This window comes from Lysinibacter sp. HNR (assembly GCF_029760935.1).
GTDB lineage: Bacteria > Actinomycetota > Actinomycetes > Actinomycetales > Microbacteriaceae > HNR.
Window position 1 is genome coordinate 2,419,159 of the sequence record NZ_CP121684.1, and the last position, 115,343, is coordinate 2,534,501.

The 115,343-nt window shown below is 57.2% G+C and carries 98 protein-coding genes, 2 tRNA genes and 3 pseudogenes (2 of these 103 only partly in view); 50 read left to right on the forward strand and 53 right to left on the reverse strand.

Annotated features, from left to right (window positions below; all coding sequences use genetic code 11):
* Both galK and galT read right to left on the reverse strand, forming a co-directional pair.
* A protein-coding gene (galK, locus tag FrondiHNR_RS11040) for a galactokinase (RefSeq protein WP_279354543.1) crosses the window boundary here: on the reverse strand, positions 1-717 show its 5' portion. 411 nt of this gene lie to the left of the window's left edge; 717 of the gene's 1,128 nt are visible here — the first part of the coding sequence; it begins with the start codon at positions 715-717; its stop codon lies off the left edge, out of view.
* Positions 718-764: 47 nt separating this feature from the next.
* Positions 765-1,898, reverse strand: a complete 1,134-nt coding sequence (galT, locus tag FrondiHNR_RS11045) for a galactose-1-phosphate uridylyltransferase (protein WP_279354544.1) — start codon at positions 1,896-1,898, stop codon at positions 765-767.
* 133 nt (positions 1,899-2,031) lie between these two features.
* Here galT and FrondiHNR_RS11050 point away from each other — a divergent pair, with 133 nt between their 5' ends.
* Together FrondiHNR_RS11050 and galE are read left to right on the forward strand one after the other, a co-directional pair.
* Positions 2,032-2,859: a DeoR/GlpR family DNA-binding transcription regulator gene (locus tag FrondiHNR_RS11050; protein ID WP_279352824.1), complete on the forward strand. Its 828-nt coding sequence runs from the start codon at positions 2,032-2,034 to the stop codon at positions 2,857-2,859.
* Positions 2,856-3,818, forward strand: coding sequence for a UDP-glucose 4-epimerase GalE (galE, locus tag FrondiHNR_RS11055; RefSeq protein ID WP_279352825.1), 963 nt, complete (start codon positions 2,856-2,858; stop codon positions 3,816-3,818). The genes FrondiHNR_RS11050 and galE overlap by 4 nt, the downstream gene beginning before the upstream one ends.
* A gap of 29 nt (positions 3,819-3,847) precedes the next feature.
* Here galE and FrondiHNR_RS11060 read toward each other — a convergent pair whose 3' ends face one another.
* On the reverse strand, positions 3,848-4,894 hold the full coding sequence (locus FrondiHNR_RS11060; protein ID WP_279352826.1) for a LacI family DNA-binding transcriptional regulator: 1,047 nt from the start codon (positions 4,892-4,894) through the stop codon (positions 3,848-3,850).
* A 234-nt stretch (positions 4,895-5,128) separates the two neighbouring features.
* Here FrondiHNR_RS11060 and FrondiHNR_RS11065 point away from each other — a divergent pair, with 234 nt between their 5' ends.
* From FrondiHNR_RS11065 to FrondiHNR_RS11085, 5 genes are all read left to right on the forward strand, one after another.
* Positions 5,129-7,159, forward strand: a complete 2,031-nt coding sequence (locus tag FrondiHNR_RS11065) for a beta-galactosidase (protein WP_279352827.1) — start codon at positions 5,129-5,131, stop codon at positions 7,157-7,159.
* On the forward strand, positions 7,152-8,063 hold the full coding sequence (locus FrondiHNR_RS11070) for a sugar ABC transporter permease (protein WP_279352828.1): 912 nt from the start codon (positions 7,152-7,154) through the stop codon (positions 8,061-8,063). Before FrondiHNR_RS11065 ends, FrondiHNR_RS11070 begins: the two co-directional genes overlap by 8 nt.
* A gap of 98 nt (positions 8,064-8,161) precedes the next feature.
* On the forward strand, positions 8,162-8,968 hold the full coding sequence (locus FrondiHNR_RS11075) for a carbohydrate ABC transporter permease (protein WP_279354545.1): 807 nt from the start codon (positions 8,162-8,164) through the stop codon (positions 8,966-8,968).
* A gap of 49 nt (positions 8,969-9,017) precedes the next feature.
* The gene (locus FrondiHNR_RS11080; RefSeq protein WP_279352831.1) at positions 9,018-10,343 is read left to right on the forward strand and encodes an extracellular solute-binding protein; all 1,326 of its coding nucleotides are present in this window, start codon (positions 9,018-9,020) and stop codon (positions 10,341-10,343) included.
* A 40-nt stretch (positions 10,344-10,383) separates the two neighbouring features.
* A complete protein-coding gene (locus tag FrondiHNR_RS11085; protein ID WP_279352832.1) occupies positions 10,384-12,489 on the forward strand; it encodes an alpha-galactosidase in 2,106 nt (701 codons plus the stop codon).
* 16 nt (positions 12,490-12,505) lie between these two features.
* Here the strand turns inward: FrondiHNR_RS11085 and FrondiHNR_RS11090 are convergent.
* The 3 genes and pseudogenes from FrondiHNR_RS11090 to FrondiHNR_RS11100 form a co-directional block, all read right to left on the reverse strand.
* A pseudogene (locus tag FrondiHNR_RS11090) lies at positions 12,506-12,619 on the reverse strand (IS5/IS1182 family transposase); the annotation flags it as partial.
* Between the two features lie 509 nt (positions 12,620-13,128).
* Complete coding sequence (locus FrondiHNR_RS11095; RefSeq protein WP_279352808.1) at positions 13,129-14,403, reverse strand: alpha/beta fold hydrolase; 1,275 nt, start codon at positions 14,401-14,403, stop codon at positions 13,129-13,131.
* Between the two features lie 249 nt (positions 14,404-14,652).
* Positions 14,653-14,778: pseudogene (locus FrondiHNR_RS11100) on the reverse strand (ISL3 family transposase); the annotation flags it as partial.
* A gap of 183 nt (positions 14,779-14,961) precedes the next feature.
* Here FrondiHNR_RS11100 and FrondiHNR_RS11105 point away from each other — a divergent pair.
* Positions 14,962-15,315: a tyrosine-type recombinase/integrase gene (locus tag FrondiHNR_RS11105; RefSeq protein ID WP_279352834.1), complete on the forward strand. Its 354-nt coding sequence runs from the start codon at positions 14,962-14,964 to the stop codon at positions 15,313-15,315.
* Positions 15,316-15,404: 89 nt separating this feature from the next.
* Here the strand turns inward: FrondiHNR_RS11105 and FrondiHNR_RS11110 are convergent.
* The 3 genes from FrondiHNR_RS11110 to FrondiHNR_RS11120 form a co-directional block, all read right to left on the reverse strand.
* A tRNA-Arg gene (locus FrondiHNR_RS11110) sits at positions 15,405-15,479 on the reverse strand.
* Between the two features lie 83 nt (positions 15,480-15,562).
* A complete protein-coding gene (locus FrondiHNR_RS11115) occupies positions 15,563-16,342 on the reverse strand; it encodes an NlpC/P60 family protein (protein ID WP_279352836.1) in 780 nt (259 codons plus the stop codon).
* A gap of 198 nt (positions 16,343-16,540) precedes the next feature.
* Positions 16,541-17,239, reverse strand: a complete 699-nt coding sequence (locus FrondiHNR_RS11120) for a metal-dependent transcriptional regulator (protein ID WP_279352837.1) — start codon at positions 17,237-17,239, stop codon at positions 16,541-16,543.
* Between the two features lie 104 nt (positions 17,240-17,343).
* On the opposite strand from FrondiHNR_RS11120, the gene serC reads away from it, so the two are divergent.
* Positions 17,344-18,456 (forward strand): phosphoserine transaminase, encoded by a 1,113-nt coding sequence (serC, locus tag FrondiHNR_RS11125; RefSeq protein ID WP_279352838.1) that lies wholly within the window; start codon positions 17,344-17,346, stop codon positions 18,454-18,456.
* 40 nt (positions 18,457-18,496) lie between these two features.
* Here serC and FrondiHNR_RS11130 read toward each other — a convergent pair whose 3' ends face one another.
* Positions 18,497-19,183 (reverse strand): DUF3027 domain-containing protein, encoded by a 687-nt coding sequence (locus FrondiHNR_RS11130; protein ID WP_279352840.1) that lies wholly within the window; start codon positions 19,181-19,183, stop codon positions 18,497-18,499.
* On the reverse strand, positions 19,176-19,562 hold the full coding sequence (locus FrondiHNR_RS11135; protein WP_279352841.1) for a cold shock domain-containing protein: 387 nt from the start codon (positions 19,560-19,562) through the stop codon (positions 19,176-19,178). The genes FrondiHNR_RS11130 and FrondiHNR_RS11135 overlap by 8 nt, the downstream gene beginning before the upstream one ends.
* Before the next feature lie 180 nt (positions 19,563-19,742).
* Here FrondiHNR_RS11135 and FrondiHNR_RS11140 point away from each other — a divergent pair, with 180 nt between their 5' ends.
* The 6 genes from FrondiHNR_RS11140 to FrondiHNR_RS11165 all read left to right on the forward strand — a co-directional run bounded on the left by FrondiHNR_RS11140 (position 19,743) and on the right by FrondiHNR_RS11165 (position 26,769).
* Positions 19,743-20,027, forward strand: a complete 285-nt coding sequence (locus FrondiHNR_RS11140) for a hypothetical protein (protein ID WP_279352842.1) — start codon at positions 19,743-19,745, stop codon at positions 20,025-20,027.
* Positions 20,028-20,045: 18 nt separating this feature from the next.
* Positions 20,046-21,938, forward strand: coding sequence for a helicase-associated domain-containing protein (locus FrondiHNR_RS11145; protein WP_279352843.1), 1,893 nt, complete (start codon positions 20,046-20,048; stop codon positions 21,936-21,938).
* 31 nt (positions 21,939-21,969) lie between these two features.
* A complete protein-coding gene (locus FrondiHNR_RS11150) occupies positions 21,970-23,625 on the forward strand; it encodes a DNA repair helicase XPB (protein WP_279352844.1) in 1,656 nt (551 codons plus the stop codon).
* A gap of 106 nt (positions 23,626-23,731) precedes the next feature.
* On the forward strand, positions 23,732-24,427 hold the full coding sequence (locus FrondiHNR_RS11155) for a response regulator transcription factor (RefSeq protein ID WP_279352845.1): 696 nt from the start codon (positions 23,732-23,734) through the stop codon (positions 24,425-24,427).
* A 26-nt stretch (positions 24,428-24,453) separates the two neighbouring features.
* The gene (locus FrondiHNR_RS11160; RefSeq protein ID WP_279352846.1) at positions 24,454-26,211 is read left to right on the forward strand and encodes a HAMP domain-containing sensor histidine kinase; all 1,758 of its coding nucleotides are present in this window, start codon (positions 24,454-24,456) and stop codon (positions 26,209-26,211) included.
* Positions 26,212-26,301: 90 nt separating this feature from the next.
* Positions 26,302-26,769, forward strand: a complete 468-nt coding sequence (locus FrondiHNR_RS11165) for a GNAT family N-acetyltransferase (RefSeq protein WP_279352848.1) — start codon at positions 26,302-26,304, stop codon at positions 26,767-26,769.
* 337 nt (positions 26,770-27,106) lie between these two features.
* Here FrondiHNR_RS11165 and FrondiHNR_RS11170 read toward each other — a convergent pair.
* The 5 genes and pseudogenes from FrondiHNR_RS11170 to FrondiHNR_RS11190 form a co-directional block, all read right to left on the reverse strand.
* Positions 27,107-27,556: pseudogene (locus tag FrondiHNR_RS11170) on the reverse strand (amidase domain-containing protein); the annotation flags it as partial.
* Positions 27,557-27,585: 29 nt separating this feature from the next.
* Positions 27,586-28,212 (reverse strand): amidase domain-containing protein, encoded by a 627-nt coding sequence (locus FrondiHNR_RS11175; RefSeq protein ID WP_279352850.1) that lies wholly within the window; start codon positions 28,210-28,212, stop codon positions 27,586-27,588.
* 243 nt (positions 28,213-28,455) lie between these two features.
* On the reverse strand, positions 28,456-30,075 hold the full coding sequence (gene groL, locus FrondiHNR_RS11180) for a chaperonin GroEL (RefSeq protein WP_279352851.1): 1,620 nt from the start codon (positions 30,073-30,075) through the stop codon (positions 28,456-28,458).
* Between the two features lie 123 nt (positions 30,076-30,198).
* Positions 30,199-31,215 carry a DUF3048 domain-containing protein gene (locus FrondiHNR_RS11185; protein WP_279352853.1) on the reverse strand — a complete coding sequence of 339 codons (1,017 nt, stop codon included), beginning with the start codon at positions 31,213-31,215 and terminating at the stop codon, positions 30,199-30,201.
* 135 nt (positions 31,216-31,350) lie between these two features.
* Positions 31,351-32,004 carry a LytR C-terminal domain-containing protein gene (locus FrondiHNR_RS11190; RefSeq protein ID WP_279352855.1) on the reverse strand — a complete coding sequence of 218 codons (654 nt, stop codon included), beginning with the start codon at positions 32,002-32,004 and terminating at the stop codon, positions 31,351-31,353.
* 243 nt (positions 32,005-32,247) lie between these two features.
* Between FrondiHNR_RS11190 and FrondiHNR_RS11195 the strand changes: the two genes are divergently transcribed.
* Positions 32,248-33,426, forward strand: coding sequence for an ABC transporter substrate-binding protein (locus FrondiHNR_RS11195; RefSeq protein ID WP_279352856.1), 1,179 nt, complete (start codon positions 32,248-32,250; stop codon positions 33,424-33,426).
* Here the strand turns inward: FrondiHNR_RS11195 and FrondiHNR_RS11200 are convergent.
* Together FrondiHNR_RS11200 and FrondiHNR_RS11205 are read right to left on the reverse strand one after the other, a co-directional pair.
* The gene (locus FrondiHNR_RS11200; RefSeq protein WP_279352857.1) at positions 33,395-34,297 is read right to left on the reverse strand and encodes an HtaA domain-containing protein; all 903 of its coding nucleotides are present in this window, start codon (positions 34,295-34,297) and stop codon (positions 33,395-33,397) included. The two genes, FrondiHNR_RS11195 and FrondiHNR_RS11200, sit on opposite strands and share 32 nt — an antisense overlap.
* A 125-nt stretch (positions 34,298-34,422) precedes the next feature.
* Positions 34,423-37,704, reverse strand: a complete 3,282-nt coding sequence (locus FrondiHNR_RS11205) for an HtaA domain-containing protein (RefSeq protein ID WP_279352858.1) — start codon at positions 37,702-37,704, stop codon at positions 34,423-34,425.
* Positions 37,705-38,002: 298 nt separating this feature from the next.
* Here FrondiHNR_RS11205 and msrB point away from each other — a divergent pair, with 298 nt between their 5' ends.
* Both msrB and FrondiHNR_RS11215 read left to right on the forward strand, forming a co-directional pair.
* Positions 38,003-38,404: a peptide-methionine (R)-S-oxide reductase MsrB gene (msrB, locus tag FrondiHNR_RS11210; RefSeq protein ID WP_279352859.1), complete on the forward strand. Its 402-nt coding sequence runs from the start codon at positions 38,003-38,005 to the stop codon at positions 38,402-38,404.
* The gene (locus tag FrondiHNR_RS11215; protein WP_279352860.1) at positions 38,397-38,939 is read left to right on the forward strand and encodes a nitroreductase family protein; all 543 of its coding nucleotides are present in this window, start codon (positions 38,397-38,399) and stop codon (positions 38,937-38,939) included. Before msrB ends, FrondiHNR_RS11215 begins: the two co-directional genes overlap by 8 nt.
* On the opposite strand, the gene FrondiHNR_RS11220 is transcribed toward FrondiHNR_RS11215, so the two are convergent.
* Entirely contained in the window at positions 38,926-39,876 is a 951-nt protein-coding gene (locus FrondiHNR_RS11220; protein ID WP_279352861.1) for a DMT family transporter, read from the reverse strand. The two genes, FrondiHNR_RS11215 and FrondiHNR_RS11220, sit on opposite strands and share 14 nt — an antisense overlap.
* A 125-nt stretch (positions 39,877-40,001) precedes the next feature.
* Here FrondiHNR_RS11220 and FrondiHNR_RS11225 point away from each other — a divergent pair, with 125 nt between their 5' ends.
* Positions 40,002-41,183 carry an acyl-CoA dehydrogenase family protein gene (locus FrondiHNR_RS11225; RefSeq protein ID WP_279352862.1) on the forward strand — a complete coding sequence of 394 codons (1,182 nt, stop codon included), beginning with the start codon at positions 40,002-40,004 and terminating at the stop codon, positions 41,181-41,183.
* A gap of 95 nt (positions 41,184-41,278) precedes the next feature.
* On the opposite strand, the gene FrondiHNR_RS11230 is transcribed toward FrondiHNR_RS11225, so the two are convergent.
* From FrondiHNR_RS11230 to FrondiHNR_RS11240, 3 genes are read right to left on the reverse strand one after another with little or no spacing between them, the layout of a single operon-like run.
* Positions 41,279-42,022, reverse strand: coding sequence for a DUF4097 family beta strand repeat-containing protein (locus FrondiHNR_RS11230; RefSeq protein WP_279352863.1), 744 nt, complete (start codon positions 42,020-42,022; stop codon positions 41,279-41,281).
* Positions 42,023-42,054: 32 nt separating this feature from the next.
* Positions 42,055-42,705: a response regulator transcription factor gene (locus FrondiHNR_RS11235; protein WP_279352864.1), complete on the reverse strand. Its 651-nt coding sequence runs from the start codon at positions 42,703-42,705 to the stop codon at positions 42,055-42,057.
* 2 nt (positions 42,706-42,707) lie between these two features.
* The gene (locus FrondiHNR_RS11240; protein ID WP_279352866.1) at positions 42,708-44,000 is read right to left on the reverse strand and encodes a histidine kinase; all 1,293 of its coding nucleotides are present in this window, start codon (positions 43,998-44,000) and stop codon (positions 42,708-42,710) included.
* Positions 44,001-44,338: 338 nt separating this feature from the next.
* On the opposite strand from FrondiHNR_RS11240, the gene mgtE reads away from it, so the two are divergent.
* The 5 genes from mgtE to FrondiHNR_RS11265 all read left to right on the forward strand — a co-directional run bounded on the left by mgtE (position 44,339) and on the right by FrondiHNR_RS11265 (position 50,559).
* Positions 44,339-45,679, forward strand: coding sequence for a magnesium transporter (mgtE, locus tag FrondiHNR_RS11245; protein WP_279352867.1), 1,341 nt, complete (start codon positions 44,339-44,341; stop codon positions 45,677-45,679).
* Between the two features lie 162 nt (positions 45,680-45,841).
* Positions 45,842-47,629 carry a DEAD/DEAH box helicase gene (locus FrondiHNR_RS11250; protein WP_279352868.1) on the forward strand — a complete coding sequence of 596 codons (1,788 nt, stop codon included), beginning with the start codon at positions 45,842-45,844 and terminating at the stop codon, positions 47,627-47,629.
* A 126-nt stretch (positions 47,630-47,755) separates the two neighbouring features.
* Positions 47,756-49,213 (forward strand): alanine/glycine:cation symporter family protein, encoded by a 1,458-nt coding sequence (locus FrondiHNR_RS11255; protein ID WP_279352869.1) that lies wholly within the window; start codon positions 47,756-47,758, stop codon positions 49,211-49,213.
* A gap of 124 nt (positions 49,214-49,337) precedes the next feature.
* Positions 49,338-50,213, forward strand: a complete 876-nt coding sequence (locus FrondiHNR_RS11260; protein WP_279352870.1) for an amino acid carrier protein — start codon at positions 49,338-49,340, stop codon at positions 50,211-50,213.
* Between the two features lie 4 nt (positions 50,214-50,217).
* Positions 50,218-50,559 carry an alanine:cation symporter family protein gene (locus tag FrondiHNR_RS11265; RefSeq protein ID WP_279354546.1) on the forward strand — a complete coding sequence of 114 codons (342 nt, stop codon included), beginning with the start codon at positions 50,218-50,220 and terminating at the stop codon, positions 50,557-50,559.
* Between the two features lie 156 nt (positions 50,560-50,715).
* On the opposite strand, the gene FrondiHNR_RS11270 is transcribed toward FrondiHNR_RS11265, so the two are convergent.
* Both FrondiHNR_RS11270 and FrondiHNR_RS11275 read right to left on the reverse strand, forming a co-directional pair.
* A tRNA-Thr gene (locus tag FrondiHNR_RS11270) sits at positions 50,716-50,788 on the reverse strand.
* A gap of 95 nt (positions 50,789-50,883) precedes the next feature.
* Positions 50,884-51,792, reverse strand: a complete 909-nt coding sequence (locus tag FrondiHNR_RS11275) for a thioredoxin domain-containing protein (protein WP_279352871.1) — start codon at positions 51,790-51,792, stop codon at positions 50,884-50,886.
* A 244-nt stretch (positions 51,793-52,036) separates the two neighbouring features.
* Here FrondiHNR_RS11275 and ugpC point away from each other — a divergent pair, with 244 nt between their 5' ends.
* A complete protein-coding gene (gene ugpC, locus FrondiHNR_RS11280; protein WP_279352872.1) occupies positions 52,037-53,134 on the forward strand; it encodes a sn-glycerol-3-phosphate ABC transporter ATP-binding protein UgpC in 1,098 nt (365 codons plus the stop codon).
* Positions 53,135-53,232: 98 nt separating this feature from the next.
* Positions 53,233-54,636, forward strand: a complete 1,404-nt coding sequence (locus tag FrondiHNR_RS11285) for a DUF4032 domain-containing protein (protein ID WP_279352874.1) — start codon at positions 53,233-53,235, stop codon at positions 54,634-54,636.
* 90 nt (positions 54,637-54,726) lie between these two features.
* Here the strand turns inward: FrondiHNR_RS11285 and FrondiHNR_RS11290 are convergent, their stop codons facing one another.
* A complete protein-coding gene (locus FrondiHNR_RS11290) occupies positions 54,727-56,166 on the reverse strand; it encodes an NAD(P)H-quinone dehydrogenase (RefSeq protein WP_279352875.1) in 1,440 nt (479 codons plus the stop codon).
* A gap of 238 nt (positions 56,167-56,404) precedes the next feature.
* Between FrondiHNR_RS11290 and FrondiHNR_RS11295 the strand changes: the two genes are divergently transcribed.
* The 4 genes from FrondiHNR_RS11295 (at position 56,405) to FrondiHNR_RS11310 (ending at position 60,490) form a co-directional block, all read left to right on the forward strand.
* On the forward strand, positions 56,405-57,265 hold the full coding sequence (locus FrondiHNR_RS11295) for a purine-nucleoside phosphorylase (protein ID WP_279352876.1): 861 nt from the start codon (positions 56,405-56,407) through the stop codon (positions 57,263-57,265).
* Between the two features lie 2 nt (positions 57,266-57,267).
* A complete protein-coding gene (locus FrondiHNR_RS11300; RefSeq protein ID WP_279352877.1) occupies positions 57,268-59,019 on the forward strand; it encodes a phospho-sugar mutase in 1,752 nt (583 codons plus the stop codon).
* Between the two features lie 280 nt (positions 59,020-59,299).
* Positions 59,300-59,683: a hypothetical protein gene (locus FrondiHNR_RS11305; RefSeq protein ID WP_279352878.1), complete on the forward strand. Its 384-nt coding sequence runs from the start codon at positions 59,300-59,302 to the stop codon at positions 59,681-59,683.
* 102 nt (positions 59,684-59,785) lie between these two features.
* Positions 59,786-60,490 carry a thioredoxin domain-containing protein gene (locus FrondiHNR_RS11310; RefSeq protein WP_279352879.1) on the forward strand — a complete coding sequence of 235 codons (705 nt, stop codon included), beginning with the start codon at positions 59,786-59,788 and terminating at the stop codon, positions 60,488-60,490.
* Between the two features lie 153 nt (positions 60,491-60,643).
* Here the strand turns inward: FrondiHNR_RS11310 and FrondiHNR_RS11315 are convergent, their stop codons facing one another.
* The 3 genes from FrondiHNR_RS11315 to FrondiHNR_RS11325 form a co-directional block, all read right to left on the reverse strand.
* Positions 60,644-61,156 (reverse strand): hypothetical protein, encoded by a 513-nt coding sequence (locus FrondiHNR_RS11315; RefSeq protein WP_279352880.1) that lies wholly within the window; start codon positions 61,154-61,156, stop codon positions 60,644-60,646.
* A 286-nt stretch (positions 61,157-61,442) separates the two neighbouring features.
* Positions 61,443-61,685, reverse strand: a complete 243-nt coding sequence (locus tag FrondiHNR_RS11320) for a YbdD/YjiX family protein (protein WP_279352881.1) — start codon at positions 61,683-61,685, stop codon at positions 61,443-61,445.
* A gap of 6 nt (positions 61,686-61,691) precedes the next feature.
* Positions 61,692-63,929: a carbon starvation CstA family protein gene (locus tag FrondiHNR_RS11325; RefSeq protein ID WP_279352882.1), complete on the reverse strand. Its 2,238-nt coding sequence runs from the start codon at positions 63,927-63,929 to the stop codon at positions 61,692-61,694.
* A gap of 852 nt (positions 63,930-64,781) precedes the next feature.
* On the opposite strand from FrondiHNR_RS11325, the gene FrondiHNR_RS11330 reads away from it, so the two are divergent.
* Positions 64,782-65,807 (forward strand): serine protease, encoded by a 1,026-nt coding sequence (locus tag FrondiHNR_RS11330; protein WP_279352883.1) that lies wholly within the window; start codon positions 64,782-64,784, stop codon positions 65,805-65,807.
* 300 nt (positions 65,808-66,107) lie between these two features.
* Here the strand turns inward: FrondiHNR_RS11330 and FrondiHNR_RS11335 are convergent, their stop codons facing one another.
* From FrondiHNR_RS11335 to FrondiHNR_RS11360, 6 genes are all read right to left on the reverse strand, one after another.
* Positions 66,108-67,478, reverse strand: coding sequence for an FAD-binding oxidoreductase (locus FrondiHNR_RS11335; protein WP_279354547.1), 1,371 nt, complete (start codon positions 67,476-67,478; stop codon positions 66,108-66,110).
* A gap of 56 nt (positions 67,479-67,534) precedes the next feature.
* Positions 67,535-68,677: an ABC transporter ATP-binding protein gene (locus tag FrondiHNR_RS11340; RefSeq protein WP_279352884.1), complete on the reverse strand. Its 1,143-nt coding sequence runs from the start codon at positions 68,675-68,677 to the stop codon at positions 67,535-67,537.
* Positions 68,658-69,467, reverse strand: a complete 810-nt coding sequence (locus FrondiHNR_RS11345) for an ABC transporter permease (protein WP_279352885.1) — start codon at positions 69,465-69,467, stop codon at positions 68,658-68,660. Before FrondiHNR_RS11345 ends, FrondiHNR_RS11340 begins: the two co-directional genes overlap by 20 nt.
* The gene (locus FrondiHNR_RS11350; RefSeq protein ID WP_279352886.1) at positions 69,464-70,327 is read right to left on the reverse strand and encodes an ABC transporter permease; all 864 of its coding nucleotides are present in this window, start codon (positions 70,325-70,327) and stop codon (positions 69,464-69,466) included. Before FrondiHNR_RS11350 ends, FrondiHNR_RS11345 begins: the two co-directional genes overlap by 4 nt.
* Before the next feature lie 2 nt (positions 70,328-70,329).
* Positions 70,330-71,445 (reverse strand): ABC transporter substrate-binding protein, encoded by a 1,116-nt coding sequence (locus FrondiHNR_RS11355; protein ID WP_279352887.1) that lies wholly within the window; start codon positions 71,443-71,445, stop codon positions 70,330-70,332.
* A 65-nt stretch (positions 71,446-71,510) separates the two neighbouring features.
* A complete protein-coding gene (locus FrondiHNR_RS11360; RefSeq protein ID WP_279352888.1) occupies positions 71,511-72,095 on the reverse strand; it encodes a helix-turn-helix domain-containing protein in 585 nt (194 codons plus the stop codon).
* A 345-nt stretch (positions 72,096-72,440) separates the two neighbouring features.
* Between FrondiHNR_RS11360 and FrondiHNR_RS11365 the strand changes: the two genes are divergently transcribed.
* Positions 72,441-72,935, forward strand: a complete 495-nt coding sequence (locus tag FrondiHNR_RS11365; protein WP_279352889.1) for a hypothetical protein — start codon at positions 72,441-72,443, stop codon at positions 72,933-72,935.
* A gap of 49 nt (positions 72,936-72,984) precedes the next feature.
* Here FrondiHNR_RS11365 and FrondiHNR_RS11370 read toward each other — a convergent pair whose 3' ends face one another.
* The 11 genes from FrondiHNR_RS11370 to FrondiHNR_RS11420 all read right to left on the reverse strand — a co-directional run bounded on the left by FrondiHNR_RS11370 (position 72,985) and on the right by FrondiHNR_RS11420 (position 85,671).
* Positions 72,985-74,100, reverse strand: coding sequence for an adenosine deaminase (locus FrondiHNR_RS11370; protein ID WP_279352890.1), 1,116 nt, complete (start codon positions 74,098-74,100; stop codon positions 72,985-72,987).
* A 125-nt stretch (positions 74,101-74,225) separates the two neighbouring features.
* Positions 74,226-75,212, reverse strand: a complete 987-nt coding sequence (locus FrondiHNR_RS11375; RefSeq protein ID WP_279352892.1) for an AraC family transcriptional regulator — start codon at positions 75,210-75,212, stop codon at positions 74,226-74,228.
* Positions 75,212-76,015, reverse strand: coding sequence for a hypothetical protein (locus FrondiHNR_RS11380; RefSeq protein ID WP_279352893.1), 804 nt, complete (start codon positions 76,013-76,015; stop codon positions 75,212-75,214). The genes FrondiHNR_RS11375 and FrondiHNR_RS11380 overlap by 1 nt, the downstream gene beginning before the upstream one ends.
* A gap of 120 nt (positions 76,016-76,135) precedes the next feature.
* Positions 76,136-77,428, reverse strand: a complete 1,293-nt coding sequence (locus FrondiHNR_RS11385; RefSeq protein ID WP_279352894.1) for a thymidine phosphorylase — start codon at positions 77,426-77,428, stop codon at positions 76,136-76,138.
* Complete coding sequence (locus FrondiHNR_RS11390; protein ID WP_279352895.1) at positions 77,428-77,859, reverse strand: cytidine deaminase; 432 nt, start codon at positions 77,857-77,859, stop codon at positions 77,428-77,430. Before FrondiHNR_RS11390 ends, FrondiHNR_RS11385 begins: the two co-directional genes overlap by 1 nt.
* Positions 77,860-77,868: 9 nt before the next feature.
* Positions 77,869-79,098, reverse strand: coding sequence for an ABC transporter permease (locus FrondiHNR_RS11395; protein WP_279354548.1), 1,230 nt, complete (start codon positions 79,096-79,098; stop codon positions 77,869-77,871).
* 133 nt (positions 79,099-79,231) lie between these two features.
* Entirely contained in the window at positions 79,232-80,503 is a 1,272-nt protein-coding gene (locus FrondiHNR_RS11400) for an ABC transporter permease (RefSeq protein ID WP_279354549.1), read from the reverse strand.
* 44 nt (positions 80,504-80,547) lie between these two features.
* Entirely contained in the window at positions 80,548-82,065 is a 1,518-nt protein-coding gene (locus tag FrondiHNR_RS11405; RefSeq protein WP_279352896.1) for an ABC transporter ATP-binding protein, read from the reverse strand.
* A 106-nt stretch (positions 82,066-82,171) separates the two neighbouring features.
* The gene (locus FrondiHNR_RS11410) at positions 82,172-83,260 is read right to left on the reverse strand and encodes a BMP family ABC transporter substrate-binding protein (protein WP_347567102.1); all 1,089 of its coding nucleotides are present in this window, start codon (positions 83,258-83,260) and stop codon (positions 82,172-82,174) included.
* Positions 83,261-83,388: 128 nt separating this feature from the next.
* Positions 83,389-84,474: a BMP family ABC transporter substrate-binding protein gene (locus tag FrondiHNR_RS11415; protein ID WP_279352898.1), complete on the reverse strand. Its 1,086-nt coding sequence runs from the start codon at positions 84,472-84,474 to the stop codon at positions 83,389-83,391.
* A gap of 75 nt (positions 84,475-84,549) precedes the next feature.
* Positions 84,550-85,671 (reverse strand): mannose-1-phosphate guanylyltransferase, encoded by a 1,122-nt coding sequence (locus FrondiHNR_RS11420; protein WP_279352899.1) that lies wholly within the window; start codon positions 85,669-85,671, stop codon positions 84,550-84,552.
* Positions 85,672-85,984: 313 nt separating this feature from the next.
* Between FrondiHNR_RS11420 and sdhC the strand changes: the two genes are divergently transcribed.
* The 7 genes from sdhC to trpS all read left to right on the forward strand — a co-directional run bounded on the left by sdhC (position 85,985) and on the right by trpS (position 92,593).
* Entirely contained in the window at positions 85,985-86,416 is a 432-nt protein-coding gene (gene sdhC / locus FrondiHNR_RS11425) for a succinate dehydrogenase, cytochrome b556 subunit (protein WP_279352900.1), read from the forward strand.
* Between the two features lie 18 nt (positions 86,417-86,434).
* Positions 86,435-86,878: a succinate dehydrogenase hydrophobic membrane anchor subunit gene (locus FrondiHNR_RS11430; protein ID WP_279352901.1), complete on the forward strand. Its 444-nt coding sequence runs from the start codon at positions 86,435-86,437 to the stop codon at positions 86,876-86,878.
* A 68-nt stretch (positions 86,879-86,946) separates the two neighbouring features.
* Positions 86,947-88,761, forward strand: a complete 1,815-nt coding sequence (gene sdhA / locus FrondiHNR_RS11435; protein WP_279352902.1) for a succinate dehydrogenase flavoprotein subunit — start codon at positions 86,947-86,949, stop codon at positions 88,759-88,761.
* A 1-nt stretch (position 88,762) separates the two neighbouring features.
* Positions 88,763-89,530, forward strand: a complete 768-nt coding sequence (locus FrondiHNR_RS11440) for a succinate dehydrogenase iron-sulfur subunit (RefSeq protein ID WP_279352903.1) — start codon at positions 88,763-88,765, stop codon at positions 89,528-89,530.
* Between the two features lie 101 nt (positions 89,531-89,631).
* Entirely contained in the window at positions 89,632-90,582 is a 951-nt protein-coding gene (locus FrondiHNR_RS11445; protein WP_279352904.1) for a YihY/virulence factor BrkB family protein, read from the forward strand.
* Between the two features lie 115 nt (positions 90,583-90,697).
* A complete protein-coding gene (locus FrondiHNR_RS11450) occupies positions 90,698-91,564 on the forward strand; it encodes an exodeoxyribonuclease III (RefSeq protein ID WP_279352905.1) in 867 nt (288 codons plus the stop codon).
* Positions 91,565-91,588: 24 nt separating this feature from the next.
* The gene (trpS, locus tag FrondiHNR_RS11455) at positions 91,589-92,593 is read left to right on the forward strand and encodes a tryptophan--tRNA ligase (RefSeq protein ID WP_279352906.1); all 1,005 of its coding nucleotides are present in this window, start codon (positions 91,589-91,591) and stop codon (positions 92,591-92,593) included.
* Between the two features lie 161 nt (positions 92,594-92,754).
* On the opposite strand, the gene glpK is transcribed toward trpS, so the two are convergent.
* The 3 genes from glpK to FrondiHNR_RS11470 form a co-directional block, all read right to left on the reverse strand.
* Positions 92,755-94,272: a glycerol kinase GlpK gene (gene glpK, locus FrondiHNR_RS11460; protein ID WP_279352907.1), complete on the reverse strand. Its 1,518-nt coding sequence runs from the start codon at positions 94,270-94,272 to the stop codon at positions 92,755-92,757.
* A 97-nt stretch (positions 94,273-94,369) separates the two neighbouring features.
* The gene (locus tag FrondiHNR_RS11465; RefSeq protein WP_279352908.1) at positions 94,370-95,098 is read right to left on the reverse strand and encodes an MIP/aquaporin family protein; all 729 of its coding nucleotides are present in this window, start codon (positions 95,096-95,098) and stop codon (positions 94,370-94,372) included.
* Between the two features lie 135 nt (positions 95,099-95,233).
* Positions 95,234-96,961 carry a glycerol-3-phosphate dehydrogenase/oxidase gene (locus FrondiHNR_RS11470; RefSeq protein WP_279352909.1) on the reverse strand — a complete coding sequence of 576 codons (1,728 nt, stop codon included), beginning with the start codon at positions 96,959-96,961 and terminating at the stop codon, positions 95,234-95,236.
* Positions 96,962-97,089: 128 nt separating this feature from the next.
* Here FrondiHNR_RS11470 and FrondiHNR_RS11475 point away from each other — a divergent pair, with 128 nt between their 5' ends.
* Complete coding sequence (locus FrondiHNR_RS11475) at positions 97,090-98,058, forward strand: sugar-binding domain-containing protein (protein WP_279352910.1); 969 nt, start codon at positions 97,090-97,092, stop codon at positions 98,056-98,058.
* Between the two features lie 100 nt (positions 98,059-98,158).
* On the opposite strand, the gene FrondiHNR_RS11480 is transcribed toward FrondiHNR_RS11475, so the two are convergent.
* A complete protein-coding gene (locus tag FrondiHNR_RS11480; RefSeq protein ID WP_279352911.1) occupies positions 98,159-99,520 on the reverse strand; it encodes an MFS transporter in 1,362 nt (453 codons plus the stop codon).
* Between the two features lie 467 nt (positions 99,521-99,987).
* Here FrondiHNR_RS11480 and ribD point away from each other — a divergent pair, with 467 nt between their 5' ends.
* The 8 genes from ribD (at position 99,988) to FrondiHNR_RS11520 (ending at position 109,479) form a co-directional block, all read left to right on the forward strand.
* A complete protein-coding gene (ribD, locus tag FrondiHNR_RS11485) occupies positions 99,988-101,070 on the forward strand; it encodes a bifunctional diaminohydroxyphosphoribosylaminopyrimidine deaminase/5-amino-6-(5-phosphoribosylamino)uracil reductase RibD (RefSeq protein ID WP_279352912.1) in 1,083 nt (360 codons plus the stop codon).
* Between the two features lie 17 nt (positions 101,071-101,087).
* The gene (locus tag FrondiHNR_RS11490) at positions 101,088-101,735 is read left to right on the forward strand and encodes a riboflavin synthase (RefSeq protein WP_279352914.1); all 648 of its coding nucleotides are present in this window, start codon (positions 101,088-101,090) and stop codon (positions 101,733-101,735) included.
* A gap of 2 nt (positions 101,736-101,737) precedes the next feature.
* Positions 101,738-103,027, forward strand: coding sequence for a 3,4-dihydroxy-2-butanone-4-phosphate synthase (gene ribB, locus FrondiHNR_RS11495; protein WP_279352915.1), 1,290 nt, complete (start codon positions 101,738-101,740; stop codon positions 103,025-103,027).
* Complete coding sequence (gene ribH / locus FrondiHNR_RS11500) at positions 103,024-103,494, forward strand: 6,7-dimethyl-8-ribityllumazine synthase (protein WP_279352916.1); 471 nt, start codon at positions 103,024-103,026, stop codon at positions 103,492-103,494. The genes ribB and ribH overlap by 4 nt, the downstream gene beginning before the upstream one ends.
* A 128-nt stretch (positions 103,495-103,622) precedes the next feature.
* Entirely contained in the window at positions 103,623-105,059 is a 1,437-nt protein-coding gene (locus FrondiHNR_RS11505; RefSeq protein WP_279352917.1) for an MFS transporter, read from the forward strand.
* 50 nt (positions 105,060-105,109) lie between these two features.
* Positions 105,110-106,966 (forward strand): ABC transporter ATP-binding protein, encoded by a 1,857-nt coding sequence (locus FrondiHNR_RS11510; protein ID WP_279354550.1) that lies wholly within the window; start codon positions 105,110-105,112, stop codon positions 106,964-106,966.
* A gap of 153 nt (positions 106,967-107,119) precedes the next feature.
* Entirely contained in the window at positions 107,120-108,694 is a 1,575-nt protein-coding gene (locus FrondiHNR_RS11515) for a glycosyltransferase family 39 protein (protein ID WP_279352918.1), read from the forward strand.
* A gap of 2 nt (positions 108,695-108,696) precedes the next feature.
* Positions 108,697-109,479, forward strand: a complete 783-nt coding sequence (locus FrondiHNR_RS11520) for a polyprenol monophosphomannose synthase (RefSeq protein ID WP_279354551.1) — start codon at positions 108,697-108,699, stop codon at positions 109,477-109,479.
* Positions 109,480-110,478: 999 nt separating this feature from the next.
* On the opposite strand, the gene FrondiHNR_RS11525 is transcribed toward FrondiHNR_RS11520, so the two are convergent.
* The 4 genes from FrondiHNR_RS11525 to FrondiHNR_RS11540 form a co-directional block, all read right to left on the reverse strand.
* Complete coding sequence (locus FrondiHNR_RS11525) at positions 110,479-110,907, reverse strand: OsmC family peroxiredoxin (protein WP_279352919.1); 429 nt, start codon at positions 110,905-110,907, stop codon at positions 110,479-110,481.
* Between the two features lie 86 nt (positions 110,908-110,993).
* Positions 110,994-111,599: an isochorismatase family protein gene (locus tag FrondiHNR_RS11530; RefSeq protein ID WP_279352920.1), complete on the reverse strand. Its 606-nt coding sequence runs from the start codon at positions 111,597-111,599 to the stop codon at positions 110,994-110,996.
* Between the two features lie 37 nt (positions 111,600-111,636).
* Positions 111,637-112,632, reverse strand: coding sequence for a Gfo/Idh/MocA family oxidoreductase (locus FrondiHNR_RS11535; protein ID WP_279352921.1), 996 nt, complete (start codon positions 112,630-112,632; stop codon positions 111,637-111,639).
* A gap of 31 nt (positions 112,633-112,663) precedes the next feature.
* Positions 112,664-114,109 (reverse strand): NAD(P)/FAD-dependent oxidoreductase, encoded by a 1,446-nt coding sequence (locus tag FrondiHNR_RS11540; RefSeq protein ID WP_279352922.1) that lies wholly within the window; start codon positions 114,107-114,109, stop codon positions 112,664-112,666.
* 200 nt (positions 114,110-114,309) lie between these two features.
* Here FrondiHNR_RS11540 and FrondiHNR_RS11545 point away from each other — a divergent pair, with 200 nt between their 5' ends.
* Both FrondiHNR_RS11545 and FrondiHNR_RS11550 read left to right on the forward strand, forming a co-directional pair.
* Positions 114,310-114,738 carry a hypothetical protein gene (locus FrondiHNR_RS11545; protein ID WP_279352923.1) on the forward strand — a complete coding sequence of 143 codons (429 nt, stop codon included), beginning with the start codon at positions 114,310-114,312 and terminating at the stop codon, positions 114,736-114,738.
* A gap of 193 nt (positions 114,739-114,931) precedes the next feature.
* Positions 114,932-115,343: the 5' end (the start) of an LCP family protein gene (locus FrondiHNR_RS11550; RefSeq protein ID WP_279352924.1), read on the forward strand. It continues 971 nt past the right edge of the window; 412 of the gene's 1,383 nt are visible here — the first part of the coding sequence; its start codon is at positions 114,932-114,934; its stop codon lies beyond the right edge, outside the window.

The following is a 115,343-nucleotide window of genomic DNA, read 5'->3' on the forward strand; positions in this document are numbered from 1 at the left end:
CACCTCGCGAAGGCTGGTGACGCCAAGCAGCGAGGCTCCCTGTTCGCAGGACTGCCGGCGGGAAGCATAACCGCCCGTTGAGTGGGAGTGGGCAACGGTGGTGTCGATAACCAGCAGCTCCAGGCCAGCCTCGGCAAGTCCGAGGGGGATCGCGGTGGCCTCGAGTGTTTGGCAGTCAAGGAACACGGCGTGGTCAACCTCGCCGTACAGCGAGGCAACCTGGTCCATGATGCCGGTTGGGGCACCAACAACAACGTTTTCGGCTCGCTGGCCGACCCGGGCAAGTGTTTGTCGGTCGAGTCCGAGCTGCCAGAGCTCGTTCAGCGCGACCGCGGTTGCGCATTCGATTGCGGCAGAGGAGGAGAGCCCGGCCCCGACGGGGACGTTGCTTTCGAGGTGCAGGTCAAAGCCTGGTAATTGTGAAAGGTCTGCGCCAAATTCGCTGAGCGCCCAAGCGACACCGAGCGGATAGGCTGCCCACCCTTCAAGCTGCGCGGGGGTGAGTGTGCGCAGATCGACGGTGACGGGGGTTGGGTTGGTTCCACCGAGGCCGCTGGTTACGGTTGCGAGCGAGTCGGTGCGAAGCCGAACCGCGGCCCAGGTTTGTTGGTTGATGGCGAGGGGAAGCACAAAGCCGTTGTTGTAGTCGGTATGCTCGCCGATGAGGTTCACTCGGCCCGGGGCGGACCAGATGCCGGTTGCCTCGTTTTCGGTCAGTTCGAGGAAGCGGGCAGCGGTGAACGCGGCGCTTGGGGATTGATGGTTCACGCGTGTTCCTCCTGCGAGTTTGTGAGCTTGGCTTCCGTGTCAATCGCTCCGCGAAGGGCTGTAGCGGTGGCCTCCGGGGTCACATCGCCAATCCAGGCGCCCATGGCCGCCTCGGAGCCGGCCAGGAACTTGAGTTTATCTGCGGCTCTGCGCGGCGAGGTGATTTGCAGCATGAGTCGGATATCGTCGCGGTGCCGGTCGGTTGGGGCCTGATGCCAGGCCGCAATGTACGGGGTTGGCGAATCGTAGAGGTGATCAAGCGCGCGGAGGATGCGGCGGTACATCACCGCAAGTTCGTCGCGTTCCTCGATGGTTGTTGCGGCGAGGTCGGGCATGTGGCGGTGGGGGAGCAGGTGTACCTCGATAGGCCAGCGGGCGGCAAAGGGCACAAAAGCGCTCCAGTGTTCACCGCGAAGCAGCAGTCGTTCGCCGTCCTGTTCACGGGCGAGGATGTCGTGGAACAGGGTGGGGCCGTACGATTCAACGGATTCGATCAACCGCCGGGTTCGGGGGGTCACGTAGGGGTACGAGTAGATCTGCCCGTGCGGGTGGTGCAGCGTGACGCCGATGGCCTCGCCCCGGTTTTCAAAGGGGAACACCTGCTTGACTCCGGGGAGCGCGGAAAGTGCCGCGGTGCGAGAGGCGAGCGCCTCGATCACGGTTCGTGCCCGCTGCAGGCTCAGCGAACCAAAAGCACCGCTTGTTGCGGGGCTGAACGATACAACCTCGCAGCGACCCAGTGAAGGGCGGGTTTGGCCGAGGGCAATGACCTCAAGGTCTGCAAGGCGCTGTTCGGCATCCACCTCATTGTGTGCTCGGTCGGGGCCAAAGGATGGCGACCGGTTTTCGAACACGGCAACGTCGTAGTTATCGGGGATTTCCGACGGGTTATGTGGGGTTGCCGGAGCGAGCGGGTCCTGGTCGGCCGGGGGAAGGAACACGCGGTTCTGCCGGGCCTCGGCAATCGAGATCCAGTCTCCGGTGAGCGGGTCGAGGCGCATCTTCGCCGTTGCCGGGCGCGGGTCGAGGGTGCGGTCATCCGCCCGACGGTGGGAGCTCAGCGTGCTCTCGCGGTCGTCAAAGTAGATAATCTCGCGCCCGTCGCTGAGCGTGGCGTTGTGCTGGCGGATGTCCGGGTCTGCGTAAAATGCAGTGGCCGCTGAAGAGGGTGGGTGAGTCAATAGATGCCTTTGTTTGGAGCCTCAGGCCAAAATACTATTTTCGTATTGAAAAGTAAAGTAAACAAAAAGTAAAATTGAAATTATGACCAAGCCCGCTCCAGAAGTGCAAGAGCAGTTGCCGGCCGAACTTCGCCGCGACAAAATCAAAGAATTACTGGCCACCACCGACTTCGTTCGGGTACTCGACATCAGCGAGGCCTTCGGTGTCACCACCGTCACCGCCCGGGCAGACCTCGATCAGCTTGCCGGCGAAGGCTACGCCCGCCGTGTACACGGCGGTGCCGTTGGGCTCATCCCCGGCGACGTTGAGCAACCGATCGAAGCCACCCGCGACACCGAACGAAACGCAAAAGCCGCAATCGCCGCCGCAGCGGCACAACTGGTCGAATCGGGCCAAACCATTGTGCTCGACGTCGGATCAACCACCATGGCGCTCGCGGCGGCGCTGGTTGCCAGAACCGACCTGAGCGACGTGACCGTGATCACCAACGGGCTCACCATTGCGCTGGAGCTTGAGCAAGCCATCCCCCGCCTCAGCGTGATAGTCACGGGAGGGATGCTCCGGCCGCTCCAGCACTCGCTGGTGCAGCCGCTCGCAACGGAACTCTTTACCAGGGTCAATGCCGACCTGGCGTTTATCGGCTGCAACGGTGTGCACCCCGAACGGGGTGTCACCAACGTCAACCTGCAAGAGGTTGACGTGAAGCGCGCCATGATGGCCGCAAGCGGCACAACCGTTGTGCTTGCTGACGCCACCAAGATTGGCAGCATCTGCCTCGGTACGATTGCGGATACCGACAGTTTCGATCTTCTCATCACGGATGCCCGGGCGCCCGCACCACTGATTGACCGCTTCGCGGATGCAGGACTCCCCTGCATCGTCGCCTCATCATCAACGGAGGAAACATGACCTGGCTTATTACCGGCGGGGCTGGCTATATCGGAACGCACGTTGCGCGTGCCTGCGATGCCAACAACATCCCAAACATCATCCTCGACGACCTTTCGTCGGGACATCGCGAGTTTGTGCGCGACGGGGCAACGTTTATTGAGGGCAGCATCCTCGATCGACAGCTGCTTGTTGAGACCATGCGTGAGCACCCGGTTGTTGGAGTCATTCATATCGCCGGCTATAAGTATGCGGGGGAATCGGTGCGACGCCCGCTGCACACCTATGAACAAAACGTGACGGGAACACAGACCCTGCTGTCGGCCATGGCCGAAACAGGCGTGGAGAAAATTGTGTTCTCGTCAAGCGCGGCGGTGTATGGCACGCCGCGGGTTGAGACCGTGACAGAAGAAACCGCCAAAGCACCCGAATCTCCCTACGGTGAAAGCAAGCTCATCGGGGAGTGGCTGCTGCACGACCAGGGCATCGCCACCGGGCTCGCCCACACCTCGCTTCGTTACTTTAACGTTGTTGGCACCAGCTATGACGATGTTGTTGATACCAGCCCGCATAACCTGTTTCCGCTGATCGGTGAGGCGCTTCGTGCGGGGCGAACCCCAAAGATTTTTGGCAACGACTACAACACTCCCGATGGCACCTGCGTTCGCGACTACATCCACGTCTCCGACCTTGCGGATTCCCATATCGCGGCGGCGCGGGCACTGCAGGGAGGCACGGCCCTTCGCCCCGCCTATAACCTTGGCAGCGGTGACGGTGCCTCTGTTGGCGAGATCATGCGGGCGACCCGCAGGATGACGGGTGTTGCCTTCGAGCCGGAAGTCTCGCCAAGAAGGCCGGGAGACCCCGATCGTATTGTTGCCTCGGGCGAGGCGGCTGCGCGCGACCTCGGCTGGCGCATGCGCTTCACACTTGACGAGATGATCAGCAGTGACTGGAACGCGCGGCTTGCCCGCGGTTGATTAGAGGCACCGCCTATTGGCGGGACCTCTTAGGCGGAAGCCCGCCATACGATAGGCGTTTCGAGGAGCACGCCGTCAACCCGAGGGGCTCCCCCGAGCAGTTCGCTCAGTACCAGCTCGGCGGCCTGTTCGCCGAGCGAGGCGGCGGGTTGCCGCACGGTTGAGAGCGGTGGCTCCGTTCGCAGCGCCCACGCGCTGTCGTCAAACCCAACAATGCCAACATCGCCGGGCACCTCGCGGCCAAAGCGCCTCAGCGCATCGATTGCTCCGGCGGCAACCGCATCTGAGGCGGCAAAAACGCCGTCAAGGGTGGGGTCGCGGGTGAGGAGTTCTGTCATCCCGTCGAAGCCGTGCTTATAGGAATACAGCGGTATCTCAACGATGAGTTCCGGTCGAAGCGATGTACCGAGCGCATCTTTGAAGCCATTGAGGCGGTCGAGGCCGGAGTCACGGTCGAGGGCAGCGGCAATCATCCCGACCCTTTTCCGTCCGGTTTCCACGAGTTTTGTGGTGATCATTGCTGCGGATTCTCGATTGTTGATCCCGACAAAGCTGAATGCTCCACGGCTCGGTGGGTGCCCGACAAAGGCTGTCGGAATTCTTAGCTTCTCGATGGTCTGGGTGATCGGGTCTTCGACCCGGGCAGAGACAATGATTACACCGTCAACAAAGCCGCCGCTGAGATACCGACCCACCCGTTCGACATCGCGCACCGAATCGATCACCAAGCAGACCATTTGGTAGTCGTTGCGCGAGAGGGTAGCATTCGCCCCGAGCAGGATGCCACCGATGTTGGGGTCTTCCAGGAACAGTGAATGCGGCTCGTGCACGATGAAGCCAACGGCCTGGGAACGCTGGCGAACGAGGTTGCGGGCTGCGGTGTTTGGCACGTAGCCAACCCTGATGACCGCCGCTTCGATGGCCTCTTTTGCCCGATCGGAGACGTAGCGTTCGCCGTTCAGGACGCGGCTGACGGTGCCCCGAGAGACCCCGGCTTCTGCCGCAACGTCGAGGATTGTCGCTCGTTTGCGTGGGCTCGACGGGCGGTTCATTGGTGAGCGCAGAGAGTCTGGCATGTCACAACTGTATCGTGGTGTGGGCATTTGTGGGCTCGCCCAAACGGTGACCATTTGGCGTTGCATTTGCATTTATTTGACATTTTTTTGCATTGCCGTGCTACTCTGTGAACGTTCACAGAAATTCAACTCCTGTGTTGTTGGGGATGAATCTGTGCGCGTTCACAGAGCAATGCTGTTTGGCAACCAGCCCACGGCGGTGCCAACAAAGGTAACACCAGAACAGGAAGACCGATGCGCTCGCGACGAAGCAACTCCGACGTCAGGCCAACCTTTGACCACCCCGGAATCGGCTTTGGCTGCGACTACAACCCCGAACAGTGGTCGCCAGAGGTCTGGACAGAAGATGTTCAGCTCATGCGCGAGGCCGGGGTCGACCTGGTTGCCATCAACATCTTCGGCTGGTCGCACATCGAACCTCGCAGGGGCGAATTCGACTTTGCCAACCTCGACACCATCATCACCATGCTGCACAACAACGGCATCAGGGTGAACCTTGGCACGGGCACCGCATCGGCCCCGGCCTGGCTCACCACCGAACACCCCGAAATCTTGCCGATGGTTGAAGACGGAACCACCCGGTACCACGGCGGGCGCCAGGCCTGGTGCCCCAGCTCGCCCGTGTTCAGAGAACACGCAAGGGCCCTGGTAGAGCAGGTTGCCAAACGCTACGGGCAGCATCCCGCCGTCGCCCTCTGGCACGTCTCAAACGAGCTTGGCTGCCACAACGCCCTCTGCTACGACGAAACCTCAGCCGCCGCATTCCGTACCTGGTTGCAGCAGCGCTACGGCACGCTTGACGCGTTGAACGCGGCCTGGGGTACCAGCTTCTGGAGTCAGCGCTACAGCGCCTGGGACGAAATCAGCACCCCAAAACTGACTCTCTCCACACCAAACCCGAGCCAGGTCATTGATTTTCACCGCTTTAGCTCGGACGAGATCCTTGACTACTACCGCTTGGAAACCTCGATCATCCGCCAGCACAGCAGCGTGCCGGTGACCACGAATTTTATGGTGACCGCTCACATTAAAAACCAGGACTACTGGAGCTGGGTTGACGACATGGATGTGATCGCCAACGATCACTACCTCGACCACCGGCTCGACAACCCACGCCTTGAGCTTTCCTTTGCGGCAGACGTCACGCGAGGGCTCGCCCAAAATAACCCGTGGCTGCTCATGGAAAGCGCCACAAGCGCGGTGAACTGGCAGCCGCATAACATTGCAAAAACCCCGGGCGAGATGATGCGCAACTCGATTGCCCACGTTGCACGAGGAGCCGACGCCGTCTGCTTTTTCCAGTGGCGGGCCTCGGTACAGGGCTCCGAAAAGTACCACTCCGCGCTCCTCCCCCACGCCGGCAGTGACAGCGATCTCTGGCGCGAGGTACTTGAACTCAGCCACACCCTCGACTCACTCGACGAAGTTGCTGGCACCACGGTGATCAGCGAGGTTGCCTTCATTTTTAGCTGGGAATCCTGGTGGGCCGCAGACGGCAAAAACCGCCCCTCAACCTCGGTTCGGTACCTGGAGCAGGTGCACGCAGCCTACTGGGCGGCCCAGAGCCTTGGGCTCACCGTCACGATGGTGCCTCCGGGGTCGGACCTCAGCGGCTTCCGCCTGGTCATCGTGCCAACGCTCTACATGGTGACGGATGCCGAGGCGGCTGCGATCAACGACTTTGTCCACAACGGTGGCCACGCCCTCATTACCTTCTACAGCGGCATCGTTGACCAGGATGATCGGGTGCGAACCGGCGGCTATCCGGGTGCCTTCCGCAACCTGCTTGGCATCCGTTCCGAGGAATTTGCCCCGCTGCTGCCTGAACACGTGGTAACACTGAGCAACGGCTGGCGCGGAAGCCTCTGGACCGAACACCTGCGGGTAACCACCGCAACCGCGGTTGAGACCTACGTGGATGGCCCGGTCGCCGGGGCACCGGCCGTCACCCGCAACTCGTTTGGGGCGGGCGAGGCCTGGTACCTGTCTACTGCCCTCAACGAACAGTCGTACGATCAACTGCTGGGCACCATTGTGCAACGGGCCAACGTACGGCCAAGCCACCCCGCGGCAGACGGAATGCTCGAAATTGTTCGGCGGGCTGATGCGTCACGAAGCTTCCTTTTTGTGATCAACCACAATACGCATCAGACCCAGGTTTCAGCAAGCGGATTTGAATTGACAACTGGCAACCGGGTAGATGGGACACTGACCGTTCCCGCCGGCGCCGTTCGGGTTGTACGAGAGGACAGTACGCATGAGTAGCACCCTGGCTCAGCAGAGCCCACCAAAACGACGCAAACGACCGACCCGGTTTGCCGGTTCAATTGCGCTGTTTATTCTGCCCTTTGGCGTTTTATTTGGCCTGTTTTACCTGGTTCCAATCCTGTACGCGGTCTACCAGTCGTTTCTCGTTGTTGAGCGCGACGGCACCTTTGGTAAGGCAAAAGAGGTGTTTGGCGGCTTTGCCCAGTACGCTGAGGTGTTCCAGAACGGACCGTTTTGGGAATCCATTACGCGGGTACTGCTCTTTGGCGTTGTCCAGGTGCCCGTCATGCTGGGGCTTTCGCTGCTGTTTGCGTTGCTGCTTGACTCACCGCTGGTCAAGGGCAAAAAGTTCTTCAGACTGGCGTTTTTTGTGCCCTACGCCGTTCCCGGTGTGATCGCCGCTATCATGTGGGGATTCCTCTACTCCCCAAATCTGTCGCCGTTCAGCGCGCTCACCAGCTCCGTTGACTTCCTCTCCGCCGACCTGGTGCTCTGGGCAATGGCCAACGTGGTGACCTGGGTGTTTGTTGGCTACAACATGCTCATCATCTACTCGTCGCTGCTTTCCATCCCCACCGAGATCTATGAGGCGGCACGACTTGATGGCGCGGGGCAGCTTCGCATCGCGTTTTCAATCAAGATTCCGCTGGTCACCCCAGCGATCATCATGACGGCGATCTTCTCGATCATCGGAACGCTGCAGCTGCTTGCAGAGCCCCAGGTCTTCAGATCCTTTAGCTCTGCTGTTACCAGTACCTTCACCCCGAACCTTACGATTCTCACCACGGCGGCGGCACCAAATATCAACCTCGCGGCAGCCTTCTCGGTTGTGCTTGCGGTCACCACCTTCATCCTGTCATTTGCCTTCCTGAAATTCACCCAGCGAAAGGCCTTCGCATGAGCAACCGTATCTTGACCGATTCGGCACCGGCAGTAACGGTCGGCAAACCAATCCGGGTACGCGGCCCGCGTGAACCGCTGGGCTCACGTATCTCTGCCATGGTCATCATGGCCGTCTTCACACTGTACTTTCTGATTCCTATCTGGTGGCTGTTTGTTGCTGCCACCAAGGATCGTTCGCAGCTCACCGGCACTAACCCGCTCTGGTTTGCCGATATTAACCTTGTGCAGAACATCACAGAGGTGGTCTCGTACCGCGACGGGGTCTTTCTCCGCTGGGTGGTCAACAGCCTCGCCTACGCTGGTGGCGGTGCGCTCATCGCCACGATGCTCGCCGGAATGTGTGGCTACGCGCTTGCCAAATACGACTTCCGCGGCCGCGATCTGCTCTTTAACGTGTTTCTCGGTGGGGTGCTGGTGCCGGCAACGGCACTCGCGCTGCCGCTGTTCCTCATGTTCAGCCAAATCAACGCCACCAATACCTTCTGGTCGGTCTTTTTGCCGAGCATCGTGAGTCCCTTTGGTGTCTACCTCGCGCGGATCTACGCGGGGGCAAGTGTTCCTGACGAACTCATTGAGGCATCGCGACTCGACGGCGCGAGCGAACTTCGCACGTTCTTTACGGTCTCGGTGAAGCTCATGTTCCCCGCGCTGGTGACCGTGTTCCTCTTTCAGTTTGTGGCGATCTGGAACAACTTCTTCCTGCCGCTCATCATGCTGCGTGACGAACGCAACTTCCCGGTCACGCTTGGCCTCTACACCTGGAACTCGCAGGTGAACCAGATTCCGGAGCTTCGGAGCTACGTGCTCGTTGGCGCCCTGTTATCGATCATCCCCCTCATCGTTGCCTTCCTCCTCCTGCAGCGTTTCTGGCGCAGCGGGCTCGGGGCAGGCTCCGTCAAATAGATCCCCATCCATCTTGAGCAATCACAGCAACAGAAAGAAAAGGAATGTTATGAGAATCACCAAGAGTGTGACCGCAGTTGCGCTAGTCAGCCTGCTTGCCCTCACTGGCTGTTCAACCGGCTCGGGCGGCAGCGATGACGCTGCGGCGGCAGAGTGCAAGCCCTCAGACGGCGATGTCACGCTGTCGTTCACTTCGTGGGTGCCAGGCATCGAAGATGTCGTGAGCATCTGGAACAAAGAGAACCCGAAGATCCAGGTTAAGGTGCAGACCGGGCCCAACGGAAACAGCGGAACCTATCAAAACTTCTTTAACCAGCTCAAAGCAGGAAACGCCCCCGACCTCGGTCAGATCGAATACGATGCCCTGCCCAACTTCCGGGTGCAAGACGGCCTGATGAACATCGGAGCATGCGAGGAAGTCCTCGCGGCAAAAGACGAATTTGTTGACTGGACCTGGTCGCAGGTGAGCTTCGACGAGCAGGATGCCGCCTACGGCATCCCCCAAGACTCCGGCCCCATGGCGCTGTTCTATCGGAGCGACCTGTTTGAGCAAAACGGCATCGCGGTGCCAACTACGTGGGCAGAGTTTGCCGACGCCGCTGAGAAGGTGCGGGCAACGGGCAGCTACATCACCAACTTCTCGCAGAACGACATCAACCAGTTTGCCGGGTTTGTCTGGCAGGCAGGCGGCACCTGGTTTGGCGACGACGGCGACGCATGGACGGTCGACCTAACCGGCGAGAAATCAACGATGGTGGCCGACTACTGGCAAGACCTCATCGATCGCGACCTCGTCTCGACCTACCCGGGCTGGACTACCGAGTGGGATAACGCGTACAACACCGGAAACGTGTGGAGTTGGAACTCGGCCGTGTGGGGCGCAAACTCGATCTCGACCGGGGCTCCAGACACAGCCGGTAAGTGGTCGGTTGCATCATCCCCACAGTGGAAGAATGGCGACGCCGTCAGCGGAAACTGGGGCGGATCGGCAACTGCCGTTTTCACCGGATCAAAGCATCCCTACGAGGCAGCAAAGTTTGCCCTCTGGCTCAACAGCTCCGATGAGGCGCTAACGAAGCTCAACGAGGTGGCCAACCTGTACCCGGCCACAACGGCGGGGCTCAAGCTGCCTATCCTGAGCGAGGGTGTTGAGTTCTACGGGAACCAGAAGATTTACGATATCTTTGCGACGGCATCCTCGGAGGTGCCGAGCGGCTTCACCTGGGGACCAACCATGACGCAGACCTACAACAGTGTCTCAGACGGGTTCAAGGCCGCGGTAAGCGGAAAGGGTACCCTGGGTGAGTCGCTCAAGACCGCACAGGACGACACCATCAAGTCGATGGAGTCGCAGTCTATTCCGGTTGCCAAATAGTAAACGGTAGTTATCCGGTATCCACCATCGAGGCAATATCATGATCGCTTATCTTCGAGCCGCTGGCACCTCTCTTGTGCTAGACGCGAGGGGAACAACCGTTCCCAGCGTGACACACTGGGGCGCTGACCTCGGGGAGCTATCAACCGAGATGCTTGCTTCGATGGTGGATGCCGGGACTCCTTCCGTTGGCCCAAGCTCAATCGACGTTCCCTTTCGGGTTTCCTTACTCCCCAGAATTGAGGACGGCTGGGTTGGGCGACAGGGGGTGACCGGCTTCCGTGCCGATGGTTCCGGGCTCGATCTCACTCTGAGGCTTGACCCGGTTGCACCGGTTGAGACTGTCGGCGGCGAGCAGGTGCTTCGCCTTGTGATGAGTGACACAACGGCAGAACTGGCATTCAGCACCGAGATCAGGCTTTCGCCCGAGGGCATCCTCCGCCTTCGCCACGACGTGACCAACCTCGGTGCGCAGCCCTGGTTTTTGGGTGAGCTCTCCGCCACCCTTCCCCTGCCCGAGCGGGCACAGGAGATCCTCGACTTTACCGGGCTATGGACGCACGAGCGCCGTCCGCAACGAACCCCGCTGAATAGTGGGGCGTGGAGCCGGGCAACGGCCCACGGTCGCCCCGGCCACGACGACCCGTTTTTGCTTGCCGTTGGAACCAAGGGTTTTGGCTTTCGCTCCGGCGAGGTCTGGTCCTGCCACCTGGCGTGGAGTGGTGATAAACACCTGTGGGCAGAAAACCAATCGGCCGGGCACAGCCTGCTGGGCAGCGGTGAGAACCTCGCCGCCGGCGAAATTGTGCTGAATACCGGCGAACGCTACCGCACCCCGTGGACCGTCGCGGCCTGGTCAGGCACGGGGATCGACGGCCTATCAGCGCGTTTCCACCCCTTCGTTCGCCGTCTCTCTCCGCTTGATTCAGCACCACCGGTCACACTCAACACGTGGGAGGCGGTCTATTTTGACCACGACCTGCCGGTGCTGAAAAACCTTGTAGATTTGGCGGCACGGGTTGGCGTTGAAAGGTTTGTGCTTGATGACGGCTGGTTCACGGGCCGGACCGATGACCGGAGGGCCCTCGGTGACTGGACGATCGACGCAACCAAGTGGCCAGACGGGCTCACCCCGCTGTGCGAGTACGTCATCACGCAGGGGATGCAGTTTGGCCTCTGGGTCGAACCAGAAATGATCAGCGCTGACTCCGAGCTTGCCCGGGAACATCCCGACTGGGTGCTTGGGCAGCCATCCGCGATTGAGTGGCGCTTCCAACGGGTCCTGAACCTTGCGGTCCCGGAGGCGTTTGAGTACGTGCTTGGCAGGTTACGTGCCCTGCTCGACGAGTATCCGATCTCGTACCTCAAATGGGATCACAACCGTGACTTGCTCAGCCCCCGGTCGCATCGGCAGACGATTGCGTTTTATCAGTTGCTTGACGCGATTCGGGAATCGCATCCGTCGGTGCAGCTTGAATCTTGCGCCTCCGGTGGGGGTCGGATTGATCTTGGGGTGTTGCAGTGGGTACACCGCGTGTGGACAAGTGACACCAACGATCCGCTTGAGCGGCAGGCCATCCAACGTTATACGGGCATCCTGATACCCCCGGAGTTTCTTGGCGGCCACCTTGGGGCGGAGCGGGCCCACACGACGCAGCGCCGGGCGCAACTGAGTTTTCGCCTTGCAACGGCATTATTTGGTAGCGCCGGCATCGAGTGGGATCTGGCCGAAGCAAGCGAGGAAGAACTCGCAACCGTTGCCAACTGGATTGCGCTGTATAAGAAGCTTGACCAACTCATCACCGGGGGAACCGCGGTTCGTGTGGACCCCAGCGACCCTGCCGTAACCGTTTCTGGAATAGTTTCGGCCGATCAGCGCACCGCGTTATTTGCCGAGGTGGCGCTTGACGCTCCGCGCCGGGCACTTCCCGCCCCCGTGCGTTTTGAGGGCCTTAACCCCGAACTACTCTACCGTGTTACTCCGCTGCTGACCGGCGAAGCTCCGTTGACGATCCAGGATGCCCCACCCGCCTGGCTGGCCGCAGGCTCGGTTACCCTCACAGGCCGTCAACTCGCTGAGGTTGGGCTGCGGACCCCGCTGCTCGCTCCCGAAAATGCGGCGCTATGGATGATGACCGCGCTCTAGGGCGTGTCTCCTCAACTCGTAGTCGGGTCAAAATCGCTGCGATCACAACCCCGGCCCGGTAGGTGACCGCGGGCTTGTCATAGCGTGTCGCGAGGCTTCGCCACTGCTTCATCAAGTTGAACGCCCGCTGAAGGCTCGCCGCTTTGATATTCATCGGAGCACAGTGTGAAACCAGACTCGAACCACACGCCGAGATTGTGAACGCTAGGAGCCTCTCTACCCTGAGGGATCGTGTCCGAGGGGTTCGGTACAGAGAACAATCCGATTCAATCCTGGTTCAACCCTGGAACACACACGGGTGCGGTATCGGCCTGGACAGTGCACACGATCCAAGATATATCAGCCAAGAGCCTGACCTGGTGCCTATAGAAATGGGGTAAGACCCCACGCAAGCAACCAGGCTTTCCCCGGTCAAGCAATCCACTTGCTTGCCCAATACGAACACACGTATCGCACCACCGGAGACACAGGCAAACGCCTCGCACACCGAGTATTCTTCGAACGTATCTACAAGGCTGAAACCGAAACCACCGTGCTCCAGCTCGCCGAGCCATTTGCCGAACTCACAGGCAGAACACCCACGTTCGCATATTTGGTGGCGTCAACCATAGTGCCCCTTGAGAGACTCGAGCTCAAAGTTTAATCGACAGACACCTTCGGTGCGGGGCACTCTCCAGGCGCGGGAAGAATTCCGCTCAGGAGATAGTCAGCAGCACGCTGGGTAGGACAGGTAAAGCTACCGGTGAGCCCGTGGAACGGGCCGGGCATGGTGAGCAAAGTTCCACCCGTCGCGCGAGCGACGGCTTGCGCCCCGGCCAGGGGCGTTCGAGCGTCTTTTGTGCTGTTAATGATCAGCGGTTTCGGGGAGTCCTTGAAGCTGAGGGTTCCGACGGGAGCACGCGTTGGCCACAGCACACAGGGTGCCCGGCTGGTGAGCACGTCGGCCTGCTCTTCCAGACTGAGACCCCAGGCTGCAAGACCCGCGGGAGAGGTGGGCCAAGTGAAGTCCGTGCAGAGGTAGGCGAGGTCTTGCGAGTACGAGGGAAAAGCAGGGTAAGACTTCTGCAACTCCGTCAAAGCAGCAGCGAATCCTTCTGCGATTTTCGGGTCGCGATCGGTTCCGTAGCTCGCTTTGGCCGTTTCAAGATCGAGAGAATCGTTCAGAGACCGCACAGGTCCGGAAACGGTTGGGTCCACGACACCGTCGAGGATCATAGTGCGAACCCGGTCGGGGTGTTCAGCGAGGTAGGCTTGCCCGAGAAGCGTGCCATAGGAGATGGCGAGCATGTTCACCTGGTCCACTTTGAGCGCTTCGCGCACAGCCTCCAGATCCCGAACTCCGGCTCGGATTCCGGCGGTGAAGACAGGATCTTCTCGATTTGTTTGACACTCAGCCAGCTGACGCTTGAGCTGTGGTTCGTAAGCTGACCAGTCCTCGTCAATGCTCGATGCTTCGAATGCCGGGGGGTCATCAATCTCGCAGGTGGTCGGTGAGCTTGCTCCGAAGCCGCGCCGATCGTAGCCAACGATATCGAAGTTGTCGCGGATGGATTGCGGGGCTCGGGCCGCGAAACTGGCCTGAAAGAGCGCCCCGGAGATCGTGGGGCCTCCGGGGTCAACGATGAGTATTCCGCGAGAGGTCTTTTCCGCCGGAGTAAGCGCTACCGCTAGGCGAACCTGCGTTGCGTTTTCGTTCGACTCCTGACCAACTTCGACTCCCATGCATTGGCGTTTCACTTGCCCGGGCAGCGGACAGTCTTTCCATTTTCCTGCAGGGTATGTGGCTTCCGGGAAGACCGTCGCAGCGGCGGAACCAGCGTTGAGGGGCGCGCAGGATACAAGAGGGATTGCCAGGAGCGCTACTAGCGCAGAGGCACCCACCCATCGAGAAATAGTGGGAGAGAAACGAATCATGCCATTCAGCTTTCCACGTCCTGAAAATCGATGCGTCGACCGTTGGTACTATTTACGTCGTTCTGAGGTGCCAAACTCGCGAGCTCGTATCCGGTCTTCATCGAAGCGGTAGTGCCAAGTGGTCGTAGCAACACTCTCTCCACGAAGGAGTCGCTCGAACCCTTCTCGCAGGGTCAGGAACCCAAACGTTTCACGGCTCTCCTCATGTTTCCGTGGCCCAGCCCCCTCCCGGGAGGCGAGCCGAGGGCTCCCGAGCGAGAGCATCGCGAGCGAGCTCAACGCTTCCGGGGACTTGAATCCAAACGCGACCCTCGTGATGAGGCGGATCTTTGTGCTCACCGGTTCAACACGCTCTTCTGTAACAGGATGAAGAATGATTCCACAGCAGCGTTATCCCCGGCCCACACACACCTCCGGACTACAAGTCGGTGATGTGGAATTCCTTAGTGGGCGAATCGGTGTCAATCCGGCCGCTACAGAGGTGGGGAAAAAATAGTCATAGGTCCACCGAAAACCCACGAAATCCGCTCAGTGGCTTTTCCCCGCAGACTGGAACGCATGCTAGCCGATCTATGTGCAGGAAAACCTGATAGCGACCTGCTCTTCACCTCACCGCTCAGTGGCGGGCATCTCCGCAGGCCCGACAGTGGAAGGATCACAGAGAGCAAGAAGACGCGGAAATCGTGGTTCATGCTTGCGCGGAAGCGAGTGGGTCTGTCGGAATTTTTTATCCCGCACGATCTGAGGCACACTGCCGCGAGTCTGGCAATTAGTGCCGGGGTAGATATTAAAGCGGTTCAGCGAATGCTTGGTCACGCCAGCGCTGCCATGACACTAGACACCTACGCTGACCTATTTGAGGATGATCTAGACGGCGTAGCGGAACGTCTCTCAGAGCGAGTTTTGATTTAAGTGTGGGCAAAATGTGGGCAAGCTCAGTTTTAAATGAAAAGAACCCCTGCTACTTCCCAGTTTTTTATAGGGAAGTAGCAGGGTTAGTCTGGTGCCCCTGGAGAGACTCGAACTCCCAACCAACTCCTTAGGACGGAGGTGCTCTTCCATTGAGCTACAGAGGCGAACCCTACAAGTCTAGCGATACACCAGATCAAAACGAAGCCCGCTCCACCGTGTGGTGAGCGGGCTTCGAAATGTTTAGAGCTTATGAGAAATCGGGACGAAATGCATTCGTGTATTTCAACGGGTTCGAGATTTCACCGCCGGCTACAACCGTAGAACCGTTGGTCCATCCTCCATGAACTCCCTGCCCGTTACCGAGGTAGATGAATACGTGCCCATTCCTGCCCACAACGTCACCTCGTTGAACCTCACTGACGGGAACCGCACGGCCTTTCACGCCCTTTCCCGTTGCAAGCTGCATGGGGGACTGATCACCAACGCTACGTCCCAGCACGGTAGCGTACGCATTCTCAACCAGAGCAGTGCAGTCTTGCTGCCTGCCCACCTGCGCTAAAGCCGCCGCAACAAAAGCCTCGGTACTGGACGAAACAGGAGCTGCGCAACTAGCGTCGGTACATCCCGCCGTAGCTCCACCGGGCGACGAGGTGCTCCCTCGCTGCTGAGCCGTAGCGCGGTTCGCAGCCGCTTCTGCCGCAGCCGTCTCTGCCGCAACACGCTCTTTCTCAGCCTGCTCCGCCGCAGCGATTTGATGCCCTGTGGTCACTTCAAAGGACTGCGCCTCAAAGGATTCGCTCACAACAACGCTGTCCGCCATGAGGCTCTGCAGACTGGCTTCAGGGATGTAGATACTCGTTTGCCCCTCAGGGAGTTCTGCATACGCGGGCAAAGCTAGTGTCCCGAGAAGCCCCGCGCTCAGGCCGAGGGCAACTCCATTACGAACAAGAGCACTCTTGCTCCAGGAACGCTTTTTAGCGGGTGCTTCGATTTGAGTTGTGGTTTCACGTCTGCTCAAAAAAGCCAACGGATGACCTCCAAAATTAGTTTCGATTCTTTGTTCGCCGGTTCTTGATAACTAAGCGGTTTTACGGGACCAAAAAGTTACACTGCGCAAGAGCCTACATGAAAATAACGTTTCCGTCACCTCGATTGAGTATTTTTACATTAATTCCACAAGCGCGCACCGCACCTCAGGCCTCATGCGTCGAGGTTGTCCCGCACCCTACTTCTCGCTGTTAATGAAGATGTGACCCGCAACCTCGTTGGGGAGTTCGAGGCCTTCGTCAAAACCGTTAATCTGCACTACAACGTATGAACCGCTACGGGAAAAAAGCCCCATGTTACCGGGAATAACGCCCGCCTGTTTCAGTTGTGCAAGGAGCTCAGGGTCCACCTGCGCGGGTTCTCCCAGGCGGCGGATCGTACCCGACACTGGACCCTCCGCATGAATAACGGCATCCACAATATTGACCACACCCTCAGAGAAAGATTCGGTCTCGGAACCGCCAATCTCCACAAGCCCCGGAATTGGGTTCCCATATGGAGATTCCTTGGGATCACCCAGTATGCTCATCAGCTTACGCTCTACCTGCTCGCTCATCACGTGCTCCCACCGGCAGGCTTCCTCGTGAACGTATTCCCACTCCAGACCGATAAGGTCACTGAGCAGTCGCTCCGCGAGGCGGTGTTTACGCATAACGTGCACAGCCTTACGGCGCCCACTTGCAGTGAGCTCAAGATGACGGTCCCCCGAAACCACTACCAAGCCGTCACGCTCCATTCGCCCCACGGTCTGCGATACCGTGGGTCCGGAGTGACCCAAACGCTCGGAGATGCGGGCACGAAGCGGCACAATATTCTCTTCTTCGAGTTCCAGGATGGTGCGAAGATACATTTCAGTAGTGTCAATCAGATCCGTCATGCTGCTCTCCTCAACTACACGCAATACACCCAACTTACCAAGACTAACTACAAAACATATCAATGCGAATTCTATGACCGGGGCATTCGCAATAGAATCATTGCATGTCACACAACGTGTTGCCCCCCCACCTTATTCCTTCCGACGGCCGTTTTGGCTGTGGTCCCTCCAAGGTGAGGCCCGAGCAGGTTGCCGCGGTTCACGCCATCGAAAAGACCATCCTGGGAACCTCGCACCGCCAGTCTCCGGTTAAAAACTTGGTAGGACAGGTTCGCGAGGGCTTAGCAGACCTCTTCCAGATACCCGACGGCTACGAGGTAGTGCTCGCCAATGGTGGCTCAACCGCCTTCTGGGACGCGGCGGCTCACTCTCTCATCGAACAACGCAGTCAAAACCTGGTGTTTGGTGAGTTCGGCTCAAAGTTTGCCGCGGCGGCAGCCACCCCCTTCCTCAACGCACCCGATGTTCGCAAGGCCGATGCGGGTTCCCTCGTGTCTCCCGAGGCTGTCCCCGGGATTGACCTTTATGCCTGGCCCCACAACGAGACCTCTACCGGAGTGATGGCTCCCGTACACCGAGTCCAGGGCGACACCGGAGCGTTAACCGTCGTTGACGCCACCAGCGCCGCGGGTGGCGTCAACTTTGATACGTCACAGGCTGACGTCTACTACTTTGCGCCCCAGAAAAACTTCGCCTCCGACGGTGGGCTCTGGTTTGCGCTTCTTTCGCCCGCGGCCATCGAGCGTATAGAGCGCATAGCCTCGAGCAACCGCTATATTCCAGAGTTTCTCAGCCTGGGGAACGTCGTAAGCAACTCGCGCCTCAACCAAACGCTTAACACCCCGGCGATCACCACCCTGGCTATGCTCAATAACCAGGTGCAGTGGATCCTCGACAACGGAGGTCTCGAGTGGGCATCAGCACGCACCGCCGAGTCGTCCGGCATTCTCTACGACTGGGTTGAACACACCGCTACCGCCACACCGTTTGTGAGCAATCACGCTCACCGCTCGCAGGTAGTTGTCACAATTGATTTTGCGGAGAGCGTCGATGCCACGGCCCTGGCAAAGCAGCTTCGCGCTAACGGAATTGTTGATACTGAGCCGTATCGCAAGCTGGGACGCAACCAATTGCGCATCGCAACTTTTGTCGCGATTGAGCCGGACGATGTGCGCACCCTCACGGGAGCTATCGACTATCTGCTGGAGCGTCTCTAAACAGGGTTCTCAAGCGGGGCCTCGCCACCGCTGCTCCCGTTTACCGGGAGGGATCTTCCTCGTCGTCGGAGTCCTCGTCGTCAGAATCAAGAACTGAGTCGACATCAACTCCATCGATCTCATCATCAAAGTCGCTGAAATCGTTCACGAGAATATCGTCTTCATCATCATCCTCGTCATCATCAAGCTCGAGTGCGGCTTCCTCAAGCGCAATCCGCTCTTCCTCCTCAAGCAGGGCCTGCGACTCAAGAAACTGCGCTAACCGCACCGACCACGGCACCCAATCGGGGGCCAATAGCGCGCCCTCGCCCGGGAGTAGCTCAACCTCCACGACAGTGGGGGACACACCCTCTGCCACCCTGGCCAGAGTTGCCGACCAATACCAGCCGGGATACCCGGGGAGCGTGGTTGTAAAGTGCAACGAAAGCACATGCTCTCCCTCCACCGTATAACCCATAACATCACCGATCGTTGACTCCGGCGTAATCTCGATCAGTGCCTTACGCGCCAATTCGTGTGCCGCAAGCAACACCCCGTCGGCAGCATACTCAATGACTGACAAGCCTGTGTCAGCACCGGATACGTCGCCGTCAGACACGTCAGCGTCGAGCATGTCACCACCAGGTAACTTAGCGTCGCCTACCTTAGCTACCGTCTCGTCTCCCGCAGCCTCCACACTGGAGATAGCATTTGCCTCAGGGGTCTCTTCCGGGTTGTCTTTAGGCATCGAGGTCATCCGCTATCCGCCGCAACATGGTTGCAATCTTTCGCGACTGCGCCGCTTCCGGGTAGTGTCCCGCTTTAAACCGCTCGCCAACACCGTCAAGCAGCTTCACTAAGTCTTCAACAATAACCGCCATATCATCTGCTGATTTGCGGTCTGCTCTCGTGCGCGGGGCGCGATGTGCGGTATCAATAACACGCACCGAAAGAGCCTGCGCTCCACGCTTACCCTCAGCAACACCGAACTCAAGCCGGGTCCCCGGTTTGACGGTAACACCCTGAGGCAACGCCGTGGCGTGCAAAAAGACCTCTTGCCCATCGTCTGATGCGATGAAGCCAAAGCCCTTATCCTCATCGTAAAACTTTACTTTGCCAGTAGGCATTGCACGTTCCTTCGTTTCTTGTGTACCGGTGAGATATGCGGGAGAATTACCCACAATACCCTTATGAACAGTCTATGAGTAAGGCGGCACAAAGCGGTATTCGTCACGGTAACCTCTCGGCGCAGGGCACAGCGACGGGACTCACACGCGAGCAGAAGTCACGGTAATATAGAGAGGATGATGTCAAAAGATCAGGGAAAACCCAGCCGTATTGAGCATGTTCTTGCCTACGCAATCGCAGTGATTATCGGCCTTTCTATACTCTCGTTTCTCTCTGTCCTGATCGCAAGCCTGCTCGGATTTGAGCGCAGCTCCTTTACACAAGGCGTATGGCCCATAGTAACTGCTGCCTCTTATGTGGGACTACCCCTGGGCTTTGTCCTAATAATGACACTCTTGATCCTAGGAATGATTCGACGACGAGCCCAGACACCCGATGCAAAAAAGGGGCGTCAAGAGGGGTAACCCTCATTTTGGTCCCGTATGACCAGCGTTCTTGCCCTCTCGCACCAGCTCAGCGCCCTCTCAGATGATGACCTTGAGCTCGTTCTTGAGGCCCGTGACATCTCCCCCGGCGGCATCAAAAACTTTTTGAACCTGGCCGAATCCTTGCTCGCACCGGAGTCACTCGACCGCGTCCTGAGCCGCCTGGATCGCAACGCCCTGGCCGCAGTTGCAATCCTCTTCAGCGCCCACCCTGACGAGCCGCCACTCTCCCTCGGCGAGATACAGGAGATAATAACCACCGCAAACCCGCAACACAAACTACCCTTTGACTGGGCCCGACGCACTGTCGGAAGCCTGAATACCCTCGCGCTCGTTCGCCTGACGGATACCGGAGTGCAGATTTGGCCGGAGGTCACCCAAGCGCTGACCCTGCTGCAGGAGAGGGGCGCACCCTCCCTACTGGAACTCACCCACCTGGCTCCACCCTCCGCGCTTGAGGCCGTTCCCATCGAACCCGTTGAGAACGCCGACCGCCACGCCGCCGAGGCGGCATTCTCTCTCCTCCGAACAACCCGCGACCTGGTAATTGAGTTACAAGATTCACCCGCCCCGGTTCGCAGCCGCGGCGGCCTCACCCTTCCCGCCAGCAAGCGGCTCTCCGAAACCTTACAGATAGACATTGATGACCTGCCCCTCACGATGAAACTTGCGGAACGCGCACAGCTCATCGTGGAAACCGCTGAAAGCTGGGTTACCCGTCCGGAAGCGGATGCGTGGCTTCTCCTCTCCCCGGCAGAACGCTGGGTCACCCTCGTATCCGCGTGGGCAGCCTCCCTCCCACCAAATATTCTCGAGACCCTAGCCCAACACCCACGTCACATCTGGGATGACGCTCTCGACACTCTGGTTCCCTGGCTATTTCCCGCCTCTGCCGACTTTGCAAACGCGCAGGCCCAATCAATTCGCGCGGAGTCACGCTATATCGGCGCGCTCTCCGGCAGCGCGGGGAGCAGCTTTACAAGAGCTCTCTTATCCGAGGGCCCCACAGCTGCAGCAGCAACACTCGCCCCCCTGCTACCGACCGAGGTTTCCCAGGTCTACATCCAGCCCGACCTGACAATTGTCTCTCCCGGGCCACTGCGTGCCGCCCTTGACCAACAACTACGCGGCATCGCCACCATCGAAAGCCGTGGACTGGCCCCCACCTATCGAATCACCGAGACCTCACTCTTCCGTGCGCTTAATCGAGGCCTTCACGAGGAAGAAATCCGATCCTTTCTCCGTAATCTCTCACTCACGGAGATCCCCCAACCGCTTGACTATCTCATCACAGAAGCCGTGCGTCGATTTGGCAGTATCAAAGTGAGCACGCTCCCCTCGGAGGCGTCGAGTGTCTCGCCCCTCACCGCCATCACAGCGAGTGATCCCCAGCAATTAGAAACACTGCTGGTCGATCGCGGGCTCCAGCACCTCTCACTAAAGCGTCACGATCAAGACACACTCATCTCTACCATGTCAGCACGCGTGGTTCTCCTCTCCCTACACGAGGCTAAATACCCCGCTGCACCGGGTGAAAACGAGCTTGTAGCGGCAAAAAACGACGCCCCCACAACCCCCTTCCCCGGCCCTTCCCCTGCAAGACAGGCAAACCCCTCCATCACACACCTCCGGGAACGGCTGCGTAATAACCAGCACTCCCACGAAAGCGACCCCGCAGCGGGAGGTCTGACGCATCAGCTCACCACCGCAATCAAGACCAAATCGCGGATCACGGTGAGTCTCGTCGCCCCCAACGGAACCACCCACAAATACACCATCTTGCCCACCAGCCTTTCGACTCAGCGACTGCGCGGTCTGGACGAGCTATCCGACGTTGAGAGGACCCTACCCCTCGCCTGGATCACAGGAATCGAACCGGCAGAGAGCTAATTCTCGGCCACTGCGCGTATTATGGTTCCTTATGTCTACCGGACCACTCATTGTGCAGAGCGACCGAACCGTTCTTCTTGAGGTCGCTCATCCCGACGCAGAAGATGCACGGCACGATATCGCCGTGTTTGCCGAACTCGAACGTGCACCCGAACACATGCACACCTACCGCATCACGCAGCTGGGTCTGTGGAACGCGCGTGCGGCAGGACACACCGCCGACGAGATCCTTGGCACACTCACGCGATACTCAAAATTTGATGTTCCCCAATCGGTTGTGATCGACATCACCGAAACCATCGGCCGTTATGGGCGCCTCGTTATCGAACGAAGCCCCGAGGGACAATTAATCATTCGCTCGGAAGACGAAGCCGCACTAAACCAGATCTCACGCAGCAAACGTATTAGTTCTTTACTCGGCGAACGGGTAGCGCCCGACACATTTGCGATTGAACCCTGGGCTCGTGGCCAGCTTAAACAGGAGTTGGTCAAGCAGGGTTGGCCCGCGGAGGACCGAGCCGGTTACACTCCCGGAAAACCCCACGAGATATCCCTCACTGATGATTGGCAACTGCGCGGATACCAGCTCAAAGCTATTGAAAATTTTCAGAACGGCGGTTCCGGTGTGGTGGTTCTCCCCTGCGGTGCGGGTAAAACCCTGGTGGGAGCGGGAACTATGTCGGCAATCGGCACAACAACCCTGGTCCTGGTTACCAATACTGTCTCGGCAAGACAGTGGCGTGACGAGCTACTCAGACGCACCGACCTCACCGAGGAAGACATCGGCGAGTATTCGGGCCAGCTGAAAGAGATCAAGCCCGTGACCATCGCCACCTATCAAATACTCACGGCTAAGCGGGGAGGAGTGTACACCCACCTCTCCGTGCTTGATGCGCTTGACTGGGGTCTGATCGTCTACGACGAGGTTCACCTCCTACCCGCCCCCATTTTTAAACTCACCGCAGACCTACAGGCACGCCGCCGCCTAGGTCTCACTGCAACACTCGTCCGTGAGGATGGCCGGGAGGGAGATGTTTTCAGCCTGATCGGACCCAAACGCTACGATGCTCCCTGGAAAGAGATTGAGGCACAGGGGTATATTTCTCCCGCCGAATGCTTTGAGGTTCGTGTTGACCTTCCACAGGCTACCCGCCTGGAGTACGCTGCTGCGGCCGACAACGAACGCTACCGCCTCGCCGCAACTGCTCCCGCCAAGCTAGACACGGTTCGTCACCTCCTCAAGAAACACGAGGGAGAACAGATCCTCATCATTGCCCAGTATCTTGACCAGATTGAAGAGATCGCAAACACACTCGAACTCCCCAGCCTCACCGGCTCAACTCCGGTCGCCGAGAGAGAAGAACTCTTCCAGCAGTTCCGCGAGGGCACGATTAAAGTTCTTGTTGTCAGCAAGGTCGCAAACTTCTCGGTTGACCTCCCGGATGCCTCGGTTGCAATCCAGGTTTCCGGATCCTTTGGTTCGCGCCAGGAGGAGGCACAACGGCTCGGTCGGCTACTGCGCCCGAGCAGCACGGGCCACTCGGCATCGTTCTACACCCTCATTGCCCGCGATACGGTTGATCAAGATTTCGCCCAGAATCGGCAGCGTTTTCTTGCCGAGCAGGGATACTCCTATACGATTCTCGATGCGTCCGCTGTTGTGTCCGCCACAGAACTTACACGATAACCTCACACCATAAAAATAGCTGCGGAATAACGAAGACACAGGTTACTAAAAAGAGCAAAAAAGAATTTTTCAGCCAGTATTCAGCAAACCATCAGATAATGACTGCATGAACAATGGACCGCGCATACTCGTTGTCGACGATGAACCAAACATCCGAGACCTGGTCACCACAAGCCTGCGTTTTGCCGGATTTGGGGTGCGAGCCGTAAGTAACGGTGCCCAGACAATTTCCGCAGTTCTCGAAGAAGAACCGGATCTCATCATCCTTGACGTCATGCTGCCCGACATGAACGGCTTTAGCGTAACCAAGCGTCTTAGGGCTGCGGGCTATACAGCTCCCATCCTTTTCCTCACGGCAAAGGACGACACCGAAGACAAGATCACGGGTCTCACCGTGGGCGGCGACGACTACGTCACCAAACCGTTCAGCCTGGACGAAATTGTTGCCCGAATCAAGGCGATCCTCCGCCGTACTATTCAAGACGAAGAGGACGCCCAAATCGAGGCGGGTCCGCTGCGCATGGATCAAGACACCCACGAGGTCTATGTGGGTGATGTGAGTGTAGAGCTGAGCCCCACCGAGTTCAAGCTGCTACGCTACCTCATGCTGAACCCCAACCGAGTGCTAAGCAAAGCCCAAATCCTAGACCACGTGTGGGAATACGACTTCAACGGTGATGCCGGGATTGTCGAATCATACATCTCATACCTCCGCCGCAAGCTGGAGCAGCACTCCGACAGTCCCCTTATCCAGACCAAGCGTGGCTTTGGCTACATGTTGAAAGTGGATCAGAAGTCGTAACACGACACGCGCGAAAGCGTGATTTTATGAGGCGCTGGGAATCTATCTCTCTCCGCACAAAGATTACCGGGGTGACGGTACTGATTCTCACCTTCGGTATTCTTATCGTGGGCACGGGAACCATGATGATTCTCCGGCCTCAGCTGGAAGCCGGGGTCGATAAATCGGTGCAGGCATTCGCCATCGACCCCACTCCAGCGCTTCGTCCCGGAACAAACCTTAATAACTTGACTCGAGACGATGTTATCAATGCCCCCCGCAACAATTACGTTGCCGTGCTTGACGGAAAGGGAGACCTCGTCTACAACAATTATTTTTATGCACAAGAAGCTTCCGTTCCACTGATCGCCCCCGGCTTCACCACAGAATACGTGCAAAATTTAGGCACTCAAACATTCCGCCTCCAGCAGGAAAACTCCAGTGTTGAGTGGAGCGCCATTTTTAAACCTATTGCCACCCGCGACTCCAGCGAAAGCCAGGCAACACTCGTTATCGCGAAGTCTCTGGCAGACATTGACGAGACCATGGTGCACTACATCTCCATCTTTTCGGGTTTTGGGATTACCGTTGTAATCCTCGGTGCCGTTCTCACCCGCATACTCGTCACAAGCGCGTTCGAACCCCTGCACCAGGTAGAGGCTACGGCCGACGCCATAGCTGCCGGTGATTTTAACCAGAGAGTACCCAGCAGCGAAGAAAACACCGAGGTCGGTCGCCTCGTTCGCGCCCTCAATACCATGCTCCGACACATTGACTCCGCGCTTAATGACCGCGCAAAAACCATCAATCAGATGCGCCGCTTTGTGGGGGATGCCAGCCACGAGCTTCGCACCCCCCTGGTTTCTGTGCGCGGATATGCGGAACTCTACCGAATGGGAGCCTTCCAAAAACCCGAAGATGTTACCCAAGCAATGGATCGCATTGAGAAGGAAGCGATCCGCATGGGCACTCTTGTCGAAGATCTGCTCGCCCTTGCCCGGCTTGACGAAACTAAGCCGCTCGAGAAACTTCCCGTAGATCTCGTTCCGCTTGCCAAAGACGCGGCCCTCGACGCTATGGCGCAACAACCCGCCCGGGAGGTTCGGGTGCTTGTCTCGGACACCGTCGTGGGAGACGCAGAACCCTCCTCGGGCAACACTCTCACCCGGTCCGCAGAAACAGAAAAATCCGGGACAACCCAGCCCAGCACGGGAAGCATCGCCTTTGCCACCGCAACAATCGCACGACTCCGCCAAATGCGTATGCGTAAAAGCTCGCTTGCCGATACTCAACCGCTAAGTAAAGTCCCCCAGAACCAAACAGACAACACCGCTTCTGAGCATGCTAACCCCGCGGCTAAGACAACACCGACCCAACCGGTACAGGCCGTTATTCGAGGGGATGAAAACAAGATTCGCCAGGTTATGACCAACCTGATCGGCAATGCAATCCGTTTTACAGACGACAATAGTCCGCTTGAAATTGTTATCAGCGTTAACCAGGTTGAGAAAACCGCAACGTTTGAGATTGTAGATCACGGAGAGGGTATCCCGGAACAGATTCGAGAGAAGATATTCCAGCGATTCTGGCGGGCAGACACCTCACGCACCAGAGAAACGGGAGGCAGCGGTCTAGGACTCGCAATCGTCTCCTCAATTGTGGCCGCACACAACGGCACCGTGAGCGCGCACGAGACCCCGGGTGGAGGAGCAACCTTCCGGGTGACGCTCCCCCTCGATACCGAAACAGTACAGCAGAGTGGCGAGAAAACCCCCGAAAAGCCCCAGCTCAAATCTACCCCTTAGCTCCGCTGGTATAAAGGTAGAGAATCTGTGAGACGAGATGGCCGCCGTCGATACCCCTCAGACGTCAAAGAGCCACACTAAAATTGCTAGATGCACAAGATAAAAGGCGAACTTATAATCCGGCCGACCTCCGGATCGATGGAGTACCCTGCACTCGTCGAGATCTGGCGCAGCGCCGTCGGCGCAACACACGATTTTCTTAAGGAAGCCGATTTCGAGCGCATAGAAAGCAGTCTTGTCTCTGCTTATTTCCCAGCAGTAGCCCTCATTGTGGCGGAGCTTAATGGGGAACCGGTTGGTTTTACCGGCTTTTCACACAACAGTCTCGAGATGCTTTTTGTCTCGCACTCAATGCGCGGCAGAGGAATCTGCAGCGCTCTCTTGGCCGAGGCAATTACGCTACACGGCGTGACCAAAGCCGACGTGAACGAGCAGAATCCGAGCGCACGCAGCTTCTACCTCAATCACGGCTTCACACAGGCGGGCCGCAGCGAAATCGACGGAGATGGTCGACCATATCCGATCCTTCACCTAGAGCTTTCCACACCACCCGAATAATCAAAGAAACCGCCGTGCTCATAACGCAAGAAGCGGTTTACACGATCGATGCTTTTCGCATGTTAGCCGGTGGCGACATAGCCAGGAAGCTCGGATTTCAAAGCATAAAAACAGCAATAGATACAAGGCGGGGTGGATACCCATGAGGGTGGCCCGCCCCGCCTTGAGCGTGAAGCGTTTTTTCACGGAGAAGTCCGTGTAATCCGTGGGGTGTTTGGAGAATCGGGAAGATTTTTCCCAACTGTTCCGAAAGAGCAAAAAAACTCAAGCATCCGGGGGCGCAGCAGCTTGGAATGTACAGCCGTCACTCGTTACACGTGCGTAGTCCGGTTTCCCGTTAGTTGGGGAGGTGCCAAATGCTACCGACCATGTTGGGGGTTCCCCCATAGATCGCGTCAAGAGGCAGGTAATTGCGGTCATTATTGTGACCCGCAAGCTGGATGTTAAGATTACCCGCATCGTCTGTAACCCGGGTAACAGTCATTGAGTGGTCCATTCCCAATTGTGCCATGCTAGGGGCGCCGTTGTAGGGAACAGCCCAGGGGTCTACTCCCCCCAAATCCTGAGGGTCCAGTCCCGCACCAAGGCCCTCAGGACTTACTCCGGACCCCATACCATCCAGTCCTTCGCTCCGTGTGCTCGGCGCATTGTTCCAGGTAAATGTAACGATGTCCCCGACCTTAACTTTACTCAGCGTGGCTGCGTCCCTGTTCAGGTCGGAACGGGTTATACCAAATTCACTCTTCACATCCATCATCCACTGTGTAAAGCTCCGAACGTATGCCCACGAGGGTGTTGCCCACCCGTTACTCGGATCTAGCTTTCCATGGGGTCATTAAACGGATTTTTTGTGGGGTTTGCGGCAACCCAGTCTGCATATTTGTTGTACCACTCTGCTCGTGCCCCCTTTTCGGGCCCTAACCATTCAAAGAGGGCAGCAGACACAAAGTTAGCGCAGTCTCCACCAACTGCGTTCCAGTTGCCGTAGCGATTGCTATCGTACTTGTTCCAATGGGCAAGAGTGTAGGACATCTGACGCCCGCGAGGCGTGAGGGCATCGTACTCATACTGATTTCTCAGCTCAGAACTCTTCCCGTCCGAATACTTAACCTTTACGGTAACAAGACCTTTTTGGTAATCCGGCACCACTTGATTATTGGCGTTTCCTCCCTGTACACCATGGTGAGGAGGCGTTACTACTTTTACCTCGGACGGAGAAGTTGAGTCAGGAGTAACGCACTTCTCTCCGAAACAAACCTCGGTGGTGTCCTGAATATGATAACCAGAGAGGGTGAGAGCCTGCCCTCCCATCACATCACCCTTTTCCTCAGAGAGCGCTAGGGGAATCCGGATCGGGATTGGGTTGGCGATCGCAATGCTCGGCACACTGGTTATCGTGATACTGGTTGCGAACGCAAGCGCAATCGCAGTTTTAATTTTCATACGCATATATTCCCTCGAGTGATTGTCAGAAAGTCGGGGGGGGGAGAGAGACATAAACATGATACACAAACGAAGGACAGTGTAAATCCACTCGAGAACGCCCTTTAGATATTTCCAGAAAGTGCCGGCTACACATGAGTAAAATATTTGTACACTCCGCACAATTATCCTCGTGAGACACAAAAGCGGGGCGAATCCCCGTGAGGGAACCGCCCCGCTTTCTCGCGTAAAACGCTTCTGGGATTAGAAGTCCATACCACCCGTGGGATCTGCTGCGGGTGCGGGAGTAGCCTCCGGCTTCTCCGCCACAACGGCCTCGGTGGTGAGGAAGAGCCCGGCAATCGATGCGGCATTCTGCAGAGCGGAACGCGTCACCTTTGCGGGATCAATGATTCCTTCGGCGCTCAGGTCACCGTACTCACCTGTTGCGGCGTTCAAGCCGTGACCAACGGGCAGACTACGAACCTTTTCTGCAACAACCCCGGCCTCCAGGCCAGCGTTCAACGCAATCTGGCGCAGAGGAGCCTCAATGGCAACACGTACAATGTTCGCGCCGGTTGCCTCATCGCCCTGAAGCTTCAGGCTCTCAAACACGGCGGCACCGGCCTGGATCAAGGCAACACCACCACCGGGAAGAATACCCTCTTCAACGGCGGCCTTCGCGTTGCGAACGGCATCTTCGATGCGGTGCTTGCGCTCCTTGAGCTCAACCTCTGTTGCGGCTCCGGCCTTGATAACGGCAACACCACCAGCGAGCTTAGCCAGGCGCTCCTGCAGCTTCTCGCGGTCGTAGTCGCTATCGGTGTTCTCAATCTCTTTACGAATCTGAGCCACGCGACCGGCGATGGCATCGGCGTCTCCGGAACCCTCCACGATTGTGGTCTCGTCCTTTGTAATAACAACTTTGCGTGCGCGTCCAAGAAGGTCGAGCGTTGCGTTCTCCAGCTTGAGACCAACCTCTTCGCTGATAACCTGTCCACCCGTCAGGATGGCGATATCCTGCAGCTGAGCCTTACGACGATCTCCAAATCCGGGGGCCTTGACCGCAACAGACTTAAAGATTCCACGGATCTTGTTCACAACGAGAGTTGCAAGAGCTTCTCCATCAACATCCTCAGCAATGATGAGGAGCTGCTTGCCCGACTGGATAACCTGGTCGACGATGGGGAGCAGATCCTTAATGTTGCTGATCTTGGAGTTAGCAATGAGGATGTAGGGCTCCTCAAAGACTGCCTCCTGGCGGTCGGCATCGGTCACGAAGTATGCCGAGAGGTAGCCCTTGTCGAAGCGCATTCCCTCGGTGAGTTCAAGGGAGGTTCCGAGAGAGTTAGACTCCTCAACGGTAACAACACCCTCTTTGCCCACCTTGTCGATTGCCTCGGCAATGATCGAGCCGATCTCTTTGTCTGCAGCAGAGATGGATGCGGTAGCCGCAATCTCCTCGGTGGTCTCGATCTCTTTAGCGTTTGCAAGAAGCTGGTTAGTGATAGCCTCTACAGCCTTCTCAATTCCGCGTTTGAGGCTGATCGGGTCGGCACCGGCAGCAACGTTGCGCAGCCCCTCACGCACGAGAGCCTGGGCAAGAACGGTTGCCGTAGTGGTACCGTCACCGGCCACATCATCGGTCTTTTTCGCGACCTCTTTTACGAGTTCGGCGCCGATGCGCTCATAGGGCTCATCGAGTTCGATCTCTTTGGCGATTGATACGCCATCGTTGGTGATGGTGGGGGCGCCCCACTTCTTTTCGAGTACAACGTTGCGACCGCGCGGGCCGAGCGTTACCTTGACCGCGTCTGCGAGCGTGTTGAGTCCACGCTCAAGACCACGTCGGGCTTCTTCGTCAAAAGCAATCATCTTTGCCATGTGAGTATCGTCCCTCCTGGACGTTCAAAGAATTAGGTGGAAATTAGCACTCACTCAAGGCGAGTGCTAAAGACAATTCTGGCACTCGTTGCCCGAGAGTGCAAGTGACCACAATCACCATGCTTATTGAACGCTCACGGTGCCCTCTGCCGCGGGAACAAGCTCAACCCACGAGTTTCCGGGAGCCAGTTTAATAACGTTTCCCTCAGAATCGTTAAACACTAGGGATTCGTCACGACCCGCTTTTTGCCAGGTTCCGGCAACAGCCTTGCCGTTTGTAATGAATGTGGCCTCTCCGCTTCCCTCCAGAACGGTCTTGGGAACCTCCCCCATTTCAACGGGAACCCGCAACACGATCACATTGGTGGCGGTTATCCGATTACCCTCGGCGTCGATATCCGGGGTGTCTTCCTGATTGCGCTGGTAAAGCCCACTCGCCTCATCCCACTCCCACGAGGGAAAACGTATATTAGAGAACCGCATACTCACGAGCGAAGCGGGGGTTCCCACGGTAGCGGCGGTGGAGGAGGCTCCGTCGCTCGAGTATTCAAATTGCTGCTCGGGCGCAGGGAGCTCGCTGTAATCTGCAATCGCCTCCTGCGCGCGCAGAATCACATTGTGCGGTGCAATGCGCGCATTGTCCCGATAAAAATGTGTTTGATCCTGGTCAAAAACCAGGTTTTCTACCGGGGCTGCCTTCATCAGATCCACAAATTGCTGCTGTCCCCCCGAGTACACGATCACTCCGCCAAGGGGTGAGACGATATCCGGGTCCATCGGCCTGATCGACCTCACCGGTCCGATCAGTTCAGGGATGCTCGATTGCCACACTGCCGCGTAGCGCGTGTATCCGCCCTCAACAAGCTCTTCAAAAACCAGGTCAGTGCTGTTCAAGCCAATGTGCGGACGGGCAGACTCGTGATTATCGATCTTAACCGCCAGTGAGGGGTTGGTGGCCTCACCCTTCTGAACCTCCGTGCCACGCAGGGGAGCAAAAAGCGGCTTCTCCTCAATAACAGCGGGCTCACTCGTATTTTGAGCGGATTTTGACTCAGGCGCACACGCAGCGGTGAGGGCCAGGGTAGCGATAGCTATTCCCGCAATAATTGATTGCCGGATAAAAAGACGTTTAGAGGTCACTGGTAGATTGTTCCTGTTCTCTACACTATTCAATACGGACGCAATATTACGCTATCCGATTGCCACCACGGAATGCACATCACAGCAGCATTCAAGAGTAAATAGACGGTAGATTATCAGCCAATCGCGACGATTTTAAGGCAACTCAAACTGAGTTCCCAGGCGAACAACCAATTGGGTATCCAACGATTCTTCCTCTTCTGATAGGTAGTACTGAAGCCCGCCCAACTCGTCTGCAAGACCTTTGGCGAGGCCTTCATCTCGCTCCGAAGAATAAAAGATGGCGCTCTGAGCAATATCGTTTTCTGCCGATTGCCCCTCAAACACCACCGTTCCGAGTTTATTCGTGGCAATAAAGCTTGACACCTGGGATACCAGGGCGCTGTTTCCGCTTCCATCAAGGATGGCAATTGTCGTGGACTCCTCAGTCCGTGCCTGTACAGAAGGCTCAGGGCTAGCCGTCGAGACAGCAGCCGGACCCGAGGTGCGTGGCAGAGAAACATTACCCGGCCCGATAACTAAAAAGATAATTCCCACAACGGTGAGAACGACCACCGCTATCGCAGCCCAGAGAAAGTAGATCCAGCGCGCGGCGCGGCGCGGCGCGGCGCGATGCGCCCCCACCCGTTTTCCCATGTTGGGGTTGTCAAAAGGGTCTGCAAGATAGGAGTGGGGAGAGGCCTCAGAGGAGGGGTCATCCGACGCTGCCCCCTCACCAAGCGATGCACGGGAGGAAGCATCCTCTACTTCTGCTCTCGCAAAATGAGGATCTCTATCGCGTTTTTCCATTTAGCAGCATTTCCGAATCTTTAAAAACCCTGCCTCGATAATAGCCTTATTCTTGACGCGTGGACGACAACTCATGGCTAAAACCCCGACGCAGGCTAACGCCAAGGCCCACATATAAAGATACTCCCGCAGAAAAACCAAGCTCCTCAGCGCCCTGTTCGCCGGAAGTTCACAGACGTATCCATTAGGATAGCCTCACTTTATTATTTTATTTTCCGCACTCACTAAGGCCGTCACCCTCCTATGATTCCCAGCCTTCGGCGTCGTCGTAGCACCCCCACGCGCTTTACCGCCACGTCTGCCGTGGCCCTCACCGTTGTCATACTGAGCGCATGCTCGCTCAACAACACCGACACTACTGGCGGTGACAATACCTCGCCTGCGGCACAGACGCGTCCGGCCTGCACGAGTTCCGAATCATTCTCACAACCACTCGCCACTCTCACACCCGCCACAGACCCCCGAGTCGGCCAGGGTCCGTGTACCACTCGGCTTCCCGAACGGGGCTCGGTTGCCGCGGTCAGCCCCGGGACACAGACGTTACCAACAACGGTTACCTCACACGACCCAACCGGAGGCGTCGATGTTACGGTAACAGACACCTCTCGCATCGTTGCGTTTGATATATCCGGCTCAATCGGTCAAACCATATTTGCGCTCGGTTACGGCAAAAATCTGGTGGGCCGTGATGTTGCAACGAGCTTTCCCGACACTTCAGACATTCCCATCGTGACGGGAAGCAGCCACTCCATCAATATCGAAAGCGTGATCGCGCTTGACCCTTCCCTGGTGATAACCGACGGCTCAATCGGACCCCTGGACGTAGTACTCCAATTGCGTGATGCAGGGATACCGCTCGTTTTTGTGGACAGCACACCGTCAATCACGGGTTCCGTGGAAAAGGCTCAGCAGGTTGCACTCGCACTGGGCGACCCAGAGGCTGGTGAAGAACTCTCAACAAAGCTCAACGCAGACATTAATCAGGTGATTTCTGATATCCAAGCCCTCGCCCCGCAAAATCCCGAGGACCGCGTGCGCATAGCTTTTCTTTATGTGCGTGGCTCCGCCAGCGTCTACTATCTTTTTGGACAGGGATCGGGTGCGGATGATCTTATTAGGGCACTCAACGGGGTTGATGTGGCCTCAGAAATAGGGTGGGTTGGCGAAAAGCCCATGACCGATGAGGCTCTTATCGAAGCGAACCCCGACCTTCTACTCCTCATGACAAAAGGCCTCGACAGCGTGGGCGGACCCGAGGGACTCACAAAGACCCTTCAGTCCACCGCCCTCACAAACGCGGGTAAAAACCTCAACATAATCGATATGACTGACAGTCAAATCATGACGTTTGGCCCCCGTACCGCCGAGGTATTAGACGCTCTCGCTCGGGCTATCTATTCGCGCGACGCCGCCACAGAATAATTCCAACCGTAGCACCACCCGCAACAACCACAACAAGTACAATCCAGAGCCAAAGGAGCACGGGTTCCCGAGACGATTCGTCATCCGATACGAGGGCCTCTGCCGCGGGAGTAGGGGTTACTGTGGGTGCTGGTTGCACAACCTCTTCAGCAACACAATCACCCATGGTGAAGTCGAAGCTCAACGGATCAAGCTTCTCACCCTCCATATAGAAGTTGGCAAAAGCAACCACCCCCTCGGCCGTGAGTGTCACCGGAACATCACTCATCGCAATCTGCGCACCGCTAGCAACGGTGGGCGGTGCGGCGAATTCCAACTTACCCAAACGTGTTCCAGGAGAGTCAAGGTACTGCTCGGAGTTCAGCTGCCTACTGCGCACGTCAAGAACCAGGTACCCCTCACTGGGAGAAGCAAATTCTATTACGGGGTTAGAAAACGTGAGGTCAAGCTGTCCCGCATGCCCTGAGAAAAGCGCGGAACCGACAAAGCCCACTCGTCCGGTCTCGCTGTCTGGATCGAGGGCACCGTTTGCACCCGACCAGGTGAAGAGAGGCGTTTCATATGTGGCGCCGTCAATAGCAGATACCGAACCCTTTGCGATGGTGCTCATAACGTAGGCGCGAAAGCTCTCTTTCACACCCCAGGAGAGGGTTCCCTGCTCCACGGGACACGCCTCAGGTGACACCGGTTGAGTCTGTACCCGGGTAGAAGGCTGCGCCTGACCCGTATCGACCGCCGTTGCTGCCGTGACGTTGCTAATCGTTCCCAACACCACCAGCGCAGCCATACCCAGCGCAAGAAGGTTTCGTTGGGAGCCCCGTTGGCGAACAAGATTTGATCGTCTTTGGTGTGGTGCGGAGGTGGGAAGCATACTTGTCCTTTCGCTGCCTCTCTGAGCTGATGCTATCGAACCCACGGGCGGGGCGTTCCCTCGAAGAAACACTCCACCCGTGGGCTATTACCGCTTTTTATGGCCTCGTTCTATACGTCTACACCTTAGCGTGCCGATTCACGTGCCTGACGGCGACGGGCAACAACAAGCAGCCCCAGGCCCAGCATAAGCGTTGCAACAAGAATCCCCAGACCACCCGCATCGCTTCCCGTGTGAGCGAGTACACCACCCGCCCTGTAGGAGTCGGGGTTACTATAGACATCACAGGGAACCGAAGCGCCCAGGGGCAGGCTAAAGGACACAGGATCCATCACCGTTCCTGCGGGATAGAAATCACCAAAAGCTTTAACCCCGGCGTTGGTCAGCGTTGCCGGAACACCCGACCAACCAAGCGTACCGTTCGTGGTGCTTCGTGTACCACCCGCGAGGTTGAGCGTCGCCACCCGCACCTCACTCTCAGACATAACCTGCACACCCGAAGTGTTATTTGAGGTCATATCCGCTAGGAGAACAGCGGTGTTTGGTCCCGTAAGCATAATCTTGGGGTTGCTAAGGGTTACCTTGAGTAGTCCATTATGCCCGGTGTATGTTACTCCCCCCGTAAAGCTGACCCGACCTACGGAGTCTTGGGTGTTTACCGTTCCTGTTCCATTCGACCAGGTAACGGTCCCGCCGTCCCCTCCCGTACCGTTTCGCGCCATGTTGCCCTTCGCAATTGGGCCATTGATATAGCTATAGAAGCTGTCCTTCACACCCCAGGAAAGGGTACCGCCCGCCACAGATGTGGCCAGACACTGTTGCCCTGTGGTCGCCGTCGGTTGTACCCTGCCCGATTCGGACTCCGTATAGATGTTGCCCGTAATGGTGAATCGTTGGGAGGCAACTTCAACGCCCGCTTCATCTGTTATCGCAAGCCTGTGCTCTCCCGCGGGAAAATCCATCGGAACGGTCCAGCCGAAGGAAACGGCTCCCTCCGCATTCGCCACCTCTTTTCCAATCACCAGGGGCTCCGAGTGCACCGTTGCCGTGTAGGTGATCCCCGGAACAAGTCCGGCAGCAAAAAAGGTTATGCGCGATCCCGGTCGAATAACACCGTCTCCCAGAACGCTTATGCTCGGGGGCGAGCCAACAGCTGTACCGTAGCTAAAGGAGAGAGGGTCGGTCGCCTGCCCCCGATACTCTACCCACCCGTCGGGAGACAGTACGTTACTAAATGTTCCGGGGATGTTGCTCCAGCGTCGATCAGCAACACCACCCCTCGGCTGTCCCGGGGGAACGCTCAGGCTTGCCACGGTGATCCTCTGTACTGATGCGGCTCCGGCGGTATCTGAGGTTGATACCTCGGCGGTGAGTACGGTGCCCTGCGCGGAGATCGATACGGTGGGGTCTTTAAGAGCTAGGGAGAAACCGTGATTGGTATTGTCAAAAACAACAGTTCCTCGATACTTGATGTCGCCAAGGCCGGTTACCGTGTCATAGGTACTTCCGTCTCCCAAAACAAAGTTGAACGTTCCCCCCGCATTCGCTGTTGCACCGTTACTTGCCACAGCGCTTCCGCCAAATTGAGTGTTGTAGTTGCGGAACGACTCCTTAAATCCCCAGTTCAAACCCCCATCAACTCTGGGCTGTTCCGGTGTCACCGGGGGCTCTTCGGGGTCAACTACTGGAGGCACCTCCGGGTCAGTCACCGGAGGGGCGTCGGTGTTGCTGAAGTTTACCGCAACATACTTCTCCTGATCCGCGTTCTTCTGACCACCGCCAGCATACGTATACACACCGTAGCGACCGCCCTCAAGAGCATCCAACGAACCCAGAGTAAGCTCAGCTGTGAAGCTTCCATCCAACGCTAGCTCAACCCACTGGGCCTCAACCGTCGGCTTAAACCTCTCGGGAATCTGATTCAACGTGCCCTGCGTCAACGCCCACTTCTGAGCACCGACCTTACGCGCAGAAGGTGGAGCATCCTGCGAGGGCTGCCACCCCTCCAAGAAACTACCAAACACAACATAGTGACCCTGCGGCAGATCTGCCGGAACGGGAACGCCTCGACCACCAACGTTCGACGCCGGATCAAAACCCGTTCCCTTCACCACAATCTGATCACCAATATTCACCGGCACGTTACCCAGAGGCGTCACACCGTCAGCGGCAAATACCTGCACATCAGGAACAAACGACTCGGGCTCAGCATTGCTGAAGTTTACCGCAACATACTTCTCCTGATCCGCGTTCTTCTGACCACCGCCAGCATACGTATACACACCGTAGCGACCGCCCTCAAGAGCATCCAACGAACCCAGAGTAAGCTCAGCTGTGAAGCTTCCATCCAACGCTAGCTCAACCCACTGGGCCTCAACCGTCGGCTTAAACCTCTCGGGAATCTGATTCAACGTGCCCTGCGTCAACGCCCACTTCTGAGCACCGACCTTACGCGCAGAAGGTGGAGCATCCTGCGAGGGCTGCCACCCCTCCAAGAAACTACCAAACACAACATAGTGACCCTGCGGCAGATCTGCCGGAACGGGAACGCCTCGACCACCAACGTTCGACGCCGGATCAAAACCCGTTCCCCTCACCACAATCTGATCACCAATATTCACCGGCACGTTACCCAGAGGCGTCACACCGTCAGCGGCAAATACCTGCACATCAGGAACAAACGACTCGACTAGAGGCCCGATGGGCTCGGGGTCAAGAGGGAGCTCAGCCGGAGGCACGGGGGACTCGGACCCGGGCTCGGAATTAACAGAGGGTACCGGTTGCTCAGGAACCGTCGTATCGACGACCACCGGCGCTTGCTCAAAAGGCAGCGAAAACGACAATTGACTAAGCGCGGTACCCTCGGGGTAGCTAAACGCACTCGCGATGACGGGGCCCGCCGTTGCAGACACGGCAGCGTAGGCGGCAACGCCGCCCGCCACTGCGGGAGAGGCTCCGCTCAGCTTGGCAACCACTCCGGTGCCGGTGGAACCGTCCGAGGCAGCGTAGTTTGCACTGAGGGTTCCGGTACCCGAACCATCGAGCACAATCCTCGGGTTACTCAGAGTAACGCTAATGCCGTGGCCCGGGTTGCTCCAACTCACCGAACCGCCAAAGACGACGTTTGCTGCTCCCGTTTCGGCGCCCAAGGACCCGATTCCGGTTCCCCAGCCAAACCGTGCGGGGGATTCGCTCGCGCCGTTTGAGACGCTGATGGTGCCACCACTATTTGCAATATAGGAGTTAAAAGAATCCATAACTCCCCAGGTAAGGGAGGCCCCCGTCACGTCACCAGGTGCCGCAGTGGCCGTGGTAGAAACACCAGCAATGGCCATTCCCGCGATCAGGGTCCCCGTTACTGCTTGAGCAAGTATTCGAAAGGGGCGTCTTTTTACGCTTGCGCGCATGTTCTACACACTCCTACATAGCTATTCAGTCGATATCCAACAAGATGTCTCCCCCGACACAGCAAAGATCTGGCTCAATCGGAGAAGTTGTAGAGCTAAAGTTAGGTAAGGCACTGTTAACTTAGGTACCACTAACATAAGTAACATTAGCGGTCTCGAATCCAACTGTCAAAGGTTAAATTTAAGTATTTAAGCCATTTCAACGTGCGCTGATAATTTTGTTCACTACGGTCAGAAAAAAGACGTAAAATGTACCCGCATACAGCATTTACGCCTATAGGAACGGGAGGAACCCCCAATGACCTATTCAGTCAGCCGCAGCGATGACGAGTGGCGCGCAAACCTCACTGCCGATCAATACAGAATACTGCGCGAAGCGGGAACCGAGCGCGCCTGGACCGGTGCCCTGTTAAACGAAGAGCGCGCGGGCCTCTACGCCTGCGCAGCGTGTGGCAATGAGCTCTTCAAGTCGGGCACAAAATTCGATTCCGGATGCGGCTGGCCCAGCTTCTACGAATCGATCAAACCCGAAGCCGTCGAATTATTGGTAGACGATAGCCTCGGTATGACCCGCACTGAGGTACGTTGCGCCCGCTGCGGCTCACACCTCGGTCACGTCTTCGACGACGGTTATGGCACCCCCACGGGTGATAGATATTGCATGAACTCTCTCGCACTCAGTTTTTCTCCTGATGAGTAAGATTTATGACGCGTTTCGCAATCGGCGCTCACTCTCCAAGGTCACCGCAGAGACTCCCAGCACTGAAGACCTCCTACACATTATTGAGGCGGCAGGAAGAATTCCAGACCACAGCTCCCTGCATCCGTGGCGTGTAATCGAGATTCGCGGCAGCGGTCGCGCCCAAGTGGGACAGGCCCTCGCTCAAGCGGAGGCAAAACCGGACAGCACCAATAAATACGTTCAAAAGGCACAGCGTGCGGAGCTCCTACTCGCGGTGGTTTTCTCTCCCAGGGCCAGCAAAAAGGTTCCCGAGTGGGAGCAAGAAGCGGTGGCAGCAGGCATTGCCCACTCCCTCGTGATTCTTCTTGAGGATGCGGGATGGGGCGTGATCTGGAGAACCGGACACAACGTCCGAACCCAGCCCGTTCATCAAGCACACAGACTGGCACCCGAAGAAAAACTGATGGGTTGGCTTTATGTGGGAGGCCGCACAGACGCACACCCCGAACCGCGAAAATCGATTAATCCCCGCGAGTTCCTTAGCGAGCTCTAGGGCGTGAAGACGCGCTGGAAACAACCACCGCCACCAGGGCAATCACAACACCCAGAATTGTGGTTGCGGTCGGCGCATTATTTCCCAGAGGAAAAGCAAAGTCGAGAAAAAGCGAACAGATAAGCTGACCGCTTACACTCGCAAGGCCCAGCAAAAGAACCCCCGTTCTCTTCACAAGAATCGCCAGGCCACCAATAAACACGCAGCCGATAACCCCGCTCAGATAGAGCCACGGTTCGGCCGGAAAACGCACGGGAAACTCGGTAAAAAACGTGCGCACTGCCGTGGCAATCACAAGAATGCTCGTTCCCACCAAGAAATTCACAAAGGTAGCGGCAATGGCGCTGTGGGCGAGGGCACGAACGCGCCCGTTAACCGCCAATTGCCAGGCCGTTCCAAATCCCGCAACCAGCGGCATAATAAACCACAGCAAAGACCCTCCATCACCCCACTCTCCGCTAACCGTCACTCCCACCGCACAGAGGCACAGCAACACCCCTATCACCCTTCCGGGGGTTGGAGAAATTTTTCCCCCGGGCCCCACACCCCAGGAATCAAGCACAACGGCAAACGCTGTCTGGCCGGCAACAACGCCAACCGTAAAGAGGGCAACCCCAAGGATTCCCGCGCTCACCCCCTGGGAAAGAACCAAAAAAGCCCCCGCAACACCACCAAAGAGTGACCACACAGAAAATTCCCGCGCGCGCAACGCCTGCCAGAGCAATCGCACACCGGCACGCGCCGATCCGCTCAATCCCAGAAGCACCGAGATAACCAAAAGTCCCGAACCAAAGGAGTAGGCAGCCGCTACAAAACCATCGCTAAGAGCCACACCTAGCTGACCCGTTATCCGGGTCTGGACGGCCACCAGGGCCCCGCAGAGCATGACGGCACAGAGGGCAATCCACAGAGGAACTTGGCGGGATTTTGTGGTCATCCTCTTACTATAGGGCCCCCACAAAGCTAACGATTCTCAGCACCCCTACAAGCAAACTGAAACAGCTCACAAGCACTAATAGACTATAGTCTAACTATCGCACGAGACAAAGGAGATTCCTGATCATGGCCGATTATGAGCTTAGCGCTCCTCTCGATACCGACTACTACGGCATATTTGAAGATGTTCCCGCAGAAGATCGCGCCGCATGGATGCGGGCCCGCAGCTTTATCAATGAGGTTCTCCCCGAGGTCAACGAGGCCTGGGATAAGGCAGAATATCCCCTCCGATGGGCTCGGCGCCTGGGTGAACTTGACCTCCTCAACGACGGTGTTGTTGGCGAGGGACTCAACACTATCAGCCCTCTCGCCGCGGGTCTTGTGAGTATGGAACTCTCACGCGGAGACGGTTCCATCGGTACCATCCTCGGGGTTCAAGCGGGACTGGCCCTCCGAACCATCGCCATGCACGGGAGCCCGGAACAAAAAGCACGATGGCTGGGTCCGCTCTCGCGCGGCGAAGAGCTGGGGGCTTTTGCTCTCACCGAGCCCGAGCACGGTTCCGACTCGGTTTCGCTCAAGACACAGGCCGTTCGCGACGGTGACGGCTGGATCATTAACGGCCAGAAGAAATGGATCGGCAACGGCTCGGTGGGAGACGTCACGATCACCTGGGCCCGCGATGAAGAGGGCAATGTACGCGGCTTTCTTGTCCCACAGGACACCCCCGGGTATACCGCTACAACCATTACCGGAAAGGTTTCACTCCGCGCAATTCACCAGGCTCTCATTACCTATAGCAACGTTCGAGTCCCAGATTCCGCTCTCCTCCCCGGCGCCCGCACGTTTGCCGACACCGCAAAAATTCTCTACGCCACACGATTGGGCGTTGCCTGGGGGGCACTGGGACACGCCCTCGCCCTCTACGAGGCGGCCCTCACCTATGCCAAGCAGCGGGTTCAATTCGGCAAGCCACTTGCGTCTTTTCAAATGGTTCAGGAGCGCCTCACAGAGATGCTCACCGACCTCACCTCGATGCAGTTACACTGTCTCACCCTCACTCGCAGAGATGCCGCAGGAACTATCACCCCCACCCAGGCCTCGTTGGCAAAATATCACAACACCCGAACAGCCCGCAGGATAGCCCAGACCGCGCGTGACCTGTTGGGCGGTAACGGCATTCTGCTTGAACACCACGTGATCCGACACTTTGCCGATATTGAGGCGCTACACACCTACGAGGGCACTGAAAGTGTTCAGGCTCTTCTCGTGGGCCGTGATATCACGGGCAAGGGAGCATTCACCTAGAGAAGGCCACCGACACTCTGTAAAGGCTCAGAGATCTCAGAAACTGCGCCTGCGGAGAGTACAGGACGGCACTCCCCGCAGGCGCAGTTCCAGGTTTAGCGCTCGGCACGCACCGAGACATCACCAATCTGGCTCACAACATCAATGATCCGATCTTCCGACGGATCATTCGTGAGACCGCTCACCGACACCTTACCGAAGTCGCTGTCTGCCAAAATCCGGTACGATCCGGGGACAGCCTCGATCGACACGCTACCAATTTCTGTCGCAACACGAATACTACTTGTTGCTGCACTCTGAAGCGCGGAAACTCTCACATCGCCCACACGAGACTCAACATCAACACTGTCGATGTGTGTTTCTATCCTGATGTCACCCACCTCGTTATCCACTCTGACCTGTTCAAGAACATCACCGCTCCGTGTGGGAAGGGTGATGGTGATATTATTCTCACCTCCACCTGTCCAGGCCAAAGGGAAGGGTCTCTCCGCTGTGATCTGGAGTACCCCATTGGAAGTTTTTGTCGTGGCCGATGACCCGGGGAAAAAACCTTGATTCTCACTCTCAATACGTACCGAGGGATATTCCAGCCGGGCGTCTTCCCTAATAGTGACACTGCCCATCGGTATATCAACCACGATTCTTTCAAACCGCTCGTGAACCAAAGATTCGTGGTTTGTGGTCACGCCGAAGCTAAAAATACCACCCAGAGTTGCCCCGCCGATGGCTGTGAGAGCAATCAAGAGGCCCACAATTAACAGAACAAGCCGAAGCGGGCCTCGGGCTGACGCTGGTGCACCATGCTGCTGTGCGGGGGATGGGTTCGGTGAGGTTGTCATACTCAATCTTTCGTTATGCTTTTTGTGTTCCATTACGAATCGCCTCCCAGATACTTGAGAACCGCTAGGACACGGCGATTTTCGTTTTCTGTCGGACTGAGACCAAATTTAGAGAAGATAGAACTAACGTGTTTCTCCACGGCCCCGTCACCCACCACAAGCTCCGCCGCGATAGCGGAGTTTGACCGTCCCTCCGCCATCAGCTTGAGGACGTCTTGCTCACGAGGGGTGAGAGAATCAATACCGTTTCTCTTTCTTGTTCTTGCCACAATCTGTGCCACCACCTCCGGGTCTAACACTGTTCCCCCACCGTCGATCCTCTCCACAGCGGTGAGAAATTCTTCAACATCCGCAACTCTGTCTTTGAGTAGGTACCCGAACCCCCCGTTGTTATCCCCAATAAGGTCGGCCGCATATCGTTCCTCCACATACTGCGAAAGAACGAGCACACGTACCTCGGGGCTCTGAGAGCGGATGATGGCGGCCGCCCTTATCCCCTCGTCGGTAAAGGTGGGCGGCATTCGCACATCAACAATTGCCAGATCCGGGAGCGCTGCGGCAACTCTCTCGAGTAAATCTTTAGCGTTATCTACCGCATCAACAATTTCGTGCCCTGCCTCGGTAAGAAGGCGTTCAAGCCCAACCCTGAGGAGAACGGAATCCTCCGCAATAATGATTCGCATGGTTAGAGAACCTCCGTGACTGTTGTGTTGGCCGCAGCGGATGTACGCCACGGCACCTCAATATTTAGGGTGGTTGGACCACCCTCGGGACTTGTTAGGCTAAAAGAGCCACCCGCGGCCGACACCCGATCACGGATCCCTGCGAGTCCGGAAGCTCCCAGTCCCGCCTGGATACGCGCTCCTCCGATCCCGTTATCGGTGATACTTGTTCTGGCCTCCCCCTCAACGTAACGAACCTGCACCCAGCACTGACTAGCATGTGCATGCTTGTCAATATTTGTCAGGGCTTCCGCCACACTAAAGTAAATCACCGCCTCAACTTCAGGGGTCCCCCGCGCGGGTAGATCAACCGTGATGGACACGGGAACGGCGCAGCGCGCAACCAGGGCGGAGAGGGCCGCGTCCAGACCCCTATCCACGAGAATGGCCGGGTGAATCCCCCGCGCTAGTTGTCGCAGTTCAGTGATGGCGTTCTTAGTTTCGGAGTGAGCCTGATCGATCAGAACACGAGCCTCGTCCGGGTCACGCTCAACTTTATTCTTGGCCATGCCCAGGGTGAGCGCGACCGATACCAGCCGGGGTTGAACACCGTCGTGGAGGTCTCGCTCCACCCGCATCCTATCGCTAGCAGCCACATTAACCGCGCTCTCCCGGGCCTCAGAAAGGTCTGACACATTCACCCGAAGCAGGTCCGCTTTGGTTGCCCCCAAGAGGGCCCGCGCCATAATCCTATCCACCACGCCGTACACAACGACCACAAGGACGCCCACCGCGACAGAGGCAATTCCTATGAGAGGTACAACCCAGGCTGCAATCTCGATCGAGGCATAGGTGTATAAGAGAGGCTCACCCGACCCCGCAATGGAGTGCACAACACTGCTCAGCAGAGCCCCGATCCCACCTCCCAAAAGGGTAAAACCAGCCGTTACACCTATCCAAGCAAGAAGACTACTCGCGATAATAAACCCTACTGTGCGCCAGAAGGAGGCCTGACGAAAGTCTTTCCAGAGTTGGTCGGGGACACGCTTCCATCCGGCTTTAGTGGAGAGAGCACGCGGGGTGTCTGGTATATGGATACTATACATAACCGCAGCACGGCGCCGTTCCTCGTATCCTATAAATCGCACAAGAGGAACACACAGTGCAAAGAAAAGGAGACCAAAACCGAACAACCACACAAGAGAAACGCCAAGCACAGTGAGGACAAAGAGCAGAGTGGAGACCATCACCATAATAAAGAAATCGATGGCTAGGTCAGCCGCCGCAACAAAGGGAAATGCAAGTTTTCGTTTCACATTTTCAAAGCTACAGCGATTCCGCGCTGTTATATAGACGGTCAGCTACCCAATCCATGCGGAGGATAACCCCCTCCTGATGCGCGCAACCGAGACTGGTTAAGCCTTTGGCGCGGTAAATCGATTCCTATGTTCCACACACCAATAGTGAGTTTGCCTGGTTCTCGCCTGCATTAACGTTTATGACAGCTTGTTGAATCACTCCCAGAACTCTCACCCGATTTAACAGGGGTTCTTAAATTTTTGTGCCCTATAATCCTATGGAGAAGGTGCTTTCGTTTTTCCTTCTGTTCTCTAACTTCTCCCTCGGGTCGAGTCAGCCGCGAAAGGAATAAAGAGTGAGCATTGCGAGCACAACCTCGTCAATTCGTGCCGCAATCGCTGAGCGTGATCTCGACGAGGCCTCAGGCCTTCTACTCGCACAGAGCGAGAGTGATACCACGCAGATTTTATATGATCTCCCCAGAGACTCTCGCGCAATAGCGTTCCGTTTACTTCCCAAAGAGGAGTCTCTCCGAGTCTTCGAAAGCTTCGACTCATCCTTTCAAAAAGAACTCGTTTCACTCCTGAGAGAGACCGAGGTTGCTGAGGTTTTTGAAAGCCTCGACCCCGATGCCCGGGTAGGGCTTATGGAAGAGCTACCCGCGAAGGTCGCAAAACGCCTGATGATGCAGCTCTCCCCCACAGAGAGGGATATGACCGCGATCATCCTGGGTTATCCGGTGGGATCCGCGGGACGACGGATGACCCCCGCCTACCTCCACCTCCACCACAATGACAGCGTGAGCGAAGCACTCACAAAGGTCCGCAGAGAGCAGCCGGGTTCCACCGCCATCTACTCAATTCCAGTGTTGGACCACGGAAGAATTGTGGTCGGGGCGGTAGAGGTGCAGGCCCTTCTCACAGCTCAAGAGGATGAACTTGTCGGATCTCTCACCGAGGCTAAGGTCTTTGCGGTAGCCGACCAAGACGCCGAGAGAGCCGCACGCGCCTGCCTCGACGCCAAGCTCTCCGCCATTCCAATTGTTGATACCGAAAACCGCCTGGTCGGGGTTCTCCCTCTCGCCGACGCCGCCCAGATTATCGACGCGGATCACACCAAAGATGCCGCCCGGGCCGGTGGAACCGAGCCGCTGCGCCGCCCCTATCTACACACCCGGGTGGTCACTCTCACCCGCTCAAGAATTGTGTGGCTCCTGGTCTTGGCCGTCTCTGCCATTCTGACGGTCAACGTGCTTGAGTTTTTCGAGACAACCTTAGAAGAGAGAGTGGCCCTCGCACTGTTTATTCCGCTCCTCACGGGCATCGGAGGAAACACCGGGTCCCAGGCGGCCACCACCGTAACCCGGGCCTTGGCCATGGGTGAAGCTCACCTCGCCGATGTGGGGCGTGTTGCGTTTAAAGAGGCCCGCACCGGGTTCCTCATGGGCTCGCTTCTGGGGCTCCTGGGGTGGGCGGTGGCCTCACTCATCTACGGCCCAGATATTGGTGCCGTGATCGGTTTGACACTCGTGGCGGTGTGTACCATGGCGGCCTCCGTGGGAGGCACCATGCCCATCATTGCCCAGTCCCTCAGGGTTGACCCGGCCGTTTTTTCCACACCCTTTATCTCAACCTTCTGTGATGCCACGGGCCTTATCATCTACTTTAATATCGCCCGGGCTATACTAAACCTCTAGGGTTCAAAATTCTTATTATTCCCGCTCTCTTTCAGCAGCGCTTCTGAAATACAGCAATTTTGCACGCCTCCACTGGGTTTTTAAGTGAAAGCTTCATTAAAACTCGGTGGGAATCCCTGACCAACCAAGCCGAAAAACCCGTAAGAGACTACCTTTAACACTATGACCCTTCCCGATATGCCCACGTCCACTCCCGAAGATGGAAACAACGCCACACAGACCTTCTCCGAACTCGGACTTGATGGCGGGGTGCTCAAGGCACTTAAAGACGTGGGATACGAAATCCCCTCTGCAATCCAAGCCGCAACAATCCCTCCCCTTCTCGAGGGTCGAGACGTGGTGGGGCTCGCCCAAACAGGAACGGGTAAAACTGCTGCTTTTGCACTCCCCATCCTCGCCCGCCTTGATGCCTCCCAGAAGACCCCGCAGGCACTCGTGCTGGCGCCCACCCGCGAGCTAGCCCTGCAGGTATGTGAGGCCTTTGAACGTTACGCCTCACACCTTCGTGGTGTGCGGGTACTCCCCGTCTACGGTGGTCAGGGATACGGCGTGCAACTCTCTGCCCTGCGCCGCGGGGTGCACGTCGTGGTGGGAACGCCGGGACGAATCATGGATCACCTCGACAAGGGCACACTCGACCTCTCCGAGCTCAAGTACCTCGTTCTCGATGAGGCCGACGAGATGCTCAAGATGGGGTTCGCCGAAGACGTTGAGACGATCCTCGCCGAGACCCCCGAGGAGAAGCAGGTGGCGCTTTTCTCCGCCACCATGCCCACACAGATTCGACGCATCTCGGCAAAATATCTTCGGGAGCCCGAAGAGATCACGGTTAAAAACAAGACCACCACCTCTGCAAACATCACCCAGCGCTACCTCATGGTTTCGTATCCGCAGAAGGTTGATGCGCTCACTCGCATTCTTGAGGTGGAAAATTTTGATGGAACCATCGTTTTTGTTCGTACAAAGAACGAGACAGAAACGCTGGCCGAGAAGCTTCGCGCCCGGGGGTACTCCGCAATGGCTATCAACGGAGATGTTGCCCAGGTGCAGCGCGAGCGCACCGTCAACCAGCTTAAAGACGGTAAACTCGACATTCTGGTCGCCACGGATGTGGCCGCTCGCGGTCTTGACGTTGAGCGAATCAGCCACGTTATCAACTACGATATCCCCATCGATACCGAATCGTATGTGCACCGAATCGGGCGCACGGGACGCGCCGGGCGCACGGGTGACGCCATTAGCTTTGTGACACCACGTGAGAGGCGGCTGCTGCACGCCATTGAGAAAGCTACCCGTCAACCGCTCACGCAGATGCAGCTTCCCAGCGTGGAAGACGTGAATGCCACCCGGCTCACCCGTTTTGACGACGCCATCACCGCTGCCCTTGAAAGCACGGAGCGTATCAACGAGTTTCGCAATATTATCGGTCACTACGTTGAACACCACGACGTTCCCGAGGCCGATGTCGCGGCGGCGCTTGCTCTTGTGGCCCAGGGTGAAACCCCGCTGCTACTCTCGGCAGAAGATGAGCGCAGGGATCGCCGTGAGCGTGAGCATCTCGCGCGCGACTCACGCTCACGTGAGGGACGGACAAACCGGGAAGAGCGCACCGGACGTGGCGAGCGACCCGCTCGGCGGGGGCGTCCCGGCAGCCAACCCATGGAGTCTTACCGTATTGCTGTGGGCAAGCGGCATCGGGTCGAACCTCGCCAGATTGTGGGGGCACTCGCTAATGAGGGTGATTTAAATCGCGAAGACTTTGGTGCGATTATCATTCGCTCCGATTTCTCGCTGGTGGATCTCCCCGCTAACCTTCCCCACGAGGTGTTCGATAAGCTCAGAGATACCCGCATCAGCGGAAAGTTGATTGACATCCGCCCTGATCGGGGAAAATCTCCGCGCGGTGGTAAGGGCGAATCCCGCCCCACGCGTAAACCACGCCACAAGTAACCGGTTTCACACGGGAGTTTATTCGGGGGCAGATACGGCCCATGCGCCATTTTTAGTCGTGAGAGAAGAAAAATTCTAGGTCTCGCGACAATTGTTTCTGACCCTAATATACGCCATACTGGGCCAATGGATTTTAATAGCATTATTTCATCAGCCGGTGACAACCTGTGGTCCTGGCTCGTTTTGCCTATTCTTGCCGTGTTGGGCATCTACTTCACGGTGCGCTCGGGAGTAGTGCAGTTCCGGCTCATTCCAGAGATGTTCCGTACCCTTACAAATAAGACTCCCCGCGACGACCAGGGAAAACCACAGTCTATTTCAGCATTTCAAGCGTTTAGCATCTCGGCGGCCTCTCGCGTGGGTGTCGGCAACATTGCTGGAGTGGGAACGGCCATAGCGATCGGGGGTCCCGGCGCTATTTTCTGGATGTGGCTCATGGCCTTTGTGGGAGGCGCTTCAAGCTTTGTTGAGTCCTCCCTCGGCCAGCTCTTTAAGGTGCGAGACTCTAACGGGTTTCGCGGGGGTCCTGCCTACTACATGCAGCACGGACTCAAAGCCCGCTGGATGGGCATCGTCTTTGCTGTCATCCTCATTGCCTGCTTCCCCTTTGCCTTCAGCTCCCTCCAGGCAAACACCATCAGCGCCACCCTCTCCTCAAGCTTTGGCGGAGAAATTGAGTGGCTACCGGTCGTTGTCGGAGTGGTTGTGGCAGCCCTCACCGCCCTGGTTGTGTTTGGTGGAATCCGGCGCATCGCTCACGTAACCCAGGCGATGGTCCCCCTGATGGCTCTGCTCTATCTACTTGCGGGCCTCCTGGTCGTGGGGATGAATATTGAGCAGCTACCCACGGTGTTCGCATCGATCTTCACCCAGGCGTTCGGGATGAACGAGGTTATTGGGGCAACGCTCGGAACGATCATTATGACCGGTGTAAAACGAGGCATGTTCTCTAACGAGGCAGGCCTCGGATCTGCTCCGAACGCGGGTGCAAGCGCAGCCGTCACCCACCCGGTGAAACAGGGTCTGGTACAGACCCTGGGCGTGTACTTTGATACATTTCTGATCTGCACCATTACGGCTTTTATTATTCTGGTCTCCACACCGGATCTTGCGGGTGCCAACCGAGGGATTACTCTCACGCAGACCGCGTTGGTCGGCAATCTTGGAGAGTGGTCCAACATCCTCTTGAGCGTCGTTATCTTTCTCCTGGCCTTTAGCTCAATTCTCGGAAATTACTACTATGGTCAGGCGAATATTGAGTTTATCTCAGGCAGTAAAAACCTCCTGCGCGGCTACCGGGGTCTGGTTGTTATTGCAACTTTCCTGGGCTCAATCGCCTCTGCCGACCTTATCTGGAACACAGCCGACGGCATCATGGGACTCATGGCCCTGGTCAACCTCATCGCAATCGGACTGCTTTCCGGAGTTGCCTTCAAGCTGCTGCGCGACTACACCCAGCAGCGCAAAGAGGGGCGAGACCCCGTGTTCACCAGGGATAGGCTCCCCGGGGTAACGGGAATCCACTGCTGGGAAAACGAGCAGAGCGTCACTGGCCCGTTACTGATAGTACCTAAAAGCAAATAGACAACGGACCAAAAGTAGGGCCAGGAGCATTATTAGCTAGGTAATTCTTACTTTAAAGCAACGTTTAAAAGTAAAAATCTTAAAATAAATTGTTTCTGACCCTAATATACGCCATACTGGGCGAATGGATCTTAACGCGTTTATTTTGTCTACCGGAGACAGCTTATGGACTTGGATTGTCTTACCGGTTCTTGCATCATTGGGAATCTATTTCACAGTACGTTCGGGAGCAGTGCAGCTCAGGTTGATTCCCGATATGTTCCGCACTCTCACCAACAAAACACCCCGCAATGAAGAGGGAAAACCACAGTCGGTTTCAGCGTTTCAAGCATTCACTGTCTCGGCGGCCTCCCGCGTCGGCGTAGGCAACATCGCGGGCGTAGGAACGGCCATCGCAATCGGAGGAGCAGGGTCGATCTTCTGGATGTGGCTCATGGCCTTTATCGCGGGTGCCGCCAGCTTTGTGGAGTCCTCGCTCGGCCAGCTCTTTAAAGTGAAAGACGCTAACGGATTCCGTGGAGGACCCGCATACTACATGCAGCACGGACTCAAAGCCCGCTGGCTGGGCATCCTCTTTGCTGTCGTCCTGATCATCTGCTTCCCCTTCGCCATCAGCTCGCTTCAGGCCAACACGATTAGCGTCACCGTCTCTGCAAGCTTTGGCGACGAAATCGGGTGGATACCACCCGCTGTAGGCATCTTCGTTGCCGTCTGCACCGCCCTCGTTGTATTTGGTGGCATTCGGCGCATCGCCCACGTAGCCCAGGCGATGGTTCCGCTCATGGCCCTCGTCTACCTACTCGTAGGGCTCGTGATCGTGGGCATGAACATCGAGAGACTACCCGAAGCGTTTATCTCAATCTTCACCCAGGCGTTTGGTTTTAACGAGGTTGTTGGCGCGGCACTCGGCATGATCATCATGACGGGCGTCAAACGCGGTATGTTCTCAAACGAGGCCGGCCTCCCTGGGCCTCTACTACTACGGCGAAGCAAACATTGAGTTCATCTCAACCAACAAAAATCTACTCCTCTGGTACAGAATCCTGGCGGTGGTCGCCACCTTCCTGGGATCCATCGGCTCGGCAGAAATCATCTGGAACGCCGCCGACGGCATCATGGGCATTATGGCACTGATTAACCTCATAGCGATCGGCCTGCTCTCTGGGATCGCGTTCAAACTGCTACGCGACTATACTCAGCAGCGCAAAGAAGGACGAGACCCCGTATTTACCAGAGATAAGCTCCCCGGGGTAACGGGAATCCACTGCTGGGAAAACGAGCGCAGTGTCACCGGGCAGGTGCCTCAGGCAAGCCCGACGGTACAGGTCGGTTCCGTTCGTCACTGATCGTCACAGCCCCGCCCGGTGGCCATCAAAAAAACACCGGGTGGGGCATCCGCTCCTTATAAAACAACCAGTCGAAGCACACAATTAAGAAAATTCTGCCACAAGAAAAGTAACCCTGGTGAATTCCTGATTAACTGCTTGATCAGGTTTTTACGGGGCCGACTGCGGGACTCGAACCCGCAACCTACGCTTTACAAGAGCGTTGCGCTACCAATTGCGCCAAGTCGGCTCATCTGCAAGAAGCAGACACTACAGTCTAGCGTAAAGAAAAACCCTCCGCACGTTGAAACGTGTATACGTGCGGAGGGTTTTGATGATCTTAACTTATTCGTTTGTTCCCTGGTTGTTTGTTCCCTGGTCTGCGGGAGTTTCAGCCATAAAGCTGAGCAGGAAGTTCTGGAAAGCCGCTCCGTCGCCGGGGGCACCCCTGTACTGCTCACCGTTCACAAGAACAGTGGGTGTTCCCGTGACCTTCTCGAGTTCGGTGTTGGGAAGAGGTCCGCTGAGGGCGCTCTCCGACACCCGGGAGATAAAGGAGGAGAACTGCCTGTTTGTCACGCACGAGCGCATTTCTTGGTCCACGTTCACACCGGATTCCGACATCTGTTCGAGTAGCTCATCGTCGGTCAAACCCCGGGTACCCTCCGCGGGCTGCACCCCCTCGCTCAGCAGGCGAGTGTGGAAATCAAGGCCCGCCTCCGGCTGCAGATCGGCAACACAGGCAAAAGCGTTTGCGGCACGGGTAGAGTAGCGGCTGCCCATCGATTGAGCGTCCAGTACGGCAAGTGGCCGAAGTTCGAGGGTTATCTCGCCGCTCCCAGCCATGTTCTCGAGCAGCGTGGCATTGGCTTGATCAAATTGCCCGCAGTATGGGCAGATGTAATCTGTGTACACCACAACGTCAACGGGACCGGTGGTGCGATCCGGCTCGGGTGTAATGGCCTTATCGTCAGGTTGAAGAGCAACCGTGTTCTCAACCTGTAGATCCTGCCCCACTACAAGACCGTAGCTTGCCATGTTTGCGGGTCCGGGCCCCGGAGGCTGTACAGCCTGAACGATTAAGAGGGTAACAGCCGTAGCAATTCCCAGAAGGACAACAGCCACACCCCCCTGCAGAAAGAGGCGATTACGCTTTTCTTTTTTCTTCTGCTTTTCGCGCGTGACACGTGCCTGCTCACGCGCCTGTTCGCGACGTTCATTCTTAGTTACCCGGCCCTGCTTGCCATCTGCCATGACTATTAAGATCTCCGTGTTTTAAATGGGGAATTGTGACTGGTGCACACAGCAGCATCACCAATACGAATGATGCAACACAGCAATTTTAGTCTTCAAGTATGGTAAATGGCCAACGCTCAGCAGAATACAAGGAGATTCATAGCGGATTTGATGACGTATACTTGATGATGGCGGCAAAGATGTCGTCAATATTCATTCACTACGGATCGTCCGGCACGTACCTGCCGGTGAAGGAGAAAAAATGGCATCCGTCACTTTCGATAAAGCAACACGCCTGTACCCAAACACCACTCGCCCGGCGGTCGATTCAATTGATCTAGACATAGCCGATGGCGAGTTTCTCGTTTTGGTAGGCCCTTCCGGTTGCGGTAAATCAACAACACTCCGCATGCTTGCCGGTCTCGAAGAGGTCAACACCGGGCGCATTCTCATTGGAGATAAAGACGTTACCGACGTTGCCCCCAAAGACCGCGATATCGCAATGGTCTTCCAGAACTACGCCCTATACCCACACATGACGGTTGCCGAGAACATGGGCTTTGCGCTCAAGATCGCGGGAGTTGCCAAAGAAGAGCGCGCCGCACGCGTTCTTGAGGCGGCAAAGCTCCTCGACCTTGAACCCTACCTCTCGCGCAAGCCCAAGGCTCTCTCCGGTGGTCAACGGCAGCGTGTTGCCATGGGACGCGCGATCGTGCGTCAGCCGCAGGTGTTTCTCATGGACGAGCCGCTGTCTAACCTCGATGCCAAGTTGCGGGTACAAACACGCACCCAGATCGCATCGCTGCAGCGCCGCCTCGGGGTAACCACCGTGTACGTTACCCACGATCAGACCGAGGCCCTCACCATGGGTGATCGCATTGCGGTTCTCAAAGATGGCATCCTGCAGCAGGTGGGAACTCCCCGTGAGCTTCTCGATTCACCCGCCAACGTGTTTGTCGCCGGATTCATTGGAAGCCCTGCGATGAACCTCTTCCCCACCGATGTTGTGGAGCAGGGTATTGCATTTGGTAACTCTGTTCTCCCCGTCCCCCGCGAAACTCTCGCGGGTATCACAGGTAAGCAGGTCACCGTGGGTGTCCGACCCGAAGACATTGAGATCTCCCGCGACAGTGGCACGGGTCTTGAGGTTCAGGTTGATCTGGTCGAAGAACTCGGGGCCGACGGCTACCTCTACGGACACTCCGAGGTGGAGGGCGTACGCACCGACATAGTGGCGCGCGTTGATGGCCGCAGCCACCCCCACGCCGGTGAAACCGTTTACGTTCACCCCGTTCCCAACCACGTCCACCTGTTTAACATCGACTCGGGCGACCGGGTTGGCGGCTCAGCCTCCCAGTAGTCCCTGTCGACCTAAAACAGTGCCCGTTCTCACGGAGGATGCGCGGACCAGTTCTCGCGTGTCCTCCGTTTTTATTGTGACCCTACACCTGGAGCATCGTGTCAGTTTCTTTGAACATCACCGCGGCCCGGATTGATCCGGCGCTACTCGACCTCCCCTGGACCCTCCCTCTCAACGAATGGCCCGACGAGGTTATCGCGGCGCTACCCAAGGGAATTTCAAGGCACCTGGTACGTTTTGCCCACCTGAGCGGGCATATCGTGGCCGTTAAGGAAACAACAGACGACATGGCGCGCGGTGAGTACGAAATGCTCATGACCCTGCAACGCCTTGAGATTCCGTGTGTTGAACCCATTGCCTTCCTGACCAATCGGCACACAGCGGGTGGTGAACCACTCAAGTCTGTCCTAATAACCAAGCACCTCACCTTCTCGCTGCCGTATCGGGCGCTCTTCTCGGGACGGATGCGCAAAAAGACCGCAAGCCGCCTAGTGGATTCGCTCTCGCTCCTTCTGGTGAGGCTGCACAACATCGGGTTTTTTTGGGGTGATGTTTCGCTCTCAAACACCCTCTTCCTCCGGGACGCGGGCGCTTTTGCCGCGTACCTGGTAGATGCCGAAACCGGCAAGCTCTTTGGCAAGGCCCTCTCCACCGGGCAGCGTGAACACGATCTTGAGATTGCGCGCGTGAATATTGCGGGTGAACTCCTCGATCTGCAGGCCAGTGGCCGACTCGACGAGAGCATCGACCCTGTCAAAATTGCCAACCGACTTCAGGAGTCCTACGACTCGCTCTGGGCCGAGCTCACACAGAGCGAGAGCTTCACCAGCGACGAGACCTGGCGTATCAGGGAACGTGTGCGACGCCTCAACAAGCTCGGATTCGATATTGAAGAAATGTCGATAACAACCGATGTCTCGGGAACAACCGTCCATATCCAACCAAAAGTTGTTGACTCCGGCCACCACCAGCGCAGACTTATCCGCCTCACGGGGCTGGACGCGCAAGAAAACCAGGCGCGACGCCTTCTCAACGACCTTGACGAATACGTGGCCAGGCATCGCGAGGAGTCGCACCTCCCCGAGGACATGCTGGCCCACCAGTGGCTCACCGAGGTTTTTGAGCCCGTGATCATGGCGATCCCCCGCGAGATGAAGCGAAAGCTCCAGCCCGCCGAGGTGTTTCACGAGCTACTCGAATACCGCTGGTTTGAGAGCCAACGCCTCGAAAGAGACATCTCGCTTCAGGATGCCGTGTCCTCGTATATCACCGAGATCCTCGCCCATCGCCCTGATGAGGCACGCCTCTACGACCCCCCGACGGGAACCTTCACGGTACCCGTCGAGGTGGTTTACCCCGACGCTGCCCCGGTCTCACCGAGCACTCCCCCGAGCGGGATCTTTGTGGACCCGCTCTCCCCGGCTATCAGCAACGCGGATGACGAAGAGGAAGACCCGGGATACGATCCCGACGACGAGATTGACTGGCGCAAGCTCGTCTAGTCGGGATGCATCCGGGCTCTTACCGAGACGCAGCTGCATATCTTCTCAGGGAACGGTGACGGGTCTAATCGGACGCTGTTTCTTCGCCCCTTATTCCTCGACCGTGTGCATGGCTCGGGCAGCATCCGAGATGGATCCGGTAAGCGAGGGGTATACCGTAAACGCGCGGGCAACCTGATCAACCGTGAGACGGTGCTCCACCGCGAGCGCCAGCGGAAATACTAATTCACTCGCGTTGGGGGCCACAATAACACCGCCCAGGACGGTGCCGGAGCCCCGACTGGAGAAGAGCTTCACAAAGCCGTCGGTGATGCCCATCATCTTGGCGCGCGGGTTTACCTTGAGCGGAAGCTTGTAAATTTCACCGCGGCGCACGCCCTCTTCAATCTGTTTTTGAGAGAAGCCTACGGTGGCGATCTGCGGCTGGGTAAAGATATTTGCGGCAACGTTGCGCAGCTCGATGGGGGTTACTGCATCACCCAGGGCGTGAAAGATCGCGGTACGTCCCTGCATGGAGGCGACGGAGGCCAGGGGCATAAAGTTGGTGCAGTCTCCCGTTGCATAGATTGAGGGGATACTCGTGCGCGCCACCCGGTTGACCCGAATGTGTCCACTCTCGGTGAGCTGCACACCCGCAGAGCGCAGTCCGATACCCGCGGTGTTGGGGATGGAACCAACCGCCATGAGGCAGTGCGACCCCTCCACCGTTTTGCCGTCTGCGAGAGTTACCACAACACTCTCACCGTTGCGCACCACGGTATCGGCTCGCGACTTGTTCAGCACCGTCATGCCGTTTCTTCGGAACACGGACTCCACCACCCCGGCGGCATCGGCATCCTCGCCGGGCAGCACCTGATCGCGACTGGAGATCAAGGTAACTTTCGAGCCCAGCGCGCGATAGGCTGAGGCAAATTCGGCCCCGGTCACACCGGACCCCACCACGATAAGGTGTTCGGGGATTGCCTGCAGGCTGTAGAGCTGGGTCCAGGTGAGGATGCGCTCCCCGTCGGGCATTGCGGAGTCGAGCTTGCGGGGGCTTGCACCCACCGAGACCACAACGGTGTCGGCCTCGATCCGATCGAAGTCTGTTCCCTCTTCGCCGCGAGCGGTTGAGACAATCACAGCATTTTGACCGTCGAGCCGCCCTTCGCCGGTAATAATTCGCACACCCGCATTTTCAAGGGTGGTTCTCATGTCTTCGGATTGTTCGTGGGCAAGAGCCAACAGGCGGCGGTTTACCGCGGCCAGGTTGACGGCAACCTCGGGGCGAACGGGTTTGTCGGCGTCTGTTCGTGCATAAAATTGCACGCCCAATTGGTCGGAATCGCGCACCGCAATCGCGGCTTCTGCCGTGGAGATCAGGCTTTTTGAGGGGACCACATCCGTGATGACGGCGGAGCCTCCCACACCCGCACGCTCCACCAACGTGACCTCGGCTCCCAGCTGAGCTCCTGTCAGGGCAGCCTCATAGCCGCCGGGCCCACCCCCCACAACAACAACCCGATGCTTGCGCTCAAACTCATAAGACATGCGCCTATTCTCCCTCGTTATTCGCCTCATCGCCAAACCGTAAGGTCGAAATTAATCACGACTGTGAGGTTGAGCGATAACGCCAGCAGAGACAGGCACTCTCAACAACGAAGAGCAGACACTCTCAACGCCAGAACGAAAAATCGCAACGGCGGAAGTAAGACATAATTGTGGAGGCTCTCCCCAAAATTCCTGTATCCCTGATCTCCTGACGGAAAGTGCCAGTAGGCTTATCAGTATGACGACGATTGTGCCTCCCTCTCATGACATCCACCCGCTCGATGTTCCGGGATCAGACCCGTTTGAGATTGCGCGGCAGGCGGCAGCGCAGATTGCAGAAAAAACGGGGGTTGAGCGCCACGATATCGCGCTCACGCTGGGGAGCGGTTGGGCAAAAGCGGCCGACCTCATCGGTGAGACGGTAGCTACACTTCCCGCAACAGAAATCATTGGCTTTAGCAAACCGGCACTTGAGGGCCACGTGGGCACGCTCCGTTCCATCGCCCTGCCCGGTGGGAAACACGCGCTTGTCATTGGTGCGCGCACCCACTACTACGAAGATCACGGCGTGCGGCGCGTGGTGCACAGCGTACGCACGGCGGCTGCCACCGGCGCAAAAACTATGATCCTTACGAACGGCGCGGGCGGAATTCGCGAAACCTGGAAGCCGGGCCAGCCCGTTCTGATTAGCGACCACATTAACCTCACCGCCGACTCCCCGCTCGAGGGGGCCACTTTCATCGACCTCACCGATCTCTACTCCGCACGTCTGCGCGGCGTAGCACAGGCGGTTGAGCCCTCACTCGATGAGGGCGTATACGTGCAGTTCCGCGGGCCCCACTACGAAACCCCGGCCGAGGTTCAGATGGCAAAGAGCATCGGCGGGCACATTGTGGGGATGTCCACCACGCTTGAGGCGATAGCCGCACGCGAGGCAGGTATGGAGGTGCTGGGCTTCTCTCTCGTTACCAACCTGGCCGCCGGAATCCAAAAAACCCCGCTGAGCCACGAGGAGGTCATCGAGGCCGGACGCACCGCCGAGCCGGTTATCAGCAGCCTACTCGCCCGTGTTGTCACGGAAATTTCTCAGGGAGGTTAACGATGACAGAGAGCATCATTGCGGCGGCGGGGGCCTGGCACGATCAGGATCCCGACCCGGAGACTCGAGCCGAACTCAATCGTCTTATCACAGATGCCCTCGGCGGCCATGACCGGGCGGTAGCAGAGTTGCACTCACGCTTTGACTCTCGACTCGCGTTTGGCACGGCTGGGCTGCGCGGTGAGCTGGGGGCGGGCTGCGCGCGGATGAACCGCGTGCTGGTCACCCAGGCCGCAGCCGGGTTTGCGATGTATCTGCTCGAAAAGTCGGCGACTGCCGAGAAAAACGGCACGGACGCGGGGCCAAACCCCGCACAGCCCAGCATCGTCATCGGCTATGACGGACGCAAGAACTCGGATGTTTTTGCACGCGATACCGCCGAAATCATGGCGGGAGCCGGGGTGCGAGCCGTCCTTCTTCCCGAAGCTCTCCCCACCCCTGTGCTCGCCTTTGCGGTGCGCCACCTCGGGGTTTCAGCCGGCGTAATGGTAACCGCCAGCCACAACCCTCCCCGTGACAACGGCTATAAGGTCTACCTGGGTGGAGACAGCGCTGGCTCACAGATCACCGCCCCCATGGACTCCGAAATTGCGGCTAAAATCAGCCTGGTTGCAGCTTCCGGCCCCATCTCGGACCTCCCCCGCTCCACCGACTACGAGGTGGCAGGAGGCGCGGTGGTGCGGGACTATATTGCCGCGACAAGCGCGCTGAGCCACTATGCGGGTTCGGATGCCAACACGGCCGAGGGACCCATCCCCCGCTCTCCCCTCAGCGTGGTGTATACCGCGATGCACGGGGTGGGATGGCAAACCGCGTCCCGAGTCTTCGAGCAGGCGGGATTGCCTATACCTCGCAGCGTTGCGGAGCAACAGAATCCCGACCCTGACTTCCCCACGGTTGCCTTCCCTAACCCGGAGGAGCCAGGGGCTATGGATCTCTCCTACGCACTCGCACGCACGGGGGCAGACCTCATTATCGCCAACGATCCGGACGCCGATCGGCTCGCGGTAGCCATCCCCGACCCAACCCAGGTGGAGGGGTTCCGTCGCCTTACCGGAAACGAGGTGGGCCTTCTTCTGGGCTGGCGCGCGGCAGAACTCAACTCCCGCTCCGATACCCCGGGAGGAACGCTAGCCTGCACCATCGTGTCCTCTCCCGGACTCGGGGTTATCGCCCGCGCCCACGGACTCAATTTTGTGGAGACACTCACCGGGTTTAAATGGGTATCCCGCGTTCCCAACCTCATTTTTGGTTATGAGGAAGCCCTGGGCTACCTCGTTAATCCCGATACGATCCGCGACAAAGACGGCATCTCCGCCGCCGTGATGTTTCTCGATCTGGCCCAGGAATATCACGATAGGGGCGTGTCGGTGAGCGACCTGCTCGACCAAATCTCGGAGACGTACGGCCACTTTGCCTCCGGGCAGGTATCGATCCGGGTCACGGATCTCTCCATCATCGACACGATCATGGCACGCCTGCGCCAGAGCCCACCCTCCTCGGTGGGAGGAATAGCGGTATCTCGGGTCGAAGACCTTTCCGCCGGCCTGGGTGGGCTACCGGCCAGCGATGTGCTCCGCTATATTCTGGAAGACGGCTCACGGATCATGGTTCGCCCAAGCGGTACCGAACCCAAGCTGAAGATCTATATTGACACACAGAGCAGTATTGGCTCACTCGCCGAGCGCCGTGCACACTGTCGGGCAACCCTGGCGTCTCTTGAAACAGAGATGCGGGAACTCACTGAGAGCTAACCGTGCAGTCTACGGTGGTCATCGCAACGCCGAGATCGTCCGTGAAGCACTGCAGACGCGGATCGCAACAAACCTCGAGTAACAAACATAATGGACGGCTGCAGGGCCAAAAGATCATAGGACGAGCCTGGTGGATACGCCGAGAACACAAACACATGACCCGATGCCCTCTCAACATTGCGCATTAGTACATTCACAGATTCGGGTGATCTTGCCCGACTAAAATCGGGGTGTGTTATGCGCACCTTACACTGTCGGTCCGCTGCGGCGGCAGTTTACGGTGCGCACCATAACAATCCTGGTCGTCGCGATCGTCTTTATTGTGGGCCTCTGGGGTGTCGCCCATAGTGATGGTCTCGGCCCCTCCACACCCGCTCATCCCGTGGTTCCGACCCTCATAGACGCTCCGGAAGAGCAACTCGTTTCCGCCACAAAACCTGACACTGCGACCGATACGAACACGGCGATCGGGGTGGTGACATGCATCCTCGGGATTCTCTGCGGTTTTATATTGGCAGCACTACTCTTTTTCGCTCTGCGCTTCAGATTGGTGCGGTTTCAGAGCCTCCGGGCGCTTCCTCTGTTGATCACTTTCTCCTCTGAATTCGGCCACCGCGGCAGACATCGATTCGATCTTCATCACCTGAGCCTCCTGCGGATCTAGCTCGTCCTCACTCTGCCACGAGCGGGAACGGGTCGCTTGACCGTTCCCACTTATTGGCAATTGCTGAACGTTCACACCCACCACATCTCAAAAGGAACACTCATGACCCACCACACTGTGCAGAAATCACGGAAAAAGCTCGGTACTTCAGCAAAGGCGGCATTCATCACCATCCCCGCTATTATTCTCATCTTCCTGATTGTCGTCCTCTCCTCCGCACTCAACCAGACCGACACACAGCGAGCCTCTAAGGGCACTCATCCCGGGGACGTTCCACTCGTTCAGGAGAACTCGCATGTGCTTAATGACGCCGGCGAAGGAGCCCCCACGCTGGTCGAGTTTCTTGACTTCGAGTGCGAGGTCTGCGGGGCCGTCTATCCTGTCATCGAGGATATCCGCCAAAAATACGATGGCAAGATTAACTATGTGGTTCGCTATCTCCCGATCCCGGGCCACAAAAACTCTATGAACGCCGCGATTGCCGTTGAAGCCTCCGCAAATCAGGGAAGATTCGAGGAAATGTACCGGAAGATGTTTGAGACCCAGGCCGAGTGGGGAGAGAAACAAACGTCAGAGGCCGAACGTTTTCGTTCCTTCGCAGAGGAACTCGGTTTGGACATGACGGCCTACGAGAAGGCCGTTACCGACCCCGCGACACAGGCACGAGTCGAGGAAGATTTTAATGCGGCCCGGGCACTCGGGCTCCAAGGAACGCCCACGTTCTTCCTCGACGGCGAGATACTCCAGCCTCGGATGGCTAGCGATATCACCGATGCGCTTGATCAGGCAATTGCCAACCGGGGGTGAGCATGCTGTGATGCAGCCGCCACATTCCGACCATAGCTTCTCGTGTGGATCTCACGAACATGTCTGAGTCATCTTCTCCTGCCTCTGCGGTTGCCGGATCGCTGCTGCAGAGCAGGGGAGGAGATCCAATGCTGGAATCCCTCCCCCGCCAGACTATCTGTCTTTCCAGTGACCGCCATTGCCTTTAAAAATCCCGGCAATAGCTATACCTTCGGCGGCATGAAATTTTCCAATCATGCGGCTCTTTCCAGCTTCACCACTCAAAGGACTTGGTCCGAAAAATTCGACTATTGTTGTAGTCGTCGTAGCAACCACTGTGTAAGAATGGGTGTTTTGGTAGAGATAGTCAAATCCATAATACGAACTCAACGTACCATGAACATACCCCCCACCAACCCCCATACCACCAAATCCTCCGTTAAACTGCTTGGCTCCTACTCCAGCCACTCCCGACACTTTAAGCTCAAGGGTGCCACCAAAAAGAAAAGACCAAATGGAAACATCGGCGGCTCTACTGATGACCACCGCATAGGGCGACGCCGTCGGATGCTCTACTACCGTAGATGTTTGCGGTAGAGTTTCTACTTGAGCAGCCGCTGGAGCCGCAAAAATGGTACCACAGACAAGCGAAACCCCCACCGCCGCCGCTTTTAATCTCTTCTTCATGTACTACTACTCCATTTCATATATTTCATCGATATACGTCAGCCACGCCTACACAGCCGAGGGGAAATAAACCAAAAAGCACAGAAATGTGCCTTGAGCGCTCGTTTACTGTTAATTTTAAATTTAGCTAAGATAAGCATTTTTAACAAAATAATACTTGCACGATAAAAATGAACTTGTCGAATTTTTGATCTACAAAAAATCTCCAGCAAGACCGGGTAAAGATCAATAATGAGAGCAAATCCCAAAATTTCAATCGCATCCTTCGCGTTAATATCTGGCTGCATCAACAACAGCGAGAACCCGGATCATGACCTTGCTCCAAGTAACGCTCACGCCAGAAGTCCCGCTCGCTCAGCACCGGCTGGCCGGGGTGAGTACGCTTATGATGCTCACAGTATAGGAGGTAAGCACCTTCTCCGGTGAGATCGTGGACTACAGCAACAAGACGGCGCAGCGCGCGACGCACTGGGCCGGGCACGCGATCCTGCACCGCCCGCCCGCCTTGATCCCGCCCAAACCTGACCATAGCTAACTAGTGCCTCCTGGCCTCATCCCGCTGCTCTTCAGGCAACGCGTCCCATTCAGCCTGAATCCTGCGCTCAGTCGCTGTGGCGATAAAGCCTGCGGCTCCGAAGATTCGTGACGGCACGACCGGACCCTCGGTATCGACCACCTTTCCATGCCTGTAGGAGCGAATAACCGCAACCACAGCCGTGGCAATCACAATAATCGCAAGCGTCACGAACAGGATCGACAGCACACCCTGTACAAGAGTGTTGCGCACGACTGCCTCCATCACAGCCGGCTCACCCAAAGAGGTGTCTCCTGCGGCGAGCGCATCACGATATTTGAAGTGGTTCGCAAAGTAACCGACTTGCGGCACCGGCGAGAAAATCTTATAGAACGACCCAGTAATCGTAACAACGGCCACAAACGCGAGCGGCGCGGCGACGACCCAAAGATACTTGAAGTTCTGCTTTGCTGCGACGATCGCCATGACCACCGCGAGAGCGATCGCGGCGAGCAATTGGTTCGCGATCCCGAAGAGCGGAAACAGTGTGTTGATACCGCCGAGAGGGTCGGTCACACCCATCAACAGGATTGCACCCCAGGCAGCCACCATGATCACAGTGGAGATCCACACTCCCAAAGGCCAGGAGTTATCGCGGAACTTAGGAATAAAGTTACCAAAAGCGTCTTGCAGCATAAACCTTGCCACCCGCGTACCAGCATCAACCGCGGTCAAGATAAACAGTGCCTCGAACATGATGGCGAAGTGGTACCAAAACCCCATCATTGCGGTGCCACCGAAGAGATCTTTCAATATGTTCGCGAGACCCATGGCCAGCGTCGGCGCCCCACCGGTGCGAGACACGATCGATTCTTCACCGACAGATTGCGCGGCCGAAGTGAGCATCTCAGGAGTGACGTTGACGCCAGTGAGTCCGAGCCCCATTACCCAGTCGACCGCCCCCTGCACGGTGCCGCCGGTCGCCGCAGCCGACGAATTCATTGCAAAATAGATGCCCTGGTCAAGAGTCACAGCTGCCACAAGCGCCATGAGAGCAACGAATGATTCCATCAGCATGCCGCCGAATCCGATGAAGCGTATCTGTCGTTCTTTCTGCACCATTTTGGGAGTGGTACCCGAGGCGATCAACGCGTGGAACCCTGACAAGGCGCCACACGCAATCGTCACGAACAAGAACGGGAAGATATTGCCCGATACGACGGGGTTGACCTCCGTCGAAGCAAACTGGCTCACCGCGGGGGCTTGCACTACCGGGTTGACGATGAGCACGGCCGCGGCGAGCAGCACAATCACGCCAATCTTCATGAAGGTCGAAAGATAGTCGCGAGGGGCGAGCAGCAGCCAAACCGGCAGTACTGCTGCAACGAACCCATAAATTACGATGAACCACGCGAGGGTGACCTTATCGAGCGTGAACAGTGCAACACCCCAATCGGTGCCTCCAACCCAGCCCCCCGCAATAATCACGGCCATCAGCAATACGAAGCCGATAATGGAAATCTCAGTGATTCGGCCGGGGCGAATCCAACGCAGGTACACACCCATAAACAGCGCGATTGGAATGGTCATACCAACCGAGAACACACCCCAGGGACTCTCTGCCAACGCGTTCACCACAACGAGCGAAAGAATCGCAACAATGATCACCATGATGACAAGCGTCGCAATGATCGTGGCTGTACCGCCGATGCGTCCGAGCTGATCACGCGCCATCTGACCGATGGATCGACCGCCACGACGAGTGGAAAAGAACATTACTAGGTAATCTTGCACAGCCCCCGCGAAGATCACACCCACGATAATCCAGATGGTGCCGGGCAAAAAACCCCACTGCGCTGCAAGCACCGGGCCAACGAGTGGGCCGGCACCAGCGATTGCAGCAAAGTGGTGACCAAAAAGCACGTTGCGGTGCGTTGCCACATAGTCTTTGCCATTTGCCTTGTACTCAGCGGGAGTGGCGCGTTTATCGTCAGGCTGAGCGACGTTCTTCTCGATGAAACGCGAGTAGAATCGGTATGCGATAAGGTAACTCGCTACACCAGCGAACACAAACCAAATCGCATTGATGGCCTCTCCCCGCACGATGGCAAGCATCGCCCATCCCAACGCACCCAATAGACCAATACCGATCCACATCGCAATTTTGAGGCCGTACTTGCGTTTATCGTCTTCAGCCATTTGCTCTTCAGCGAGCGCCACAGGGGGCAATACTTGAACAGTTTCTTGCACCAGGTTCATTCATTCTCCTTCGAAAAGCAGCGTAGGCCAGATCTACATACGGACCCTCACAACACAGTGGCTTCACAGAGCGCAACTAAACCCAACATATCGAATCCGGGGTATTACCTGACTGAAAGATTTATAGTAGTGCCCATGAACCGTTCCACGCAGAGCTAGTTGCCTTGCGAGAGTCAGCTGACTTACGAACGAAACACTCACTGACCCCGTCTGCGCTGATCTAAAAACTTGCGCCCAGAAAATTCGATTATTGCCTCGGATACCGTGACGATCCGCCTGCAAAAATCAGTGCTTCCGTCAACGCCTCTCCTTGATCCGCCGTTGGAGCCGGAAAAATAGTGCTATCGATAAGCAAATTCCCCACAGCTGCCGCCTATAATCTTTTCTTCATTGTTTCTACTCCTAATATCCACATCCTTCATCGACATACCGAATCACGTCTACACGGTCGAGGGGAAACAAACCATAAGCATATAGAAAATAAATGAATCCAAAACTAATATTTACTTATATTAAGTAATATTTAAATGTTTTTAACAATCTAATAATTGCATAATAAAAATAGACTTGTCAACTTTTAGATCCACACAGATCCCATAGCCACCCCAGCCCTTCACCACTGAAGTGCCCACCCACAACGGCAGGCGGTCACGCCATAGATCCAACGTGGTGACGATACACCATGAGGCACCAGCTAGTCTCTGGTATTTTATACATTCAGGTTACGTAAATTTATATTGCCGCAAGAAAGGTGGGAAAAAATCCGGATCTCAAGACAAGCCTTGAGATCCGGAGAAGAGAGTTCTATGATAATGATGATCATTTACTTAAAATCAATAAGGAAACATTCTCATGGAAAATAATCCATACCGGGTTATTAAAAATTTCACTGTCGCAGCAGTATCACTTTCTATTGCTTCAACACTCTTTTCTGCAGGCGTAGCCTATGCCACACCGCAGAGCGAACCGCACGATGACACCACAACAAGCTATATTGTTGGAGGACAGGATGCCCCACTCGGCAAATACCCCTTTATGGTATCCGTCGGAGCGAAATATAAGAGTCACTTCTGCGGAGGAACCCTCATCAGCAAAAATGCGGTTCTGACAGCGGCACACTGCCTGGTCGACCAGGACACATCAAACCTGAGAGCATATTTCACCGACGGGCGTACGCCCATGGATGACTTCTACATCGGACAACTCGCGAAAGAAAAGGGTAACGAGGAAAAGTTTTTTGAGAGCTTTCCTTTCATACGCGGCAGAGACACTAATACAAAATCATTTAAGATCAGCAGAGTCGAATACCACCCTGCCTACAAGACTCGCTCTGCCAAGGATCCGATAATATCTGGCCCGATGAGAGAGGATCACACTGATGCTGCCATCATGTTCTTAGAGACCCCTGTCACAGAGATCGCACCGGTTACCCTCTCAAAAACGACCGGTGACGCACGGTTATGGGAGGGTACAGATGTGACCGCGATTGGATGGGGCCAGATGCGAGATGCGGCCCTCAGCCCGGACATCGACCCCAAATCCATTGAGTGGGAAAACCCAAAAACGCTTCAGGAACTTCACGGGCCTGTCCTTGACCACAAAATTTGCACAGCAAACAATCGCTTTTTCTATGACACCCAGCGTCATCTGTGCTCCGGAATAGGAAACACCGGCGTCGCTAAAGGCGATAGCGGCGGCCCCCTCCTAAAAGCCTCACCAGAAAGCCTCACCGGCTGGGAACAGGTCGGAATTGTACGATCAGGTTCCCCTTTTGGCCCGAAAGCGTTTACTCGCGTGGGCTCAAAAGAAGTTTGGGAAAGCTGGAACACCCCCGGCGTACTAGAGCTTCGCAAAGAACTCGGGCTCTGGGCCAGGTAAAACCGTGATCTTCACCACGGGTGAGACATTGGCTCATCACCCACAGTAGCGGACACGTGAGGTCTCCGTTTCTACGAACCTTCACTCGCAGAAACGGGGAATTTTTCTGCGAACAATACGGATATAACCCCGTCATCCTTTCAACAGAATCAACACCACAACCACGTTCACACCGTACTCAACGACAAAACAGAATCCATTCGACCACCTCTCTACAAGGTTCACGGTCACCTCACCCGAAAGTGCAAAAACCCTCAACACCGTGTGGGCTCTGACCAACGGCAGGATTATTTATTAACGTCACGCACGACCCGATATTTTATCGGCAATCATCGCTAGAGGGGAGGTCGTAGTTCTCCGAGCCTGTTCCGCACGATCGGCAGCGTGGTACGTTGCGTAGAGCGCCTGAACCGCAACCCAGCGCAGCGGCTCCACCTCCCAAGAACGCACCCGATGCCCCACCCAGGGTAGGTGGGTGATGTCGGAATCCACACCCAGGATCAGGTCGGCCAGTGTTCTTCCCGCGAGGTTGGTGGTGGCCACACCGGTTCCCACGTATCCGCCAGCCCACGCCATCCCCGTTTGAGTATCCAGCCCCACCGTTGCAGCCCAATCCCGGGGCACCCCCAGCACTCCCGACCACACGTGATCCAATTCCACACCGGCGGTTGCGGGAAAGAAGCGATTGAGTATCTCCCGCAGCATGGTCACGGTGCGAGGTTGAGTGTGGCCGTCAAGGTCGGTGCGAGAACCGTAGCGGTAGGGCACACCGCGCCCACCGAGCGCAATACGGTCGTCAGCGGTTCGCTGCGCGTACATATAGGCGTGAGCAAAATCTCCCAGCGTTTCGCGGCCTTCCCAACCGATGGTGTCCCAGATATTCTGCGAGAGCGGTTGTGTGACCACTATTGAGGAGTTCATCGGCAACCACGCCCGCTTGAGTCCCGCCAATTGAGACGTAAACCCCTCGGTTGCCCGAACGATGTACCGAGCCTCAACCTCACCGTGCTCGGTGAGCGCAAGGTGAGGACGGATCTCTGTTACCCGGGTATTTTCATAGATCTTAACCCCCAGGCTTTCTACCGAGGCGGCTAATCCACGCGCGAGTTTTGCCGGGTGAATCCGGGCGCAGTGCGGATGCCACAGGGCCGCGCGGGTTCCCACCACGTTGATCCTGGCCTGTGCAGCGACCGCATCCAGTAGCTCAACATCGGTGTTGTCCCACTGCTGCTCTGAGGCCGCGGCGGCTCGCAATCGACCCTCCTGTGCCTGATTGTACGCCACGCTAAACTCACCACCCTTGTGAATATCAGCCTCAATCCCCTCCGCGTGGGCAACCCGGATAACCTCATCAACCGTCTCATTCATCGCCGCCTGAAAGCGGTGGGCAGCGTCACGCCCGTGGCTGCGGACGTATTGTTCGCGACCTCCCGTGACGCTATTGGTGAGCCAGCCGCCGTTTCGTCCCGAGGCTCCATAACCGGCAAAGCGCTGCTCCAGGATCACCACCCGGAGATGAGGGGCCGCCTTTTTAAGGTAGTAGGCGGCCCAGAGGCCGGTGTATCCGGCCCCCACGATGACAATATCGGCGCGCATTGACCCGGGCAGCGTGGGTCTCGGCGCAGGATGCCCAATCTGCTCCCACCAGAACGAAACGTGACCGTCTACAATAGGCATCTTCTACTTTCCTCACTTGTGTTGTGTTCTGGGGAACGAGGCGAGTTTGTTCATCGCTCGGGCAGTTCAACGGCGTCGGCGGGGTTCCAGGCGAGTAGTGCGGAAGTTCCGGGGCTTCCCCGCCACCGAGGTTCTGCTCCATCGCGCACCACCCCGGTTGACCCATCGGGCAGAACACACTCGTATTTCCATCCGGATCCAAGATAAATGCTCTGCAAAACTGTCACGGGAACACTTCTGTGTCCGGCCGCAACCTCGGACTCTCTGGTGAGCAGCGTTCCCCGCTCCGGCCTCAGAACCGTGACCCTGCTCGATCCGGGGGTGCGAATCATGGCTGACTCCCCGATGAATCCGGCAACAAAGAGGGAGGAAGGCCGTTCGTAGAGTTCCTGCGCGGTTCCCACCTGTTCGATGTGCCCCTCGTTAAACACCGCAATCCGATCGGAGAGGGTGAGGGCTTCTTCCTGGTCGTGGGTGACAAACACAAAGGTGCGCCCCACCTCCCGGTGAATTCTGCGCAGTTCAAGCTGAAGTTTTTCGCGCAGATTTTTATCGAGCGCACCCAGTGGTTCGTCAAGCAGCAGGGCGGTCGGTTCAAAGACAAGCGCCCGGGCCAACACCACCCGCTGCTGCTGGCCACCCGACAGTTCCGCGGGGTACCTCTCTCCCAGAGCACCCAGCCCCGCGGTCTCTAGGGCACTGTTCACACGAATTTTTTGCTGGTCACGCGGCACCCCACGCCTCTTGAGCGGGAAAGCCACGTTGTCGGCCACAGTTAAGTGAGGGAAGAGGGCATAGTGTTGAAACACCACCCCGAGGCCGCGCTGGTGCGCGGGCACCCGATCGATTCGCTTGCCGTCGATCGTGATGGAGCCGCCGCTCAGGCTCGTAAACCCGGCTATCAGGTTGAGTGTTGTTGTCTTACCCGAGCCGCTGGGGCCGAGGAGCGTCATGAACTCCCCCGGCTCTACTGTGAGGGTTATACCGTCAAGCGCAACCGATCGGGGGTATCGTTTTGAGACGTTTTCGAGGTGAATCGGAACCCCACGGCTTTCGGGCGGTGCGCCCTCGCGGCTTTCCGGCGGGGTATCCTTTCCACGATCTGCGGGTGGCACACCCTCTCGATCCACGGGCGGCACACCTCCCTCGCGATTCGAGGAACTGCGCGGAATACTAGGCGAATCGCTGGGCACGATTTTTCCTTCCAATAACAAGCAGACCGATAATGACCAGCAGCGTTGTGATCACCAAAATCACGGTTGCCGCAGCGGCAAGTGTGGGATCGGTGTCACGCGTCACGCTGGCATACATGCGCACGGGCAGAGTTTCCAAATAGGGGCTCTTCACAAAAAGAGACAGCACAACCTCGTCAAACGAGGTGACAAAGGCAAAGAGCGCCCCCGAAACAAGCCCCGGAACAATGTTGGGCAGGGTCACCCGGAAAAAAGTTACCAGCGGCCCCGCACCCAGGCTGGCCGCGGCCTGCTCCAGGCGCGTATCAAAAACTGCGAGGCTGGCGGTGACCGAGATAATCACAAAGGGAACCGCCAGCACGGAGTGCGCAAGCACAAAACCCGTGAGCGTCCCGAGAATCCCCATCCTCAAGAAAATAGAGTAGATTCCGATGGCCGTGATGATCACGGGAACCACCATCGGTGCGAGCATCCCCAGGGTGAGGACGGTGGCCGCTCTTCGACTCACCAGACGAAACAGCCCCAGGGAAGCCATCACCCCCGCAACAGTCGATACGACAACAACCAACAACGCCACGAGCAGCGAGTTTGTCAGGGCCGCGGTCCAGCTGGGGTTCGTAAAGAATGACTCATACCAGCGCAGCGAATACCCCGAGGGCGGAAAAACCAGGGATGCTTTATCGGTAAAACTCAGGGGAATCACTACGAGTGTGGGCGCCACCAACCACACGGCCACGAGAACAGAGAATAGCCAGAGCAGCACCCTGGTCAGGCGGGTGTGACCAATCATGGCAACCCCCTCACGGGTGAACCGCGTTTTCCTCCGCGCCGGGCCAGAAGGGCTAGAACACCCAGAAGAACAAGCGTGATCAACAGGAGCACAACTCCGAGAGCCCCTCCACGGCCCCAGTTCAACAGCCCGCTCACCTGCGCGTAAATTGCCTGGGCCAGCATACTGTCCGAGGGGGAACCCAGCAGAGCAGGTGTGATGTAAAAGCCGAGGGCCTGAATAAACACCATGAGCGCGCCGGCAAAAACACCGGGCATCGAGAGCGGCAAGAACACCCGGCAGAAGGCGCTAAAGGGCCGCGCGCCCAGACTGCGCGCGGCATCCATCAGCCTTAAATCGATGCCCCGCATCACCGCGTAAAGCGGCAGAACCATAAAAGGCAGCAAAACCTGCACCAAACCGATCAGAACGCCCGTGGATGTTCTAATCAAGGCAAACGGCCCCAACCCGATCATTCCCAGCAGGCTATTCACCACCCCGGTATCTTGCAAAAGGATGATCCAAGCAAATGATCGAATCATCAGCGAGGTCCAGAACGGAACCAACACCATCACGATCAAGACAGTGCGAGCCCGGGGCCCAGCAATGAGCATGAGATAGGCATACGGATAGGAGAGCACCAGGCAGATCACGGTGGCCGCAAGCGCAATCACAAAGGTGCGGATGATGACGGCCACATTGGAGGGGGTGGTGAAGACCCACACATAGTTTTCTATTCCCGGGGCCGGGTCGGTCACACTCAGCCACATGCTATCGGCAAGGGAGGATGCAAACACCCCCACCAGCAGCGCACACACCGGAGCCAGGAGCAGAAGGGTGCGCAGCGGGGTGCGGCCCCCGGTCTTGAGGATGGAACTCACGATTAGCTCTGCATCCACTCAAGCCAAGCGGTGAGTTGTTCGTCATAGTTCTTACCCCACCAGGTAGCATTCGTAGGCACCATAACGCCCGCAACCTCGGGATTGGTTATCAGAAAGGACCGAGCCAACGCATCAAGCTGCGGCTGCGCGCCCGTGTGAACGGGCGAGTAGGAGGTAAGCTCGGTGAGTTTTGCCTGCTGCTCCGCACCCAGATAGTAGTTGATGTAGGCAAACGCTGCATCGGGGTTCCTGGCGTTTCTAGGCACGGCAAGCGCATCCATAATCACAAGCGACTCATCCCAGATGGGCGCGTAGGGAGCACCGTTATTGACCGCCTCATAACCACGGCCCGACCAGACCAGAGCCATGTCGGCCTCACCCGACTCCATCATCTGGGTGGATTCCGCACCGGTTTTCCAATAGATCAGGCTACTCTTGATGGTATCAAGCCTGTTGTAAACACGATCCATATCGAGCGGATAGAGTTCTTCTGCCGCCACACCGTCAGCCAGCAGCGCCCCCTCAAAGACTCCCGGACCAACGTCTTCAAACCCGGCGATAGCCCGCTTACCCGGGAACTTTACGGTGTCAAAGAAGTCGGACCACCCGGTCGGCGCGACGGGGTACTTCTCCGTGTTGTACATGATCACATAGCCGTATTGCATCGCAGGAACATAGCAGTCCCCCACAAGCCCCTCGGGAATATTAGAGGTATCAACAATGCTGGTGTTGAGGGGCATGAGCAAACCGTCTTCACCACACTGGGTTGCCGCCCAGATGGCATCCGTGTCGACAATGTCCCAGGTAACGTTACCCGATTGAACCTGCGCCTTGATCTTGGCGTACTCCATGGGTCCGTCATCAAGCATCCGGGCGCCGGAGGCCTCCATAAACGGCTTTGAAGCCGCAGCCACCTGCCCCTCCTGGTAGATGCCACCCCAGGATGCCAGGGTAAGATCTACGCCCTCCAGGGCATGCTGCCTTACCTCACCCGCAACCGCGGGACCGGATCCCAGGTCAACCTCCACGGCACCTCCACCAGAAGAACATCCAGCAAGAGCCACCACGGTAACGATTGAACCGAAGATAATACTGGCGCTTCTTTGCGTTTGTAACATGTCGTTCCCTTTTCTCATGCTGTAACTCTGCTGTTTTTTCATAATCGGCCCGTTACACACGGACGCTAGAGGGTGGGTGGGCTTGTGACCCACATCACCTCCGCCACCGTGTCACCCGCGTTAACAACACGATGTGGAACGGAACTAAGATATTCGATGCTGTCGTGTTTGTGCATCGCAATAACTTCGCTGCCCAAATAGAGCTCAACGCTCCCCTCAAGAACAATGAAGATTTCCTGGGCCCTACCGTGGGTGTACTGTTCGACGCCGGTAGAACCACCCACGGCAAAGGTGCCCGTGTAGATCTCCAGGTTGCGAACCGGAGACTGGCTAATAACCTGCTTCTGTGAGCCAGAGTCCATGAGGTACACCGGACGATCCGCAGCACGCACAACACCCCGCACGTGTCCAGTATTAGTGCTCAGCAAATCTGCAATCGACACCCCCAGGGCACCGGCAATCTTACGCATGGAAGAAATGCTGGCACTCACCCGATTATTTTCGAGCTGGCTGAGAAAACTTGAACTGACCCCCGCCGAAGCCGCAAGCGCTCGCAGGCTCAACCCACGAAGCTCTCGATACTCCGCAATCTTTTTCCCAAACCTGACTTCGTCGTCCACGCTTACCTCTGCGCCTGCAATATCTTCCACACAAACAAAGTGTTTACCTGTACTGAACACCCTGTTGATTTCGATTGACCTCAATGTACAGCAGCACTTCACGCTTGGCAAGGGTCAAACGTTGCTCATCTTAAAAACAACGGGCTCTCCGCACCTCTTGACGGCACCGACTTAAAGCTTGAAATAACTCCGTCACACTTGACATATTTTCTTTAATATGCAATCTTTAATAAAAATCAATACTTAGTTTAAATAAATATTAAATTAACGAATGTTTGATTTATGTTAATTTTTTCCTGGAAATAAATTATCCCCCACGGTCGCATTAACGCGGTTCAGCATTATCACTTTAAGTAATAAACTTAAGGAGCCGAAATGAACAAAAAACTATGGGCGACAGTAGCAGGAATTGCATTTATCTTGAGCACAGCTTCTGCAACGCCGACATTAGCAGCAAGTGTAACACCAGAATTTTCCACAGTCTCAGAACCAACGACCCCATCACCGTCGTCGAATTTTTTCGATGCGGAAGCCACAATTGACATGTTTATTGTTGCCGGAGACCTCTCACTCACAATTAGCGGACCCGGTGGTATAAATTTTTCGGGAACATTTCTCGGTGCCGGAGTTGGCGGGGGACACATAAAAGGAGGGTTCGATATAGAAAGCCTTGCCTGCGACCTTGACTGCATAGCCCAATACGGCACCTCTTTCAGGCTGGTCACTACAGCCACCATGACAAATGTCTACTTTTACGGAGACTACGGGTATGGTGAGGAGCTACTGGGAACCTTTGGAAGCATCGACACTCTCTATGGCGTGGGGGCTTTTACGGGCATTGGCTCATGGAGCAATAACCCCAAAGCGTAATCTGCACTTTGGGTGGGTGCCGCACTTTGCGCACCCACCCAAGCACAAGCTAACCCCACACAGCGCGAAATCCCTCTTCAATTGCACGTGCTAATTCCACGCGATCCTCCAGGGGGAGGAACGTTGCGGAGGCAGCATTAAGCTGGAACTGCTCAACATCTTCAAGATCGTACGAAAAAGCGTCTGCCAGAATAGCAATCTCACGGCTGATAGTGGTGCCGCTCATCAGGCGATTATCGGGGTTAACGGTGACGTTAAAACCTAGCTGGTAGAGAAGGTCAAAAGGGTGATCCTCAATATCGTCTCCCCACTCCTTAATAGCACCGGTTTGAAGGTTGGAGGTCGGGGCAAGCTCTAGGGCAATCCCCCTGTCTTTCACCCATTGAGCCATCTGCCCCACGACAACGTAGGTGTTTGCCTCATCCTGCGATGTGATCTCGATGTCCTCTGCCAGGCGCACACCGTGCCCCAGACGCAGCGCATAACCATCGTGAAGGGCTCCCCGGATTGAGTCAAGTCCCGCGGCTTCACCCGCATGAACGGTGGTGGGGAAAAAATTTTCGGCAAGGTAGCGGAAGGCTTCCGCATGCTCTTCAGGAAGGAACCCATCCTCCGGCCCGGCAATATCAAAGCCCACAACCCCGCTGTTCCTATGACGCACGGCAAGCTCCGCGATCTCCAGGCTGCGCTGGTTCTGGCGCATGGCGGTGATGAGCTGTCCCACGCCAATCTCTCGACCACCTTCGCTAGCCTCGACGATACCCGCCTCAAAACCCGCCTGAACGGCTTCCACCGCCCCATCAAGAGTGAGCCCGCCCCTGAGATGCTGCTCGGGGGCCCAACGCACCTCCGCGTAGATCACCCCGTCAGCAGCCAAATCCACAACAAACTCGCGAGCCACCCGGGTGAGATTCTCGGCGGTTTGCATGACGGCACCCGTTACCTCAAACGTCTTCAGGTAGTCAACGAGAGAGTCGGAGTCGGCGCTCGCCCGAAACCACTCATCTAGACTATGCGCATCATTCGCCGGTAGGGCGTAACCTATCTCGGAGGCAATTTCTACAATCGTCTGCGCCCGCAAGCCTCCATCCAGATGATCATGCAGCGAAACCTTCGGAAGGTTCTCAATGACTGTGCCATCGTGCAGGGTGTGAGTGGTGGGCATTATGATCCTCCTAGAGGTGAAGCGGCAGACGTGACTTTATGCAAGTACCACACCCATAAACTTATCGCTTTGCTCCGACACAGTCACGAAAAAATGAATCAAAATGCAAACAAGCTGTGTACCCTCTACCGATTTGCTCTTGTACCCGACGGGGTGGCGTTCATCTCACGAGCCATCACGCGGCGCAGTTGATCCGCGCTTGTAAAGCCCGACCTCTGCGCCACCTCCTCAACGCTCAGCTCATCGCACCTCTCGTCGTGGAGCATTGCGACCGCGTGCTCCAAACGTCGATGCTGAATCATCCCCGAAACGCTCTCCCCGCTTCCCGAAAAGAGACGCTGCAGAGACCTCACAGACATTCCATAGTGCGCCGCGACCTCCGAGGTAGAAAGCCCCGGAATAGAAAAATTTGAGGCGATGAAAGCGCGAATAATCGACCTCTCCTCCGCGCTAGGAGTAGAATCTCCCCCGTTCAGCCCTCCCGCCTCCGCAAGCAGAGCAAAAAGGGTCGCGTCAATGGCTCGGGTCACCCGAACCTGTTCTACAGGTAAAAGAGGAAAAACCTGAGGCCTCAGAAGCGCCTGGAAAAAAGCCCGAGAAGCCGTGGCCGTCAACGAGGAGGCAGGAAGGCGACGTATTCGGGTACTAGACAAGCTTCTCCCCTGCCGCTCAGCATCCCCACCCGGCAAAACCGTTTCAAAGAAGGGTGCGGTTTCCGGGCACGCTACCGTGAGCATCCGGGTACGCTCCGAAAACAGCATCGCGTAGGGTTCCCGCTCGCACACCACAACAGTTTCGCCCGCCGTTACGCGCGTTATACGGCCCCTCTGCCGATACGCAACCGTCCCCTCCAGAACAAAATTGTAGCGAATCCGAAACTCGCTCACATCATCGGGACTGTGAAAGTAGTTAAAAGGGGTCGCCGTGAACTTACGGATGCTATAAACCCCCACCTGCGCGCTCTTCGAGATCAACTCAAATGACTCGTGATCCCCCACAATTACCTGGGTCCCGGCCTCCAACATCCTGGCACCCTCCGGCCCGGCAAGATGTCTGATCGAAAGAGAGTTGTCACCCTGCTGCGACCGCGCTAAATGACGATGAAACAACATTAAATTTCCTTCTCCGTTGCACTCGCGATCTCATCACGAAGAGTGATGTCCGTGCCGTAGAAGAGACGCTGAAGCGAGCGCACAGATCGACCGTGGTGCTCCGCCACACGTGCAACCGTCAGGGATGCTTCATGCGCATGTTCGCGAATATATGCCAGAACCGATTCCCGCTGCTCGCTCTTTCGATCATCCGAGGTTCGAAAGGTTTCGATATACGAAAGGTGTAACTGCATAAAGAAAGTATCAATAACCTGGACTATCCGCCCCAGATCCCTCGGCGAGCGAGGGTAAAATCGCGGCTCAAAAAACTCAGCCAAAAAGGCCGCGGCCGCCACAGGTAAGGCCGACCCCGTTGAGAGCTTTCGCACAGCGTGCGGAAAGATAATAGCGCGGGACTCCAACATCTCCCTATCGACGGTAGTAAAAATAGCGCTCGAGTCCTCGTGAACCTCCGCCCGATACGATTGCCACCCGACCGCTACCGCACCATCTCCCCTCTGCAACACAATCTCACGACCGGCCTGGGTGACGGTTATAGAGCCCTTGAGAAGAAAAACAAGTCGAAGCTGCTCGGAGGAGTTATCCACCTTTGACCGCAAAATTGTCATCGGTCTCATATCAACGCGCCGCAGCGTGTAGTGCCCCAGCCGGACGGAAAGCTGCTCTAAATAAAAATCGGAGGGTCGCACGGGATCGATAACGGAAATCCCATTTAAACGAGCCAACCCCTCGCTTCCCACAAAGGAATCGCGCACAACAGTGTTATCTTGACCAGGATCAATACTCCAGAAGTCCGTTGTCATGAGGTAGTTCCTCACATCGTGTTACGAGGGGCGGGGGACGCCCAGCACCCCTCTCGGGCCGCCAGACACAGGTTGAGTGTGCTAAACCCTTCTCACGGGACACACGCTTGAATACACATTTTACTCGGCAATGATTTTCTCGGCGATAAGTGGACGAACCGCGGGGGCTTCCAAACCTATCGAGAGGGCACCCTCAACCGATTCAAGTGCCCTCTCAAAACGTGCCGGTTCATCAGCCGACAGGGTAAATAGGGCCTGACCCACGGACACGTAGTCACCGGGTCGCACGTGTAAATCGATCCCGGCGGCATGCTGCACCACGTCATCGGGCCGCGCGCGACCCGCACCCAAACGCCAAGCCCCGATCCCAAAGGGAAGCGCCTTAATATCGGTCACAAAACCCGTGGTTTCTGCGCGCACGGTGTGTGTTTCCCGCGACACGGGGAGCTCCGCATCGGGATCTCCGCCCTGAGCAATAATACTGCGACGCCACACGTCCATGGCTCGCCCGTCGTTCAGAGCCGCCTCGACGTCAGCATCCGGTTGCCCGGCAAGCGTCAGCATCTCCCGGGCAAGCGCCACCGTGAGTTCTACAACGTCGACGGGGCCTCCACCACTCAAAACCTCAACCGACTCGCGAACCTCGTTGGCGTTACCGATCGCAAGCCCGAGAGGCACGTTCATATCGGTGAGGAGAGCGCTCGTGTTTACCCCGGCATCCGTGCCCAATCGAACCATCGTCTGGGCAAGCTCACGAGATCGATCAATATCTTTCATAAAAGCCCCCGACCCAAACTTGACGTCGAGAACCAGGGAGTCCGTACCCTCCGCAATCTTCTTACTCATGATCGAAGAAGCGATCAGGGGAATCGCCTCGACGGTTCCCGTGATATCACGGAGAGCATAAAGTTTTTTATCAGCGGGGGCCAGCCCAGCACCCGCAGCACAGATCACCCCGCCGATATCACGCAATTGCGCAAACATCTGGCTGTTAGTGAGTTCCGCACGCCAGCCCGGAATGCTCTCAAGCTTATCGAGGGTTCCGCCGGTGTGGCCGAGCCCTCTTCCCGAAAGCTGCGGAACCGCAACCCCAAAAGCAGCCACCAGAGGCATCAGCGGAAGCGTGATCTTGTCTCCGACCCCGCCCGTGGAGTGTTTATCCACCGTCACCTTGCCCAGCCCAGAGAAGTTCATGGTCTCTCCGCTGGCAATCATCGCCAGGGTGAGGTCTTTAATCTCGCGTCGCCCCATACCGTTAAGGAAGATCGCCATACTGAGTGCCGCCATCTGCTCCGGAACAACATAGCCGCGGGTATAAGCGTCAACAAGCCAGTTGATTTCGTTGGTCTCTAACTCACCGCCGTCACGTTTTGTGTGAATCAGATCTACAACATCAAACTGCTCGATGCTCATCACGCACCCTTTCGATTTGAATTAAATTCTTCAAGCGTCCTGGGACCAAAAGCGTCGGGAAGCACCTCATCGATGGTGCGAAACCCGCTGACGGTGTCGAGAATCATCCCCTCGGCAGAGTGCTCAAAAAGCAGCTGCCGACAGCGCCCACAGGGCATCAACGGGCCGCCATTACCGTCAACACAGGCAAAGGCTACCAGCTTGCCTCCACCCGTCATCACAAGCGCCGATACCAACGCACACTCTGCACACAGGCTCAAACCGTAGCTGGCGTTCTCGACGTTGCATCCCGACACTATGCGACCGCTTTCGGTTATTGCGGCGGCGCCAACAGGAAAGTTCGAGTAGGGAACGTAGGCACGCTTCATCGCAACGGTGGCGGCAGCACGCAGCGTTTCCCAATCAAAGTCTTTTACAGAAGGCATAGTCATGCAAGGCTCCTACGACTTAACATACGGTTTACCGGCTGCCGCGGGGCCCCTCACCTGACCCACCAAACCGGCTACGGCAAAGATCGTGACCACGTAGGGCAGCATGAGCATAAACTCGCTCGGGATCGGGGAACCGATAACACCCAAAACGTTTTGCAGATTCGAGGCAAATCCAAAGAGCAGCGCCGCCAGGGTGGCACGAATAGGATTCCAACGGCCAAAAATCACGGCCGCCAGGGCGATAAAACCGAGCCCCGCGGTCATCTCTTTCTGGAAAGCCCCCACCGAACCCAGGGTAAAGAAGGCACCACCGAGACCCGCGATTGCGCCCGCCAGGCTCACGTTCCAAAAACGCCACACATTCACCCTGATACCAACCGTATCGGCCGCTTGGGGATGTTCGCCCACAGCCCGCACCCGCAAGCCCCACTTGGTGTGGAAGAGCCCGTAGTACACCAGTCCCACAACCACGTACATAATGTAGATGATCACGGTCTGGCGGAAAAGAACCGGTCCGATAATCGGGATATCGCTCAGAAGCGGGATGGGGACACGAGCAAAACGCTCCGGTGAGTTGAGAACCTCTGGGTTAGCGGTAAGCACTTGAGAAAACAGGAAGTTCGTCAGCCCCAAGACCAGCACGTTAACCACAACACCCACGATGACCTGATCGACCAGGTATTTGATAGAGAAGGCCGCAAGTACAAACGACACCAGTGTGCCCGCAACCATGGCGGCAAAAAGCCCGGCATACTGGTTGCCCGTGATGCTGGCAACCACCGCAGACATGAAAGCTCCCGCCAGAAGCTGACCCTCAATCGCGATATTGACAACACCAACACGCTCTGAGATCACACCACCTAGCGCGCCAAAGATCAGGGGCGCGCTCAGCGCTACGGTTCCGGTGAGAAGGCCGGTGAGCGGGAGCGTGGCTCCCGCCGATGCCCACGTAAGCAACCCCAACATAAAGATAAACGCAAAGAGGACGCTCCAATAGAGGGGCATCTTACGCAAACGGCTCACATAGTAGGCGCTGAGAGCGGTGAGTAGCCAGAGAATCACCACCACCACAATCCCCGTTGCCCGAACGGGGAACTCTATCGGAGGGATCTGAAACACGTCTTCCGCGGTGGCGGTGCTCACGGTACTCACACCGTCGCGCGCGAGAAACACAAAAAGGATCAGCGCCAGAGCCGAAAATAGAGCAAAAATTACGGGGAGCTTCCAGCTTCTGCGCATCACCACGGTGGGCGTTGTGGCCTCGTACGAGGGGATAGTCGGGTGGGACTCCACCAGACCCTCCGTGCCTACGTGGGGCAGCCCCTCTTCTGGAGCCGAATTATCTGTCGTGTGAGGGATTTTGGAAGACACTTTATACCGCCTCCTGCTTGATGTTTTTAGCTGAGACGGCCTGCGCTAGGGCGAGTGTCTTGGCCGGATCTGGTAGACGGAATATCGCGCGCACAAGCGGCGGAGCCGCAATAAAGAGAACGATCATAGACTGAACCACAAGCACGATATCGATGGGAACCCCCTCGGAGGCCTGCATCGAAAACCCACCCGCTTTAAAGGCGCCAAAGAGGATTCCCGCGGCAAAAATTCCCCAGGGCCGCGAACGCCCCAGAAGAGCAACCGTGATGGCATCAAAACCGATTCCCGCGTCAATTCCCGAACCAAAACCGGTTTTCACCGTGCCGAGCACCTGCGAGACGCCGGCGAGCCCCACCAGGCCACCCGAGATGAGCATGGCATACACGTACATCATCTTCACGTTAATACCGGCAACCCGTGCGGCACTCGGGTTTTCGCCCACTGCACGAAATTGGAAACCCAGGTTTGAGCGGCTGAACAACCACCACACCAGAATAGTTGCCAGAACCGCCAGCACAAAGCCCCAGTGCAGCGAATACTGCGTGCCAAAGAGCGGTGGGAAAATGGCGGTCTCCGACATGGGAGGGGTCTTGGGGTTGTTACTTCCCGGAGCCTGAAGCAGGTTGGGGGTTCTCAGCATCCACGAAATGAGATAGAAAGCCACGTAGTTGAGCATGATGGTCAGGATGACCTCGTGTGCACCGGTTCGAGCTTTTAAAACACCCGCGATACCGGCCCACAGAGCCCCGCCAACCAGACCGGCAAGAACGGCCAGGGGAAGGTGAATGAACATGGGCAACTCGAAGGAAAAACTCACCCAGCCCGCGGCTGCCGCGGCAATCAAGATCTGCCCGCGCCCACCGATGTTGAACATACCCACCCGGAAGGTGAGGCCAACACCCAATCCAGCAACAATCAGGGGTGTTGCAAAAAGCAGGGTGTCGGTGAGGGGTTTAATTCCCGCCTCAAACGTGTCCCTGCGGAAGTTATACACGGACCCCTGAAAAAGCGTGCTGTAGGCTCCCGACACTGAGTTCCAGATAGCCGCAAAGGTGTCTCCGGGCCGGGCAAAGAAGTAGCCGGCAGATTCCTGAACCGACTCATCGGTGAGCGCGATGAGTATCCCACCCACCACAATCGAGAAGAGAACCGCAAATACGGAGATCATGGCGTTGCCACTCACAATTTGCCGCAGCGCTATGTTCCAGCGCGAGGGCAGCTTTTCGGTATCTTGCGCGCCATTCTGGCCCTGCGTATCGCCTTGACCCGGCACGTTGTCTTTACCCTGGGGCGGTGCCTGCCCCGCATTCTTATCGGTCACGCCGCCTCAATCCCCTCGGGTTTCTCGCCGGCCATCATGAGACCCAGCACATCTCGCGGGGTATCCCCCGGAACGATTCCAACAATTTCCCCCCTGTACATCACGGCGATTCTATCGGCCAGAGCGGCAACCTCGTCGAGCTCCGTCGACACAACGATCACGGGAATCCCCAGGTCGCGCGTTTCAACAATTCGCTTGTGCACAAACTCGATCGACCCCACGTCCAGGCCGCGCGTGGGCTGGGCCACCACAAGCAAGCGCAGCTCCTTGCTGATCTCGCGGGCCAAAACCACCTTCTGCTGGTTCCCCCCCGAGAGCCGCCCCACGTGCGTGCCAATCCCCTGAGCCCGGATATCGTATTCCCGGAGCTTTTCCTCGGCAAAATCGTTGAGATACTTGAGCTGTAGGTTGACCCCCTTGACAAAGGGTAGTTGATCCGCTCGGTCGAGCATCAGATTTTCGGCGATTGTAAACTCCGCGACCAAGCCGTCTTGGTTACGATCTTCCGGGACAAAACCCACACCGCTGTTAAGAACCTGCCGCACGGAGCGTCCGATCAACTCTTTTCCGTCGAGAGTGATCGACCCCAGCACCTGCGGTTGCAACCCCATAATCGCCTCGGTGAGCTCGGTCTGGCCGTTGCCCTGTACCCCGGCAATAGCCAAAATCTCCCCGGCTCGAACCTCGCACGAGAGGTTGTTCACCACCGTGTGTCCGCGGGGATCAACCACCGTAACTCCTGTGAAGGACAGGGCCGGCTCCCCAGGCGTAGCTTTTTCTTTCTGAACCGTGAGCTCAACGGCGCGCCCCACCATGAGAGAGGCCAGCTCCTGATTACTCGCGGTGGGTTCGGCCTCGCCGACAACGGTACCCAAACGGATGACCGTGATGCGGTCCGCCACCTCACGCACCTCTCGTAGCTTGTGCGTGATAAAGACAATGGCGGTGCCCTCTTCGCGCAGCTGTTTCATCACAGCCATCAGCTCGTCTGTTTCCTGCGGGGTGAGCACCGCCGTGGGCTCATCAAAAACCAAAACCTTTGCGTCCTGCGACAGCGCCTTAATAATCTCTACCCGCTGCTGTACACCAACGGGAAGGTCCTCAATCAGGGCATCCGGGTCTACGTCGAAACCAAACCTCTCGGAGATCTCCCGCACCCGCTTGCGCGCTGTATCCAGGTCAAGTTTTCCTCCCAGCTTGGTGGTCTCGTGCCCCAAAGCCACGTTCTCCGCAACCGTAAACACCGGGATAAGCATAAAGTGTTGGTGCACCATGCCAATTCCGGCTTTCATCGCATCACCTGGACCGCTAAACTTCTGAACCGCATCATCCAGAAGAATCTCACCCTCATCGGCCTGATACAGACCGTATAAAACGTTCATCAGGGTGGACTTACCGGCACCGTTCTCACCGAGAAGGGCGTGAATTTCTCCCGGCTGCACAACAAGGTCAATGTGGTTGTTTGCAACCAATTGACCAAAACGCTTTGTAATACCGCGCAACTCAAGCTTCATAATAAATCTATCCGGTTCACTCGGGTGGGGGATAAGTCAGATCGTATGGGGAGGACTGCTCACAAGCTGCCTCTCCCCATACGCACAAAGCACTATCTTAACTTAATTACTGCTTGGGTGATGCATCCGAGGTAGCTGTGATGGAGCCATCGATCAACCCGGCCTTCACCGTTTCCAGTTCATCTGCAAGCGTGGCAGAGACCCGCGACTCCCACTCATGGAAGGGGGCGATTCCCACACCACCGTTTTCAAGCGTTCCAACAAAAGGTGTGTTATTGAAGTTACCCTTGGCCGCTGCCAAGACGCTCGCCTCAACACCCTCTGCGAGTCCCTTAAGAACGGAGGTGAGATACATTGACTGAAACTCCGGAGCGCTCTCGAACAGGTCGGCATCAACACCGATGATCGCAACATCTTTACCCGAATCGGTGATAGCCGCCGCGGCGCTCCTAAAGATTGGTCCACCAACCGGCATAATAATATCGGCGTTCTGATCGATCAGCGCCGTTGCCGCAGACTTTGCGGTCTGGTTAGCCTCAAACCCGCCGGTAAAGCTGCCCGTTTGCGTCTTGTAGTCCCAACCCAGAACACTCACGTTGGTGCCCTTCTGCTGGTTGTAGTACTCAACCCCCTGCACAAAGCCGTCCATGAAGATCGTTACAGAGGGGATCTGAGCCCCACCAAACGTTCCCACAACGCCGGTCGTGGTGGTGTCGGCGGCAACGTATCCCGCGAGGAATGCCGCACCAACGGTGTCAAAGATAATCGACTGCACATTGTCGATACCCATGTCGTCAACATCAACAATCGCAAAGTTGACATCAGGGTTGGCCTGGGCTGCCTCCGCCGTGGCCTCCGCAATTTTAAAACCGACACTCACGATAATTTCGCAACCGGCATCTACCATGCTGTTGAGGTTGCTGGGGTAATCGGTCTCGGCATTTGACTCCACCTCGCGTGACTTCACGCCCAACTGCTCAGTCGCGGCCTGAAGACCTTCAAAGCTGAGCTGATTAAACGAGTTGTCATCAAAGCCGCCCTCGTCCGACACCATGCAGGGCATAAAATCATTTGATGCGGCCGATCCCCCGCCATTTTTGTCTGGGGCAGTGCCACAGGCCGAGAGCAGGGCAACAACACCCACCGATGCAAGAGCGCTGAACGCAGTCTTACGCGATATTATCTTCACTTTCATCCTCCAAGATATGATCCGCATTGTGTGAGCGCGAACCTTAGTAATCCTTTCACGTTACCCATTATCACGGGGAAAAACAGCTAATTTTGCCACCCTGCAATCAAACGGTTACAAAACGGGAATGGTTTTCATTTCGTGACGTTCGCGGGCGCGCTCTGGGACTCAACAACGATCTCTCCCGAAATAATCTTTTGACGCAGGTTCTCTATCTCCGCTTCAAGCTCCGCTGAAACAGCACTCTGCTGCTCATGGAACGGGGCAATGTCAACACCCCCGTTTGCCAACGTTCCCACAAAGGACTCATTCGCGAATGTGCCCTCCAGGTCGTCCGTCACGATTTCCTGGATAGCGCTTCCCGCGTTTTTCAGCACGCTCGTGAGCACTATCGAGCGAAACTCCGACGACAGCGTCTCATACCCGTCATTGTCCACCCAGATAATAAGCTTATTTTCGTCGAGCGCGGCGGCGGCCGCCCCCTCGCCCACCTGAGCGGCAACCGGCATAATCACGTCTGCACCCGCATCAATGAGGGTCTGCGCCGTGGTCTTACCCTTGGCCACATCCTCAAAGTCACCGGTAAAGACACCTATCTGTGTGTCCTTGTCCCAACCCAAGGCCTGAACCTGAGTTCCGTGCGCCTCGTTATAGGCACCCACTCCATCAACAAACCCGTCCATAAAAAGTGTGACGGGCGGTTGCTGGCCCCCGCCAAACGTTCCTACAACACCCGAACGAGAAGCACCCGCCGCCAGATAACCAGCCAGGTAAGCAGCTTCAGCAGTGTTAAAAACCATGGATTTAACGTTCTCCGCCTCTACCTGCTCATCAACAATGACAAAGTGAGTATCGGGGTTGGACAGGGCCTGCTCCTTAGTAGCCTCCGCCAGATCCCATCCCACCGTGACAACCAAATCACAACCCGACTCGACAGCCTGCACCACGTTGGGAGCCAGATCGGTCTCGCTTGTCGAAACAATCGCCTGGGTATCGATTCCCTGGTCCTCACGAATCTGTTTGAGGCCCTCCCACGTTGACTGATTAAAAGAGCGATCCTCCAGACCGCCCGAGTTTGTGACCATTCGGGCACAGTACGAGGAGGTGACCTGAGGCTCCTCCACGGTGTCCTGGGGGGTGGGGGCCTGTTGGCAAGCGCTCATGACAATTGTTATCGTGACGACGCCTATAACAGCAGCGACCCTGGTCAAAACATACATGGTGTTACTACTCCTCTTAGCCACCCTGCGCGAATTATTACCCGTACCGCACGGTTATCCGCCCAGCTACGTTATTTATAAAACCGTACTCTCTCCGGAGCGTTTCACAAGATCAACAACCGACTTGACCTTCTGCGCGTTTTCTTTGGTCGTTACGAGCAGCACGTCCGGGGTATCAACAACAACGATGTTCTCCATCCCAATCAGCGATATCAAACGCCCCGATTCAGCAACAACAATACCGTTAGAAGCGTCAGACAGGATGCGAGCGTTCTTCCCTAAGACCGCCAGATCGTTTGGCCGACCCCGGCTCAATAGTTTTGCCACATTGGCAAAATCACCCACGTCATCCCACTCAAAGTGGGCGGCTACGCAGGCCATGATTCCCCGGGCAGCCGCCGGTTCCGCAACCGTATAGTCAATCGCAACCTTGGGCAGACCCTCCCATACCCGCTCAATAGCCCTGTCTCTTTTGGGCGTATCCCATACCCGAGCGAGACCCCGCAGGCTCTCCACCAATTCGGGTTCGGACTGCGCCATCTGGTCAAGCAGAACATCTGCGCGTGAGATAAACATTCCCGCGTTCCACAGGTATTCACCGCTCTCGAGGTATTTCCTCGCGGTTGGCGCATCCGGTTTCTCGACAAAGGAAAACACCTCGTAGCTGTCACGCCCGCCGAGCGTCTCAATAGGTTTGCCCCTGCGAATATAACCGAACCCAGTAGAGACCTCGGTGGGGGCAATACCTATCGTTACTATTCGTCCGGTATCTGCCAGCTCTATGGCCTCGGTAACAGCCCTTTGAAACAACAGAGGCCCACGAATAACGTGATCCGCCGCAAACGAACCGACCACGACCCCGGGCTCACGGTGTTCAAGAATAGCCGCAGCCAAACCAATAGCCGCCGACGAGTCTTTGGGTCCCGGCTCAAGCACAATGTTATCGTCGGGTATCCCCGGCAGCTGTTCACACACCGCACTGCGGTGGCTCCGACCGGTAACAACCATAATGCGCTCCGGACTGGTAAGAGACTCCATACGATCCCAGGTGTCACGGAGAAGAGACTGACCGGAGCCCGTGAGATCAAGCAAAAACTTTGGAGCGTTCGCACGGGAAAGGGGCCACAGACGAGACCCCACACCGCCCGCAGGAATGATGCTGTAAAAACGCTCGGTTATTCGCGTTGAATTAGCCATAAGCACGAGTCTATCCAGCAGTCAACTGAATAAAAGCTCCCTACCCGGCAGTTTTGCACCCGGGAGAACGTCTCAGAGAGCGACGACCAGGCATTTCCTCTCCCAAAAGGACTCGCCCGTATAACAACATCGTCACGATCATAAACGCCCTTCATCCTGACACAAGAATCAATAGGGTAATTTTAGGGAATCCTAACCAGCACGGCCTCCGCAAAATAGGTAAACTTATTCACACGCGTAGCACACATCCACAGTATGACGCGGAGTAAAACCCTAAAACACACCGCGACTAAACAGCCAAGGAGGGTTGTTCGTGTCAACTTCGACAGGAACCCTAACCGGGGACACCGATCCCGCAAAGAGAAAAAAGCGTAAGGCACCAGCCGGAACGCTCTATCGAGGTACCGAAGGAATGTGGTCCTGGGTACTGCACCGCATTACCGGTATGGCAATCTTCTTCTTTCTTCTGGTGCATATTCTGGACACCGCTCTGATTCGCGTGAGTCCGGAGGCTTACAACGCGGTAATCGGCGTCTATAAGACCCCCATCATGGGCCTGGGTGAAGTTGCGCTTGTTGGGGCCATCGTCTTCCACGCCTTTAATGGCCTACGTATCATCCTGATCGATTACTGGCGCAAGGGAACCCAGTATCAAAAGTACATGTTCTACGTGGTCATCGGTCTGTGGGTTGTCACCATGGCAGCCTTTGTCCCCCGCCACCTCATGAACGTTTTTGGTCACTAGAGAGAGGTGCAGCACAGCATGACCGCTATTCAATCACCGCGTGTCCCTACCGCACCCAGACGACGGGGTATTAACTGGGAAAAATGGGCCTGGCTCTACATGAGGATTTCCGGGGTTCTCCTCATTGTGCTTATCTTTGGTCACCTCTTTGTGAACCTCTGGCAGGGAGACGGGGTCAGCGCCATCGACTTTGCCTTTGTTGCGGGAAAGCTTGCTAACCCGTTCTGGCAGGTGTGGGACTGCGCCCTGCTCTGGCTAGCCCTCATCCACGGCGCCAATGGAATGCGCACACTGGTCAACGACTACGCCACCAAACCCCTCGTCAATAAAGTTTTGAAGTGGGCACTCTTCCTCTCGGCCGCGATGCTCATACTCCTGGGAACCCTCGTGATCTTCACGTTTGATCCCTGCCCCGCGGGTGCACCATCAGACCTGGTTGCAAGCTTTTGCCCCGTTGACTAACCTCCACTCATGCGGGCGGGTTCCATCGGCCCCCTGCACCACCGCTAAGAATTTCGAAAGAGTTGTTCGTGAATAGCACCCCACATGTTGAAGCAGATGACGTAAAGATCGTAGACGGCATCCACTACCACCAATACGACGTTGTTATCGTTGGTGCGGGTGGTGCCGGTATGCGCGCCGCCATAGAGGCCGGCCCCAAGGCAAAAACCGCCGTCATCACCAAGCTCTACCCCACCCGCTCACACACCGGCGCAGCCCAGGGAGGGATGGCGGCCGCACTTGCCAACGTGGAGGAGGATAACTGGGAGTGGCACACCTTTGACACGGTGAAGGGTGGCGACTATCTGGTTGACCAGGATGCGGCCGAAATCCTGGCAAAAGAGGCCATCGACGCGGTTATTGACCTCGAAAATATGGGCCTTCCCTTTAACAGGACTCCCGAGGGCAAGATTGACCAGCGCCGTTTTGGCGGGCACACCCGCGACCACGGTAAGGCCCCGGTGCGCCGCGCCTGCTACGCCGCCGATCGCACCGGACACATGATCCTCCAAACCCTATTTCAGAACTGTGTGAAGCTGGGGATCAACTTCTACAACGAGTTCTACGTGCTCGACATGGCGATGACGGAGGTTGATGGCGTTCAACAGCCCTCCGGTGTTATCGCCTATGAGTTAGCAACCGGAACCCTGCACGTGTTCCAGGCAAAGTCAATCATCTATGCAACCGGCGGCTTCGGAAAGATCTTTAAGACAACCTCCAACGCCCACACTCTCACCGGTGACGGAATCGGGGTGGTCTGGCGCAAGGGACTACCCCTCGAAGACATGGAGTTTTATCAATTCCACCCCACCGGCCTGGCCGGGCTGGGCATCCTTCTCACGGAGGGAGCCCGCGGTGAGGGAGCCATCCTCCGCAACGCGTCCGGTGAGCGTTTTATGGAGCGCTACGCCCCCACCATCAAAGACCTCGCACCTCGCGACATCGTTGCTCGCTGCATGGTGCAGGAGGTTCTTGACGGCCGTGGTGCCGGCCCCAATAAAGACTACGTCTACCTGGACTGCACACACCTCGGTGCCGAGGTTCTTGAGACAAAACTCCCCGACATCACCGAGTTTGCCCGCACCTACCTGGGAGTGGACCCGGTTGTTGAGCCCGTGCCGGTATTCCCCACCGCCCACTACGCCATGGGGGGCATCCCCACCAATATCCACGCCGAGGTACTGCGCGACAACACCACGGTTGTCCCCGGCCTCTACGCGGCCGGGGAGTGCGCGTGCGTCTCCGTTCACGGCTCCAACCGATTGGGAACCAACTCGCTCCTCGACATTAACGTGTTTGGAAAGCGCGCCGGAAACGCGGCCGCTGACTATGCAAACGGCGCTGAATTTGTGCCGCTTCCCGAAGATCCCGCCCGCGAGGTCCGTGAGTTGGTCGAAAGCCTGCGCAGCAGTACCGGAACCGAGCGTCTGGCAGACATTCGTCGCGAACTCCAAGAGTCTATGGACCGTGGAGCCCAGGTTTTCCGCACCGACGAGTCGCTGGGCGAGGTGCTCGGCGTGATCCACGACCTTCGTCAGCGCTACAAAAACATTTCGGTTCAGGACAAGGGCCAGCGCTACAACACCGATCTGTTGGAGGCCATCGAACTGGGCTTCCTGCTCGATCTGGCCGAAGTACTCGTTTTTGCCGCCCGCAACCGTAAAGAAAGCCGCGGCGGACACATGCGTGACGACTATCCTGAACGTGACGATAAAAACTACATGAAACACACCATGGCCTATCTCACGGGGGATCCACACTCACCCAACCCGGAGGATCACATCCGCCTGGACTGGAAACCCGTGGTTCAGACCCGCTACGAGCCGATGGAAAGAAAGTACTAAGATGAGTGCCGCAATCGCCGAGGCAACCACACCCGCCACCCCCGAAGCCCACGAATCATTCACCGTGACCCTCATCGTGAGGCGCTTTGACCCGGAAAAAGACGAGGAACCACGCTGGCAAGATTTTGATGTTCAGATGTACCCCACGGACCGCATCCTGGACGCCCTGCACCAGATCAAGTGGGAGCAAGACGGCTCCCTCACGTTCCGTCGCTCCTGTGCCCACGGTATCTGTGGATCGGACGCCATGCGTATTAACGGACGCAACCGTCTCGCCTGCAAAACGCTCATCAAAGATCTCGATATCACAAAGCCCATCTACGTGGAGGCAATCAAGGGTCTGCCGCTTGAAAAAGACCTCATCGTTGATATGGAACCTTTCTTTGCGTCATATCGTGAGGTACAGCCGTTCCTGATGGCTAATTCCGCACCGAGCAACGGCGACAAAGAACGAATTCAATCCATCGCCGATCGTGAGCGCTTTGACGACACCACCAAGTGCATCCTCTGCGCGGCGTGCACCTCAAGCTGTCCCGTGTTTTGGACCGACGGCCAGTACTTTGGGCCCGCCGCTATCGTCAACGCGCACCGGTTTATCTTTGACTCGCGCGATGATAATGCCCAGGTCCGCCTCGATATCCTCAACGATAGGGAGGGTGTGTGGCGCTGCCGCACCACCTTCAACTGCACCGATGCGTGCCCACGAGGAATTCAGGTAACCAAGGCCATCGCCGAGGTCAAACAGGCCATCCTGCGCGGGAAGCCATAACCAACGATTGAGGCACCCCACACCCGTACAATCCCGACGAGGTGAACGGGACTGGCTCGACGCCCGTGACAACCTCACCGAGCCGGTACTAATCTGGTGACGTGGGATACAGAGAGAAAGTCGCCCAAACCAAGTCGCTAGTAACACGCGTCAGCGCGTGGGTACGAACTTTACGGATCACACGAGTACTCCTGCGCTTTACAGCCAACGGGGGCAACCTTCTCGCCGCTGGAATGTCTTTTAAGGCGATCTTTGCAATCTTTGCCGCACTCTGGGTTGGATTCGCCACGTTTGGGCTGTTTTTGCAGCAAAACAAAGACCTCCAGACCGGTGTCATCACCTGGATCAATCAGCGCATCCCCGGCCTTATCGGCCCGAACGGTGCCGTTGACCTCGGCTCGCTCCTCGAGGCGCAAATCCTGGGGTGGACGGGTGCTATCGCGGCGGTCTCCCTGCTCTTTGTGGCGGTGGGTTGGCTCGCAACCGCGCGCGAGGCAATTCGCCGCATGTTTGGGGTACCGTGGAAACCCGACAACAACATCCTCATGAAGGTTCGCGATTTTGCTCTCGCCGCGATACTGGCGATTGCAATTCTCGTTTCGGTTGGTCTGACGGTTGTGAGCAGCACCCTCCTGCGGGACACCCTGATGTATGTGGGGGTTGAGAGCGACTCGTGGTTTGTCGGGGGTGCCACCCGTGCCGTCGCCCTGGCAATCATGTTTATTTTTGACACCCTCGTACTGGCCGCAACCTACAGAATACTCTCGGGGGTGGCCGTCAACGGAAAAATTCTCTTTCGGGTTGCACTCGTGGTTGCTGCTGTTCTCTCCGGTATGAAATTGCTCGGGTCTCAGCTTCTAGCGGGTGCCAACGGCAACCCCCTTCTCGCCTCGTTTGCCACATTTATCGGATTACTCATCTGGTTTAATCTGATCTGTCGTGTCATTCTTCTGGGAGCCGCCTGGATCGCAATCGAGTCTGAGGATCGTTTTGGTTCTGTGCCTGCCAACGAAGGCGAGGATGAGCACGATGAACGCACCCTGTTCGCATAGGCACGATGACACGCGTCCCGCGTGAGCAGGCGGAAAAGCCCCCGCTAGGAAACTATGATCCTTGCGATGAAGACTTGCCACCTCACCGAGCAGCAGCACACTATAGACTTGTGGAATGGCCTCTTCACCCCTGAGAATCGCGTCGATTAACACCAATGGTATTCGAGCCGCCTATCGCAAAGGCATGGCGGAGTGGCTGGCAGGTCGCAACATCGATATTCTCGCTATCCAAGAGGTTCGCGCATCTACTGAAGACATTCAGGGACTCATGGGTGACGAGTGGCACATCCTGCACGATCCCTGCCACACCAAGGGACGTGCCGGAGTTGCCATCGCCAGCAGGATGCCCGCACTCGCACACCGCACCACCCTGGGCGGCGGCGATACGGAAGCTCCAGACTATGTTGATAGCTCGGGTCGGTGGCTCGAGGCCGACTTTGAGATTAACGGCAAAACCATCACGGTGGTGAGCACCTACGTGCACTCGGGAGAGGTGGACACTCCCAAGCAGGAGGCCAAGTGGCTTTTTCTCGACGCGATGACGCACCGCCTCCCCCAGATGGCACACGAGCGCGAACTCGCCGTTATTGTCGGCGACCTTAACGTTGGTCATCGCGAACTAGACATTAAAAACTGGCGCGGTAACGTCAAACGATCAGGTTTTCTCCCGCGCGAACGCGCCTACTTCGATCGATTTTTTGGCCCTCTCGGCGCAGAGGTTGTTGGGGCCGACGAGAGTGTCGCACCCGGCCTGGGCTGGGTTGATGTCGGCCGCCAATTTGCTGGCGAAGTCGACGGACCCTACACCTGGTGGTCCTGGCGCGGCCAAGCGTTTGACAACGACACGGGTTGGCGCATCGACTATCAGGTTGCCACCCCATCGCTTGCCGATCTGGTTATTGGTTACGAGGTTGACCGAGCAGAATCTTATGACACCCGGTGGAGCGACCACGCCCCCGTTATTGTCGACTACAACATCTAAACCCCCGAAAGAACTCCGTCACTCATGAGCAACAAGCCCATTATTTTTTCCGGCATGCAACCCTCCAGCGGTTCGCTACACATTGGCAACTACATTGGGGCTCTGACCCAGTGGGTGGAAATGCAAGAGACCTTCGACGCCTACTTCTGCGTGGTCAACCTGCACGCCATCACGGTGCCACAGGATCCGGCGGAGCTTGCCGCCCGCACCAGACTCACGGCGGCACAGTACATCGCGGCGGGAATCGACCCGGAAAAGTCCACACTTTTTGTCCAATCGCACGTTCCCGCGCACACAGAACTCGCCTGGGTTTTAAACACCATCACCGGCTTCGGCGAAGCGGGGAGGATGACGCAGTTTAAAGACAAGTCCCAGCGTCACGGTTCTGACAAATCGTCGGTGGGTCTCTTCACCTATCCCATGTTGATGGCGGCAGACATCCTGCTCTACCAGGCAAACACGGTTCCCGTGGGCGAGGATCAGCGCCAGCACGTTGAGCTCACCCGAAACCTAGCGGAGCGCTTTAACTCCCGCTACGGTCACACGTTCACCATACCCACCCCCCAGATCCAAAAAGAAACAGCCAAGATCTACGATCTCCAGGATCCGGAAAGCAAGATGTCAAAATCTGCCGCCTCGGAGGCCGGCCTGCTCAGTATCCTGGATGACCCCGCGGTCACCACCAAAAAAATTATGCGGGCGGTGACAGACGCTGACGGGGAAATCCGCTTTGATCGAGAGAACAAGCCGGGAGTCTCCAACCTCCTCACGATCTTTGCAGTTCTCTCGCATCGCAGCGTTGAGTCCGTGCAGAATGAGTTTGCAGGCAGGGGATACGGTGATTTCAAAAAGGCCCTGGCCGAGATCGTAGCCGAAACGTTTACGCCCATTCGTAACCGCACGAACGAACTGCTTGATGACCCGGCGGAGCTGGACCGCATCCTGTTTACCGCCGCTGAGAGGGCAAACGCAACCGCCAACCAGACGCTTAACACGGTCTACGACAGGGTCGGTCTCCTGCGCAGATAAGAGACCTCCTCGAGGGGGCGTTGCCGGGGTCGACAAGACTTGCGGTCAGGCTTGCGCGGCCCACAGCGCGACTCCCAGTGCCCCGCGCTTTAACGCAAGAGCGGGTTTTCGTGCAAAACGGCTGTTTGCACGAAAACCCGCTCCGTGTTGTAGCTCAGGATCTAGACAACGTCCTCGTCCACCCACTCGAGGGTCTTTGTCACCGCTTTTTTCCAGTTGCGGTAGAGACGGTCACGCTCGGCCTGGTCGAGGCGTGGCTCCCAGCGCTTGTCCTCCTGCCAGTTACCCCGCAGGTCATCAAGACCCGCCCAGAAGCCCACCGCAAGTCCCGCCGCGTAAGCGGCGCCTAGCGCAGTGGTCTCCGCAACAACGGGGCGCACAACGGGAACCCGAAGCATGTCCGCCTGGAACTGCATCAGGGTGTCGTTAGCGGTCATTCCACCGTCGACCTTAAGCTCGGTGAGCGGAACCCCGGCATCAGCGTTTACAGCGTCGAGAACCTCGGTGCTCTGATAAGCGGTGGACTCCAGCGCAGCACGGGCAATGTGGCCCTTGTTCACAAATCGGGTCAACCCCACAAGCGCGCCTCGAGCGTCGGGACGCCAATAGGGGGCAAACAGTCCCGAAAACGCCGGAACAAAGTAGGCGCCTCCGTTATCCTCAACGGTTGCGGCCAGTTCCTCAACCTCGGGAGAGGATGAGATCATACCCACGTTGTCACGGAGCCACTGAATAAGAGAACCCGTTACCGCGATCGAACCTTCCAAAGCGTAGTGCGGTTTGTCGTTTCCGAGCTTGTATCCCAGGGTGGTGAGCAACCCGTTCTCCGAATGGATAATCTCTTCACCCGTGTTGAAGATGAGGAAGTTGCCGGTTCCGTAGGTGTTTTTTGCCTCACCGGCCTCAAAGGCAGCCTGACCGAAGGTGGCGGCCTGCTGATCGCCCAAAATTCCGGCAACGGGAACCTCTCGCAGCAGCGAGTTCTCACTCGCATAGCCGTACACTTCGGATGAACTCTTGATCTCGGGGAGCATCGACTTGGGAACGTCAAAGGCCGCAAGGATCGTATCGTCCCACTCCAGGGTTTCGAGGTCCATGAAGAGGGTACGGGACGCGTTGGTCACGTCGGTGACGTGTACACCCCCCTGGGTTCCGCCGGTGAGGTTCCAGAGCACCCAGGTATCGGTGGTACCAAAAAGCAGATCTCCCGCCTCGGCCTTCTCGCGGGCACCCTCTACGTTTTCGAGTATCCACACGATTTTGGTTCCCGAGAAATATGTTGCGAGCGGAAGACCAACCTTTTTCTTAAAGCGCTCCACCCCGCCCTCTCCCGCTAGCCGATCAACTATTGATTGGGTTCGCGTGTCCTGCCACACGATAGCGTTATAGATCGGCTGACCCGTATTTTTGTCCCACACCACAGCGGTTTCCCGCTGGTTGGTGATACCAATCGCCGCGATGCTGTGCCTCGTGAGGTTGGCCTTGGAAAGCGCCTGGCCGATGACCTCGCGCGTGTTATCCCAGATCTGCACCGCGTCGTGTTCGACCCATCCCGCCTGCGGGAAGATCTGATCGTGTTCGAGCTGGCCCGTAGAGATAATCGACCCGCCGTGATCAAAAATTATTGCCCGGGATGATGTTGTTCCCTGATCGATTGCAAGGATGTATTTTTCATTCATGAGGAGAACTCCTTAGTTCTTTTACCCGGGGCTTGCTGGCACACAAAATGTGAGAAAACCCCGAGGTTTCTAGCGGCTTTAATGAGTAATGATCGCCCTAGAGAATGGCCAGGGGCAGGAGAAGGTTAGACGCGTAGGCTGCAATAACACCTCCCACGAGGGGGCCAACAACCGGCACCCAAGCGTAGCTCCAATCGCTCGTTCCCTTGCCCTTGATCGGCAGGAGGGCGTGCATGATTCGGGGTCCCAGGTCACGGGCTGGGTTGATCGCATAACCGGTTGGTCCACCGAGCGAGGCACCAATTGCCACAACCAGGAAGGCGACCGGGATCGCACCAAGCTCTGCGGGGGTTCCGCCCCGGGTGAACGCGAGGATAACAAATACCAGGACAAACGTTCCGATGATCTCGGTTATCAGGTTCCAGCCGTAGCTGCGGATCGCCGGACCGGTTGAAAACACCGCTAGTTTTGTTGCGGGGTCACCCTCCGCATCAAAGTGCTGTTTGTACGACAAATACATCAGGGTGGCACCGAGCATGGCTCCCACCATTTGGGCTGCCCAATAGACAAGGGCCGTGACAAAATCAATGTTTCCCAGCGATAACTGTGCAATCGTTACCGCGGGGTTCAGTTGAGCACCCGATGCGTAGGACACCGTCACACCGGCAAAAACCGCGAGGCCCCAGCCAAAGCTAATGAGCAACCAACCCCCACTAAAACCCTTTGTCTTGGCGAGAATCACGTTAGCAACAACGCCCCCACCAAGTAAGAGAAGCATGGCTGTTCCCACCGTCTCGGAGAGAAATATTGTGGCTAAATCATTCATATCTACTTTGACCTTTCACGGATTTTGATTAGTGTTACCAAAAATTATTATGATTGCTTTCCTACGCCTAATACTAATCTTCTGCGACTAGATGGCAACGCACTGGGCGAGAAATTCCTGTGTAACGGGTTCTTCTTACCGCTCACCCCCACCCAGTTTCATACCGTGAATTCCGGTAAGAACCTCGTGAGCCTCGGCGACTTCGGCAGACGTCTTTTCGGAAGACCACCCGTGAAGTCCCTCAAGAATGCCCGCGATCTCCTCGATTGTTCCTTCGGTAACGCTGCCGGTAAAGGCCAGATCGGTGCGACGCATAATCACATCAAGAACACGCACAACCTGTTCCGTCGTAATGATGTACTCAATTTCTTGCCTGCCATAGTGTGGCGCGTGCGCCAGCGCATCGTCACCGTGTTCTTCAAGATACGCAATGAGGGCGGTGGCCCGGGTGCCGTAGCGAGTAAGAAGCTGGTCGGCTCGCGCGAGACTCAGACCCTCACGATGGCGGGCAACCCATCCGGCCCGTTCGGTTTCGGTGCGCGGAAAACCACGACCACCGCCAATCGCCAGACCAGCCGTGCTCACCGTTCGTGTGAGACCAAGCGACTTGAGCACCTCGGTACTCAAGTGTTCGGCCAGGGCGCGGAAGGTGGTCCATTTTCCACCCACCAGGCTCATTACGGTGTGGCCTTTATCCGCGCGTTCTTCGATGCGATAATCGCGAGACACAAATCCCGGCTGGGTGTCGTCGTGCCGGGGCAGCGGGCGTATGCCGGAGAAACGGTACACAATCTGGTCGCGATCCACCGCGATGGTGGGGAAAACGTGCTTCACGAGATCAAAGAAATAGTCGATCTCTTCCTCGGTGCACACGCTCGGTTCGCTGGGATCAGCATCGATATCTGTTGTGCCCACCATAACTCGACCCTTGAGCGGGTAGATCAACACAATACGTCCATCACTGTGCTCGAAGAAGATCTCGCGGCCACCGGTCGCCGCTAAGAGCTCGTCGTTTTCGAGCACGATGTGTGAGCCCTTGGTGCCCCCCATGAAGTGGGTGGAGGCCCCCAGCGCCTCGTTTGTGAGGTCGGTCCAGGGACCGCTCGTGTTTACCACCGTCTCGGCCGCGATGGTGAACTCGTGACCGGTTTGGGTGTCGCGCACGACAACCCCCTCCTCGGTGAGCCCTACGGCCTCAAGATAGTTGGATGCTCGAGCATGCGGTCCGGTTGCAAGACCGTCCATGAGCACGTCGAGCGCCAAGCGCTCCGGGTTGTGCATGGAGGCGTCAAAATAGGTGGCAGTGTATTTAAGATCTTTATTAAGCTGCGGTAGCGCGCGCAGGCTCTTTGTGCGACCCATAAACTTATGACGGGGAACAGAACCGCCGTCACGCGAAAAGAAATCATACAGTACCAGACCCACCTTAATGAGGAACGCACCGCGCTCCTTGGGGGTGCCCTGTTTGTGGGTCAGAAAACGCAGCGGGGCGCTGAGAATCCCCGAAAAGGTGGAGAAAATAGGTACCGTGGTGGGTAACGGTTTCACGTAGTGGGGAGCAATCTTAATGAGGCCGTTACGCTCCTGCACGGACTCGCGAACGAGACGAAACTCGCCGTTTTCCAGGTAGCGAATACCCCCGTGAATCATGTGGCTCGACGCGGAGGATGCCCCTGAGCACCAGTCTCCCCGCTCTACCAGAACAACCTCTACACCCTGCAGAGACAAGTCACGGAATGTGGCGATTCCGTTGATTCCCCCACCAATAATGACCACCTGGGCAAAGGGTTTTTCGGCAATCGCGCGAAGCGAGTTACGCAGGTCGGGGGCGGGGTTCACATTTGATTCCGACTGTGGGGCCACAACAATGTTCCTTCAAAATAACAAACGACATGAGAAACTACGGCGTGTCTTCTCAATTATTTTCCAGTATCTACTCTATGAACGCTACGCTCATAATTGATGAACATATGTGCAGAAGTGAGGGAAAAATGACCACCTACGACCCAGAAAACAACGTAAAAGTGCGCACCGCGATCACCGCGGCGACCCTGTACTATCTCGAAAACCGCACCATGCAGGCGATTGCCGTCGAATTGGGAATGTCTCGCTCCTCCGTTTCGCGACTACTCTCTTACGCCAGGGAAGAGGGGCTGGTTGAGATCACGGTTCATCCACCCTCTGTGGCCCCCTCACTGCTTGAAAAGGAACTTCACTCCCGCTTTAACATCCGAGCCACGGTTGTTGCAACACCGGAACACACCAACGAGACAGACCGCCTTGAGCGAGTGGCGCTGGCCGCGGCACGAGTTCTTCCCGATTACATCGACTCTAATATGTCGGTTGGTGTGGCCTGGGGCGCCACCATGAGCGCGGTAGCCCGCAACCTCTCCCCACACCCGACCCGCAACACCCAGATTGTCCAGCTCAACGGGGCCGCAAACTCCCGCACCACCGGGGTTCTCTACGTTAATGAAATTCTTCGGCGTTTTGGAGAGGCCTTCACCGCCGATATTTTGCAGTTTACGGTTCCGGCCTTTTTTGATAATCCGCTCACAAAAGAAGCTCTCTGGACCGAACGCAGTGTAAATCGCATCGTTCGTGAGCAAAACAATCTCGACGTTGCGATCTTCAGTGTGGGTTCTCCTCGAGCGTCTATTCCCAGTCACGTTTATAGCGGCGGCTACCTGGACCGCGAAGATTTTCAGTCCCTCAACACCCAAAACGTGGTGGGAGACGTTCTCACTGTTTTCTATCGAGCCGACGGCAGCTGGGCCGACATACCGCTCAACGCCAGAGCTTCCGGACCGGGACTAGACGTCTTACGCGCCGTGCCCTGTCGGGTATGCGTGTGCTCTGGCATAACCAAAGTTCCCAGCCTCAGGGGGGCAATAGCGGGCAATTTTGTCTCTGACCTGATCATAGACGAGGAGAGCGCGCGGGCACTCGTTGACGCGTAGTCCGGGGCTCTCAGAGCCAACCCGCAGGGTCGTTGCTCCGGCGCAAAGTTGTCGCCAGGGCACAAATTCGACCGGTGTCTCGATACGAAGTTGCTCTGCCTCAGCGAGGAGTCGTCGCCTCGACGATTGCAATTTCACGAGTTGCCGTTTCGATGTCCTGTTGCAAAGCGTGCTCCTCCGAAGACGCGCGCACACGCTCAATAGGCTGTAAATCCCCCTTGTAGGTAAGGCCTAGCCTCAACCCCCGACCACTCTTGCGGACAATCCTGAGCGAACGATACCTCACCAGCCAGAACAGGATCACGGTGGCAGCAAGTATCCCGGACAGGGCCGCTACACCCAGAGACCACCGCGGACCAAACTCATCTGCAACCCATCCCACCAGGGGCGCCCCGATAGGCGTCCCACCCGCAAAAATAGCCATGTACAGGGCCATGACCCTTCCGCGCATGGCCGGTTCTGCCGTACTTTGAACGTAGGCGTTTGCGGTTGTCATGAGCGTGAGCGAGGAAAAACCAACCAGCGCTAAAGATATTCCAAAAAAGATATATGTGGGCATCAACGCCGCGATCGTACACGTTACTCCAAACGCAACAGAACCCATGAGCACGGTTTGCATCCGGGGATGATTCCTGCGCGCAACAAGAAGCGCCCCCACAAGAGAACCCACCGCCATGATTGAGCTCAGGGCACCAAACTCTCCCGCGCCCTGCCCAAACTCAACCGTCGCCATGGTCGCCGTAAAGATTGCGAAGTTCAAACCAAAGGTTCCCACAAGAAAAACGGTAATGAGTACAACCACAATATCGGGCCGCCCCCACACGTATCGGAAGCCTGCCACCACCTGACCTTTTTTACGCGATGCTCGCGGCTGCTTCTGAAGCAGCGACTTTCTCAACAGCAGCATCGCACCCACCGTCAGGACAAACGTGGCTGAGTTAATCAAGAATACCCACCCTGCCCCCACCACGGCCGTCATGACCCCCGCCACAGCGGGCCCCACCAGACGCGCGCTGTTAAAAGATACCGAGTTGAGCGCCACCGCATTGGGCAGGTTATCGTACGTCACCAGCTCACTGACAAATGTTTGCCGCGCTGGCGAATCAATTGCAGCAACCACACCGAGACCCAGCGCAAAAAGGTAAACGTGCCACAGCTGAACAGTTCCCAGCACGGTAATCAGGCCGAGTCCGAGGGCAAGAGCACCCATGAGGGTCTGGGTCAAAATCAAGAGCCTGCGCCGATTGTAACGATCAGCAATCAAACCCGACCAGGGCATCAGAATCAGCTGCGGGCCAAACTGCAGAGACATCACGATTCCCATAGCGGCCGCATTGTGGTCTGTGAGCTGCGTGAGAACAATCCAGTCCTGCGCGGTCCTCTGCATCCAGGTCCCGATGTTTGACACCAGAGCACCAGCAAACCAAATGCGATAGTTTATGCTCCTCAGAGATCGAAACACAGTACCCGCCTCACCACCGCTCTCCCTCGTCCTGAACACTCACCTTAACAATAAAGTCACAACCGAGACATGCACAGTAGGAGAAACATTCCGAGCGATTGAAACGTGCCCCGGGACCCCAGGCAATGCAACCGCGGGAACGCACTAAGAAACATTGCAGGAATAAGATACGGGGTCCGGCGGTTGGTCTTAGAATAGAACCAGAAATGCTCCGGGGTCGGTGAGAATCCGAACCGGCGGTAATAGTCCGCGACCCGTGGATAAACCGTGTTGCTTTCCCTCATAAATGTAGAAAAACAACACGGATTTTCCCGGTTGATTCGGTGAAATTCCGAAACCGACGGTGATGTTTTTTGTGACGGCTTGGCCGCAACACTGAACTAGTCCGGATGGAAGGAAGCATCCGTACGCAAAACAATAAGCGTGCGTGGCGCACCCGGAAAACCCAATCTTTGAGGACCGGATACATGACACCCACGCCCAACGCCCCCCTCCCCCCGCACACCATTGAGGCGGCCATGTCCAGGGCTATCGACCTTGCCCAGCGTGGCCCCGCCTACAATAAGAACCCCCAGGTTGGCTGCGTCATTCTTAATGAGCACGGAACCACGGTGGCGGAGGGATGGCACGAGGGAGCGGGAACCCCGCACGCCGAGGTCATGGCCCTGGACAATCTTCCCCTCGAATACGTTGCTACCGACGGATCCTCCGGACCCAATCCGGCCGCTGCCGGCCTCACAGCGGTTGTCACCCTCGAGCCCTGCAATCATGTAGGACTCGCCCAGCCGTGCACCCTGGCGCTCACCAGGGCGGGTATCGGGGCGGTACGATACGCGGTCTCCGACCCCGGACACGAGTCTGGCGGTGGCGCTGATCGCCTGAAAGAGGCGGGAATAGATGCCGAAGGCGGAATACTTGAGGATACCGTTCGCGTGTTCATGCGTTCCTGGCTCAGCTTCCAGGCAACGGGCTTGCCCTACGTGATTCTCAAGTGGGCATCCAGCCTAGACGGGCGCGCGGCAGCCGCAGACGGAACAAGCAGGTGGATCACCGGACCCGAGGCGCGGGCACACGTGCACCGGCAGCGCAGCCACGCCGATGCCATTGTGGTGGGGACCGGCACAGCCCTGGCCGACAATCCCTCGCTCACCGCGCGTCGACCCGATGGAAGCCTCTACGATAAACAACCGGTTCCGGTTGTTGTTGGCACACGAGCCATCCCCGCCGCCGCCGCCATCTGGGAACACCCCCAGACGCCTCTCTTCTATGATGGACATGACCTCCGAGCGATGCTCGCCGACCTAGCCTCGCACAATATTCGTTCTCTCTATATTGAGGGCGGCCCAAAGCTAGCCAGCTCTTTCCTTAAACAAGGGCTGGTAGACGAAGTACACGCCTACATTGCCCCCGTCATACTGGGGGGAAGCCGAACAGCAATTACCGATGTGGGAATCTCAACAATCACGGATGCCCAGCCACTCAGACCCCTCAGCATCACAACACTCGGTGAGGACACTCTCATCACCGTTGTGTCCAAAACCGCTATATAAATCAAGGAGAAAATCCAGTGTTTACCGGACTTGTCGAAGAAAAAGGCAGTGTTATAGCCACAGAAGAAAACGGTGACTCCATGCGCCTGACGATAGCAGGATCACGCGCGCTAGAGGGTATTCAGCATGGCGACTCGATCTCGGTGAGCGGGGTTTGTCTCACCGCCGTAAAGTTCAACAGTGAACATTTTACAGCTGATGTCATGGCTCAAACCCTCGCAATGACCACGCTAGGAACCTTTGTTCCCGGAACCGCAGTGAACTTGGAAAGGGCCGCACAGGTGGGCGATCGGCTGGGCGGGCACATCGTGCAGGGGCACATCGACGGCACCGCGCAGGTTCTTTCCCTGACCGAAGCCGATGCGTGGCGCGTGGTGCGCTTCTCGCTGCCCGGCGGGCTTGCACCACTCGTGGTTGACAAGGGTTCAATTACCGTCGACGGTGTTTCCCTTACCGTGAGTGCGGTATCACCCGCACCCATCTCAGAAATCGAAAAATCTGAGCAGTGGTTTGAGGTTTCCCTGATTCCCGAAACTCTCAGCGTCACCACCCTCGGAGACGTGCGCGTGGGAGACTTCGTCAACGTTGAAACCGATATCCTTGCCCGCCACATTGTGCGTGCATCAGCTTTTTCATCCACCACCCCGCCCCAGAAAGACTCCTAACCATGACACTTTCCCCCATTGAAGACGCACTTGAGGCCCTCCGCGCAGGCCGCCCGGTCATTGTTGCGGATGACGAGAACCGTGAGAACGAAGGAGACGTTGTACTCTCCGCTGAGCTTGCATCGCCGGAGTGGATCGCATGGACGGTCAGACACTCGTCCGGCTTCATCTGCGCACCCATGACCAACGAAATCGCCGACAAGCTTGAACTCCCGGTCATGGTCGCTCACAACGAGGATGTCCGCGGAACCGCCTACACCGTCACCGTGGATGCCGCTGACAACGTCACAACCGGCATCAGTGCGGCTGATCGCGCTCACACCCTCCGGGTTCTTGCCGATCCCCAATCGACTCCCCGCAGCCTCAATCGCCCGGGACACATTGTTCCGCTTCGGGCGGTGGAGGGCGGCGTCCGCGAGCGCAACGGCCACACCGAGGCCGCGGTTGAGCTCATGCAACTTGCAGGACTCACACCGGTGGCTGCGATCTGTGAGATCGTTGAGGATAGCGGCGAGATGATGCGCCTCCCCAGCCTAATCGAGCTAGGAGCACGCGACGGTGTCCCCGTCATTACTATTGAGCAGTTCATCCGGTACCTGCGCACTCGCGACGGTGAGCCCGGGGTCAGCGCCGAGGTTCGTCGCCGGGTAAGCGTGCGGGCCGAGACAACGGTTCCCACCGTCCACGGACCCCTGCGGATGCGGGCCTATCGTGATCGTCAGACCGGCATCGACCACGTGGCCCTCATCTCGGGAGAAACAGTGCCTAATAATTCCCTGGTGCGCATTCACTCCGAGTGTCTCACGGGTGAGGCCTTTGGTTCTCTCAAGTGCGAGTGCGGACCACAGCTGAACGCAGCCCTCGATCACATCGCAGAGCACGGTGGTGTGGTGATCTACCTTCGCGGACAGGAGGGAAGGGGCATCGGTCTCGCCAATAAACTGCGGGCATATAGCCTTCAGGAGCAGGGACTCGACACCCTTGATGCCAACCTCGCTCTCGGATTCCCAGGGGACGCCCGCGATTACGGAGGAGCCGCCGACATCATCCGCGACCTGGGGCTGACCGAGGTGCGACTGCTGAGCAATAACCCGGACAAAGCGGCGCAGCTCACAAACCACGGGGTGGTCGTCACGGAGCTTGTCCCCCTCATCGTCGGGGTAGACAGCAATAACGATTCATACCTTCAAACCAAACGAGACAAGATGGGGCATAACCTTCCTCCCGGTTCGCTACTGCACGGGTCGGAAGTTACCACTCCCTCTTCAGAGAAAGGACAGCACTCACTATGAGCGGCGCAGGAACACCAGATACTAACGTTGATGCAAGGGGAATCCGGGTTGCAATCGTCGCGGGGAGGTGGCACACGGTTATTTCAGACGGCCTGATAGCGGGTGCCGAGCGAGCCCTCACCCGCACCGGTGCTCGGTACGACATCATCCGGGTTCCGGGAAGCTTTGAGCTTCCCGTTGTGTCTCAGGAGGCTCTCAACAACGGTTACGACGCTGTTGTTGCACTCGGCGTGATCATTCGGGGTGGGACCCCTCACTTTGAATTTGTTTCAGACGCCGCCACAAGCGGGCTTACCCGGGTGGCGCTGAGCACGGGTAAACCCGTCGGGTTCGGGGTTCTCACTCTCGACGATGAGCAGCAGGGGCTTGACCGGGCGGGGCTTGAGGGCTCCACCGAAGACAAGGGTGAGGAGGCCGCACTGGCCGCCGTGAGCACCGCGGTCACGCTGCACACACTCCGCTCATAGCCTTCCACACCGGTACCCTTTTCCTGTAGCCTGAGATGTCAGCCGGGCAGCATCGCCACGATCCCCCGCTACAGTGAGTGGGTACCGGTGTTCTACTTGCTGCCCTCTTCCCTTCCTCAAGGAGTCCCATGTCAAATGCCGCCCACCCTGAGCCGCCCCTCGCGCAGCCGAGGAACACCCGACGCCGGGTTATTCTTGCGAGCCTTGTGGGCACCTCGATTGAGTTCTACGACTTTTACGTTTATGCAACCGCGGCGGTTCTTGTTTTCCCCGCTCTCTTTTTTGCTAACACACACGACCCCACGGTTGCGCTTCTCAGTTCCTTTGCCGTGTTTGGGGTGGCCTTCATCGCACGCCCCGTCGGAGCTCTAATCTTCGGGCACTTTGGTGACAAACACGGGCGCAAGGTTACGCTGGTGGCTTCCCTGCTGGTCATGGGCATCTCCACCTTTATCATCGGCTTGCTTCCCACCTTTGAGGCCATCGGGTACTGGGCTCCGGCCCTTCTTGTGCTGATGCGTTTTGGACAGGGACTCGGCCTCGGTGGTGAATGGTCGGGTGCGGTTCTGGTCGCCACAGAAAACGCGCCGCAAGGAAAACGTGCCCTCTGGGGAACTTTTCCACAGCTGGGCGCCCCCATCGGTTTTATCCTCGCTAACTCAATCTTTCTGCTCATTAACTGGATACTTCCCCACCCCGAAAACCCCGCTCTCGCCTCCGAGGAATTTCTTGCCTGGGGGTGGCGCATCCCCTTCCTGCTCTCCGCGGTGATGGTGGTCGTGGGACTGTGGGTTCGGCTCACACTGGTCGAAAGCGACTCATTTAAGCGAGTGGTCACGGAGGGGGCTGTGCGTAGAGTGCCCCTCGCAGCGGTTTTTAAGACGAGCTGGCGCAATCTCATCATCGGAACTTTTGTGATGATTGCCACCTACGCCCTGTTCTACCTGATGACCACGTTTACCCTATCGTTTGGTACTAAACCCACCGCCGCGCAGGCGGAGACCACCGGTAACCCGGCATTCAATGATGCAAATTCCTGGGTTGGCGGGCTCGGCTTTGGCCGCAATGACTTCATCATTATGATGATCATCGGGGTGGTCTTTTTTGGCGTTTTCACCCTGATCTCTGGACCCATCGCCGACCGCGTGGGACGCCGCAAGCTTCTGATCTGGGTGACCACGGGCATCATCGCCTTTGGGCTGCTCTTTTCTGTCTTTTTAGGAGGCAACCCGGATACCGACCCGCAATTTGTACGGATCATGGTTTTGGCCTTCCTCGTGATCGGTTTTACCCTAATGGGAATGACCTTTGGACCGATGGGCGCGCTCCTACCCGAGCTCTTCCCCGCAAACGTTCGCTACACGGGCTCCGCCTTTGCCTACAATATGGCCAGTATCTTGGGGGCAGCAGTGGCACCTTTTATCGCGGTGTGGCTCTGGGAGGTGGGCGGAGGCAACCCCTGGCTGGTGGGTATCTACCTCTCCTCCATGGGCCTTCTCACCCTGATAGCACTACTTGTCTCACACGAGACAAAAGACAAAGACTACGAGGGTAACATCCAGTGAGCGATACCGATCCCACACAAAAGGCAGGCTCCTCCCGCGGTAGACGACGGGTGCGTGGCAAAAAACAGGAGCATCCTCGTGCAACCTTTGGCCAGCTCCTCCCCTACATATTCGAGCAGCGGGGAGTGCTCACCTTTGTGATCATACTGAGCGTTATCGGAGCGGCCGCCTCTCTGAGCCAGCCCCTGCTGGTCAGCCAGGTTATCAGTCTCGTGGAGAGCGGTAGTCCCCTCGGTTACCTCCTATGGGCCCTCGTTGCCCTGGTTGTTATCTCGGCTCTCATCAGCGGTTATCAACACTATCTTCTCCAGCGCATGGGGGAGGGCGTGGTGCTCTCCTCGCGCCGTAGGCTCATCGCCCGTATCCTGAACCTTCCCATCAGCGAGTTCGATCGACGCCGCACGGGCGACCTGGTGTCACGAGTGGGGAGCGATACCACGCTGCTGCGGGCGGTTCTCACCCAGGGTCTTGTGGAGGCCATCGGCGGAACCCTCACGTTTGTGGGGGCACTCATCGCCATGTTTATTCTTGATCCCGTTTTGCTCGGGATGACGGTGTCCGTCATCGCGGTGTCCGTTATTATTGTTGTCGCGCTCTCTACCCGGATTCGCACCGCCAGCGCCAAGGCACAGAAGCGTGTGGGTGATCTAGCAGCATCTGTCGAGCGCGCTATCAGTTCAATCCGCACGATACGGGCCGCCAACGCAACCGAGCGTGAGGTTCAGGGCATCACAGACAATGCTGTGGGCGCATGGCAGATGGGCATTACCGTTGCAAAAATCTCCGCCCTGGTTGTTCCCGTTGCGGGAGTAGCGATGCAGGTTTCATTCCTCGTGGTGCTTGGTGTGGGTGGTTTTCGTGTTGCCAGCGGCGCCATCACCATCGCCAGCCTGGTGGCCTTCATCCTCTTTCTCTTCATGATGATCATGCCGCTGGGCCAGGCATTTGGTGCAATCAGCGCCGTTAACCAAGCGCTCGGGGCGCTCGGAAGAATTCAAGAGATTGTGGCCCTCCCCGTGGAGGAACCCGAACACCCCCACACCGCGTCACGCACGACACTGGCCCAGTCCGCGATTTCGGGGGCTCCCAGCATCGAGTTTGACGGGGTGCACTTTACATACCGCTCTCTGGTGGAGGCTACCGACCCAGACAACGCGCCAGACACAAAAAACACGCCCAACGCAGACGACACGCCAGAGGCAGAAAACACCCGGGAGCTCGTTGAGACTCCCGTGCTGAGGGGAGTCTCTTTTACGGTGGAGCAGGGAAGCCGTGTTGCCCTGGTGGGCCCTTCGGGAGCAGGCAAGAGCACAACCCTCAGCCTCATCGAACGTTTTTACGACCCGGAAACCGGAGAAATCCGTCTTCACGGGGTGGATGTTCGACGGCTCAGCCGCATTGAGCTTCGATCACAGCTTGGATACGTGGAACAGGATGCCCCGGTGCTCGCCGGAACCCTGCGGGACAATCTCACACTGAGCGCCCCGACGGCGAGTGACACAGAGTGTATACAGGTTCTCCACACGGTTAACCTCGGAGAGGTTCTTGATCGTGACCCCGCGGGGCTAGACGCAGAGGTGGGAGAAAATGGCATCATGCTCTCGGGGGGAGAAAAGCAGCGGTTGGCTATCGCCCGCGCACTCATCGCCGCGCCACCGATACTCCTACTCGACGAGTCCACATCGAGTCTTGACGGAACAAACGAACAAATGATGCGCGATGCCATTGACGAAGTGGCTAGTGACCGCACGCTCATTGTTATTGCGCACCGCCTGTCAACAGTTGTTGACTCCGATAAAATAATCGTGCTGGAACACGGTCGTATCGTGGGCCAAGGAACCCACTCGGAGTTAGTTAAGAGCACTCCGCTCTATCGGGAACTCGCGCAACACCAACTCCTCGCATAGGTCTATGCTCAATAAAATGCCACACAAATCCCTCAGGACACCTTTCAATAACATTCGCCCAATATCGATTCGTCTTGCAGGATATACACATACACAAGATGGTTGTATTGATGTGTGACAATTGTGAGCCCGCCCCAAACAGAAAGCACCGGTGTGCCCCCTGTAGCACCACATAAAAACGCCCCGACACACGAGGGTGTCCCGTCATCACTACGGGCACGCACGCTCGTCCTGCTCGGCTCGCTCGCAACACTCATCTCGGTCGCCGGTTCCTGGATACCCTCGTTCTGGGGGGATGAGGCAGCAAGCGTCATGTCTGCCGAGCGTTCGTGGTCATCTATGTTTGACATGCTCACAACCGTTGATGCGGTTCACGGCCTGTACTACTCATTTCTGCACGCGTGGGTTGACCTCTTTGGTGCCTCCGAGTTTTCGGTACGCTTACCCAGCGCAATCGGAGTCGGTGTGGCCACCGCGGGCCTGGCATTGCTCACCACGCGCCTCACCCGACCGAGCGTTGGCATTGTTGCCGCGATACTTTTTATGACGCTTCCTCGCACCACCTACAACGGTATCGAAACGCGGGCGTACGCCTTCACCATGGCTCTGGTTGTGTGGCTCATGGTCTACCTGATCTCACTGGTGTCCCGGCGGGAAAAGCGTTTCTGGCCGTGGGTTGGGTTTGCCGCCCTCTTTGCGGTGTCTAACGTTCTTTTTATCTACACCGTTCTTTTTGCACTGGTATTTGCGGTTGTGGGCCTCACCATGCGACCAGACAAAGCCACGATTTGGCGAAGCGTTCTGTGGATTGGGGCAGGGGCGCTCGTCGCCCTCCCGGTAATCATAATCGCTTTTTTCCAACGCGAGCAGATTGCCTTTCTTCACTCGCGTGTGGGGTTCACCGTCAAGGCTCTCTTTGAGACACCGTGGTTTACACAACCCCTCCCGGCTATTATCGGATGGTCTCTCATCGCCCTGGGGATCGTCATCGGCCTCGTGGTTCTGTGGTTGCAATACCGGGGAAGAAGCGTCCCCGCACCCCTGGCCTCTCTCTACGGCCGCCGGGACAAAAACCTGCCGCGAATACTCGTGGTTGGTTGCGCCTGGCTCTTTGTTCCGTCCGTATTGCTCGCTATCGGCAACAGCTTTACCCCCCTATACTCGCCCAGATACCTCTCCTTTACCGGCCCCGCTATAGCCCTGCTCATGGCGGTGGGAGTGGTAGCAGTCTCCCGCAGCGTGCGCGTTAAGATGCTGGTTCCAGTGCTCACCATCGCGGTGGTGGCGGCCACCGTTCCCACATACCTTGGGCAACGCACCCCTCACCCACGCAACGGGGGAACCGATTGGAACTCGCTCTCCGCCATCATTGCGGAGAATGCCTCCCCCGGTGAGGCCGTCATCTTTGATAGCACCACGCGTAACGCCCGTAAGCCTCGCCTGGCAAAATATATGTACCCCGCCGCGTTTGAGGGCCTGGTTGATGTGGGGCTCAAAACCCCCTATGACCAAACAAACGGCCTCTGGGACAGGGTGTATTCAATTGACGAGATGACCCCCCGCCTTGATGATCATCCAATCGTCTGGCTTGTCCTCGTTAAACCGTCTTTTTCGGACGACCTCACAATCCAAGAAACATACCTTGATACCCTTAAAGCGGCGGGATATTCGGTTGCCGAAACATTCGCCAGCCACCGGTCCACCGTTTATAAAATGATTCGAGAGTGACGATGCGATCATCAACCGTGGTAATTATCCCCACCTACAACGAACGAGAAAATATCTCTTCGATTGTTCATCGGTTGCGACTCGCCCAGCCCGATGTTGATGTTCTAATCGTTGACGACAACTCCCCCGACGGCACCGGCGTAATCGCAGACTCACTCGCCGATAAAGACTCCGCTGTCTCCGTTCTTCATCGCACAGGCAAAGAGGGTCTGGGTGCAGCCTATAAACACGGTTTCCGCCTGAGCATGGACCGGGGCTACACGACCCTTGTCGAGATGGATGCCGACGGTTCCCACGACCCCGAACAGCTCGGATCGCTTCTCGCCGCGTCTCAGAACGCCGATGTTGTGCAGGGTTCCCGCTGGATTCAGGGAGGAAAGGTTGTCAACTGGCCCTTCTTCCGACGCCTGATCTCACGCGTCGGAAGCACCTACGCCAGGATCATGCTGGGGCTCAGGGTAAAAGACGTTACGGGAGGCTACCGTGTTTTTACTGCCCACGCACTCACAACCATCAACCTGGACACCGTCGAGAGCCACGGCTACGGTTTCCAGGTTGACATGCTGATGCGCGCCAACCAGGAGGGCCTGCGCATCGTTGAGGTGCCCATTACCTTTGTCGATCGCGAGTTTGGGAAGTCTAAGATCACGCTCGGAATTGTTGTGGAGTCCCTCTTCCGCGTCACTCTCTACGGAATCAAGGGGCTTCCGTCGCGTTTTCGAGGGAAGCCCCGCCCCGAGACGTCAGGCGATACCGCTGAGTCCCACGCCACGAGCAGCCCCTAGCCAAACGCGTCCATATCTCTTATACCCGTCAGGGTGCGGTACGCGGGCGATACGGTATCGCGCGATGGGCCTGGTCATTGGCCTCATCACTAGGACAATCACAGCAGTGAAAGTGGTTGGGATCTCAGAGAAGTTCGCGCGAGTGCAGGAGGGACGCTTCAACCCGGTTCGTGATGCTATCCGGTGGATGCCATGAACACCGCACCCCTGCTCGTCATCGCGGCGATCGGGCTCTTTAGCTTTCTCCGCGCGACGTGGGCAAGCAACATAATCAACCGTGGCGTCACACTACCCACGGCTGCATCCGCCTGAGCTCCAAGTCGGTCTGACCCGCACAGTGATGCCGAATAGCCGCCGGTCCCCGGCATCACAAGACCCGTGCAACGTACCCGAAGGAAAACGGCAACAACGCCCCCGCAATCAGCCCTGTTTCCCCTCACCGCTCTTTGTCGCACTCGCAGACACAGTGGCGTGAAACACCCCGGCACGGTCTTCGGCACGTACCCGGTCAAGTTCGACGGCCGAAAACAGGAGCCCCGCGACCACAAGCGGAAAAACGGACAGAGTACAGAAAAAAACTTATTTCTCATAAACACTTCACCATTGAAACATAAAAATGCATGGAGATGTTAGCTACTCGCTCAGGGATGACCCCTGCGGCACACACAGAGCAAAAACGGCAGCGACCCCACGGTTCAACCCTGTCTGCTATCACCACCCTTATTCACAGGCACAGAAGCAGCAGCGTGAGACACGCCAGGGTACGGCGCATCAATACTCGAAGCGACCGCTGGAAACAAGAACCCCGCAATGATAAGAGGAAAAACGGATAAAACGAGGCGCATTTAATACCCCAAAACAAGACAACATCAAAGGGGAAGGGGAAGGGGAAGGGGAAGGGGAAGGGGGAGGGGGAGGGCAGAGCCTGCACCGAGAACAATCAGTTCTGCGAGCACACTCTGCCCCGGGTTTGAGACGCCCGAGCCGGGCAGAGGTGGGTTAGGCCTTCAGCGTGGCATCGAGCGTGATGTTGATTCCGGTCAGTGCCGCCGACACCGGGCAGCCCGCCTTAGCCTCGTGCGCAATACGATCAAAATCCTCCGCGCTAATCCCCGGAACCTCAGCGACAACGCTCAGCGCGCTGGTGGTGATACCCGTGCCGGGAATCAGGGTGACCTTTGCCGTGGTTGTCACGTTTGTGGGAGGCGTTCCGTTGCCCGTGAGGGCGTGCGAGAGCGCCATCGAAAAACAGGCGGAGTGGGCAGCGCCGAGCAGTTCTTCCGGTGTTGTCACGGAGTCTGAGCCCTCCGAACGGGCCTTCCAGTTAACGGGAAGCTCTGCCGCCCGCGAGGAGTCCAGGTGGGTGGTGCCGCTACCCTCAAAGAGAGTTCCCGTCCAGGTAGTAGTTGCCGCGCTTGTAACTGACATATTGATCACCTTTCACAATGAATCACGGTGTGCGATTCGTCCCACTAATTATTATTCCGGGTCTAGGCGGGAGAAACCAGCAGTAATTATGATCGGGGACGAGTGGATGAATCGGAGACCTCCACGATTGCCCCGCTACTCCGCAGGGTATCGAGGGCTGCCGCGCTCGTTTCTGCCGCCACTCCGGCCACCAGATCGCTCAGAACCCGCACCCGGAGTCCCAGAGAAAGCGCATCCTTCGCGGAGGCAAGAACACAATAGTCGGTGGCTATGCCCACAACATCCAGGTCGGTCACCTCGGACGCGGCAAGCACCGCCGCGAGCGTCTGGCCCTCGGTTGTGACCCCCTCAAACGCAGAGTAGGCGGGTTTCCCCTGCCCCTTCTGCACGTGCACCCCAATCGTCTCTGTATTCAGGGCGGAGTGGTAGGCCGCTCCGGCGGTTCCGGCCACACAGTGAACCGGCCAGGTTCCTGCGAAGTCGGGGGCGACCCCTGCGGCCGCGAAGTGCCCCCCGTTGCTGCTGTTGGCGTCGTGCCAATCCCGGGAAGCCGCAATAACCTCGTAGTCGCCTCCGTGTTGGGCGAGCAGGCGGGTTACCCCCTCCGCAACGGCAGTCCCACCCGTAACGCCGAGCGCACCGCCCTCCGTAAAGTCGTTTTGAACGTCAACGATGAGCAGAGCGCGAGACATGAGAGGTCCTTCTTTCCTTCAAGGCGGCACCCTCATTCTACGCTTCTCCGGGGTAAACCAGGCCGATCTGTTCTCGAATACTGTCAAGCGTGCGCATGACGCTGAGGGAGTCCTGCGGCGAAATCAACTCGCTCTCTATGCGCCCGGCAGCGATAAGCCGCGAGGCCTCCACCGCCTGAAGACCGTGTCCCGACCCCACAACGGAGCCGGGAGCACTCTCGTAAGAGTCGATCATCCTGTTCTCGAGGTCGTACACGCGAAAGCTTGTTGGGGTGTACCACACCTCGTCAATTACGACCCATCCCCGGGTGCCCACAACCGTGGCGGTGTTGGGGGCCGCAACCTCACTCGACGAGAGGCTGGTTGCGATAGCGCCACCGGAATAGCTCAGAACCGTCGCGACCTGAGAATCGGCACCCGTTGCTTTAAAGGAGGCCGACGCGGCTATTGAGTCGGGTTCTCCCAGGATATCGTGGGCAAACGAAATGGGATAAACACCGAGATCAAGCAGGGCACCCCCACCCAGTTCAAGATTGTTAAGTCGATGGAGCGAATCGGATGGGAGCCGCTGCATGTGTTTTGCCTCCAGCGCCCGTATTTCACCCAGGACACCGCTGTTGACAATCTCTCGGAGGCGAATCATGTGCGGTAGGAAACGGGTCCACATTGCCTCCAGGAGCAGCAGCCTCCGTTCCGAGGCCAGCGCTATGAGCTCGGCCAACTGTGCGGCGTTCACGGTGACGGGTTTTTCGATCAGCACGTGTTTTCCGGCCCGCAGCGCAAGCCGGGCGTTACCGTAGTGGAGTGTGTGGGGTGTTGTGATGTAGACCGCGTCTACTTCGGGGTCGTTGACTAGCTCCTCATAGGATCCGTGGGCGCGCGCAATCCCAAACTGCGCGGCAAAGGAACGCGCAGAGTCCAGGGAGCGAGAACCCACCGCCCGAACGGTGAGCCCCTCGGCGATCATGTCTGCCGTGACCTTGCGGGCGATCCCGCCGGTGGCAAGAATCCCCCATCGAATCGGTTGAATCATCAGCGTTCCTTCCCTCACCGTGTCGTAGAACTCAGGATTTCCCGAGCTCCGGGATGCCCAGGCCAAACACCCTGCGAAGCGCCGTTCGAGCGGCATAGTACCCGCCCATACCGTGCACAGACGGGCCGGGAGGGGTTGATGCCGAACCCAAAAAAACGTGTGGCAGAGGGGTGGCCCAGGGAACCGTTGACACGACAGGACGCTTAATCATCTGACGCAGATCTACGGCCCCGCCCAGGAAATCACCACCCACATAGTTGGTGTTGTGTGCGGCGAGGGCGGAAGCGGGTCGCGCCGATACGGCCAGAATGGTGTCGCGAAACCCGGGAGCGTACCGTTCGATCTGCCCGATAATACGCTCCGTGAGGTCCCGTGACGAACCGTTGGGAACGTGCGTATAAGCCCAGAGGGTGTGTTTTCCGACGGGGGCGCGGGTGGGGTCGAAGGCCGTGGGCTGCGTGACAAGAATGTAGGGGTTCTCCGGGTGCTTTCCCCGCGCAACGTCGCGCTCGGCCGCGGCAATCTGCTCGCGTGAGCCACCCAGATGGACGGTCGGGCTCAGCGCAGTATTGGGGTCTTTCCACGGCACCGGTTCGGCAAGCGCAAAGTCGATCTTAAACGCCCCCGCCCCCAGGCGGTACTCGCGCAGGGCTCGCACGTATTTGGTAGGAAGATGGTTGCCCGCCAACGAGATCAGGGCGGTAGGTGAGATATCCAGGATAATTGCCCGGGCGTGCCCCACTTGCTCGAGGTATGTGATGCGCTCACCGGTAACAATACGCCCACCGTGTGCTTCAAAGTCGCCCGCCAGGGCCCGGGCTATCGATCGGGAACCTCCTACTGGGAGGGGCCATCCGCTCGTGTGCGCGAGACTTGCAAGGATAAGCCCAGCCCCGGCGTTGGCCAGTCCGGGCATGCGGCCCGGGGTGTGGGCGGTAACCCCGGCCAGGAGCGCCGGGGCCCTGTCCTCGCTAAACCGGGCCTTACCCAGGGGGGTTCCCTGTTCAAGCGTTCTCAGCCCAAAGACCGCAGCGGCAATCGGGTCACGCGGCACCTGGAGCAGTTGATCCAGCACAAAACGCCTCACCCCCCGGCTGTGTCGAATAAGCGGATTCATGAGTTTTTTCCATGAAGAACCGTCAACCCCCAGTTGGGCTGCGGTCTGGGCGACATCGCGATGGGCCAGTATGGTGGGGGAATCGCTGAGCGGATGCGCATATGAGATGTCGGGCACAACAAAGTCCATCCGCTGCCCGAGTTGAAAAGCTCGAAAGAACGGAGAGGCAAGCACCAGCGGGTGCACCGCCGAGCACTCATCGTGCAAAAACCCCGGCAGAGTGAGTTCACCCGTGCGTAGACCCCCTCCGATGCTGTTCTCGGCCTCGTACAGGGTGGTGGGGATGCCCGCACGCGCGAGGATAACCGCGGCCGCGAGTCCATTAGGACCCGCTCCTACAACAACAGCGTCGGTTACCATGCCAGCACCGCTCCTCACAGGTTTCGCCCATTAGCGTTCATGAGTTCTTACCGTTTAGCGTATCGGATGGGGAGCCTCCCGAGGGTCTTAGTATTTTCTCCGGTGTTCCTGAGAACCCTCGTTTTAATGCGCGTTGCCCAGCAAGCATCCAAGAAAGTAGTGGTAATTTAAGCACGCACTAACGTTTATGAGGAGATGACATGCTTGGGCAGATGCGACGCCACCACGCTCTGTTCCGCCTGCCTGCACTCATTCTTGCTCTTGCGGTCTTTGCCCCCGCCCTCTCGGTGGGTAATGCGCTATTTATACAGGACAAACAACACTCGATTGCGGCGTCCGCCTCACACTCGGCTGAAACCACAAACTCCGTTCACCGAGTATTGCCGGACCAGAAACGCGCCGCGACCACCCACCTCATCATCCAACCGGGTAGCAACCAGGACGGTAGCCCGCTGGACGATATGGACCCTACCGACCGTTCCCAACACCTGCAGGATCGGCCCCAGCTTGATCACTACCTACTGCTCCCGGCTGCGAAGCCGCAGGTGTCTTCGCATCAACAGCTTGATGCCTCTCACAGCCCTCCCCTCTGGCACATAGAGGCCCCCCACCCTCCACCCGACGCGTAAAGAATCGCGTTGCCCTCCCCCTGAGCGGCATATCCTCATGCCCGCGGCGTGGGGTCGGTGTTTTCTTACCCGAGGCACCTCACAAGCCCTGTTTTTGAAACTCAATTTTCTCTCGTCGTGACGCCTTGCACCCACATTTCTCATGGCGCACCAATCTCTACTTAGTCTTTCCCCCGTGAAATGGAGCACCCTCATGAAACGCCCCTCCCGCTATTCCCAGAGCCCCGAACCCGACGGTTTACCTGAAGAATCAGGTAACACGCTCCCCCGTCGGACTCGACGCGTATACATTCGGCGTCGCGTAGTTGTCATCGTGGCCGCAAGCCTCGCACTCGTGTTGGGTGGAACCGCAGCGTTTGCGTTTGCATTTTTTAACGACATTTCCAACAGCATCAACCGCTCCGATTTCACACTCCCCGGGAACGAAAAGGGGGAGGATACCTATCCCCAGAACACCGATGAAACCAACATCCTCGTCATGGGATTAGACAGTCGCCTGGATCAAAACGGTAACCCCCTGCCCGAGGAGGTGTACCAGGCGCTACGCGCGGGGAACGAGCAAGACGGGGGATACAACGCAAACGTACTCATGTTTGTCCACATTC

Coding starts and splice junctions, on each gene's coding strand:
- FrondiHNR_RS11050 (WP_279352824.1), top strand. CDS start 2,032: ATGACCAAGCCCGCTCCAGAAGTGCAAGAGCAGTTGCCGGCCGAACTT.
- galE (WP_279352825.1), top strand. CDS start 2,856: ATGACCTGGCTTATTACCGGCGGGGCTGGCTATATCGGAACGCACGTT.
- FrondiHNR_RS11060 (WP_279352826.1), bottom strand. CDS start 4,894: ATGCCAGACTCTCTGCGCTCACCAATGAACCGCCCGTCGAGCCCACGC.
- FrondiHNR_RS11065 (WP_279352827.1), top strand. CDS start 5,129: ATGCGCTCGCGACGAAGCAACTCCGACGTCAGGCCAACCTTTGACCAC.
- FrondiHNR_RS11070 (WP_279352828.1), top strand. CDS start 7,152: ATGAGTAGCACCCTGGCTCAGCAGAGCCCACCAAAACGACGCAAACGA.
- FrondiHNR_RS11075 (WP_279354545.1), top strand. CDS start 8,162: ATGGTCATCATGGCCGTCTTCACACTGTACTTTCTGATTCCTATCTGG.
- FrondiHNR_RS11080 (WP_279352831.1), top strand. CDS start 9,018: ATGAGAATCACCAAGAGTGTGACCGCAGTTGCGCTAGTCAGCCTGCTT.
- FrondiHNR_RS11085 (WP_279352832.1), top strand. CDS start 10,384: ATGATCGCTTATCTTCGAGCCGCTGGCACCTCTCTTGTGCTAGACGCG.
- FrondiHNR_RS11095 (WP_279352808.1), bottom strand. CDS start 14,403: ATGATTCGTTTCTCTCCCACTATTTCTCGATGGGTGGGTGCCTCTGCG.
- FrondiHNR_RS11105 (WP_279352834.1), top strand. CDS start 14,962: ATGCTAGCCGATCTATGTGCAGGAAAACCTGATAGCGACCTGCTCTTC.
- FrondiHNR_RS11120 (WP_279352837.1), bottom strand. CDS start 17,239: ATGACGGATCTGATTGACACTACTGAAATGTATCTTCGCACCATCCTG.
- serC (WP_279352838.1), top strand. CDS start 17,344: ATGTCACACAACGTGTTGCCCCCCCACCTTATTCCTTCCGACGGCCGT.
- FrondiHNR_RS11130 (WP_279352840.1), bottom strand. CDS start 19,183: ATGCCTAAAGACAACCCGGAAGAGACCCCTGAGGCAAATGCTATCTCC.
- FrondiHNR_RS11135 (WP_279352841.1), bottom strand. CDS start 19,562: ATGCCTACTGGCAAAGTAAAGTTTTACGATGAGGATAAGGGCTTTGGC.
- FrondiHNR_RS11140 (WP_279352842.1), top strand. CDS start 19,743: ATGTCAAAAGATCAGGGAAAACCCAGCCGTATTGAGCATGTTCTTGCC.
- FrondiHNR_RS11145 (WP_279352843.1), top strand. CDS start 20,046: ATGACCAGCGTTCTTGCCCTCTCGCACCAGCTCAGCGCCCTCTCAGAT.
- FrondiHNR_RS11150 (WP_279352844.1), top strand. CDS start 21,970: ATGTCTACCGGACCACTCATTGTGCAGAGCGACCGAACCGTTCTTCTT.
- FrondiHNR_RS11155 (WP_279352845.1), top strand. CDS start 23,732: ATGAACAATGGACCGCGCATACTCGTTGTCGACGATGAACCAAACATC.
- FrondiHNR_RS11160 (WP_279352846.1), top strand. CDS start 24,454: ATGAGGCGCTGGGAATCTATCTCTCTCCGCACAAAGATTACCGGGGTG.
- FrondiHNR_RS11165 (WP_279352848.1), top strand. CDS start 26,302: ATGCACAAGATAAAAGGCGAACTTATAATCCGGCCGACCTCCGGATCG.
- FrondiHNR_RS11175 (WP_279352850.1), bottom strand. CDS start 28,212: ATGAAAATTAAAACTGCGATTGCGCTTGCGTTCGCAACCAGTATCACG.
- groL (WP_279352851.1), bottom strand. CDS start 30,075: ATGGCAAAGATGATTGCTTTTGACGAAGAAGCCCGACGTGGTCTTGAG.
- FrondiHNR_RS11190 (WP_279352855.1), bottom strand. CDS start 32,004: ATGGAAAAACGCGATAGAGATCCTCATTTTGCGAGAGCAGAAGTAGAG.
- FrondiHNR_RS11195 (WP_279352856.1), top strand. CDS start 32,248: ATGATTCCCAGCCTTCGGCGTCGTCGTAGCACCCCCACGCGCTTTACC.
- FrondiHNR_RS11200 (WP_279352857.1), bottom strand. CDS start 34,297: ATGCTTCCCACCTCCGCACCACACCAAAGACGATCAAATCTTGTTCGC.
- FrondiHNR_RS11205 (WP_279352858.1), bottom strand. CDS start 37,704: ATGCGCGCAAGCGTAAAAAGACGCCCCTTTCGAATACTTGCTCAAGCA.
- msrB (WP_279352859.1), top strand. CDS start 38,003: ATGACCTATTCAGTCAGCCGCAGCGATGACGAGTGGCGCGCAAACCTC.
- FrondiHNR_RS11215 (WP_279352860.1), top strand. CDS start 38,397: ATGAGTAAGATTTATGACGCGTTTCGCAATCGGCGCTCACTCTCCAAG.
- FrondiHNR_RS11220 (WP_279352861.1), bottom strand. CDS start 39,876: ATGACCACAAAATCCCGCCAAGTTCCTCTGTGGATTGCCCTCTGTGCC.
- FrondiHNR_RS11225 (WP_279352862.1), top strand. CDS start 40,002: ATGGCCGATTATGAGCTTAGCGCTCCTCTCGATACCGACTACTACGGC.
- FrondiHNR_RS11230 (WP_279352863.1), bottom strand. CDS start 42,022: ATGACAACCTCACCGAACCCATCCCCCGCACAGCAGCATGGTGCACCA.
- FrondiHNR_RS11235 (WP_279352864.1), bottom strand. CDS start 42,705: ATGCGAATCATTATTGCGGAGGATTCCGTTCTCCTCAGGGTTGGGCTT.
- FrondiHNR_RS11250 (WP_279352868.1), top strand. CDS start 45,842: ATGACCCTTCCCGATATGCCCACGTCCACTCCCGAAGATGGAAACAAC.
- FrondiHNR_RS11255 (WP_279352869.1), top strand. CDS start 47,756: ATGGATTTTAATAGCATTATTTCATCAGCCGGTGACAACCTGTGGTCC.
- FrondiHNR_RS11260 (WP_279352870.1), top strand. CDS start 49,338: ATGGATCTTAACGCGTTTATTTTGTCTACCGGAGACAGCTTATGGACT.
- FrondiHNR_RS11275 (WP_279352871.1), bottom strand. CDS start 51,792: ATGGCAGATGGCAAGCAGGGCCGGGTAACTAAGAATGAACGTCGCGAA.
- ugpC (WP_279352872.1), top strand. CDS start 52,037: ATGGCATCCGTCACTTTCGATAAAGCAACACGCCTGTACCCAAACACC.
- FrondiHNR_RS11290 (WP_279352875.1), bottom strand. CDS start 56,166: ATGTCTTATGAGTTTGAGCGCAAGCATCGGGTTGTTGTTGTGGGGGGT.
- FrondiHNR_RS11295 (WP_279352876.1), top strand. CDS start 56,405: ATGACGACGATTGTGCCTCCCTCTCATGACATCCACCCGCTCGATGTT.
- FrondiHNR_RS11300 (WP_279352877.1), top strand. CDS start 57,268: ATGACAGAGAGCATCATTGCGGCGGCGGGGGCCTGGCACGATCAGGAT.
- FrondiHNR_RS11310 (WP_279352879.1), top strand. CDS start 59,786: ATGACCCACCACACTGTGCAGAAATCACGGAAAAAGCTCGGTACTTCA.
- FrondiHNR_RS11315 (WP_279352880.1), bottom strand. CDS start 61,156: ATGAAGAAGAGATTAAAAGCGGCGGCGGTGGGGGTTTCGCTTGTCTGT.
- FrondiHNR_RS11320 (WP_279352881.1), bottom strand. CDS start 61,685: ATGGTCAGGTTTGGGCGGGATCAAGGCGGGCGGGCGGTGCAGGATCGC.
- FrondiHNR_RS11325 (WP_279352882.1), bottom strand. CDS start 63,929: ATGAACCTGGTGCAAGAAACTGTTCAAGTATTGCCCCCTGTGGCGCTC.
- FrondiHNR_RS11330 (WP_279352883.1), top strand. CDS start 64,782: ATGGAAAATAATCCATACCGGGTTATTAAAAATTTCACTGTCGCAGCA.
- FrondiHNR_RS11345 (WP_279352885.1), bottom strand. CDS start 69,467: ATGATTGGTCACACCCGCCTGACCAGGGTGCTGCTCTGGCTATTCTCT.
- FrondiHNR_RS11355 (WP_279352887.1), bottom strand. CDS start 71,445: ATGTTACAAACGCAAAGAAGCGCCAGTATTATCTTCGGTTCAATCGTT.
- FrondiHNR_RS11365 (WP_279352889.1), top strand. CDS start 72,441: ATGAACAAAAAACTATGGGCGACAGTAGCAGGAATTGCATTTATCTTG.
- FrondiHNR_RS11370 (WP_279352890.1), bottom strand. CDS start 74,100: ATGCCCACCACTCACACCCTGCACGATGGCACAGTCATTGAGAACCTT.
- FrondiHNR_RS11375 (WP_279352892.1), bottom strand. CDS start 75,212: ATGTTGTTTCATCGTCATTTAGCGCGGTCGCAGCAGGGTGACAACTCT.
- FrondiHNR_RS11380 (WP_279352893.1), bottom strand. CDS start 76,015: ATGACAACGGACTTCTGGAGTATTGATCCTGGTCAAGATAACACTGTT.
- FrondiHNR_RS11385 (WP_279352894.1), bottom strand. CDS start 77,428: ATGAGCATCGAGCAGTTTGATGTTGTAGATCTGATTCACACAAAACGT.
- FrondiHNR_RS11390 (WP_279352895.1), bottom strand. CDS start 77,859: ATGACTATGCCTTCTGTAAAAGACTTTGATTGGGAAACGCTGCGTGCT.
- FrondiHNR_RS11395 (WP_279354548.1), bottom strand. CDS start 79,098: ATGCGCAGAAGCTGGAAGCTCCCCGTAATTTTTGCTCTATTTTCGGCT.
- FrondiHNR_RS11405 (WP_279352896.1), bottom strand. CDS start 82,065: ATGAAGCTTGAGTTGCGCGGTATTACAAAGCGTTTTGGTCAATTGGTT.
- FrondiHNR_RS11410 (WP_347567102.1), bottom strand. CDS start 83,260: ATGAAAGTGAAGATAATATCGCGTAAGACTGCGTTCAGCGCTCTTGCA.
- FrondiHNR_RS11415 (WP_279352898.1), bottom strand. CDS start 84,474: ATGTATGTTTTGACCAGGGTCGCTGCTGTTATAGGCGTCGTCACGATA.
- FrondiHNR_RS11420 (WP_279352899.1), bottom strand. CDS start 85,671: ATGGCTAATTCAACGCGAATAACCGAGCGTTTTTACAGCATCATTCCT.
- FrondiHNR_RS11430 (WP_279352901.1), top strand. CDS start 86,435: ATGACCGCTATTCAATCACCGCGTGTCCCTACCGCACCCAGACGACGG.
- FrondiHNR_RS11440 (WP_279352903.1), top strand. CDS start 88,763: ATGAGTGCCGCAATCGCCGAGGCAACCACACCCGCCACCCCCGAAGCC.
- FrondiHNR_RS11450 (WP_279352905.1), top strand. CDS start 90,698: ATGGCCTCTTCACCCCTGAGAATCGCGTCGATTAACACCAATGGTATT.
- trpS (WP_279352906.1), top strand. CDS start 91,589: ATGAGCAACAAGCCCATTATTTTTTCCGGCATGCAACCCTCCAGCGGT.
- glpK (WP_279352907.1), bottom strand. CDS start 94,272: ATGAATGAAAAATACATCCTTGCAATCGATCAGGGAACAACATCATCC.
- FrondiHNR_RS11465 (WP_279352908.1), bottom strand. CDS start 95,098: ATGAATGATTTAGCCACAATATTTCTCTCCGAGACGGTGGGAACAGCC.
- FrondiHNR_RS11475 (WP_279352910.1), top strand. CDS start 97,090: ATGACCACCTACGACCCAGAAAACAACGTAAAAGTGCGCACCGCGATC.
- ribD (WP_279352912.1), top strand. CDS start 99,988: ATGACACCCACGCCCAACGCCCCCCTCCCCCCGCACACCATTGAGGCG.
- ribB (WP_279352915.1), top strand. CDS start 101,738: ATGACACTTTCCCCCATTGAAGACGCACTTGAGGCCCTCCGCGCAGGC.
- ribH (WP_279352916.1), top strand. CDS start 103,024: ATGAGCGGCGCAGGAACACCAGATACTAACGTTGATGCAAGGGGAATC.
- FrondiHNR_RS11505 (WP_279352917.1), top strand. CDS start 103,623: ATGTCAAATGCCGCCCACCCTGAGCCGCCCCTCGCGCAGCCGAGGAAC.
- FrondiHNR_RS11520 (WP_279354551.1), top strand. CDS start 108,697: ATGCGATCATCAACCGTGGTAATTATCCCCACCTACAACGAACGAGAA.
- FrondiHNR_RS11525 (WP_279352919.1), bottom strand. CDS start 110,907: ATGTCAGTTACAAGCGCGGCAACTACTACCTGGACGGGAACTCTCTTT.
- FrondiHNR_RS11530 (WP_279352920.1), bottom strand. CDS start 111,599: ATGTCTCGCGCTCTGCTCATCGTTGACGTTCAAAACGACTTTACGGAG.
- FrondiHNR_RS11535 (WP_279352921.1), bottom strand. CDS start 112,632: ATGATTCAACCGATTCGATGGGGGATTCTTGCCACCGGCGGGATCGCC.
- FrondiHNR_RS11540 (WP_279352922.1), bottom strand. CDS start 114,109: ATGGTAACCGACGCTGTTGTTGTAGGAGCGGGTCCTAATGGACTCGCG.
- FrondiHNR_RS11545 (WP_279352923.1), top strand. CDS start 114,310: ATGCTTGGGCAGATGCGACGCCACCACGCTCTGTTCCGCCTGCCTGCA.